The following is a 115,343-nucleotide window of genomic DNA, read 5'->3' as shown; positions in this document are numbered from 1 at the left end:
TATCTGATGGCATTTTGACTGCGATGGATACATACACATCAATGCCATCCAGTGTGATTTTATTGAACTTCTGGAGTTCTTTTGGCGCTTTGTTGCTGATAATGGGTATTTCTACAAAGACGCTTTCGCCGGAAGTCCGGTAATCCGGATGTTCAATGGTGGCAAAGGGTTTATTTTTCTTTTTTAAATATTGAACGGCTTTGTCTGTTATTTTCAATTTCTGATATAATTCTTCAATCATAATAAACTTCCTTTATTCCAATAATCGTGTCAGCTCATGCTGCAGCAGGATTCCTACGGTTTGTGCAAAGCGCTCGGGGGATTCAATATGGGCCAGCGAACGACCATAGATGGTTTTCGCGGCAGGGAGGTCAGCTTCTTTCCCGGTAAACACACACAGAATGCCAATTCCTTCTCCTCTCCCCTTGCGTACTTCAAGGGCGGTATCTGTCACGGCGATCTGATCGGAGTAATCGGTTGATACCGGGCTGTTTCCTTTGGTCCGTGCCATGTCATTGGGCTTGCCATCAGACAGAACGAGGAGAATTTTGTGATCGTAGCGAGTCTGGCTCATGAGCTGCCGGGCTGTTCGAATGGCCAGACCATCCCGATTGAAGCCAGTTGCGCGATAGCGAAAAATCTCCTGATTGTCTTTTGGTGAATTGTAATCGCGGAACAGTCGCAGGATGGTAAAGCCGCGCCGGTTGCAGAAGGAATAGACTTTTACCGGGATCTGACATTTAGTCAGACTCTCTGCAATAATGAAACCCTGAGCGGCAATGATGGACTGACGGCTCAGTTGAGAAGCCGAGGCATCAAGCAGCAGGTCAATGCTTAAATTTCCGAGAGACTCATGGGATTCTCTTGAGAATATTTTGGAATCATCAAATTTCTGGCTCCGCCAGATTCTTGAGGGAATGAGTCTGCCAAAGTCAGATCTTATGCTCTCTGAGGGATCATGGATCAGGAGTGTATTGCTGAGCTGATGGGACAACTGAGCAATACTCTGATGGATTCGTTCCCGATGCTGGTTGTGGTAAGATCGATTTTTCTCGAATTGAGCAGCAGCCTGGCGCTCATCCTCTGTCCCCTCTCCCCCGGAAACCGGTTCCCCACTGGTTAGATGGAGATGGCAAAGTTGATGGTTTTCCTGACAGACAACCTTTTCCAAGGCCAGTGTTTCATCCGGAGTCAGGGAGGATTTGCCAAAGCACGATTCCATTTCCTGCCGCTCCCTGAACTCCTGTTGTTCCTTGAACGAAAACCACTGCAGTGCAAGTTTTTTTCGAAGTCCGGATTCTTCTTCTTCCAGCAATCCTCCACCCTGTTCGACTGATCCGATGCTGATTCGTTTAATATAGGGCAAGCCTTTGGACTGCAGCCGTTTTTCACCAAAATGGAAGATTTTAAAGCGGTGAGTACCAAAAGCGAGTTTTCTGGAAGCAGGCTGAGTCAGATCGATCTGAAACACCCGATGAAACAGTTTGGTCAGTTCATTGACGATGGTCTCGGCAGTCGTTGCCCTCTCAATTTTCAGTCCGCAAAGCAAAGCTTGCCAGGGTTCCTTCAAGTCTGCCGGGTGACCCAATATTTGTCTGAGATAACTCGTCAGGATCAGGGCGTAAATATCACTGGGATCAGGTACTGATATTTCCCGCAGGATCTGACGGGCATAATCCTGACGGATCAGTTCAAGGACCGGGCGTTCTTCCTGACTGGATGAATACAGAGCATGCTCGATGGCGATCCATGAGAGATTGGTATAGAGCTCTCCTCCCGGTTCGTCATTCAGCCGTTCAAAGAAATTCTCCAAAGATGGAAAATCAGGCAGGCGGTGGGTCGCCCCGATGACGTAGTTCCAGTACAGGTCGGCATTGCCGTCTGCATCATAGGCTTCCTGCTGCGGACGAATTCCGTAGTCCTGGGCCGCGGTCCAGATGATGTTTCTGGCCCGCTGTCTCTGGGCGGCCCGGGGCTTCATGATTCTTTGAAGAGCCGCTCACGCTCCATGTTTGGGGGAATTCGCAGGCGAATTACATCCTGAATCAGCGTTCGTTCAAAGGGATCAAACGCCTTGTTGGACAGCCCCAGCTGGAGGGCTGTATTGGCTTCCAGCCCGCGTTCCATCAGATGGATCGATCCCAGAAGTCCCCGCAGATCCACAGCTTTGGTTGAGATTTCAGCGTTTTCGCTTTTTCTTTGAAGATCTTGAAACAAGCCACAGAATTGCTGGATATATTCCGGCCGCATGGTCGGAAATTCACGGCGCAGAAGCTTTTGCAGACTTTCCTGAGACATGCCTGGCATTTCGATCACCATGAAGCGCGAAGCCAGCGCTTCGTTCAGCTCTCGAGTTCCGGCGTAGCCGTAGTTCATCGTCGCAATGAAGCGGGTGGCACCATTCAGTGTAATTTTGTCATACCCGGGAATATCGATGATGCGGCGAAAATCGAGGGTGGCATGGAGAACAGCCAGTGCCTCATTTTTCGCCATGTTAATTTCATCCAGAATGCCGAATCCGCCATGCATGGCACACTCAGTCACGGGGCCGCGTCGGAAACGGACTTCCCCCTGAACAAACGTATCCGAACCAATCAGAGTTTGCGCGTCGATATTAATGTAGAGGGGAATGTCCCAGCTGGGTCGGCCAAAGGCGCAAGCCAGATTCTGCGACAGAACATTCTTGCCGGTAGCCTTTGGGCCCACCATCAGGAGGTGCTCCCCGCACAGCAGTGCGGTAAGGGCCTGTTCCCAGACATCGTTGCCATAGTACAGGTACTTTGGTTTTGGAATTCGATAGGTTAATTCGGCGTCCAGCTTGAAATGATCGCGGAACCGAAGTAAGTCCTGAATCAAAGCATCCTTGATTCCTTCATTCTTAAGAAATTCTATCATGTCATCTCGCCACCCTGTGTTGGAATGAGGTCGGATCTGCTCTTCCCTGTTAATTTAGTTATATCATGAAAAATCAAATGAGTAAAAAATCAATGGCCTGTTTGCGTTGGAACATTGGGAAATAAGTGATCTGAATTCATCGGGTCACAGGGATAGAAAAACCATCGCTGCAGGCTTTACCCTGAAACGATGGTTTTCAACGAACAGATTGATCGGGCTGACTGCTCTTTTCACTGATCAATCCCATGGAACCAGTGATCGAAAAGCAAGAGAGCTTCGTAAGGAAAAGAACAAGTATTATTGGTTTTTATTGGGGTTATTCGCCGAACGCATTGCCCATTTCTGAAACGACAGAAACAAATCCGGAAGACGCTACGTCAACCATATCCTCAGCAACCTGTTCGATGTACCACTTCCCGTCTTTTTTCACCACGGGGATCTGAATGGTTTTTGTTTTGAAGGTTTCTTCGAATTTTGCGGTCTGTTCGTTCATGACCGTTGTGAACATGGTCTTGGCTTCTTCCTCAGAAGGTTCGCCGCCGCTCAGGGCGCTGCCCATCATCTTCATGATCAGGTCGCCAAAGACGGCTTTCAGCAGCGGACCGGCATCGACATATTTCGTATCTACCGTAATCGTAGCCTTGTCCCCGTCGACTTTCGTCTCTTTGATGCTATAAGTCATCTTCTTCGCTTTGTCTTTCATGAAATCTACGAATAATTTCGAAAATGGATCATCTTCGGCCTGGAGCAGTTCCTTGTTCTTTTCGATCCCGTCCGTGTTGGTCGGCAGGATTTGCTTTTCCATTGCAACGGTATCCAGGGTTTTGGCTGCCTTAAAGTATTCGTCCACCGGAACGGCGGCCTCATTCACTCCACTGCAGGCGGACAGTGACAGCGACATGACCAGGAGCAGCATAGCAGATAACAGTTTCTTCATTTTCATTCCCCCTAAACGTTTTCAGACTATTTTCATTATAGCACAGGAATGAAATGATGTTAGTAAAATAATGATCAGCATAGAATTTTCATTCTATGCTGATGCTAACAGAGATTGGGATTGTGGATTACACAACGATGCAGCCGTTCATTAGCCTCCTGTCATTGCCTGAAGCAGCAAGAGGCGGTCATTGTCTGCCAGCACGGTGTCAGGCACCGCCTCCCGCCCGTTGACCAGAATCGTAATAACCTGGCCCTCGATCTGCAGGTGCTCTGTCAGACCCAGGTGGTTCAGCGCATTCTGGACGGTGGAATATTCTGCCAGCTCCAGGGACTGTCGAAGAGATGGCGCAGAATTCAGGATGGCCCAGACCGAAATTATCATTTTGTATTACCATAGAGGAAATCATAAGCGAATTCGAAGCCGCCGAGCTCTTCCAGCCATTCCCTGGGAGGAATCAGGGTATCAGGATCCCAGCCGAGCTCCCGGAAGAAATCATCACCCATCTGGTCACTGGGGATCACCACACCGGCCAGAGGACCCTTGTCCAACGGGCCATTGAGCCGAGGCGACAGGGTCAGATCCTTCTTTGTGATCCCCTCCCGCAGATTAAACAGATGGCGCATGAAGAAAATGCGTTTTCCGGTTCGCAGCTGTTCCTCCAGATCAAATCGGCGGCCGGTGGTATAGCTGATGAACTGATTGATCGTGTCCTTCTTGAACCCACGGCTCGAGAAAGCGCAGAAACCTGCAGAATTCAGGACTTCCACCGCCGTCATCATTTCGACATCCCGACTGGGTCTGTTCGGAGTATCAAGCGGTGACCAGGGATCTCCGCCCTTCATATGGCGGCCCGGAGTCGGATCAAACTGATAGATGCGGTTATACCCTTTGGACCGGCGGCTGTCATGCATGCCGGGTTCGACTCCGCCGGCCGTGGTTTCAAATTCTGCACCCCGACCAAACGCCTGAATGGCGGCTCGCTGTCCGTTCATCAGTTTCTCTCCCGCGCCCTTGCCTTGGATCATCCGGTCGAGAAGTTCTATCATGGCGTCTCCATTGCCCCAGGTCAGGTTGATGCCATCCAGGTCTTCCGGTGTCAGTACGCCGTGTTCCATACACTCCATGGCCCAGGCCAGCGTAGAACCGGCCGAAATGGTATCCATACCGCCTTCATTGCTCATTTCATTGAGTTTGATAATGGCGTCAATATCATTCAGGAGACAGTTCTCCCCAAATGCTGCCAGTGTTTCGTACTCCGGGCGATCCGTCGAGCCACTGAAGTATTTTCCGTCTTGCACCTGATATTGGGCGCCGCAGCGAATCGCGCAATTGGCACAGCCATAGGGTCGAATATTGTAGTTCCCGTCAAAATAAGGTCCGCCTAGCTTTTCGGCATTCTCTTCACCAAAATCATCAATTCCGGAGCCTCCCCAGTTCTTGACCGGTGCTTCCCCTGACAGAATATTCGGGGTGTTGCCGCCCGTTGTTCCGTACTGTTTAAATTTGCGCAGAACCTGGCCGTCTTTCGTTTCCGGCGGGTTTGCCAGGTGCTGAGCCATTTTCTTGTTCAAAGCTTTGAATTCTTCCGGCTGAGCCGGTTCATAATGGGCTGAACCGCGGACAACGACCGCCTTCAGCTGCTTGGAGCCCATGACACTGCCGGCTCCGGCTCGTCCGGCGGCCCTATGCCGGTCATTCATGATCGTTGCCATGAAGGACAGATGTTCTCCTGCCGGACCGATGGCAGCGGACTGCATGCGAGGCTCATTCAGCTCAACGCGCAGAGCGATTTCGGTTTCTTTAATGGATTTCCCCCACAGATGGCCGGCGTCCCGGATTTCGGCCTGTCCATCATGAATCCACAGATAGACCGGACGGGACGACAGGCCTCGGATGAAGACCGCATCGTAGCCGGCTTTTTTCAGTTCTGGTCCGAAGAACCCGCCGCAATTGGAATCATTCCAGCCCATAGTCACCGGGGACTTATGCACGGCCGTCCAGCGGCCGGACATGACAGCGCCTGTCCCTGTACAAGGACCGACCGTAAAGCCGATCACACTCTCCTCGCTGAACGGATGAGTGCCCTGGGGCATCATATCATACAAAATTCGAGCACCGATGCCATAGCCTCCCAGAAAGGTCTCAGCCATCTCCCGAGTCAGTTGTCTTTCTTCCATAGCGCCGGATCCCAGATCGACAAACAGCATTTTTCCGGCATAGCCGTATAATTTATCCATATTTCCTTCCCTCTCCCAGTAATTTATTGCATCACAACTGCCATTGAACAACTAAAACCACTCGCTCAGATCGGATTCTTTTTTGTCCTTTGACTCCACTTCTCTTGGCTTTTCCCGATCCAGCACCATGATGAGACCAATCAGTGAGGCCAGCGTCAGAGCTGACATTCCAAGGAGCACCAGATCCTGATGGATCGATGACAGACCAAGCAGTGCTCTGGCCGCCAAATCGCTCCATTGGGACAGGAAAGGATGGATCGTCATATCCCTTCGTTCCGGATCGGAGAGATAAAGCCGCAGGGCGGATGATGGCACCCAGTAGATGGTACCGAGCAGCAAGGGAACCCATTGGGTCTTCCGCACGGCCAGTAAGCTCAGAATAAACCATGCCGCCGCAAAGATAACTGCCCATGCAAGGGATTCATCCTGGGGCAGAAGCATGCCGGCCAGAGTCAGCAGGAGCATGGTGCCAACCAGTCCCCCGCTCCAGGCTGGATGGATTCGAGGCAGTTTTTTTCCATAGGTTTGATATTCCATAATAACTCCTTGTGTCACAACATATTTTGCATAGTTAAATTATAGCAAAGTTTGAATATTCGTGGAAATGAGGATGAAATGAAGCATGGACAAGAGCTGATGAAAACCTAGTAACTTGATGAAAAGTAAGGACTGATCGGATGAAGAAGGATAGCTCATGGAAATCCTTCGGAATATGCAAGGAATCATGGGGATCGGATCTGGTGAAAATCGATTGTCACCCGTTTGCTGATATTTAGGTTGACAATCAGTCTGTCCGCCCCGTACAATAACAAAGGTGATCACAATGAAAAAAGAAAAAATACTGGAATTATTAAAACAATCGAATGATTATGTTTCCGGACAGAGTCTGGCTCACCAGCTGGGTGTAAGCCGCAATACCGTCTGGAAAGCCATCAAGGCCCTGGAGGAAGACGGTTATGAGATCGAATCTCAGACGAACCGGGGTTATCGCCTGAAGGAACTGACCAGTCAGCTCAGTGCGCTGGAACTGACTCAACTTGCCCCCTGGCTGAAGGATCGACTGATTCTTCATCCTACCATTGGTTCTACGAATACCTGGCTGAAAGAAAATCAGGACAATCTGCCTGACAGAACCATTGTTCTGACCAGCGATCAGACCGGCGGCCGCGGCCGCCAGGGCCGCAGCTTTTATTCCAGCGGCGGCAGCGGCATCTATCTGAGCGTACTGTATCGCGGAGCCAACCTGCCTGATCCGGGTTTTATCACTCTGGCAGCGGGTCTGGCAGTTGCCGAACTTCTTGAAGCAGCGGGGTTTGACCCTTCCATTAAATGGGTCAACGATGTGTTTCTGGGTCAGCATAAAGTCTGCGGCATCCTGACCGAAGGTGAACTGGAACTGGAGAGTGGTCAGATGAAATACCTGATCCTGGGGATCGGTCTTAACGTCAATCACTCTTCGTTTCCACCGGAACTGGAATCCATTGCCACTTCCCTGGCACTCCAGTCCGGTCATCGATTTGATCTGAACCATTTGACCGTTTCTCTGATATCGATCCTGGATCGGATGATGCCCCAAATCAGTCTTTCCCTGGATCCAGCGATTTTCCGTCAGAATACGGACAGCCTGGTGGAACAGTTCAACCGCCGTCTGTATGCCAAAGGGGAGGAAGTCACCCTGTCCGGAGGCAGTCAGACCTTCTTTAGCGGGCGCTTGATCGGAATTGATTCCCAAGGCCGCCTGATACTTGAAACCGTGTCCGGTCAAAAAGCATTTCCCTATGGCGAATATCGCCTGACCGGAACTGCTCCAGACCCGCAACAAAATTAATAATTGTGAGGATATCATGCAACAGACCTTTTCGAAAAAACTGACCACCCGAGAACTTGTTCTGATCCCATTATTCAGCGCTCTGATCTGTATCGGCGCCTTCATCAAAATACCCATCGGACTCGTGCCGGTGAGCCTGCAGACCATTTTTGTTCTGCTGGCCGGCATCCTCCTGGGCGCGAAACGCGGTGCTCTGGCCGTTCTGCTTTATGTCCTGCTGGGCCTGTCCGGCCTCCCTGTGTTTACTTCCGGAGGCGGACCTCAGTATATCCTGCACCCCACGTTCGGCTACCTGCTCGGAATGATTCTGGCCGCCTTTGCAGCCGGCTGGATCGCCCAGATGACACGACGTAAAAACGGGTTCATTCTGTTTGGAGCAGCCCTGCTTGGACTGCTGCTTATTTACAGTTTCGGTGTTGCCTGGCTCTACCTGATCAAAAATATATACATGGGCGGCAATGTTGCCTGGGTTCCATTGATGAAGGCTGGTGCACTGGTGTTTCTTCCAGCGGACACAGTCTGGTGCGCACTCGCCGCCCTGGTCGGCAAGCGTCTGGCAGTCCTGTCAAATCAGCTGGCAGCAAGATAATTCCATTCCCTGTTGAGATTTTTACTGCTCCAGCAATGGTTGTGCCTGATCGCTGAGTCGGTATGAACTCAATGCGGGGATATGGTGTCAAAGCGGGGATATGGTGTCAAAGCGGGCCTCTAAAAAAGTAAATCAAAAAACTAGACATTACCAGATATCGCAGCGGCGGGTGTACATCTTTGTACACCCGCCTCACTTCGCATTGGATTAAATGTTAGCTGGCTTGCAGAATTTGGTTTGAGCAATTGATGCCATGGTCCAGTCCGTGCCGTTTGGCTGCTATCTGGGACTGCGGCTTGAAGGCAGTCTGTTGCTGAACAGGCAGCAGACAATCTTTCATCTGACGTATTTGCATGATAACCTTAAGACTTTCGGACCGGTGTGATGAGAATTTCGGTGATTCGTTTGCCCCGCAGACCCTTGATCTGAAACAGGTAACCTCCGTGAACGATCTGTTCTCCCACCGAAGGAATATGACCCAGCTGTTCCAGCAGAAATCCCGCGATGGTATCAAAATCAACATCCAGAATCGACAATCCCAGTAAGGGATTGATTTCATCGATCCGGGTGCTGCCGCCCACCAGATAGCCATCCTCTGCCTGCCGGATGAATTCCAGTCCACTGCCGGCAGTTGAATCATCCAGTTCTCCGAAAATTTCTTCGATCAGATCTTCCATCGTAACCATGCCGACGGTACCACCGTATTCATCAAGTACAATGGCCAGACTTGTAGGGCTGGCCTGGAATTCAGCGAACAAGTCCCGCACCTGCATAAACTCATAGGTAAATATGGGGTCGCTCATGTAGCGGGTTACACTGAAATCCTGTGCCAGATCATCCTGGAAGAGCAGCCGCTTGATGCTGACGATGCCGATGATGTGATCCAGGTTCCCGGAATAGATCGGAATTTTGGAAAACTGGCGAACCCGGAACGTTTCTTTCAGCTCATCCAGACTGGCGGTATCCTCCAGAGCAATCAAATCGGTTCGAGGTGTCATGACATTCCGGATCGGTAGATCGCCAAACTCCAACACATTGTGGATCATGGTCCTCTCTTTGCTCTCGAGAATCCCTTCCTCATGGCTAAAGTCGATCATGCTGCGCAGCTCTTCGGTTGTGATCACACTTTTTTGCGGATGGCCGCTTCCCATCAGGCGGATCAGAAAATTCGTGATGAACAGCAAGAAGATCAGGATGGGATGAGTCAGACGGATGAGGAGACTGACAACCGGAGCAATTCGAAGTGAGAATTTCTCTGCATGCTGGACAGCCCACGACTTGGGTGTAATCTCTCCGAAAATCAGAACCAGCAGCGTCATCAGGCCGGTGGCAATTCCTACCCCCGCACTGCCAAAGGTTTCCAAGGCAAGCGAAGTAGCCAGAGCGGAAGCTCCAATATTTACGATGTTGTTTCCCACTAAAATCGCGCCGAGCAGACGATCGGGATCCTCCAGCAGTTTCAGGACTTTGGCTGCGTTGGGAACCTGATCCTTTGCCAGATGTCGAAACCGGATCCGGTTTACGGAAGTCAGAGCGGTTTCACAGGCTGAGAAGAAAGCAGAAAAGGAAATGAGAACGACCAGCAGAATCAGTTGCCATGCAGTATTTGGATTCATCGAGATCACCTCGCTTGATTCCATAAAGCGTTATGTAGTTCGGAATATATCCGATGAAGTGCTTGTTCAATTTCATTATAGGCCATTTCAGGAGAAGAAAAAGACCGGAAACCCTTGCAGAAGTTATTCGCTGCAAGGGTTTTCGGTCTTATCTGGCTTAATTTTCTTTTCGTCAGTCTCTGTGAGCCTGATCTGGCTTCATCATGCTAGGTTGTCTCGGTGAAAATGCCGGTTTTGCGGAACCGCTGATAGCGGCCTTCCAGGAGCTCGTCCTTGGACAGGCTTTCCAGTTCCGCCAGCTTAATTTTCAATTCCCGGCGGATTTCCTGGGCAATCTCACGGAAGGGTCGGCCTTCCGCGATGACTTTTTCGCACAGATTCAGTTCCGAGAGATGCTGTGGTGTGATTTTTAAACTCTCCGAAGCTTCCTCGATGCGGCTGGGATCCTTCCACAGGATACTGGCGCATCCTTCGGGGCTGATGACAGAATAAAACGAGTTTTCCATCATCCAGAGGGCATCGGATACCCCCAGAGCGAGTGCTCCGCCGGAGCCGCCCTCTCCTACCAGAATCGATATCACCGGAACTTTCAGCCCGCTCATCTGAAAAAGATTGTCCGCAATCGCCTGGCCCTGTCCCCGTTCTTCGGCTCCAATGCCGCAGTAGGCACCGGAGGTATCAATGAAGCAGATCACCGGCCGGTTGAATTTCTCCGCCAGTTTCATCTGACGCAACGCTTTTCGGTAACCTTCCGGGTGAGCGGAACCAAAGTTGCGTTGGATCCGGGTTTTGGTATTGCGGCCCTTTTCCAGGGCAACGATGGTGACGGGTTTTCCATCCAGCCGGGCCAGGCCGGTGACCATGGCCGGATCATCGCCGAACTTGCGATCTCCGTGCATTTCCATGAAATCTTCGAAGATGCCCGAAACAAAGTACATGGAGGTCGGACGATTGGTGTCCCTGGCTTTTTTTACGGTATCAATGGATGACATTTAAGCACCTCCATGCAGGCTCAGGATTCGTCTGAGATAAGCTTTGATGTTGCGGCGGCTGACAATCTGGTCCAGGAAGCCCTGCTTTAGAACCATCTCGGCCCGCTGGAACCCTTCCGGCAGCTTCTTGCGGATGGTGCCTTCAATGACGCGGGGACCCGCGAAGGCAACCAGAGCTTTCGGTTCGGCCACAATGACATCGCCTTCCATGGCAAAGGAAGCGGTAACTCCGCCGGACGTCGGATCCGTCAGAACCGCAATGTAGAAGAGTCCGGCATCGCTGTGCCGGCGCACGGCAGCGCTGGTTTTGGCCATCTGCATGAGGGAGGTCAGACCTTCCTGCATGCGGGCTCCGCCGGAGGCACAGAAGCCCACCACTGGCAATCCCTGCTGTGTTGCGGTCTCAAAGATCCGGGTGATTTTTTCCCCTACCACCGAGCCCATGGAGGCCATGATGAAATTCGGCTCCATGAAAAAAAGCGCGCAGCGAAGGCCGGAGATTTCACCAATTCCAGTGATTACCGCTTCTTCTTCCCCGGTCTTTTGCCGAGCCTGTTCCAGTTTTTCGGTATAGCTGGGAAACTCCAGAAAGTTGATCGAGCGCAGGTTTGTGTCATGCTCGACAAAGGTTGCGTCATCCACGACAATGTCCAGGCGCTGTCGGGCCGTGATCCGTAGATGATGACCGCACTCGGGGCATACCATGTACCTGGCCAGAAATTCATCTTCAGGCAGATGGAACAGACATTCCGGACAGGTAACCTCTTTTTTCTTGGCGGGGCTCAGTTCTTCCTTCGGTGCAGTTTTTTCCTGCTCCGAGGTAAACAGTGTGCCGGTTTTTTCCAGCGAGTTGATGGATTTTCGGAATAATTTTTTCAGGTTCATCGATTATGTCTCCAGATCCCGGGTTGTAAAGTCACCGGCCAGAAATTTATCATTGTCCAGCAATTCCAGATAGAAGTCCATGGTGGTGTCGATGCCCTCGATGAGGAGCTCCCCCAATGCGGAACGCATTTTGCGGATGGCTTCTTCCCGGGTCGGACTCCAGACAATGAGCTTGCCTACCATGGAATCATAGTAAGGCGAAATAGAACAGCCGGAATAGATGAAGGTATCAAAGCGGACATTTGGTCCGCCCGGACTGTGCAGAAATTCGATTCGGCCAAAACTGGGGGCAAAGCCACGCTCCGGCGCTTCCGCCAGGATGCGGCATTCAATGGCATGGCCGCGCGACTGGATGGTCATATCTTCAATGGAGAGTCCTGCCGCGACGCGGAACTGCCACTGCACCAGATCCAGATCCGTCACCATTTCCGTGACGGGATGCTCGACCTGCAGGCGGGTGTTCATTTCCATGAAATAGAAATTACGATCCTTGTCCATCAGATACTCGATGGTGCCGGCTCCCCGGTAGTTGATATTTTTGACAGCGGTCTCACTGAATCCGAACAGGCGGGCCCGCTCTTCGTCATTGATCTTCAGGCAGGGGCTCTCCTCGATCAGTTTCTGATTGCGCCGCTGTACGGAGCAGTCGCGCTCGCCCAGCACCTTGCAGTTTCCGAATGTATCGCACAGGACCTGAACTTCGACGTGCTTGACGTTCTCCAGGAACTTTTCAACGTAGAGCGTATCGTCCATAAAGCTTACTTTCGCTTCCTGCCGGGCCATGTCCCAGAGCGAATCCAGCTCTTCCTCGGCGCGGACCAGGCGAATGCCCTTGCCACCGCCGCCGGCTGCTGCCTTGATCAGGATGGGATATCCCACTTCCCGGGCAAATGCCTTGGCTTCAGCCGCGTTTTTGATGTCTTCCAGGCCAGGCACGACCGGTACGCCGGCTGCTTTCATGATGCGCCGGGCTTCTTCCTTGTCACCCATCTGGAGAATGGTTTTCCAGTAAGGTCCGACAAAGATCAGGCCTTCTTCTTCGCACAGTCTGGCAAATTCCGGATTTTCCGCCAGCAGTCCGTAACCCGGATGGATGGCGTTGCAGCCCGTGGCCTTGGCAATGGCCAGGATGGCACCGCGGTTGAGGTAACTTTCGGAGACTCTGCCCGGACCGATGCAGTAGGCTTCATCCGCCATCAGGACGTGCAGGGACTCCCGGTCAGGTTCGGAATAAACACAAACCGTTTCGATGCCCATTTCACGGCAGGCCCGGATGATCCGGACCGCCACTTCCCCTCGGTTGGCAATGAGGATTTTTGAAAACATGTCTAGTCCTCCACAACGGCAAAGGAAAGTTCGGCTTCAGAATGGACCGCGCCGTTCACCAGCACTTTGGCTTTGGCGAAATAGAACGGTTTGCGGGCCCGGGTGATTTCGGTCTGAATGGTCAGCACATCCCCGGGGCGAACCGGTTTTCGGAACTTGGCTTCCTTGATGCCGGTATAATATGGGGTTCCCTTGAGGTCCTGTCCCAGGAGCACCGCGCAGGCCTGAGCCATCATTTCACACTGAATGACGCCCGGCACCACCGGATTGCCCGGGAAATGGCCCTGCAGGAAGAATTCATCGCCGCGGACGGTATAGTGTGCGAGGCCTGTATTGTCCGCAGTCACTTCCGCCTCATCCAGGAGCAGCATCGGCTCCCGGTGGGGCATAATTTGCTTCAGCTCTTCCCGGTTCATTTCGTCACCAGGAACAGGGGCTCATTGTATTCCGCTACCTGCTCGTCCCGCTTGAGAATCTTCAGGATGGTCAGATCACTCGGGGCCTTGATCTCGTTCATGATCTTCATGGACTCGATGATGCACAGCGTTTCGCCGGCCTTGACCTTCTGCCCTTCGCGGACAAAGGATCGGGCCTCCGGTGAGGGCTTGCCGTAGTAGATGCCGGCCAGGGGGGCTTTAATGGACTCAGCTTCTTCCGCCGGAGCGGAAGCTTCCGCAACCGTCGGGGCTGGCGCAGCCACTGCCGCAGGTGCCGGCGCAGCGCCGGTCATGACGATGGGGAGTTCTTTTTCCAGACAGATCTTCAGGTCTTTTTCTTCCAGGCTGATCCGGGTCAGGCCATGTTCGGTCAGGAGCCGGGCCAGCAGTGTCAGTTTATCTTCCATCATTCCACTTCCTTAATGCGATTGCTGCGTTGTGTCCGCCAAAGCCCAGCGAAGCTGAGATGGCAAAGTCGATCTCCTTGGCTTTGGCCTGATTCGGCGTGTAGTCCAGATCGCAGTCCGGATCCGGAACCTGATAGCCAACGGTGGGAGGAATTTTATTCTCATTGAGAGCCAGAACCGAGGCAATGACCTCAGCTGCGCCGGCCGCTCCGAGCATATGCCCGGTCATGGACTTGGTCGAGCTGATGGACAGCTGAGCCGCCTCTTCGCCGAATGCCTTCTTCAGCGCCAATGTTTCGGTTTTATCATTGAGACTGGTGCTGGTGCCGTGGGCATTGTAATACGTTCTGGCAGCATCTACCCCGCCGCTCTCGTCCACGCTCTGGATGATGGCCCGGGCCGATCCTGCCGCGTCGGGATCCGGCGCCGTCATGTGATAGGCGTCGCAGGTGTTGCCATAGCCCGTCACTTCGGCCAGAATGGTCGCGCCGCGGCGTCTGGCGTGCTCGAGTTCTTCCAGAACCACAACGCCGGCGCCTTCGCCGATGACAAAGCCGGAACGCTCCGCGTCAAAGGGAATGGAGGCGCGATCGGGATTCGTGGAGGTCGTCAACGCCATGCATGCAATAAATCCGGCTACGGCAATGTCCGTAATGGAAGCTTCGCTGCCCCCGGTCAGAATGATGTCGCTGTAGCCATGCTTGATGTTGCGGTAGGCTTCCCCGATTGCATTGGTCGAGGTCGCGCAGGCTGTGACGACCGGCAGGCTCGCCCCGCGCAGGTTATAGTGAATAGCGACCTGACCCGTGGCCATATTGGAGATCATGGCTGGAATCAGAAACGGGGAAACGCGGCGCGGTCCCTTGGTATCCAGATCGCGCAGACCGGCCTCGAAGGCCAGCATGCCGCCGATGCCGGAACCGATGTAGACCCCGGCCCGGTCATGATCAAATTCCGCCGTGTCCAGTCCGGCCTGGTGGAACGCCTGATCGGCGGCAGCCAGGGCGTACTGGGAGAACAGGTCAAACCGGCGCTGCTCCTTCTTGGCGATGAGATGCTCAATCTGGAAATCCTTGACTTCCGCACCCAAAGTGGCTTTATAGTCAGTGGTGTCAAACCGGGTAATGGGGCCGATGCCATGGCGGCCGGCCATCAGGCTGTCCCGGTATGCTTCGATGGTGTTGCCGATGGGCGAAATAATGCCCATGCCGGTGATTACGACTCGCTTCATAAGGATAATCCTCCGTCGATGACCAGGACCTGCCCGGTGATATAAGATGCGGCATCTGATGCCAGAAACAGACAGGCCTTGGCGACATCTGCCGGCGTTCCTTTGCGTTTCATGGGGATGGCCCCTACCATTTCTTCCTTGGCTTTTTCCGAGATATTCTGCGTCATGTCCGTTTCAATGAAACCTGGCGCAATGGCGTTGACATTGATGTTGCGGCTGGCCAGTTCCATGGCGACGGATTTCGTCAGTCCCAGAACGCCGGCCTTGGAGGCGGCATAATTGGCCTGACCCTTGTTCCCTTTCAGACCCACAATGGAAGACAGGTTGATGATCTTGCCGCTGCGCTTCTTCATGAGGATGGGATACAGGTGCTTCATGAAATTGAACGTGCCCTTCAGATTGACATCGATGACCTGATCAAAATCAGCTTCCTTCATGGAAAGCATCAGGCCATCCCGGGTAATTCCCGCGCAGTTGATGAGAACGTCGATGGTGCCAAAGACTTTGACAACCTCTGCCACGGTTTCCCCGGCAGCTGCAAAGTCGCTGACATCACAGGCGAACTCCCGGAACGAATCTGACAAGAGATCTCTAACTTCCTGGGGCAGTTCGCGGCCCGAATGGATGATCGCCACCCGCGCCCCTTCCCGGTGAAACGCCTTAGCGGTTTCTAACCCGATGCCGCGGCTGCCGCCGGTCACCAGGACAACTTGATCCTTAAACATGAAATTCCTCCATTTTTTGCTTGAATCGTGCCAGGCTCTCCCGATCGGAGATACCGGCCACCAGAATGTCTTCGCCGGGCAGAATCCGGCTGATGAGTCCCTGCAGGGTTTTTCCGTAGCCGGTTTCGATGAAGATCCGGACGCCCTGCCGGTAAAGTTCCTGTACCATGAGCGTAAAGCGGACCGGCTGGATCACCTGGCAGGCAATCCGGCTGCGGATCTCGGATTCATCCGAGGGATAAACCATGGCATCCAGATTGGACAGGACAGGATAACGCAAGGGATGCAGCACCAGGGAGTCCAGTTCTCTGGCCAGCGCGTCATAGGCACTCTGCATGAACTCACTGTGGAAGGCTCCCCGCACATTCAGCGGGATGACCTTACCGCCCAGACTCTTGAGTTCTGCGATGGCAGTCTGCAGCTGGCTGCGTTCACCTGAAATGACGGTTTGTTTCGGGGAGTTGTAATTGACGCACCAGACCTGGCTGAAGTTGGCCAGAGCGGCTTCGATGGCGGCAGGATCCAGTCCGTTGACTGCTGCCATGCCTCCGTCCTGATCGTCACAGGCCGCATACATGGCCTGGGTTCTCACGGCAAGAAGATGGTGCGCATCCGCCGGTTCAAAGGCTTCGGCAAAACTGAGCGCCGCCACCTCGCCCAGGGAGAACCCGGCCAGAACATCCGGCTCGATTCCCTGATCTTTCGCCAGTCGGGCGCTGAGCAGACCGCTCAGATAAACCAGCTGAGCCGCCATCCGGTCGGTATCCGCCGCAGTTTCGCTCAGAACCGCTTCGCGAAGGCCTGGAAACTCTGTCTCCAGAAGATCCTGCTCGGTCTGATCCAGTTCGAGATACAGTTCACGAACCATGCCGGGCTTCTGGCTGCCCTGCCCGGGAAATAAAAAAGCTGTTTTCATATCGATTAACCTCGGAATGACCGGCACCCTCAGGTGCGGATCATGAATTGTGCATAATTGATTGTTGGGCAATTCATAGAGTGCTGCATGCTATCCGGAACAGAAAAATGCAAATTAAAATTCGCTATGGAGATTTTTTACTTGAGATTCTGAACAGAAGTGATGCTTAACTTAACGGAACATCAGGATGATATTTTAACCTGAAATGGATCGATACGCCAAACCATGGCCAGTCCGATGGACTGGCCGGGTTTTGGCGCATTGCCGGGCGTTAAGCCTTCGCTTCGATCGCTCCGACAACATCGCCTACAGTTTTCAGGCTTTCGTCCATTTCCAGCTGGATGTCCAGGGATTCTTCCAGTTTCATGATGAGTTCCACCATGTCGAGGGAATCCAGTCCCAGTTCCTCGAAGCTGGACTCCATGGTGATTTCGCTGGCGTCCATTTCCTTGTACTCCGCAATTTCCTGTGCTACTTTTTCAAATACCATTGTATCTGACCTCCGAATTTTGATTTATTTACGTTTGATGATGGCTGTGTTAGAGATTTTTATAAGGTTTTTATATTAAGTCGTCGTGTCAGTGATTCTTCCGAACGCACCGACCATCCATTCATTCTTTCGTCCACTCCAGGATAGCGCCGGCTGATGTGAGTCCGCCGCCAAAGGCGACCAGACCGAGCATCATGCCTTTTTTAAGCTTTCCGGACCGGTTGAGTTCATCCAGGAGCAGCGGAATGCTGCCCGCGGAGGTGTTGCCCCGGTCGGCGACCTGGTTGATGAACGTCTCCTCAGAGACCCCCAGCCGCTCCCGGGCACTTTCGATGATGCGCGAGTTTGCCTGATGCGGGATCACAAGGTCTAGATCCTGGGCGGTCATTCCCGCTCGGTTCAGACACAGGTTAAGTTCATCCAGGAATGCTCCGACTGCGAATTTATAGACCTCACGACCGTTCATTTCGATGGTATTGCGGGTTTCGGTTTCCTTATGCCAGGGGGTATCCGGAAAGACATTCGGGATATTGAGTACGTCGATGTTGCCTTTGCCGCTGGCATGGATGGCTTTGAGTCCGTTCCCCTTTTTCAGAAGCACGGCTCCGCCTCCGTCGCCGAACAGAATGCAGGTGCGGCGGTCGGTATAATCGAGATAGCGGCTCATGATTTCCATGCCTACGACCAGGATATATTCCGCTTTGTTTGCCTGGAACAGCGCGTCAGCCATGTCCAGACCATATAAAAAGCCAGTGCAGGCAGCATTGAGGTCCAAGGCGGCACAGTCGACACCAAGATCCATGGCCAGGATGGAGGCCTGAGACGGCGTCCGGTATTCCCCGCTGATGGTGGCAAAGAGAATATAGCCGAGCTGATCCGGCGTGATTCCGCCGTCTTTCAGGGCTTCCCGGGCGGATTTTAATGCCAGGTCGCGCATGGTCTCGTCAACCATGACGCGGCGCTCTGAGATGCCGGTTCGCTGGGTAATCCACTCATCCGAGGTATCAACCATTTTTTCAAGAATGGCGTTGGTCAGTCTGAAGTCGGGTTCGCCCCGGCCTGTTCCTATGATTTCAAAACTCATTGTTGCTTCCTTTCTTCTGTTCGGTCGATGGGTCCGGTGCTGCCGGTACGCAGCAGTTCTATGATTAAAGTTTTTTTGAATCTAAAAATTCATCCAGATGTCCGTTCAGCTTGAGCAGACTCTCCCGCAGAGTACGAACTTCTTCTTCCGACAGCCCTGAGGTCATGCTGCGCACCATTCGGATATGAAAGATGTGATGCAGGCGCACTACTTTAACCCCAGCTTCGGTCAGGCTCAGAGTGACTCCCCTGAGATCGCTGCGGCTTTTTTCTTTCAGGACGTAGCCTTTTTTCTGCAGCTTCTGGATCGCAACCGTCACCGTGGCAGTGGTTACGCTGAGCAGCATGGCCAGGTCGCGAATGTTGATCCCGCTGTTTTCTCCGATTTTTTCCAGAATGTGAATCTCATTGATGCTAAGATCCATTTCATTCCGCTCATTCATCAGGGTCTCAACCCGTTCGATCTTTTCATAGACGCTGATGATGACATGATTCAACTGACTGAAAAATCCTTCCATGGCTCTCCCTGTAATTAGTTTGATAACCTAATTATATGCCTATTACTTTGACTGTCAAGATATTTGAAGTGCGAAACAAAAAACCGAAAAAAAACCGGCTGCGCAAGCCGGGTTCAGAAAACACCGTCAATCTCATGACGGGCAACGGTGAGAGGGCCCTGTTCCGTCATGAGAACCAGCCGGGTTGGACGGATGAGCTGTACGATCCCCTGCCGGGTCATTTCCGGTTCATTCGGCCGGGAAATGATCAGGGTCAGGGGCAATCCCTCGGTTTTGGAACGGGCAATGAGCACGTCCCAGTCCTCCCGTTCGGCTTCCGTATGGTATCGGGCCGGTTTCTCGCAGGCTTCCTGGAGCTGGTCCAGCCGGATTCGTTCGTTATGATCGGACAAAAGCATCCCCTGCCATTTAAGCATGCAGCGATCCGGGTAAATTCGATCCTGCGGGCGGCAGGTCCGCGGTTTCTTCCACATCTTATTTCACCTCGCTTAACCCTTTATGGCCGCCGATGTTCTGGCTGCGTTCAAAAAAGGTGGATCCGCGGGTCAGGCTGTGTCCCTTGAATATGGCGGTCTTGCCGAAACGGTCCCGGATCTCGTCAATGACCAGATCCACCGCCCGGCCGTCATCGCCGGTGTAATCCCAGAGGGACAGCTGCCGGCCGAAGTCCTCTGTCAGATCATTCAGAGCGATATTGAACTGCCGGACCGGTTCACCCTGCCAGTGCTTTACAAACAGCGATCGGAAGATTTCCCGAAGGGTCGCTGTGTCGCTGGTTGGAACTTTAAGCCGCTTCGAGACGCCGATTCCGGGGTGGTTGACGCTGGAGGAATAGCCGCAGTAAAAGCCGATGCTGCAGCATAACGATCGGTGGCGGCGCAGCCGCATGGTGACATCATCAATCATTTCATCCAGGATCGTCAGGATCTCCTCTTTCTCATAATAATCCCGCATCAGAATCTGGCCTTTGGAAAAACCTTTGCTTTTCTGAATCCCCGGTTCTGAAATGACGCTGTAGTCCACGCCGTTGGCGTGATAGTACTGCTGCAAGCCCATGATGCCGAACTTCGACTCCAGAATGTGCGGGTCAAAGTGTGCCAGAGAATAGATGGAATGGATCCCCAGCTTGTTCAGCCGCCGTTCCCAGCCCCGCGAGATGCCCCAGAAATCGGTGAGCTTCGGGATTTTCCAGACTGTTTCCGGGATTCGTTCGTAGGACCAGTACGCGATCTGGCTCTTTTTCTTTTTGGCCTCATTGTCCAGTGCCAGCTTTGCCAGAAGTGGATTGTCGCCAATCCCAATCGTCACATTCAGTCCGATTTCCTGCTTGATCTGGTCGCGCAGCCGAACCGCCACCTTGCCGGGATCACCGAACAGATGGGCTGTGCCGGTCACATCCAGAAAGGATTCGTCGATGGAATAGACCAGAATGTCTTCATCGGCAGCGTACTGGCGAAAGATGTCATTGATCTGGCGGTTTATTTCCAGATACAGACTCATGGACGGGTCCACGACCATCAGTTTGGGGTCATTGGGCACTTCGAATTTTCGATTGCCGGTTTTGATATTGAATTCGGATTTGACCTTGGGGGAAGACGCCAGCACAATGGCGCCCGGACGTCGGACATCCGACACCACCACAATGTATGCCTCCAGGGGGTCAATCCCGCGTCGCACCGCCTCCACCGAGGCGAAGAAGGATTTAACATCGATGCACATCAGATAGCGCAGGGGCATTTTACTGTAATCTATGGTACTCATAACACATCACCTTAGAACATTTGTTCGATATCTATATGATACCACAGGATTATAAAACAAGTGCCGAATTCTCAATATTTTAAGAATTCGGCACTTATTATTTTAGTTGTTCTGAGTGGATTAGTCCTGTCCGACGTACTTTTTCAATCCATAGACAAAGTGGGCATCCTGTACATAGATGACACCGGTTGTACGATCCAGTCCCGTATTGTTGCGAATGGCATCCATGATGTCGCCGGCTTTTTCCTTCCGGGCGATGATCAGGACAATTTCGTCATTTCCGTTGGTACCCTTGGAGAAGAGGCTCATTTCCGGATCCACCGTGGACTGGTCTTCCAGAATCGTTCCGCCGGTTGCTCCGGCTGCCCGGGCCGCATCCATTACCCGATCGGCATTGCCGTTGCGGAAGATGGCGGTGATCACCTGAACATCCGATTCATTGCGGTCTTCGGTTTTAACATTGCTCAGCCGTTCCGCATAGACCTCATTGACATTCACCGCATAGGCAATGCCGTGAGCGGGTTTGCCGATTCCGAACTCTTCGGCGACTTTCTTCAGGAAAATCTCCGCCAGATCCGTTGCGGCGACCAGGGATACGAAATCCCGGACTCGGCCATGTTTTTCAAATTCCTTCATCAGAAGCTGATTGGCTGTACCCAGTCCCTTACTGACGGTTCCATTCATGATGCCCTTTTGCTTTGCCATTTTAAGGACTTCTTCACCTTGTCCCTGAGGAACGATGATGGTGATGTGATCCAATTCAACATTTTTCGGCATAGTACACCTCGCTTGTTTGTCGTTATTTTAAGCTGTTTCGCTAAGTTCTTTTCATTATAACATATCAACTTTGCCTATTCGTTACGATCCGGCAAATGTTTACGGCTTATTCTTGTTTATCGAGATCGCCTGAACCAGCCGACTGCTTCGGCTGCAGCCGATGAACCGATCTTGCTGGGAATTAATTTGGTGTATGAAGAATCCCCTGATATTCCAGCAGGATTTCCAGGAAGTAGACCAATTGATACCTCCACCAGGGCCAATCATGGGCGACCTCATATCCCCAGATATCAACCCAGGCAGGAATATTCTTTTCCCGGAGCAGATCAGCTACTTTTCGGGTATCCCGCAGCGACTCGGCTTCAAAGTCCCCCTGACCACAGCACAGGATGAGATCCCCCTTGCGGTAGTACTCCAGATACCAGGAATCCGACAGGTCTTTGAGGTAATCAATGGGTGAATTGATGTAGACGTTGTAGCCGAAATGCTCTCCGACGAAGAAGCGGGCATCATACAGTCCACTCAGAGCAATAGCGCCATTAAATACATCCGGGTGACGCAGGTAGAAGTTCAGGGCGTGAAACGCTCCCATGGAGCTGCCATGGGCAAGCAGCGGCCCCTGCCAGGACGTCCATTGGCGGATCAGCGGCACCAGTTCTTCCACAATGTACAGATCATACTGATTGTGGCGCAGGGCTCGTTCTTCCGGTTCCAGGGACTGGTTATCCCAGCTTTCGGCATCCACCGAATCCGGTGTAAATACCTGGATCAGCCCCGCGTCAATCAGATGGGCCATGGCATCGATCATTCCAAAGTCTTCAAATTCATAAAACCGTCCCCCTGAAGTCGGGAATACGATCATTGGTTTTCCGCTGTGGCCGTAGCGCTTAAATTCCATATCCCGCCCCAGGTGGCGGCTGAATGTTTTATCATACGTGATTTGCATTTGATGTCCTCCCGATTCATTGATCTTGCCAGTTACAGTTCCAAATTCTTTTTTTCCAGAATAAAGCGAACCATTTTTTTCATTTCCTCAAAGTCGTCGACCCGGAAAATGAATGCGTAGTCCCCCATGGCTTTGGCCAGAATTCGCGGCATTTCCCCATGGTATAGAATACTGGAGCTGTAGTTATAGATGATCTCATCAATGGAATTGGCATACTGACTCGTATATTTGCGGCCGGTATAGGCGCAGTAATGCCGGGCTTTAACATGGGCATCGAACGCGTTGGAGGCGACTACTTTCGCATACTGCTCATACAGATCGATGTCGCCGGCAAAGTTCCACATGTCGATGGAATAGCCTCCGGGCGGACGGACATTGACTTCCAGGGCAACCAGGCTGCCCAGTTTCGTCCGAAAGAATTCCATGTGGAAGAACCGTTCCTTGAGTCCGAAGGCCTCCACAGCTTTGGTACCCGCTTCCAAAAGGTCCTCCGGCACGGCAGGAAGCGAGTAGTAGAAGATATCCAGATCAGAATTGACCACATCCATGATGCCGCTGCTGAAGCGGAAGGTTGAAGTAAATACCACCTGACCGTCCTGATCAGTCAGCCCGTCGAAGCTTTCAATATCGCCTTCGATAAATTCCTCCAGAATGTACCGGTTCCCGGATCTGGTACTGAAAAAATCTTCCAGATCATGATCGCTGACCAGCAGCTGTGTATCCTGCGCCCCCACGCCCATATCCGGTTTGATCACGCAGGGATAGCCAAAGACATCGATCCAGTAACGGGCTTCCGTTGGATTTCTGACAACGCCGCCCAAGGCAACGGGGATGTTGCAGGATCGGAACACTTCCTTCATTTTCGACTTGTACTTCAGCGGTTCCATTTCATGCGCTTTCAGTCCCGGGATGTTAAAGTCGGTACGCAGCTGGGCGTCCTGAATCAGCCAATGCTCATTGTGAGATTCGAGCCGGTCGATTTTCCCGTACTTGTGTGTGAAATAGCCCAAAGCACGCAGTACCTCATCATACTGATCCATATGTTCTACCCGATAGTATTCAGTCAGATGTTCCTTCAGATCCTGATTCAGTTCCTGATAGCTGTCCTGGCCGATTCCCAGAACATTGACACCCTGTTCTCTCAGTCGCACGGCAAAATTGGAGTACCCCCTGGGAAAATTGGGAGAGATAAATACGTAGTTCATTGGTTCCCCCTTCCAATCAGTGCATAATTATGCATTAATTGTAATTTTCTTCCAATTATATCACGAAATCATTGGCCTACAAGGAGTTATTACTGACAAAATTTCAATTTCCTGCCGAAGAACCGAAGGCTCCGCATTGCTTTCCTTTTCCGGCTTTCGATTCCTTTCGTTCAGTAACTCAAGACCGTCGACTTTGAACCAACCAAAGCCGATAAAGCCCCGAATCCTTCGAACAGGATTCGGTGCAAGCAGGATATGAACTAGGAACGTACTGTTCCTTCAGGGCAGTCTGTCGCTCGATTCCAGCTCAGCTTCCGGCGATTCCCCTGATCTCGGGATCATCCGGATATAGGGGGACAGGATGCGATCCCACGAAAAAAGTCATGGGATCCTATCATTCCGGCGCGATGACCTCCGTGTGAATGCCCAGGGTCTGAGCTGAGCAAATCAAATCACTGTAAGGTGTTCCCTGTTCCAGCAGATATTCCCGGTAAAATGAAGAGACGACCTGTACAATGGAACGATGGGCCTCTTCGATGGGCAGATTCCGTTTGTCCTGCTTGTCACTGACCAGCCAGAACCAGTCGCAGAAGGTCATATGGACGGTCCGATCCATATAAATATACTGTCGGCAGTCTCCGCCGGCGTAGTGGTAGAGTGCTCGAACGGCCGCCTCATCCGCCAGAGCCGATGCATGCTCCTTGAGAAGGATTTCCCGGAACTTTTCCGGTGATTTGTCCTTTGCCTGCTCGACCCGGCGGCGCAGACGATCCCCGTAGCTGACGTCACCTCTTCGGAAATTCAGGATCGGTTTGTTCAAGCTTGCCCCACTTCCCGGAGTCGGTTCCGCATCCAGATACGCCAGGGCAGCATCCAGTAAAACGCCCGCTTTTGCCAGGGGATGGACCATGCTTTTCAGTACCGTCATGCCGCCCAGGGAATGCCCGGCCAGTGCGATCCGGTTCAGATCCAGCAAGTTGTTCCATTCGTCGGTCTCATTCAGGGCCGCCAGCTGATCCAGGACAAACATCATATCCTTGCTTCGGGCCTCGATCTGCGAAGTCCGTTCGTCAAAGGATGATTCTGCCAGAAGTCCTGGTTTCATGGGGACTGTTTCACCGGTTGGCAGCAGGGTAACATCGGTGTCATACAAATGACCCGTGGTTGCAACGACATACCCTTCGCGTACCAGCGGCTCGATGAGAAATAAATAGAAGTCGCGGTCTGCTTCCAGACCGTGGGAAAAGACGATCACCGGTCGAGGCTGACTCAGATCCGGTGCCGCATCATTCAAAAAAGAAGTTTCCAGCTGCTTCAGATGCTGAATGCGATCTTTCTTGCCTTCTCCGTAAATTTTAACCAGCAGCTCGGTTTGGGGGGCATACAGATCTTCATAATGTGAGGTCCCCTCCGCCATAGTCGGGTAAAAAATGCTGACGGGGATCCGGCGGAATGATTCTCCCGAATAAAAGTCCTGGCGGGAGAAATCGGTGAATAATTTTACCTTGCGGCCAATGCCCATAATGTGCCTCCTGATAACAATAGTTGTAGTATGTGAATAGCCTTCAGCCCTCAGGCGAAGGAAGTTAAAGAGCAATAAGAAGGATTTTAAATAGCAATATAATGCTAAAGTTGTCTCGCCATGAACCATGAATTACAGCCTGTCACTCTGGTCTTGCTGTCCTCCTTTTGAAATGGCTTGTCGCGAAATATCATTTTGAATGGGGTTGTGATATTATTTTGGTACGAGGTGTTAACATGGCAAAATACAGCATCCAACGCGAGAAAGAAATAAAATTGCCGGCCAGAGTCAATGAATTCACGGCCTACCTGCTGACGATCAAAGGGAAAAGTCCGGGAACGGTCACTGCCTACAGCTATGATCTGACCGTTTTTCTGCGTTTTCTGATGATTTACAAAGGGATCGTACCGGAAGAAGTCGAGTTTGAGGAAATTGACCTCTCGGTCATCGACGACCGATTCCTTCAAAGTATTACTCTGCCCAATTTGTATGCCTATATGTCATTTCTGGAGAAGCAGCGGGAAAACTCGGCCACAGCCCGGGCTCGAAAGGTTGCTTCCATTAAGACATTTTTCAAGTTTTTGCACGGCAAAGCCCGAATCATTGATCAGGATCCGGCGTCTGATTTGGAATCACCGCGCATCCGCAAACGCAATCCAATCTACCTGAGCCTGGATGAGTCGGTCCTGCTGCTTCAATCCATGGATCACGCGCACCGGGATTATTACCGGGATTACTGCATCCTGACGCTCTTTTTAAACTGCGGCCTCCGGATCTCGGAACTGACCTCCATACAGCGCTCCATGCTGCGCGAGGATACGCTGCGCATCGTCGGCAAGGGCAATAAGGAACGAACGGTCTATTTGAACAAAGCCTGCCTGGCAGCGCTGGATAATCACCTGAAGACCATCGAGCTGGATGGCGTACTGCCGGAGTACAAGAATTACCTGTTCCTCTCGAATCACAAGCGCCCCATCAGCAAACGGACGGTGGAGCGGCTGGTCAAGAAGCACATCACCAACGCCGGGATCAATGCGGATCAGTACACCCCCCATAAACTCAGGCACACTGCCGCCACTTTGATGTATAAGCATGGCAATGTGGATCTGCGTTCGCTTCAATTGATCCTGGGGCATGAGAATCTCTCCACCACTCAGATCTATACCCATGTCGACGATGAACGGCTTCGGGACTCGGCGGATGCCAATCCCCTGCGCGACATCGACCGCTGGTCCGATCTGACCAGGGGAAAGAAGTAGCCTTACTGCAGGACATGATCACGGGTGTCCGGCTGACATCCTTATCAATCATCCATTGTCATGAATATGAGGCAATTAGCTGGAATAACAAAGGTCAAGCAAATGGAATAATAGTCAGGTAAGCAATTGGAATAACTGTCGGGTCAATCAAATGGAATATCGCTCAGGTCAATCGAATAGGATGTTTTCGAAAGAATGACTTCGAAAGAATGACTTCGAAAGAATGACTTCGAAAGAATGAAAAAAGATCGGAAGTGATAAAACTCCCGATCTTTTTCATGGGAAGCCTAGTCCAGATCGTTGACCTTGACGGCGGTTTCCAGCGCGATCTTCATCATGTCGGTGAAGGTCTTCTGGCGTTCTTCGGAAGTCGTGGCTTCTCCTGTCACAAGTGAATCGGAGATCGTCAGGATGGCCAGTGCCCGAACTCTGGCCATGGCAGCCGCGGTATACAAACCGGCAGCTTCCATCTCAACGCAGAGGGTTCCGGCATTGGCAAACAGACCCTGGGCATTGGTTTCATCATAGAAGATATCTGAGGACAGGACATTTCCGACTTTGGCGTCCAGACCCAGTTCTTTAGCTGATTCATATGCCTTGGACAGAAGAGTGAAATCTGCAGTCGGCGCGTAATCCAGTCCGCGGAACCGGTTTTTGTTAAAACCATTGGTGGTGGAAGCGGATGAGGCAAGAACCACATCACGAATCACCACTTCCGGGATCAGGGCTCCGGCAGATCCGACGCGCATCAGATTCTTAACGCCATAATCATGGATCAGTTCATGAACATAAATGGAGATGGACGGGATGCCCATTCCGGTACCCATGACAGAAACCGGCACTCCCTTGTAGGTTCCGGTAAAGCCGAGCATGCCCCGGACTTCATTAAACTGAACGGGATTCTCCAGGAATGTTTCTGCGATGAATTTCGCTCTGAGCGGATCCCCCGGTAATAAGATCGTCTTGGCGATGTCGCCTGGTTTAGCTCCAATATGAATGGACATAGTTACCTCCTGAGTTCATTTGTATTTTGATCAAAAGCCTTTGATATCATTATAGAGAATCAGCCTGGGAAAAGGAATGTCTTCAAAGAAAGTTAAGAATGATCCCGCCAGGGCGCGCCAATTGCAATTTCCGACTGCCCTGCTCAAGGGGGAAACCCGTAACACATGGAAACGGCGACACAAATAGACGGCATCCTGGCCCCTTCTGCCCCTGAAGCAATCGGGCTGATTTGATTCAGGGCAACTGAATCCGCCTGGCAGGCGGTCAAAGAGTCCGGTCTTTTCCCGAATGTGCTGAAACTGCGGCAAAACTAGAACATATTTACGGAACAAGTGTTTGTTTTTGGGGTCTGTTATGCTACAATGATATTAAATTATTAAAGAGAGGTGTCGTATGTCCGGAAAAGGAGAAAAACAAAGAGAAGTATACCGGTTTCTGCTGACCTACACAGAAGCCAAAGGATACCCTCCATCGGTTCGTGAGATTTGCGATGCGGTGGACCTGAGATCAACTTCGTCCGTCCAGAACCACCTGCAGAATTTAGAGAAGCAAGGCCTGATCCGGCGTGACCCCACGAAGCCCCGGGCTTTGGAAATTCCTGAACTTAATGACCGTCCTGAAATGGTTCGAATTCCTGTGGTAGGCCGCGTAACGGCCGGCGTCCCGATACTGGCTCAGGAAAACATAGAAGACCACTTCCTTATGCCCCTGCACTTTGTAAAACATGATAAAAACCTGTTCATTCTGAAAGTTCTTGGAGAATCCATGATCAACGCCGGCATCAACAACGGCGACCTCGCCATCATCGAGCAGGTGGAAGCCTGCAGCAACGGTGAAATTGTTGTTGCATTGATCGATGAGGAAGCGACCATCAAGACCTTCTACAAGGAACGCAATTACATCAGGCTCCAGCCGGAAAATGACACCATGGAACCAATCATTGTACCGGACTGCCGGATTCTCGGCCGCCTGGTCGGCATCTACCGGAAATACCGCTAACAAATCCTTCCCGAGAGATTGAAGCGATGGGATTTCAGCCAATGAAACGTTCGCTCTTCAACGGAAAAACAGAGGTCAGGAATAACTGAATCGTCTTTATAACAAGAACAGCGAGCTTTCGTAAGCTCGCTGTTCTTGTTATAAAGATGGGTTGTTCTAAAATTGGGTGTTGTGAACCAATGTTTCGGTCAGAAGATCTTACTGACTGAGGTTCGTCTTATTCCGGTCTGGAATTCTTCCTGCCGGTTTTCGACTCGGGATCTTCAAATTGCTTCATGCCTTTTTTATACTCTGAGTAGGTCTCCCGGTGCAGGACGCTGGCACTCCCCTTGCCCCGCTCCCGCGTCGCGTAGAGCAGAATCGTACAGGTGATCAGTACCAGGAACTGAAAAACCAGGATCCAGGGCGAATAGCGTTCCTCGATTCCGCTGTAGAACACCGAAGGAGTGTAGAAAAGCAGTACCAGGAATGAGATGACATAGGAAAAAAACAGCCAGGAGGTGCTCTTTTTTACGAACAGCAGGATCGCCGTCAGGATCAGGCCGATGGCCAGAAGAATCGGGATATAGCGGGCGAAGCCCCCCAGGTAGTCATCGAATATCAGCAGGCTCTGGTGAGCTGCCAGACGGTTGAATGCGTCATACAGGAGATATCCTCCCATGACCAGGTTGACCAACGCCACTCCGTTCATACGTTTCCCTCTCTAAAATTCGTCGTCCGCGGCTTCCGGAACATCAATATCTTTTTTAATGATCTTGAGATCCTTGATCCGACGTCCGCGGATGCGCAGTACTTCCATCCGGATCGCCAGATCATCCACTACATCGCCCTTTTCCGGAACGCGGCCCAGTTTCTCGATGAAGTAGCCGCCGATCGTATCCGCGTTCTCATTGTCCAGGTCCAGGTTCAGATCATCATTGAGCTGAGCGATTGTAACCATGCCGTCGACAATATAGGTGTCCGTATCAATCCGGTTAATTTCAGTGTAGGTAATATCATGCTCATCGAAGATATTGCCTACAATTTCTTCCAACAAGTCTTCGATCGTAACGATCCCTGAGAAACCGCCGTACTCGTCGATCAGGACGCACAGATGATGATTCTTCGCCTGCATTTCCTTGAACAGATCATCAATGTGCTTGGTTTCCGGCGCAAACAGGATTTCGCGCATGACTTTGCGAATATCATTGACGGAGCCCTTATTGATGTATTCGCGGTAAATATCCTTTAGCACGAGCATACCGATAATATTGTCCGACTCGTTCTCATAGACCGGGATCCGTGAATAGCGGCCATTGGTCAGCATCCGAATAATGGTTTCCGGTTTTTCAGCAATATCCACCAGAAAAACATCGGTTCTCGGTGTCATGACTTCCCGGGCCAGTTTATTGTCAAATTCAAAAATCCCATCAAGCATATCGCGTTCCGTCTGGTTGATGACGCCCCGTTCCTTGCCTTCCTCGATTTTCGCCCGAATCTCACTGATGGAGATTTCTTCCTCAATGTTATCCGAGTGGATGCCCAAAAGCTTGCCGAAGAACGTCGTGGAGCCGGAAAGCAGCCGGACAAACGGAATGGTAACCTTCGATATGGTGCTGACCGGTCCGGCCACGGCCAGGGCTATGGCTTCCGGTTTCTGGAGGGCGATGCGCTTGGGCAGAAGCTCCCCGAATACCAGTGTGAAATAGGACATAATCAGTGTGATGAGGATAAACGCGACGACTTCAGAGTATGGCGCCAGAAAAGGGAGCTGGTCAAACAGCGGTGCCAGGCGCGACTCAAAGGACTTGGTCGCCTGACCGGCGGTAAAGAAGCCGGCAAAGGTAATACCGACCTGGATCGTCGCCAGAAAATTGGAGGGCGATGCCATCAGGTGTTCCAGCTTGGACGCTCGCTTGTCCCCTTCGGAAACCAGGTTGTGGATCTTGAAGCGGCTGGCAGAAACGATGGCCATTTCCGACATGGAAAAGAAACCGTTGATGAGGATCAGTACAATGATAATCAATATTTGGGGTAATATACCCGGTTGGTCCATTTTCTACTCCTGTTGTAATGTATTGGAAACGGCAATCAAAATGCCGGTCCTGGCATGATCAAATGTAATCCCGCCTTGCAGGTACGCAATATAGGGTTCCCGGATTGGGGCATCACAGGATAACTCGATGGAAGAGCCCTGAATGAAGGATCCGGAAGCCATGATGACCTGGTCATCATAGCCGGGCATGTCCCAGGGTTCGCATTCAACGAAGGAATCAACCGGTGCGCCGTATTGAATCCCTTTGACGAATCGAATCAGTTTACCCGGTTCGCCAAAGCGAATGGCCTGGATGATGTCCGTGCGGCGTTCTGTTGCCCTGGGTTTGACTTCATAACCCAGATGTTCCATGAGACGGGCACAGAAAATCGCGCCTTTGACGGCTTCCATCGAAATATGCGGCGCCAGGAAGAATCCCTGGAACATCAGCCGCGTAACGCCGAAAGTGGAACCGCATTCTCCGCCGATGCCCGGAACTGTCAGGCGGTATGCTGCCTGTTCTACCAGATCGGCCCGGCCCGCAATGTATCCGCCGGTGGGCGCAATGGAACCGCCTGGATTCTTGATCAGCGATCCGGCGATCAGATCCGCGCCAAGTTCAGTGGGCTCAACGGTCTCGATGAACTCCCCATAGCAGTTGTCTACAAAGATTATGATATCATCTTTTTGATCTTTCACAAAACGAATGATATCTGCCATGACTGTCAAATTCATGGACGGACGCCAGCTGTAGCCGGTGGAACGCTGAATATGTACCATTTTCACGTCATGTTCGGCCAGCATCTGGCGGATCGTTTCCTTATCCGGCAGTCCATCCTTGAAATCCACTTCCAGATAATTAACGCCATAGTCCATTAAGGAACCGACATTTTTCTTTGAACCGATGCCGATGACATTATGAAGCGTGTCATAGGGGCGGCCGGTAATGGTCATGAGCGTGTCCCCTGGGCGCAGATTGCCGAACAGCGCAGCCGTGATGGCATGGGTGCCATTGACAAAATGCGGCCGCACCAAGGCACTTTCAGCACCGAAAACTCTGGCATAGACCGCGTCCAGCTTATCGCGGCCCAGATCCCCGTAACCATAGCCTGAGGACATGCTGAACATGGAATCACTGATGCGCTCCTCATGGAAGGCTCGGGTGACTTTCAGCTGATTGTACTCCCGAATCTCATCATAATAGGACAGTTCAGGGGCGAGCTCTTCCAAAACCCGGTCATGCAGGTCAAGCAGTTCATCGGAAATGCGGTAACGTGTTTTCAACAATTGTCTGGTCTTTTCTATCATAAAAATACTCCGTATCGAAAGATTCTGTTACACAAACCTGTGTCTCACAAAGAAATATTTTATCATGAAATGACACAGTTTTCAAAAAACAACGGTTCCCTGCTGATATAGACAAAACTCTTTCGGATCATTCCATTATCTTTGGTTGAACCTGGGCTGATCTCTGGCTGAAGATCGACTGATCACTTGAGTTGCTGGCATCGGCTGAAGTTTCTCAGCGGACTTCTCTTCGCGAAAGACTAAGTTCGAATATCTCAGTTGATGTTCTTCCCTTTTCGGCGCAGAACGATTTCTCCCGCCAGTCCCATTCCTGAGACAAGCAGGAAACTGATGAGCCAGATCAGCCAGGCATTATTGGTTCTGCCTCCTCCCGGGTCGATTCCATCTCTTTGGAAAAGCATGGCCAGGACATATCCCCCGATATGTCCCGCCAGGACGAATCCAGTCAGAATCCGGCGCTTAAAGCCGATGGCCAGACTAAGAAGAATCAGTGCGATCAGCGCCATCAGATCCGGCCAGGACTTCATTCCATGCAGTCCGAAGGTCAGATGGCGAGTCAATAAATAGAAGATCCCCAGCAATGAGTAAGAGATCAGCACCATCCAAAGGTGGTTTCGGGTTCCGGGGGTACATGGTTCCTTCCTTTGAATTGAATTTTTTGATGTATTTTGATTCATAGGGTGATTCGTTTGCTGATTCGTTTGCTGATTCATGCTTGCCAGCTCCTTTGTTTGGCCGTTTTCAGTTCGAAAAAGGTTTTTTCATTGTCTGAACAGATGGGAAAAGGAAAGGCAGGCCAGGATAATGCCTGTGCCTGCCGGAATGATCTGAGTTATTGAACTGATGTGTTAGGCTTCGGCTCCGGTCATCTCGGTTTCATCTTCCTTGTTGTTGAAGAGGATGGGTTTGGACGGCGTAATGGTGGTGATGGCATGTTTATAGACCAGCATTTGCTTTCCGTCAGAGTCGAGGATGACAGTAAAATTATCAAAACCCTTGACGATGCCTTTCAGCTGAAAGCCATTGACCAGGTGGATGATTACTCCAAGTCTGGATTTTCTTGCCCCATTCAGAAAAATATCCTGAAGATTGTTCGTTGTCTTATTCATAGTTCCTCCCGTCGGGTAGTCCCCGCTTTCTATTTCTTGGGTGTCTGATGCGTTGAAACATCACTTTCTATTTTAGCGACCATTTGTTCATCTGTCATCAATTCTTTTGACAGTTCCGCACAGTTTGGATCATTTCGAAACCAGGTCATCTGGCGTTTGGCATAATTTCTGGATCCCTGCCTGATCTGATCCACTGCTTCCTCCAGGGACACCTTCCCCTCCAGACAGTGAAGCAGTTCCTTGTAGCCGATCCCCTGCATGCTCTGATGCATCGGTCCTAGTCCCTGCGCCTGAAGCGACCGGACCTCTTCCAGAAGACCTTCCGCCATCATGACATCAACCCGGCGGTTGATCCGGTCGTAGAGGCGGGCTCGGTCCATGCTGATCCAGTAATAGTAGATCTCCAGATCCTGGCGCAGCACCTTTTCCTCCCCATATTCCGAGAACGCCCGCCCGGTCATTTCCTGAACCTCCAGTGCCCGGATGACCCGCTTGACGTTGTTGGCATGGATGCGTCCGGCAGAGACGGGATCCTGCTGCTGGAGAAGCTGATGCAGCGCTTCCCGCCCCTGGTCCCGGAGAACATCTTCATACTTGCGGCGAATTTCGTCTGACCGGTCAGCCGCCGTGAATCCCAGCGGATAGATGACGGAGTTGATGTAGAGACCCGTTCCCCCGGTGAGGATCGCAATATGACCGCGCTCATGAATCTGCTCGATGGTCTTCAATGCCAGTGTCTGATATTCAGCGGCGGAGAAGGCAGTGGCCGGGTCAAGAAAATCCAGGAGATGATGCGGAACCCCCCGCATGTCCTCCGGCTTGATTTTGGCTGAACCGATGTCCATGCCCCGGTAGATCTGCATGGAATCACAGGAAATGATTTCACCGTTGAGGCGCTGTGCCAGTTTCACCGCCAGGTCAGACTTGCCGACGCCCGTGGGGCCGGCCAGAACAATAACCCGCCGCTCCATCATTGGATCCTCCGAAACATCTTTTCGATCTCAGTCCGGGTGAAGCGGATCATGGTGGGACGGCCGTGCGGACAGGTGAACGGCTCCTTGAGGTAACGCAGGTCTTCTAAAAGGTGCTGCATTTCGGGCAGGGTCAGTTCGTCATTGGCTTTGACGGAAGCCTTGCAGGCCGCCGTCGCGATCCTCAGATAGCGAATTTCCTGACTGGTCCCCTTCCCCAGGTTTTTCAGATTGTCCAGTATGCTCTTGAAATAGGACTCGGCGTTGCTGCCGCTCAGGAACAGCGGAACTTCCCGTACATTCAACGTCCGCTCCCCGAAGGCTTCAATGGCAAAGCCCGCGGCCTGAAATACCGCCTCATTCTCCAGCCAGACGGCGTAGTCATCCACCGCCAGATCCAGGACCTGAGGCAGCAGGAGCGGCTGGATGGGAAGATCACCCTGGAGCAGATCCTCCATATAGCGTTCAAAGTTGATTTTCTCATGTGCCGCATGCTGATCAATCAGGTAGAGGGCATCGCCCAGTTCCGCCAGAATGTAGGTCTTGCTGAACTGCCCCATTATGCGGGGCATGGGGAACTTCGGAAGGACTTCCTCGGCTGCTTTCGGCAGTTGTATCTCGGGGGCAGAGCCCGTGGGTTGGGGACTCTGGCTGATGGGGTTATCCAGCCGGTGACGGGCCGTGTCGGATTTGAGGTCAACGGGCAGTCGGACTTCGGCGGGCTCTCCCTCCGGCCGGGGCCAGGTTTCCTGAACATGAGCCGGTTCCTGGAAATAGCTTGATGAATCCGGCCGAGGGGAAGCTTCTTCCCGGATCAGACTGTCACGGGAGGTTTTGTCAAAGGGCATAAAATCGGCGGATTGAATGGGCTGGCCCGCGGTTTCGGGGGTTGTCTCCCGGACCGGATCAGAGGCCAGGCCCTGTTCAAAGCCCAGGTTGCCCTGATACATGGTGCGCAGCGTGCCGTGGATTGTTTCAAAAACGGTGTGGAACATAAGCCGTTCATCGCTGAACTTGACTTCCGCCTTCTGGGGATGAACATTGACATCCACCGTATGGGGCGCCAGTTCCAGGAAGAGGACAAAAAACGGGAATTTATTGATGGTGATAAAGCTCTTGAACGCCTGCTCGACGGCGGCGGTCAAAGAGCGGGAGGTAATGTAGCGGCCATTGATAAAGATCGTCTGCTGATTGCGCGAGCCGCGGGCGATCTCCTCATTGCCGATGTAGCCGTGGATTTTAATGCCGTCGGCTTCCCGTTCAAACCAGGTCACCTGCTCGGCGGTCTTGCGATTGTAGACACTGCGGATGACATCGAGCAACTTCCCGGTGCCGTAGGTCCGGAATACAAGCTTCTCGTTGTTGTAGAAGGTGAAGGCGATCTGGGGCTGAGACAGAGCCAGCCGGGTCAGGATATCCGTGACGTTGGCCGTTTCCTTCTGCGCGGTCCGCAGGAACTTCAGCCGGGCCGGGACATTGTAGAACAGATCCCGGACATCGATGATCGTGCCCTGATCCAGGGCCGAGTATTTCCGGAATTTTTCCTCGCCGCCTTCGTAGAACACCTCCATGCCGTCCTGTTCCTCTTTGGCATGGCTTTTCAGCAAAGTGCGCGAGACAGCGGCGACACTGGCCAGCGCTTCGCCGCGAAAGCCCAGGGTCATGATATCGAAGATATCGTCAATTTCCTTGATTTTGCTGGTGGCATGAGGCAGGAAAGCCCGTTCCATGTCCGCATTGCGGATGCCGTGTCCGTCATCGAGAATGCGGATCAGGTCCAGACCGCCGTTGACTACTTCAACGGTAATATTTCGGGCGCCGGCATCGATGGAATTCTCCACCAGTTCCTTCACCACCGAGGCGGGCTTCTCCACGACTTCCCCGGCCGCGATCTTGGAGGCCGTTTCCTGACTGAGCAGGTTGATTCTGAATTCGGGCACGTTAATCTCCTTTCAGCTGATTTTGCAGTTCATACAGCTTCATCATGGCTTCCATGGGACTCATGGCGTTGAGGTTCAGTCCGCGCAGTGCGTCCAGCACTTCCTGGGCACAGCCGCCGCCTTCATCCAGCAGCACATCCATGAAGTTCAGCTGCTGAATCCGCTCGGTTCGCTCCTTGATCTTCTTCTTTTTCCCGGAGTCTTCCAGACCCAGCAGAATCTCGCGGGCCCGCTGGATGACTTCCTGGGGCAGGCCGGCCAGCCGGGCTACTTCGACGCCGTAGGATTCATCCGCGCCGCCGGGAATGATCTTGCGCAGGAAAATGATGGACTGACCCACTTCCTTCACGGCAACGGAGTAATTGCGCACGCCGGGCAGCTGTTTCTCCAGGGCAATCAGTTCGTGGTAATGGGTGGCAAAGAGGGTTCTGGCCTTGATGCCGTCTTCCTTCATCAGGTGTTCGGTCACTGACCAGGCAATGGCCATGCCGTCGTAAGTGCTCGTTCCCCGCCCCACTTCATCCAGCAGGATCAGGCTGTCATGGCTGGCGTTCTTAAGGATATTGGAGACTTCGGTCATTTCCACCATGAAGGTGGACTTGCCGCCGGACAGATCATCCGACGCGCCGATGCGGGTGAAGATCCGATCGGTGACGGACAGATCGGCGGACACCGCCGGAACGAAGGATCCGATCTGAGCCATTAAGGTGATTAAGGCCACCTGGCGCATGTAGGTGCTTTTTCCGGCCATGTTGGGACCGGTGATGATCAGGAAGTTGTTCTTCTTAAAGTCCAGCAGCGTGTCATTGGCAATGAATTCGCCGCGCGGGATCATGGCCTCCACGACCGGGTGGCGTCCATCGGCAATCTTGATGACGCCCTGATTGTTGAACGACGGGCGGACATAGCTGCGATCCAGGGCAACCTTGGCAAAAGCGGCGTAGCAGTCCAGCTGGGCCAGAACAGCAGCGGTCCGTTTGAGCCGTTCCGTATTGGCTTCAACCTGGTCCCGCACCTGGACGAACAGGCTGTATTCCAAATCCTGGAGCTTTTCCTCGGCGCCCAGGATTTTTTCTTCCATTTCCTTGAGTTCCTCGGTGATATAGCGCTCCGCATTGGCCAGGGTCTGCTTGCGCACATAGCGCCCTTCCGGGATTTTTCCGAAATTGGCCTTCGTGATTTCAATGTAGTAGCCGAACACTTTGTTGAACCCGACTTTCAGGGAAGAGATGCCCGTGACGCTGCGTTCCTGGGCTTCCAGCTGAGCGATCCACTGGCGGCCATGGCGCTTGATGTCGCGCAGCTCGTCGACGCCCTTGTCATAGCCGGCTTTGATGATTTCGCCTTCCTTCGACGAGACGCCGGCGTCCTCTGAAATGGCCCGCCCGATCAGATCTGCGATATCGGCCAGTTCATCGAGTTCTTCGCGCAGTTCTTCCAGCACGCCGTACTGCACCTGTCCCAGCAGCTGCTTGACTGTGGGGATCCGTTCCAGCGACTGCTTCAGGCTGAGCAGCTCCCTGGGATTGATGTTCTTCTGGGCCACTTTGCCTGACATCCGCTCGATGTCATAGACGCCTTTGAGCGTCTCGCGGATTTCCTCGTTGAACCCGATGTCCCGGTAGAGCGCTTCCACGGCGTCCAGCCGGTTCTGGATCTCCTGCTGCACAATGAGCGGCTTTTCAATCCAGCGCCGCAGATTGCGTGCCCCCATGGCCGTCATGGTCTGGTCCAGGATCCAGATCAGGCTGCCGCGCTTGGACTTGTCCACGATGTTTTCCGTCAGTTCCAGATTACGCCGGGTGTTCAGATCCAGCGCCATGGTATCGGAGACGGCATAGGCTTCCAGGGTCGTCAGATGAGACAGCGACATTTTCTGAGTGCTTTTCAGATAGTTCACCAGCCCCAGGACGCACTGCTTGCCGTTATAAGGGACGCTGCCCTGGATGTGGGTAAACTCATGATGGAGGACGGCGTCCTCTTCCAGGGGCAGCAGATGCCCCTGCAGGGTGACTGCCGTGCGGACTTCCCGGCGGACCAGTTCGGCCACCTCGTCTTCTTCAAACAGCAGGATTTCCCGGGGATCGTACTTGGCGATTTCCGAACGGAGAATTTCCAGATCATAAGGAAAGCTGGCGGTCAGAAAATCACCGGTGGTGATATCGGTGACAGCCAGAGAGATTTCCGGATAGGAGCCATTGCCTGCGCCTTTTTTGATCGCCATCAGATAGCTGTTGGCATCCTCGGTCAGGAAGGTTTCATCATTGATGGTACCGGGCGTAATGATCTTGATCACATCGCGCCGGACAATGCCCTTGGCCAGGGCAGGATCTTCCATCTGCTCACAGATCGCGATGCGGTAGCCTTTGTCGACCATCCGGCCGATGTAGTTTTTGGCCGCATGGTAGGGAATGCCGCACATGGGGGCTCTCTCTTCCAAGCCGCAGTCCCGTCCGGTCAGAACCAGTTCCAGTTCCTTGGACGCCACCTGGGCATCCTCAAAGAACATCTCATAGAAGTCACCCAGCCGGAAAAACAGGATACAGTCCGGGTATTCTTCCTTTAACTTGAAATATTGCTGCATCATGGGTGTCAGTGCCATGTGAATACCTCTTTTCTGCAATTTGCGCGGAATCCCGCAGGATCCCGCCGTGGGAGCATGGATTGCCCCAGGTTGCGCCGACACCCTTTTCAGGACTGTCCGGCGCGGCTTTCCCGGTTTGTGCGGGAAGCCATAGTATAACTGTAGCACAGGTTCCAGCCCTTGCCAAAGTAAGGGAAACCTGCAGCGAAAAAAAACTATGCGGCCGGTCCGCTGGGGCGAGAAGACCGGGAGACATAGTTTTTTAAGTCATGGGATGAACCGCTGTTTAACTGCTGTGTTCGACGGCTTCTCCATACAGATTGAAGGAATTTGCACGGGTGATGCGGACCGGAATGAACTGCCCCACCAGGGTGGCATCCCCTGGGAAGTTGACGAGCTTCCCGGTCCGGGTCCTTCCGGAAAACACAGTTTCGTTGGTCTTGCTGGGACCTTCCACCAGCACTTCATGGATCTGTCCCACCAGGGCCTCATTGCGCTCCATGGCTTTGCGGTTGACCACTTCCACCAGACGGTTAAACCGTTCATGCTTGACTTCATCGGAAATCTGGTCCGGCATGCGGTCAGCCGGGGTGTTGTTGCGATTGGAGTAGATGAAGGTGAAGGCCAGATCATAGCCAACTTCCTCACACAGGCTCAGTGTTTCCGAAAAGTCTTCCTCGGTTTCTCCGGGGAAGCCGACAATGATGTCGGTGGAGAGGGCGACTCCGGGAAGTTCCCGGCGTACCGTTCGTATCAAATCAAGATAGGTTTCCCGGTCATATTTGCGGTTCATGATGTTCAGAATGCGGCTGGAACCGCTCTGCACCGGCAGATGAATCTGCTCTGTGATGTGTTCTGATTCCTTCATGGCACGGATCACTTCAAGATCGATGTCCTTGGGATGGCTGGTCATGAAGCGAATCCGGCGTACACCGGGGAGGTCATTGACCATGCGCAACAGCTGAGCGAAGCTCACCGGTTCCTCCAGGCCCTTGCCATAGGAATTGACGTTCTGACCCAACAGAGTGAATTCGACATAGCCCTGAGCAATCAGCTCGCGGATTTCCTGCAGAATGGCCTGGGGGGTTCTGGACTTTTCCCGGCCGCGGACATAGGGTACGATGCAGTAGGAGCAGAAATTGTCGCAGCCGTACATGATCGTCACATAAGCGGACAGACCGGATTCGCGTTCCACCGGGACGCCCTCCACAATCCGCTGCTCATCGGACAGAATTTCCCGGACCTGTACTTTGTCCCGCTTGGCCTGGAACAGATATTCCGGGAACTTCCAAGCATTGTGGGTGCCAAATACAATATCAACATAGGGATAGCGTTTCAGAATATGTTCCGCCACGCCCTGCTGCTGCATCATGCAGCCGCAGACTGCAATGATCATCTCCGGATTCTTCTCCTTGAGTTTTTTGAGCATACCCAGATTACCGTAAACTTTCAGCTCAGCATTTTCCCGGACACAGCAGGTGTTGAAAATGATACAGTCTGCCTGATGCTTGAACGGAGTGGGTTCATACCCCATCCCCTTCAGCATGCCGGCCAGCTTTTCTGAGTCTTCTTCATTCATCTGGCAGCCCCAGGTTTCAATGAAGTACTTCAGTCCCTGTCCCATGGGCTTTGCCTTGTCCGATTCCAGTGGTTTATACATAAGGATTCCATGCTCTGCCGAGCCGGAATCAGTGTGATTCAATGCGCTTTGTTCTTCAGATTTGCTATGTTCCATTTCAGTTGTCACGGGAAATCACCTCTTCTATCTCGATATTATAACAGAAATCGACCACCTGTTCCAATTCTATGGGAAGTCGCCTGAGGGTGGTCTTTCGGGCGGCTATTTGAGCAGCGGCAGCCTTTTGAGCAGCAGACTTCAAAGCAATGATCCTCATAGCAACGAAGATAGTCCCTGTCCGATGAGTCTCTCGCTGATTTTACTCACCAACGCCCAAAAATCCTAGAGCTAATTGAAATGCGGCACGGACAGAATTCGATCCACTCGGTTTCACCAGATCCCAGGTTTCTTCCGGGATTGGCTTCCATCATCCACTAGCCAGCCATGAATAAAGATCCTGCCCGTTGGCAGGATCTTTATATCAGTTCAGTTCCTCCGTACCGTCTCCTGCAGGCTTATCCGTCGATTCAGGTTAATCCCACATGACAGGTTAACTTCTCGAGACAGGTTACCTTCTCGAGACAGGATACCTTCTCGAGACAGGTCAATTTCCCAGCAAGGATTTTCAAATGGATGTCCGAGGAGCTTCGCACCACTGTTTTTTCTGGTAGATCCACTGACTTTTATTGTACATGGTCTTGAAGCCGTGTTCCTCATACAGGGAAATGGCCCGGGTATTGTCCTCATAGACTTCCAGCATGATCTGTCGTATGCCCTGCTCTCTGGCAGCGTTCAGCAAGGCGTCCAGCAGGATGTGTGCCAGTCCTCTGCCCTGATAGGGTGGCAGCACCCCGAAGTTGACCAGATAGAACGCAGAACTGTTGGTGATGATCTGGCCATAGGCACAGGGGGTGCCATCCCATCTGAGGAGCAGGGACAGCCGATCAATGTAGCTTTTGTTCTTCATTTCCGTCTGGACGTCGAGCCAGACCAGCGGGGTACGGCTTTTATCATGGAAAACGCCGTTTTGTATATTTACCCGGTCGGTCATGTCCTGAGAGGTTTCGACCGGGGCGATTCGGATGTGCTCCAAGATCTCTTCCGGCAGCGGATGACTCCGGTGAAACTCCAGAGGCAAATTCATGACCCGATGGTTTTTTTTGCGCAGAAATCCGATATGTTCCAGCACGCTTTCATTCAGCGGCCGGTCACAGGTATGATATTCAAATTTATCATGCATCAGCTTCAGACTGACTTTATCGAAGCATTCAGTCCGGATGAAATGGTAAAGCTCGTCCTGAGGCACCTCGACCCGGTCATCGAGAATCATCGTTTCGATGGGATGGACGACAGCTGCTTTCTTATAGCTCAGATAGAATACCGGCACCTGACGATAAAACACCAGCTTGTCCACGGAACGGGCTGTCATCCGCGAGATAAAATTCTGATCAAATGTCTGGGGCTGCGCCGGTTGATTCAGCGTATTAAACAGTGCTGCCCGGGCAAAGAAATCAGGGTACTTCTGGAGATCCTCTGCTTGGGCGTTATGTAATTGAAAATCTGTCATAGCTGTCTCCTCTCCCCTTGTACTGGCCTGGTTCAGGCAGGACACTCAATACTCTTATTCTAAACCAAAATCAGCTTCTGATATATAATTTTGCTCAAAAAGATGACAATGGTGCCGCCTGGTGCTCCAAAGGATTCAGAATTTTGAATTTCATGATGCACAAGCCGGTTGACTGCCTGAATGAGCGGCTGGGGGCTACGCGAAAAAACGCACTCCGGAATCGGAGTGCGTCTGCAATGTTCGGTTTAACCGGGATTATTCGACAGCCTTCACGCTGAGGGATACTTTCTTGTCCTTTTCGTTGGAATCCAGGACCATGACCTTGATGATGTCCCCAATGGTCAGGACATCACTGGGCTTTTCCACTCTGGCATGGGACAGCTGGGAGATATGAGCCAGTCCGTCGACGCCGGGTTCCAGTTCGATAAACGCGCCGAAGTCCGTGAAGCGGACCACTTTGCCCAGTACGATGGATTCATTCGGGTACTTCTCGGAAATGTTCTTCCAGGGATCTTCCTGAAGAGCCTTCATGGAGAGGGACAGCTTTTTATTCTCCTTGTCAATGCCGATGATCTTAACCTGAACCATGTCACCGACCTTCAGAACGGAGGATGGCTTTGGAATCTTGCCGTGAGTGATTTCTGAAATGTGGAGCAGTCCATCCACGCCATTGATGCTGATGAATGCACCAAAGTCTGTGAGGCGCTCAACGCGGCCTTCATGAACCTGATCGACTTCCAGTTCTTCCCAGGTCTTGCCTTCCAGCGCCTGTTTCTCTTTGAGCATATGCTTCTTGCGGGATCCGACAATGCGGGTTGAGCCTCTTCTTTCTTCTGCCTCGATGACGTTGATGTCAATTTCCTGACCAACAAACTGCTTGAGGTCGCGGACTGAGTTAACATCGACATGGGAAGCCGGGATGAAGATGCGATGACCCTTGTAGAAGGCAACCAGACCGCCCTTGACTGCTTCCTTGACTCTGGCCGGGATGGTTTCATCCTTGCCCAGAACGGCCAGAAGCTCATCCTTGGATGCTTCGCGCTGTACTTCTTTTACAGACAGGATGTAGAAGGAATCATTCTCGATGGGACGGCGGATGATCTTAGCTTCTACTTCGTCTCCGATGGACATCAGATCGGTCAGTTTGGCTGAATCATCGAAGGAAACTTCGTCAAGGGCAAGTTTGCCGTCGTTGCCGGCTCCGATGAGCGCGATGATGGCTTCTTTGTCATCCAGCTGAATGACTTTGCCTTTGATGATCTGTCCCATCCGAACCGGATGGTCATATTTCTGCATGAGTTCTTCCATGGTCATTTCTTCTTCGGGCTTTTCTGCAACGGCTTCTGCAACCGGCTCAGAAACTTCCACTGTCGCTTCTTCTGCAACCGGTTCAACAACTTCTTCTGCGATCAGTTCAGCAACTTCCTCTGTCACGGCTTCTGCTTCTTCAGCAACCGGAGCGGCAGTCTCTTCGACAGGCGCAGTCTGTGTCACTGCGGCTTCGTTGGTTGTTTCTTCCAGCACCGGAGTGTTCTCGTCAATTCTCATTTCGTCGTTCATAATAGTTCAATTGCCTCCTTGATGATCCAGTCCGGGGTTGACGCACCGGCTGTGACTCCAATTTTCTCGTAACCTTTGAGCTCTTCGATATATTGTTTTAATTCTTCAGCATTTTCCACAAAGAAAGTGTGATTGCAGTTTGTCTTGCAAATCTCATAGAGCTTCGTCGTATTGGAGGAATGCTTTCCTCCGATGACAACCATCGCATCCACTTCCTTGGAGAGTTTCGTGGTGGAGGTCTGACGCTGCTCTGTGGCGGCACAGATGGTGTTGATCGCAACCATTTCTTTGGTGCGGGTGGCCAGTGTTCCAATGAGTTTTTCCCAGTTGGACTGCCGTTCGGTGGTTTGAGCCACAACGCAACATTTCGTCGGGATGGTGAAGTCAACATCCCCTCCCTTGGAAATCAATGCGCTGTTGCCGCACCAGCCGTTGATGCCGATGACTTCCGGATGCGAAGCATCCCCGAGGATGATGATCCGATAGCCTTTGGCATGATACTCACTGACTTTGCGTTGAATGTTTGTAACGTATGGGCAGGTCAGATTCAGGACTTTATCCGTTATCGTACCCAGTTCTTCCAGTTTTGCCTTTGTCACACCGTGACTCCGGATCAATATGGTGTCATCCTTTGTTACACTGCCGAAGTTTTCTTCAGAAATTGCATGGATTCCGCTTTGTTCCAGCTTCTTAACCACATCGCTGTTATGGATCAGTTCTCCGAAGGTCAGAACCCGTCCTTTGGGATTTTTCATATCCAAAGCGTTGGTTACAGCCCTCTGAACGCCAAAACAGAACCCCGCGTGATCGGCCAGAATAATTTCTCTCATGGCTCTGCTCCTGTCCTCGACTTCGATTGGTTCATCGTGTCAGGATACACTCCGACACTCATACATTATACATGAAAACGGGCTGAATTTCCACCTTACCCATGATAAAACACGGGCTTGTCAGGCGTTGGCGTCCCAACCCGCCGGCCCGCTTTCAGGCCCGGATCAGTCAATCTGAGTCAGATCCGGACGCAGCGAGGCGGCTTCATGCAGATATACCGGGATGGTCCGGCGGTCTTTGGGCAGATCAAGCTGGATCTGAATGCGGATGCACAGAGGCAGGGTTCCGACTACATTCATTTCATTGAAATGCAGAAGGGAGGCTCGCGTCAGACCTCGTTCCAGCCGAACATACTTCCCCGGATAGTCGCAGTCGATGTCCCGGGTGCAGGTGAAAATCACCGACACGATATCTTCCGGTTCAAAGGAGTTTGCCTGACGAATCCGATCCCAAAGTTCCAGTGTCCGCTCGCGTAGGTTTTCGGCTTCATTGGCAGTTACTGTGGTAGCTCCCCGCAGCGCGATCATAGGCTTACCCCCGCCAGATGGCCCGTCGAGATGGCAATCTGCAAATTGTAGCCTCCGGTAAAGGCATCGACATCGATGAGTTCACCGCAGACGGATCCGTTGGAATAGCGGATCAGTTTCATCGTGGAGGGATCGACTTCCGACACATCGACTCCTCCGCGGGAAATGATAGCTTCCGCCAGGGGCCGCGTGCCCTTTACGGTAAAGGTCAGATGCTTGATCGACTCAAGCAGCGCGCGGCGCTGCTGCTTTGTCACTGAATGAACCTTGGTATCGGGCGGAATCTTTGCCCGCTCCAGAATCAGGGGAATCAGCCGACCGATCAGAAGATCGGACAGGCCATTCGCCAAATCTTTGTTCTGATATTTGGCAAAATCGCGCAGGATTCTGGCATCCAGCATTTCTTCCGTCAGTCCCGGTTTCAGGTCAATTTCACAATGCATAGAACCCTGCGTCCGCAGACAGCTGGCTGACAGTACCAGCGGACCGGATACTCCGTCATGGGTAAACAGCATCTCGCCCAACTCCTGATAAAGGACCCGTTTGCCTTCCAGCAGCGTAAATGTCACGTTCTTCAGGGAAACCCCGGCCAGCTGAACAACCTCGGGCTCTTTGACCGTCAGCGGGATCAGACTGGGCGTAAACGGCTGAGTTTTGATGCCCAGACCTTTTAGCATTCCCAGAATGCCGCCGTCGGATCCGGTCAGAGGGTAACTGCCGCCTCCCGCTGCCAGAATGTAATGATCCGCCGTCTTGAGTCCCCGGCTGGTCACCAGTCCGGTAATCTGTCCGCCGGTATGGCGAATGCCCTGGACCTGGGTTTCATATTCAATGGTTACGCCCAGCCGCTCCAGCTCCCGTCGAAAAACGCCGATTACATCCGAGCTTTTGTCCGATAGGGGAAATACCCGCTGACCCCGCTCTGTTTTCAGCTTCAGTCCCCTTTCTCTGAGCCAGTCCATCAGCTGAACATTGGAGTATGTATAAAGCGCGGAATACAGAAATTCCGGATTGCGTGGAATGGATGGGAAAAAATCACTGATATCAGAAGCATTGGTCACATTGCAGCGCCCTTTGCCCGTGATATACAGTTTCCTGCCGATTATTTTATTACGTTCCAGCACGGTCACTTCATGACCGCAGCCCGCCGCCGCGATGGCGGCCATCATTCCGGACGCTCCTGCGCCAACGATCAGTACTTTCAATGAGATTACCTTATCCTTCTTTGAGTTTGAGTCTGCTTAACAGACCTTTCTTTTTCAATATACAACACCTGCTCCTAATTTGCATCCACCGCCTGTCCCAGACGGCTGCTCCATCCGAACAATGTGGTTGAAATCCTTCGCTGCCGACTCAATGGTCGCAGTAGCGGCAGCTCGATGATTCTGCGATTCTGAGCATTGCCAGCAGATTCCGGGGCTTCTCATACAAAAATGGCGTGCAGGTTCATGGATCCATCCTGCAAAAAAAGAAAAACCAGACTTGCGAGAGCCACACCATATGATCTCACGTGTCTGGTTTTTTTGATGTTCTTTAATCTTTAATGGGAAAAATGATTCTTAGTAATCGCCCTGAGCCATCATTGCCTTGGCAACTTTATCAAATCCAGCGAGGTTAGCGCCAGCCACGAGGTTGTAGCCGAAGCCGTATTTTTCAGCGGCGTCCATGGCGTTCTTGTGGATGTTGAACATGATCTGCTTCAGCTTGGCATCTACTTCTTCTTCGGTCCAGGAGAATCTCATGGAGTTCTGAGCCATTTCCAGAGCGGAAACGGAAACTCCACCGGCATTGGCTGCCTTGGAAGGTCCGACGATGAGGCCCTTTTCCTGGAAGTAGTTTACTGCTTCATTGGTGCAAGGCATGTTGGCGCCTTCACAGATGTACTTGATGCCGTTGGCAACAATCTGCTCAGCGTGTTCAATGCGGATGTCATTCTGCATTGCGCAGGGCATGATGATGTCAACTTTTCTGCCCCATGGTTTTTCTCCGGGGAAGAATTCCACGCCGAATTTGTCAGCGTAGTCCTTGACCTTGTTGCGGCCTGAGTTTCTCATCTCGACCATGTAGTTCCATTTTTCCGGGGTGTTGACGCCGTTCGGATCATAGATGTATCCGTCCGGTCCGGACAATGTAACGACTTTACCACCGAGGTGGCTGACCTTCATGCAGGCGCCCCATGAAACGTTGCCGAATCCGGAAACGGCCACAGTTTTGCCTTCCATAGTGTCATTCTCGTGCTTGAGGATCTCATTGCAGAAGTAAGCGATACCGAAACCGGTTGCTTCCGGACGAATCAGGGATCCGCCGTAAGGGATGCCTTTTCCGGTCAAAACGCCGTTCTCGAATACGCCCTTAATTCTCTTATAGGTTCCATACAGGTATCCGATTTCTCTTCCTGCAACACCCATGTCACCAGCCGGTACGTCAACGTCCGGTCCGATGTGGCGATACAGTTCCATCATGAAGCTTTCGCAGAAACGACGGATTTCAGCATCGGATTTGCCAGTCGGGTCGAAGTCAGCTCCACCTTTTCCGCCGCCGATCGGGAGACCGGTCAGGGAGTTTTTCAGGATCTGTTCGAATCCGAGGAATTTAATAATTCCAAGATTAACATTGGGCTGGAATCTTAGACCGCCCTTGTAGGGTCCGATGGCACCGTTGAACTGAACACGGTAGCCTCTGTTGACATGCAGGTTGCCTGCATCATCTCTCCACGGAACCTTAAACATGATCTGCCGCTCGGGTTCTACAAACCGCGAGAGCAGGTTGTTATCGATGTACTCAGGGTGCTGTTCCAGAATTGGTTTCAGTGAATGGAAGACTTCTTCCACCGCTTGGATGAATTCTGGTTCGTTGGCGTTTCTTTTTTTGACATCCTCAAGGACACTTTCAATATATTCTTTTGGTGCCATGATGTTGTTTGCCATGAATGATAACCTCCTAAACATGAATGTTACTGCTTACATAAACATTTTACTATCAAATGTCCGTTTTGTAAGGTCAAAATCAAACTTTACCACCTTTGCATAAAAACATTTACATAAACTACCTTTCTGTAATTTTCGTTCACAAAATTTTAAAAAAGGCTAAGAACTCAAATGTTAGTTTGATAAAATCGGCGAAAGTTATCGCTCTGATAAGTAAATTTCAGAAAATTTAACCCATTACAAATGGACTTTTAATAATAAGCATAAGTTGTCACTTATCGATATAAGCAAAAAACAACGGTGTCCAAAAACCGGGTGGTTTTTGGACACCGTGGAACGACATCAGTTGATGTCCGCTGAACATCAGGTCAGGAATACTTTGTTCTCTTCCCAGATTTCTTCCAGCTTGGAGAACGTTTCGCTGACTGCCTGGCGGCGCTTCAAACCGACTGAGATGATGATGGCGTTGATAATCGACATGGGTGCTACCAGCGAATCGACGAAGGAAGCCATGTTGCTCTGAGCGATGACCGTCAGATCAGAAATGGCTGCCAGTGGCGACAACAGCGAATCCGTCAGGCACAGCACCTTAGCGCCGCGGCCGCGGGCAAATTTCAGGATCTGGACTGTTTTGATTGAATAGCGCGGGAAACCGATACCGATAATGACATCATTGGGTCCCAGATGGAGCATTTGCTCATAAATGTCGCTCATCCCATGCTGCAGCACAAGAACGTTGTTCAAAATCAGATTCAGGTAGAAACCGAGGAATTCCGACAGCGCGGAGGAGCTGCGCAGGCCGATGATATATACTTTGTTGGCATTGACGATATGGTCGACAAAGGCATCAAAGGTTCTCTGGTTTACCTTTTCCATGGTGGTTCGGATGTTTTCCATATCAGCCTTGAGCACACTTTTCAGCGCATTTTCCTCATCCACCAGATCATTGGTCAGTTCCAGGCGCTGAACCGCGGTCAGTTTGGTCTTAACCAGTTCCTGCAGTGATTTTTGCAGTTCCGGATAGCCCTCATAGCCCAGTTCAATCGCAAAGCGAACCACCGTGGATTCAGAGACGCCGACATTCTGCCCCAATTTGGCAGCTGTCATGAAGGCGGCCTTGTCATAATGCTTCAAAATAAAGTCGGCGATCATTTTCTGACCTTTGGACAGTCGCGTAAACTTGGACTGGATGATCCTCATCAGATCCAGGTTGGTAGTTTCCATGCAGATTATTCCTTCCTTTTTTCCACAGTCAATAAGCTGGGAGGCTGATTGCTTCGATTGATAAAGTTGTAGTGGATCACACCGTAGTCACGTTCCGGGAGGGCCTGCACAAAATCAAGCACCGCCCTGGCCTCTTCCCCGCCATCGTGGCCTGTATAAAGAGCGATGGAAATGAAGCCGCCGGGACGGAGGATATGCAGTGCGGCCTGAAGTGACGGGATGGTCCGGTCGGCCGTGGTGGTCGTCTGTTTATCCCCACCGGGTAGATACCCTAAATTATACACGATCAGGTCTGGATTTGCATGAAAACTTTCAATTGCAGCATGGTCCATGCAATATTTCATGACATTCGATTTTGCCGGGTAGTTTTCCACCGCATGCGGCAGAATATCCATTGCAATGACTTCCTCGAACCAGTCGGCCAGAAAATCCGCATCGTGACCATTGCCCAGCGTGCAGTCCATGGCCAGCTTCCCGCCATCGGGAAACAGGCTGCGAATGATCCGGTGAGACAGGTCGCTGACTCCGGTCACCAGGGAAAAGCGGCTCATTCGGACTTCTCCTGGCCCCAAAGCGTCAACTGGGTCTCTTCCCCCTCGTCATCATCCGGAAGTATCTCCAGATCACCTTCCTCAGAGCCTGTTCCTACCCGCCGGAGCAGGGATTGATAGGTTTCATCCTCTGAGAAGGCCTTGAGGTTGGAAAAGCCGAACTGACGCAGGAATTCATCGGTTGTCGCATAGAGTTTTGGTTTGCCTGGCACGTTCTTTCGGCCAATGACCGTTATAAAGCTTCGTTCCAGCAGCTTGCTGAGGACATAGTCAGAACTGACGCCGCGGATTTCATCCACCTCCACCCGGGTTACCGGCTGCTTGTAGGCGATGATGGCCAGGCATTCCAGCGCGCCCTTGGACAGAGTCTGTCGTTCGTTGACCTGGGCGAGCTTGAGCACCGAACTGGAATAGTCCAGTTTCGTGGTCAGCTGGATCCGATCCTCCAGCCGAATAATCTGAAGACCGCGCTCTGCCCTCGCGTAATCCAGCGCCATCTCCTCCAGCAGCATCTCCACAGCATCCGGCACCACGTCCAGCAGTGTGGCCATTTCCCGAACCGTCATGGGATCCCCGGCTGCAAACAGCACCGCTTCCAGCCGGCCTTTCAGCTCTTCCTTTCGAATGAGCGTCCCCTTATTCCCGTGTTCCAGTCGGTCCATGGCTGCTTCCTCCTTGTGGTGCTTCCCAATCATCCGGCAGTTCCTGCTCGGCTCGTTCCTGTATAATCAGCTCGCCGCCCGCCTCGGACTGATAGACCACAACGTCCAGATTTCGAACCATCTCCAGCAAAGCCAGGAAAAAGACGATGATTTCCGATCGGCCGCTGGCTTGCTCCATGATCTGGGAGAAGCGGAACGATTTATATTTTTGCAATGTATCTTTCAGTTCTACGATCTTATCTTCCACCTTGAATGCGTCCGTGCTGATACGGCGTTCAATCACGGTGGAGGTATTCATTTTGTCCTTCTGGCGGTCCAGCAGTTCCATGTAGAGCAGGAAAAATTTGTCCGGTCCGAAATTCGGCGGAATGATGATTTCAATGGTTCGATCCTCCGGCAGCGTCATGGGCAGGCGCGTCACCAGCACATCCTCCTGATGGAACCGGCTCATCAGGTCATAGGCTTTCTCTCGGAAGAATTCATATTCCTGCAGCTTATGCAGGAGCAGTTCGCGGGAAGGAATTTCGGCCTCATCCGCTGATTTTTTGGGCAGAAGTTCCCGGCTTTTGATTTCAATCAGTGTCGCTGCCAGCACAAAAAATTCAGTAGCGACTTCCAGATCGAGCTCTTCCATCGCGCGAAGAACGGCCATGTACTGTTCCGTGATTTCATATATTTTGATGTCGGTAATTTCCATTTTGTTGACCTTGATCAGTTTCAGCAATAGATCGAAGGGCCCTTCAAAATTATCTAAATGAAGATTAAACTGTTCCATGGCAATGTCTCCTACCTTGGAATTATATCACAGAGGCAAGGGCCTTCCCATGCTATACTGAGATCATGGATACCAAAGCTTATATTGAATTTTTAGCAAAGACAACAGAATACGCCCTGGAGGCGGAAGTTTGGTGCGGCCCCAAGCCGGGCCTGGTTGACCGGTATAATTCCGGCAGTCACGAGGATATGGACCTGGACACCTTCCTGATCTCGGCCCGGACGCTGCGGCCATGGTTTGCTCAGTTTATGACCCTGGCGGCGGCCAGTCCGACGGATCTGGTATTGCCCAGGCTGCGCGCTGCCGGCATGGCAGCCGAGAAAAGCATGCTCAAAGCCACCGGGGGGGCCAATACCCACAAAGGGCTGATCTTCAGTCTGGGGCTGGTTTGCGCCTGCATGGTCCGCCTGTCCCTGCGCTGCGAGCGTCCGCTGACTGCCACAGACATCCCTGATTTAAGAGAACTGATCCGGCTGAATGCCTCCGGGTTGACCGGAGAACTCACAGCCGGGGCACATCCCACTCATGGCCAGGCTGTCTACAATCAGTACGGTCTCAAAGGAATCCGGGCGGAGGCAGAAGCCGGCTTTCCGGCTGTGTTTGAAGTGGGACTGCCTCGACTGGCGGACTATCAGACTCAGTATACTGATCCGGACCTGCCCTGCCTGATGACGCTGCTGGAACTCATTCTGGTTACCGGAGACACCAATCTGGTGCGCCGGGGCGGCTTGACCGGGCTACATTTCATGCGGGAGCAATCCCGAAACCTTCTCAAATCCAGTCCTTCCCTGACTCCGCCGGAACTGATCCAGTCGTTTCAGCGCTTTGACGAAGCGGCAACCCGGCAAAACCTGTCCCCCGGGGGCGCGGCAGACCACCTGGCTCTGACCCTGTTCCTGGAGCGGGCACTGTCTCCTGACAGCAACTCAAAGATTGGTGCCATCTAAGGATGATCATCTTATTACCAAACATGTCAAAGCCAGCCATCCGGCCAGAATCATACTGGACGGATGGCTGGCTTTGTTTGACTTGAATGACTTGAATGACTTGAATGACTTGAATGACTTGAATGACTTGGTTGTCTTAGTTGTCTTAGTTGTTTTAGTTGTCTTAGGTGTCTTTCGTGGCGGATCTGATGGATTGGGCAGTCACCCTCATTCAGCCGTCCATAGAACTATTCCATCACGACATCCAGAATATAATCGGTTCGTACCGGCGGCACCGCACCGATCTGAAATGCCTTGCGAGCCAGCAGTGCCGATTCCTCCGGATTCCGGTCATTGTACTTCAGGACACAGAGCACATCGCCTGGTTGTACCGGGTCTCCCACCAACTTTGTTAAATGGATGCCGGCAGCATAATCCAGGTGATCTTCCTTTGTCTGGCGGCCAGCTCCCAGATGCATCGCCGCGTAACCGATATCGGTTGCCGTGATTCCGGTGACATAGCCGGCGACATCGGAGCGGATTTCCCGTTCGTTCTGTGTCTGCGGCAGCAAAGAGTAATCATCCACTATGGCCGGATTTCCGCCTTGATTGGCAATGAACTCCCTGAATTTGAACAGCGCCTGACCGGAGGCAATCACTTCTTCAACCAGGGGTTTTGCCTGTTCCATGCTGGCGGCTTTTCCGCCCAGCCAGATCATGTAGCTGGCAATGGTCAGAGCCACATCGTACAATCCACGGATTTTCTGTCCCTTAAGGATTTCAATGGCTTCGATGACTTCGTTGGCGTTGCCGATTTCATGTCCCAGCGGTTCATTCATGTCCGTAAGCACTGCAACGGTTTGACGACCCAGGTGATTGCCGATCTCCACCATGGTCTTGGCCAGAATTCGCGAGTCTGCCAGATCTTTCATGAAAGCGCCTTCGCCGGTTTTAACATCCAGGACAATGGCATCCGATCCGGACGCCAGCTTCTTGCTCATAATGGAAGCGGCAATCAGCGGGATGGAGTCGACAGTTTCCGTAACGTCGCGCAGAGCGTAGAACTTTTTATCCGCCGGCGTCAGATCACCGGTCTGACCGGCCAATGCAACGCCATGACGCTGAACGTTCTCAATGAACCGATCCAGTTCGATCTGTGTGGAAAAACCGGGAACGGATTCCAGTTTGTCGATGGTACCGCCTGTATGTCCCAGGCCCTTGCCGGACAGCTTGGCGACCGGAATGCCCAGAGCGGCTACCACCGGCAGAACGATCAGACTGATTTTGTCTCCGACGCCGCCGGTGGAATGCTTGTCCACCTTGATCCCGGGGATCGCCGACAGATCCATGGTGTCACCGGATTCCACAAACGCCATGGTCAGTTCGGACGTTTCTTCCTTTGTCATGCCTTTGAACCAGATGGCCATGAGCAGCGACGAGATCTGGTAATCCGGAATGGTTCCTTTGGTGTATCCGTCGACAAAGTAGCGGATTTCCTCGGGTGTCAGTTCCAATCCGTGTTTTTTCCTGCGAATGATATCCGTGATTTGCATGCAGTGCATCCTTTCCCTGAATCTATGAAGTCAGGACGTCCTAAATGAAGCTGATGCCATGAAGGCTGTTTTCGATGCCAAGGTAAGCCAGGATGGATTTGCCAATGTCGGTGAAAGAGGTCCGGACACCCAGATCCTTTGGTTCCATATTCTTACCGTAAACCAGCAGCGGAATATACTCCCGCGAATGGTCCGTGGATTCATTGGTCGGATCGCAGCCGTGGTCGGCGGTGATGATGAGAAGGTCCTCGTCTTTCAGCTCGCTGAGCAGCTGGGGGATCCAGACATCCACTGCTTCCAGGGCAGCTTTGTAGCCCTCCGGGTTGTTGCGGTGGCCAAAGAGCATGTCAAAATCCACCAGGTTGATGAAAATCAGGCCATCCGAATCCTCCCCGACTGCTTCCAGGGTTTTTTTCATGCCGTCTTCGTTGCCGCTGGTCCGGACGGTTTTGGTAATGCCTTTGCCATTGAAGATATCGTTGATCTTGCCGACACCGTAGACCTGCTGTCCGGCTTCCTTGATATAGTCCATCATCGTTTTGCAGACGGGATCCAGGGAGTAATCGTGACGATTGGAGGTCCGCTGGAAGGTTTCGGCGGATTCGCCGATAAACGGACGGGCAATGACACGGCCGACGGTCCAGTCGCCCATGAGCATTTCTCTGGCGATCTCACACATTTTGTATAGTTCCGGCAAAGGGATCACTTCTTCGTGAGCGGCGATCTGGAAGACCGAATCCGCTGAAGTGTAGATAATCGGCTTCCCGGTTGCAACGTGTTCCTCGCCCAGTTCCTTGATGATCTCCGTCCCGGAAGCGACCACATTGCCCAAGGTGCCCCGGCCAATGCGCCGTTCGAATTCAGCCATGATATCCGGAGGAAATCCATCCGGATAGGTGTTCAAAGGCGTGTCCAGAATGCAGCCAGAAATTTCCCAGTGACCCGTTACCGTATCCTTGCCCACTGAAGCTTCGGCAGCTTTGCCGTAGGCCGCGGTCGGGCTGTTCTGGGCAGGCACTCCCTTCAGTTCATGTATGTTGCCAAGTCCCATCTGACCAAGATTAGGCAATTTTAATCCTCCGGTCATCGCTGCGGTATTTGCCAGGGTATTGGATCCGGCGTCACCATACTGGTCGGCATCCGGCATTGCGCCGATACCGACAGAATCTAAAATCAATAAAATCGCTCGTTTCATTTGCTGTCTCCTCATTCGATTATTTTCTATGTTCCATGTCTCAATTGTTCATAAGTAAGCCTGCGCAGAATCCACGAAGATAGAATTTTAAACTTCGGATGCTGTTCAGACAAGACGCTGTTCAAACAGGACGCTGTTCAATCCAGATGAAGCAGTACCTCACAGAATCGGAGCTGACTGCGTCTTCCGGGTACACAATTCTCATTCTATTATCGCATGCAGAAGTGTCGGTTTCATCACGCATTTGTTAACAAAAAGAAAGATTAGCAATTGACACAACAGGCAGTGCACTGTCCTGTTTATACGATACAGCGCTGGAATCATCGTTTTGCACGGTCCATGACAGCGATCCTGCCTAATCGTTGCGCCCAGATTCTCGATTATTCAGCCGTACTCTGCTGCGCGGTATCTTTCGTCTCCTGAGCTGTCAAAAAACTCTCCCTGATGACAGAAATCAATCCGCCGTCAGGGAGAGCTGCAGGTTTTGTGTTAGGTTCAGATTATGGAAGATACTGCTTATAGAAGTTACTGCCTGGCCGGAAACCGATTAAGCCCTGGGATGTGTGTGGTTGTAGATCTCCATGAGCTTATTTTTCTTCTTCAGTTCTTCATAGCGCAGCGTCGCGTTGATATCGGTATGTCCAAGCATTTCCTGAACAGCCTTCATATCAGCACCGTTGTCCAGAAGATGCACGGCAAAGGAATGTCGCAGCGTATTCAAGTTGACTTCTTTGGTAATGCCAACCTGATCCTTATAGGTTTTCAGCAGTTTCCAGATGCCCTGACGGGTAATGGTGTCGCCCTGATTGGAAGTAAACAGGAAGGTGGAGCTTTCATTGGCCATCCGATCGCGGATCGTCAGGTAATGATTCAGTGATTCCACGGCCTTGCTGCCGATGGGAATCAGACGTTCCTTGCCTTTGCTGCCCGTTCCGACGATGTACCGCTTTTCCAGGTTGACGTCTGAGAGTTTCAGGTGAATCAGTTCCGATACTTTCAGCCCGGAAGCATACAGCAGTTCCAGAATGGCCCGATCCCGTTTCCCCTTGTTGGATTCCTGATCCGGGGCTTCCAGAATCTGGCGGATCTCATCGACTGTCAGAATTTCCGGGAGGTCACGATCCAGATGCGGCAATTCATAGTATAGAATGGGCGCTTCCAGAACATATCCCTGCCGACGCAGGAATTTATAGAAATTACGCAGCGTTACCAGGTTTCGGATAATGGAAGACTTGGAGATTCCTGAATCCATGAGGTATTCCGTATAGGACACGATCTGGAGTTCTTCAAACTGCTGCAGGCTCAAGGACTCTTCTTTCATGAAGACTTCGAACTTCCTGAGATCCCGCCGATAAGCATCGATTGTATTTTGTGACTTCCCCTGACTTGCCAGGCTGGTCAAATAGACATGGATTTGTTCATCCATCATCGCATCAGCCCATCCAGGTAGAGCGCGCAAAGACTTTTGGCGTCTTTCAGCTCACCGCTCCGGATACAGGCCGTCACCTCCTCTGGTGTCATTTCAAAATATTCAAAAGACTCATCCGCATCGCCATCCAGGGGATCTTCCCGAAGGTCTTTCGCTCGATAAATGTAGAGGACTTCATCGGAGTAACCGGGGCTGGTCAGAGCTTCACCCAAAAATTCCATGGATCCGGGGTAATAGCCGGTTTCTTCCTGAAATTCCCTGCGGGCGGTATCCAGCGGATCCTCTCCCGCCTCCAGTTTACCGGCGGGCAGTTCCAGTACTGCTTCTTCGAAGGGTTTACGGAACTGACGAAGCAGGATCATTCGATTCTGGTCGGTATAACCGAGAATCACAACGCCGGCGGCGTGTCGGATAATTTCACGACGGGAATGATTTCCAAGATCAGTTTTCACTTCATGCAATTCCAGGGTCACAATTTTCCCTGAATAGAGTATTTCTTTCTTTATTGTCGTTTCTTTGTTGATCATGGAGTCCCCCTTCATCATTTGAATACTGCAAACCAGAAAATAGATATTATTTATTATGTAAATAAACCTTTCCTTCAATTATCTCATAGAATTTGGGACAAAGGAATGGATTGACTGTATACAATCAAGTTTCATTTTGATCATTATTATGTTAATACCATGATAATCAATTCGATCGCAATGTACAAGCCACTTTTGTTAAAACAAAAGAAAAAATCCCACCATCGGCGGGACAAATGCTAGTATTACACGCTGATCAGCCCTATTTCCTAAAGAGCCCTTATTTATTCGGTACCGGATTTTTGCCGGCTGCCGGCTTCTTTCTTTTTTCTGTCGTCTCTACCAGTTCTTTCGCATTGGCGAGGATTGTGGAAGTTAATTCTGAACCGGCCAGCATTTTGGCAATCTCCAGAACCTTGTCCTCGGCAGTGGCAACGGACACCTGGGAATAGGTACGCCCTCCGCGTTCCGCTTTCTGCGCGACCAGATGATGATCTGACCAGGCAGCAATCTGAGGCAGATGTGTGACACACAGGACCTGAGTGTTTTCGGAAATCTGATGCATCTTCTCGCCCACTGCCTGGGCGATGCTTCCGGATATGCCGGTGTCGATCTCATCAAAAATGACGGTGGGAGTTCCTTCCCGATCAATGAAGGAAGCTTTCAGTGCCAGCATGATCCGGGAGAGTTCTCCGCCGGAGACAATTTTTTCCAGTGGTTTTTGGGGTTCCCCGGTATTGGTGGAAATCAGGAAGCGGACTTCATCGGTGCCGTTCTCGGTAAATGCTTCCCCTTCCAGGATCTGGGGCATGAAATCAGCTTTGCCCAGGCCGACGAACTTCAGCTCACGGTTGATTCGGTCGGACAGTTCTACTGCGGCAGATTTGCGCAGAACAGACAAAATGGATCCGGCTTCCAGTGCTTCTCCCTTGAGTCGATGGATCTCCTGCTTGAGTGCGGCGATCAGTTCCTCGGCATGGGTCAGTTCATAGAGTTCGTCTTCCATTCGGCTGAGTTCTTCCAGAACCGCCTGGGTCGTGGGTCCGTACTTCTTGCGCATGGCGTCGTAGATGTACAGTCGACCGTTGATCTCATCCAGCTCATTGCCGTCAAAATATACTTCATCTGCGATACTGGTCAAATCCCGACGGGCTTCCACCAGATTGTAAAACGCATCTTCGATCACCTGCGCCAGTTTGCCGGCTTCCTCAAAGACTTCTCCTACGGAGCGCAGTGAGCGGATGGAATGATTCAGCGCATCCAGCGGTTCATCGGACAATGCCTGTCCGGCATCCTTGAGCGCTTCTCCGATTTTCTGAGCATGAGACAGCATTTTTTCCTTGCTGCGCAGTTCTTCTTCTTCTGTCTCTGATAAGCCGTGTTTTTTAATTTCTTCGACCTGATACGATAAAAAGTCCATCAGCTTGTCCCGTTCGTTATTGCGCGTCAGGACCGCCAGTTTTTGTTCTTTTTCTTTCAATGTGACATACAGATCACGATAAGCCCCGAATTCCTCCGAATGACGGATTCTGCCGTATTCATCCAGGTATTCGAGATGGTTTTCAGGGTCCAGCAAATTTTGATTGTTGTGCTGGCCGTGAATGTCCAGAAGAAACGGACTGATCTGTTTCACGGTGGCGACCAGCACCGGGTGGCCGTTGATGGCCGCGGCGGAGCGGCCCGTTTCGGAATTTTCCCGAAACAGAGTCAGGGTCTCCCGGACCGGGATCTGCTCCCGGCTGAGCATCTCTTCCAGACCGGGAGTCATGTCGAATTCGGCTTCCACTGAGGTTTTGCTTTTGCCTGAGCGGATGAATTCACGGTTGAATTTCGTGCCCATCACATAGCTGATGGCATCGATGAGGATGGACTTGCCCGCGCCGGTCTCTCCGGTCAATACGGTGAAGCCGTCCTGAAACGAGCATTCCAGATGATCCATTAAGGCAAAGTCTCGAACCGTCAGATGGCGAAGCATAGATTCTCCTTATTCGTGGATGCGGACCATGGAATCGATCCGGCGGACGAAAGCCTCCGCTTTCTTGATGTTGCGGAACATAACAAAAATCGTGTTGTCACCGGCCAGGGTGCCGGCTACTTCTTCCAGTCCCAGCTGGTCAATGGCTTCCGCTACTGCCCCGGCGGATGCGGGTAAGGTTTTGATCACCACCATGTGTTCGATGTACTCCACATGAGTGATCGAATTCTGCAGAATGGACATGATCTGATTGTCAATGACTTTGGGTTCATTGACGGACAGGATGTACTTGTATTTGCCGTTCTTTCCCAGAACTTTGGTCAGGTGGAGGTTCTTAATATCCCGGGAGATGGTCGCCTGTGTGATCTTGAACCCTTCTTTTCTCAGTTCTTCCGCCAGTTCTTCCTGTGTTTCAATGTTTTTGGTGGTGATGATGTCAAGGATCTTGTTCAGTCGTTTTGCTTTCATCCGTTTCCTCCTAATAGGTATCCTGGGCTTTATATACTACTTTCTTTCGTAATACATCAAAATAATCGTAACCGTCCAGGCGAACAATGTGGGCTCTGTGCCCGGAATCCGTGATTTCAATGGTTCGGTTGGTGTCGATGTTGAAATTCTGCTGACCGTCCACCGACAGATTATAGCTGGAAACATCTCCCTTAACCTGGACGGTGATCTGGGACTCTCCGGCAATGACCATATTTCGTACCCCCAGGGTATGGGGGCTGATCGCCGTCATGGAGATGGCATTGACTGTGGGATATACAATGGGACCGCCGGCGGACAGGTTGTACGCCGTGGATCCGGTCGGTGTGGCAAAAATGACGCCGTCGCCCCGGAAGGACGTGGCATGATGCCCATCAATGAAGATCCGATAATTCATGATGCGTCCCAGTGAACCTTTGGTCACGACGACATCGTTCATGGCGACGAATTCTTCCACGACATCATCCGCCATGAACCGGGTTTTCAGCATATGGCGATGTTCGATGGTATATCGGCCGTCCCGGATCAGCTGAAAGGCTTTTTCCGCATCCAGATATTCTACGGCAGTCAGGAATCCCAGCGTGCCGATATTGATTCCCAACATGGGGATTTCCAGGCCATGGATGAGCCGGGCAGCGGACAGGAACGTTCCATCCCCGCCCAGCACCACGAACAGATCCAGATCCAGCAGATCCACCGTAGGGTGCTCATAACTGTCAAAGGCAACAATCTCGCATTGCGGGAAATACTGTGAAAGTAAATCCTGTATTTTATTCTGTATCAGTTCATCCGGATCCTTGTCCCGGTTTATGCCGAGCCCGATGACCCGGATCTCGTTTAAGGCTTCCTGTTTACTCATGGGTTCCCCTTAGCCGGTCTTCCGGTTGATCCAGGGCGCGGAACGCTTCTGCCACAATGCTTCCAAGCGGAAACCGGTCTGTTTGGGACGGCCGTGCCGGATCGTTATGTTTTTCAATGTATAAAAGATATTCGATGTTGCCTTCGGGCCCTTTCAACGGGGAGTGGGTCAGTCCCAGCAGCTCAAACCCGCAGGCTTCGCAGCAGTCCAGGACTTTTTGCAGAACCTCCTCATGCTTTTGAGGATCTTTGACGACACCGGCTTTGTTATGAGCTCCCCGGCCGGCTTCAAACTGGGGCTTGATCAGGAGGATCGCCTGACCGGAGCCGCGCAGGGCCTGGTGGAGCGGTTCTGCCAGAAGGCAGACCGAGATGAAAGACACATCCATGGTGGCAAAGTCAAAATCCCTGAGTTCTTCCGTCAGTTCAGGCGGTATGGACCGAAAGTTCAACCCGGAGTATTCCTTCACCCGGGGATCCTGCTGCAGGATCGGATCCAGCTGACCGTGTCCGACATCAATCGCAGCGACATAGGCGGCGCCTTGTTCCAGCATTACCTGAGTGAATCCACCGGTGGAGGCACCGACATCCAGACAGCGGCAGCCTTCCAGAATGGGATGGAACGCCTTCAGCGCCCCAAGCATCTTCTGAGCTCCCCGGGAAACATAGCGGCGGCCTTCGCCCAGATAACGGACCTGATCTGTGTCCTTCACCTGGTAGCCTGGCTTGATGCATAGCTTGTTGTTCACCATAACTTTTCCAGCCTTGATTTCCTCGCTGGCCGCCTCCCGGGCAGGCAGGAAGCCTGCCCGGATCAGGTACTGATCAAGCCTGGCCATGAGAAGTTTCCTCAAAGGCATTTTTTACCTGGGCTATGATGCGATCGACGCTCAGGCCGTATTTTTCATAGATGATCTCCACATCCCCCTGTTCGATGAACGCGTCATCGTAACCCAGGGGCAGGAAGAATCCCTTGAAGCTTCGTCCGGCCAAATCGGCCAGTACGGATTCGCCGAACCCGCCATGCAGGATGCCGTCTTCCAGGGTTACAATCAGCCGGGTGTTCCGGACCTGATCCAGGAAGTCTGAATCCAGCGGTTTGATGAACGGGGCATGGACAGCCTGAGCCCTTAAGCCCTGTTCGCGAAGACGGCGGGCGGTTTCCCAGGCTCGCGCCGTCATCTTGCCCACTCCGATCAGCACGATGTCAGGGGCCGTGTCGGACTCCGGATCCAGCCGTTCCCAGACTCCCGGAGTAAACTGCGTTAGCGGAGGAAGCTGGATTCCCTTCTCATCGCCGCCTCGGGGGTAACGAATGGCCAGAGGACCGGTAAACTGCGTCGACCAGCGCACCATCTGAGCCAGTTCGGCCATGGATTTGGGCGCCATAACCGTCATATTGGGAATCATGGACAGGTAGGCGAGATCAAAAATACCCTGATGGGTTTCTCCGTCGTCTCCGACAATGCCTCCCCGGTCCAGACAGAATGTAACATTGAGATTTTGGATGCAGACATCATGAATCAGCTGATCCAGACTGCGCTGCAGGAACGTGGAATAGATTGCGACATAGGGTCTCAATCCGGAAATTGCCATGCCGGCGGCTAACGTCACAGCATGTTCTTCGGTGATCCCGACATCGAAAAAGCGGTCGGGGTAGGCCGTTGAAAAGCCCTGAAGTCCCGTCCCTTGCGGCATGGCCGCGGTGATGGCGACCAGATCGGGATGATCCGCGGCCAGCTCGGTCAGCGTACTGCCGAATACTTTGGAGTAATTGGTGCTGGAACTGAAGCAGATTTCACCATTTTCACAGTCAAACGGCGCAATCCCGTGAAACTTGTCCGGATGCTGGACCGCAAAGTCATAGCCCCGCCCTTTCTGAGTAATGGCGTGGACGATGACCGGTCCGTTGACTTCCCGGGCTTTCTTGAGAATCTTGCTCATTTCCTTGATGTTGTGGCCATCCACCGGTCCCAGGTATTTGATCCCCATGTTTTCGAAGATCATGCCTTCCTGTTCCACGACCATGGCCTTGACGGAATCCTTGACCCATTTGGCGGTCTGCGAAAGGGAATCGCCCATGGGCAGTTTCTCTACATTTTTCTGGAAGCTTTGCTTGAACTTTTCATAATGCACATCGCTGCGAAGCTTGGACAGATAAAGGCTCATGGAGCCGACATTGCGTGAGATGCTCATTTCATTGTCATTGAGGACGATAATGAGCGGTGTCTGCCGGAACCCGACATCGTTCAGCGCTTCCCAGATCATGCCGCCGTTGAAAGCCCCGTCGCCGATGACACAGACCACGGAGTGGTCCTGCTTTTTGATATCCCTGGCGCGGGCCATCCCAAGCGCTGCCGAGATCGAGGTGGAGGCATGGCCGGTGTTGAAATGATCATAGGGCGATTCGGTCGTTTTGGGGAATCCGGACAATCCGCCATATTTGCGCAAAGCCTTGAACCCGCCGGCCCGTCCGGTAAGAATTTTATGGACATAGCTTTGGTGGCCGACGTCAAAGACAAGCCGGTCCTGCAAAAAGTCGAAGACATTATGCAGCGCAATGGTCAGTTCCACCACACCCAGATTGGGAGCCAGGTGGCCGCCGGTTTTTGACACGGACTGGATCAGAAACTGACGGATTTCGGCTGCCAGCTGATTCAGTTCGTCCAGGCTCATATCAGGCAGGGTCTTGGGACCCCGGTACTTCTTCAATATTTCATACATAGCATTCCTCTAGTGGTCGCGCCGGGCAAAATAACGGATCACGGCTTCGAGCAGGCCGTCTCCGGGATGTTCGGTCAGACGGAAGAGGTCGCGGCGCAATTCTTCCAGTCTAATTTTCGCCTGTTCCAGACCCAGAAGCGACACATACGTTGATTTCTCATCTCTGGCATCTTTTCCCACCGATTTTCCCAGGGTCTCCTGATTCGATTCTACATCGAGAATGTCATCCTGAATCTGGAACATCAGGCCAAGCTTATGCCCTAAAGAGCGCATGGCTTCGACTTCGGTTTCGGAGCAGCCTGCCAGTAGACAGGGCGCTGTCACGGAGCTGGTTATAATGGCCCCGGTTTTGTTGCGGTGCATTTCTTCCAGGGCCGGCAGGTCAATGACCTGTCCTTCCGACTGGATGTCCAGCACCTGACCGGCAATCATGCCGTCCTTGCCCGCAGACTGGGCGAGCTCAACCATGGCCCGGGCTCCGTTTGGAGTTCCGCCATAGGCTGACATTAAAAGCAGAAGTGCTTCATTGAGCAGAGCGTCTCCGGCCAGAATGGCCAAAGCTTCGCCAAACACCTTATGGCTGGCGGGTTTCCCCCGGCGCAGATCATCGTTATCCATCGCCGGGAGATCATCGTGAATCAGGGAATAGGTATGGATCATTTCCATGGCCAGGGCCATGGGCATTACTTCGTCCTGAGACAGACCGCAGCGCTCGGCAGCGCCCAGTACCAGGAGCGGCCGGAACCGCTTACCTCCCGCCAGCAGGGAGTAAGCCATGGCTTCCTGTAATGCGGCTGGGCAGGTGAACGCTTCCGTCTGGAAGCGCAGAGCTGCTTCAATTTGCCGCTGCAGCTCAGGAATCTGATTTTCTGGCGTCCACGGGCTATTCAAAGGCAACTTCCTCGCCCTGCTGGTTGATCAGAAGGATCTTTTCCTCTGCCTCCTTGAGCCGGCTCTCTAACTGGCGGCACAATTTCATGCCTTTTTCATAGTGGATCAGCTGGCTGTCGAGGCTGGTGGCGGGATCTTCCATTAATTTGAGAACTGCCGTGAGCTCTTCCATCAGCTGTTCATAGGAAGCGCCGGTATCAGTTGGTTTCCCGTTCAATTCCATTGAGTTTTTCTCCTTTCTGATAAGTGGCTTCGCCGTCGCGGACTCGGATCCGGAACATATGGGCCGCATCCAGGCTGCTGACGGTTTTCAGTACTTCATTCGATTCATTTTGAATGATCGCATAGCCCTTATCGAGCACGTTGTATGGATTATAGGCGGACAGCAGTGACGTGGCACGCTCCAGCCGGCGTTCTTCCCGATCGAGGCGCAGTCGGATTGCCTGAGCCATCCGTTCTTTGTGATCGGATACGTTTTTCATTTCGTTGACCAGAATGGTCCGAGGATCATTCTGGCGAATAAAGCGAAGGTTCATAACCAGATGGGATTTCTCCTGGCGCATCCTGGCTTCCATCAGCTGTCGCAGCCGACGCTTCTTATCCAGTATCTGGCCTAAATTGTCCATCCGGTTGGGGATGGTCAGTTCGGCTGCCTGACTGGGCGTGGCAGCCCGAAGATCCGCGGCAAAATCCGCGATCGTAAAGTCGATATCATGACCAATTCCGGTGACGACCGGTATTCGGGAAGCCCGAATCGCATAAGCCATTGCTTCGGAGTTGAAGGACCACAGGTCCTCGATGGAGCCTCCGCCCCGGGCGATGATGATGGTGTCAATATCTTGGCGCTGATTGATTCTGGCCAGAGCCGCAATGACCTCTTTTTCAGAAGTTTCGCCCTGAACCTGAACGGGATAAATCACCAGGCACTGCCCCGGATGACGGGTCCGCAGCACCTTGATGATATCCCGAATGGCTGCGCCGGTCGGTGAAGTTATCACCGCGATTTTCTGAGGATTGGGCGGAATGGGCCGCCGTCTGGTCTCATCAAAAAGACCTTCCCGGGCCAGGCGCTCCTTAATCTGTAAGAACTTGGCGTATAAGTCCCCCGTCCCTTCGCTTTGCAGGTCATCCACGTAAATCTGATACGTTCCCCCCTGAACATAGGCTGCCACCCGACCCCGGATGGTGACTTTGTCACCGTCCCGGGGAAGCACCCGCAGCTTTTGCCGCTCCTGGCGGAACATCACACAGTTGATGCGGGATCCTTCGTCCTTCAGCGTAAAGTATAAATGACCGGAGGTGTGGGCCTTGAAGTTGGAGATTTCGCCCTGGACATTGACATTGCGCAGGATGAAATCCGCATCAATGATTTTCTTGATGTAGTTGTTCAGCGAGGAAACGGACAGAACCTTACTGTTCAAGTTCTGAGGCCTCACAGACGTTCTTCATGAGAATCGTCGTGGTAATGGCCCCTACGCCGCCGGGAACGGAAGTGACATATTCAGCAACTTCCACGGCCTCATCGGTTTTGACATCGCCGGTGATTTTGCCATCCAGTTCGGAGGTTCCGACGTCAATGACGGTCTGTCCGGGGCTGAAGTATTCGCTGGTGAACATATTGGGACGGCCGACTGCGGCAACAACGATATCCGCAGCACGGGTAATCGCTGCCAGATTCTTCGTTCTCGAGTGAGCCATGGTGACAGTGGCGTTGTCAGCGAGCAGCAGCATAGCCAGCGGCTTGCCGACGATATTGGACCGGCCGACGATCACGACGTTCTTGCCCGTGATATCGCCCAATGTCTCTTTAATGATGGTATGGGCACTCTTGGCCGTACAGGGAACAAAAGCCCGATCTCCCATGAACAGCAGACCGGCATTGACCGGATTGACTCCGTCAATATCTTTTTCTCTGGCGATGGCAGCCGAGATTTTCTTGCCGTCAATGTGCTTGGGGAGCGGAAACAGCACCATGATGCCGTGGACATTTCGGTCGCTGTTCAGATCATGGATGGTCGCCAGCAGCTCTTCTTCCGTCGTTTCAGCCGGAAGCTGCAGATTGACCTTACCCAGATTCAGAGACTGAGCAACCTTGGTCTGGCTTTGCAGATAGTATTTGGATCCTTCATCATCGCCCACCAGGACGGTCGCAAGAGTTGGAACGGATTTGCCTTCCTTTTCCCGCTGCAGGGCGAATGCTTTGATCTCTTCCTTATACTTGGCTGCCAGTTCTTTCACGTTGATGATATTTCCCATTTACTTATCCTCCGTTATTTCTCAGGATCACTCCTGTGTATTATGGCCGATTGCCACGTTCTCATTCAAAATGCCCACAGCCTTTTCAGGCAGGGCATTCATTCGCATCATCCAATTGTACAGACAGGAGTTGGGCACTTCCCTTTTATAAAGAGAACTCCCATGGACTCCTTCATTCCGCTGTTACCATCCGATGGATGGCTACATTCCGACAAAGAGTTTTCTGAGTACAGTTTTTGAGTACGGTTTTTGAGTACGGTTATGCTTCCGAAGACGTCTCAGAATCAGCTTCAGCAACTGCCTCAGAAACCATTTCCGAACCTTCCTCAGAAATCGTCTCAGAAAATGCCTCAGGATTCATTTCTACGGTCTCTTCAGGACTCATTTCAACGGGTTCCTCAGAACTCATTTCAACAGCCTCTTCAGGACTCTCAGACCGTTCCTCAACAACAACCTGGGTTGCAGAAGAGACTTCTTCGACCAGCTGATTTTCTCCAGGAATCGGTTCTGCATCAGTCGTCTCCGGCTGCGACTCAACAGATGCTTCTTGTTCGTTCATCTTCTGCTGGATCTCAGGCTTGGCCTTCAGGATTCGATCTAAAATTCCATTTATGAAGGCTGTCGACTCTTCATCGGAGTAGGTTTTGGATAATTCCAAGGCCTCATTGAGCGATACGCGTTCTGGAATTCCGTCCGTGAAGAAGAGCTCCAGTACAGCGATCTTCAGAATGGCCAGATTGACGCGGGATAACCGCTCAATGGTCCATTCCTTCAGGTAGGGACGAATCAGATCCTTGATCCAGGTATCTTTTTCCTTGGCCAGCCGGGTAATGGTTCGGATATAGTCCCGATCCAGGACTTCGGTGGTTTCACTGATATCGGAGAACTCTTCGATAAAGTCATCCGTAATTTCTTCATTGCGCGTATTGACCGTTTCGGAATACAACAGTTCCATTGCAATGGCACGGGACTTGCGGCGGCTTGGTTTATTTTGCATCTTTCACTGCCGCTTCCGGTTTCTTCACGGAAATGTTATTAACCATGATATTGACCTCACTGACTCGAAGACCGGTGATGTTCTCAACGGTTTCCAGAACGTTTTCCTGGACTTTCTTTACTACATCGGGAATGTTGTAGCCATATTCAACGGACATGATCATGTCGATGGTTGATTTCTCGTCGCCGATGGTTACTTTGACCCCCTTGGTTACGTTGCGCTTACCGGTAAAGACCTGTGTAATGCCTCGAGTCGTTGTCGGATTTAACCCGGAGACTCCTTCAATTTCGGTGGCTGCGATCCCGGCGATGACCCCTACGACTTCCTCAGAAATCTTCACCGTACCGACACCGGCGACGTCATACTTGCCAGGTTCTCTGGCGGGATTGGTTTGAATATCTTTTTCCATTTTTTACCTCCGGTAAAATGCATAATAACAAAACCCTGTCATATTATTATAGCAAAGACACATTGTTATTTACAATTGAATAACCAGCCTTCTCGGCAGGTTTTGCATAAAATTCACAGGAATTATGCATACACGCTGTAATCGATTAATCGCTGAATTTTATGCAGGATGAACGGAATCACCGCTATATTCAATTAAATCAATGTTCTGCTATCTAAAAAAATAAACCGGTACTGCGGCTGCAGTACCGGTAAGAATCGTATTAAACGCGTTCCATGTATTCTCCGGTCCGGGTATCGATTCGGATCATGTCGCCTTCGTTGATAAAGAAAGGAACCATGACCTGGGCACCGGTTTCCACGATGGCAGGTTTCAGCGCGTTGGTAGCTGTGTTGCCCTTAACACCTGGTTCGGACTGTGTAACTTCCAGTTCAACAAAGTTGGGAGCTTCTACTGAGAAAGCGCTGCCTTTGTAGAATTTGATGGAAGCAAACATGTTTTCCTTAAGATACTTGATGGCATCTTCAACTTTTTCAAAGTTGAGCGGAATCTGCTCAAAGGTATCCTGATCCATGAAGTAATATAATTCACCGTCATTATACAGGTACTGCATGTCTTTCCGCTCGATGACTGCTTCCTGCAATTTATCAGACGGGTTGAAGGTCGTGTCAGTGACGCCGCCCTGGATAACATTTCTCAGTTTCGTTCTGACAAACGCTGCACCCTTTCCAGGTTTGACATGTAAAAAATCGATAACGGTATAGACGTTACCATCCATTTCAAAGGTTGTTCCCTTTCTTAAATCTCCAGCAGATATCATATAAGCTCTACCCCTCCATTATTTACGGCTTTTATCCGTAGAATACACTGTGTCATGCACAAATTACCATTCTTAATTATAGCAGGTCATGCAATCTTTGAAAAGCGCAATCGAAAAAGTGTGCTGATGGTTGTTGGTTGATGGTTGATGGTTGACGGTAACGCTGGGGAGTATATCCCTCTGTAAAAATCGGCGAGAACTCTTCCATCCGCGTGGTGATTCCGAAAAAATGTACTATCCTGAATTTTCTGCCTATGACCTGGGCCGGCTGCAGCTCGTACATTCACACGGATCCGGCACTGTAGTTCTTGGGGACGCGGCTCAATTCCGGAGTATGATCCATGGTCAATATCACTTCAGACTGTTCAGGATCTCCTGATAGCGTCTGGTACCCGCTTCACTGGGACAACCTTTTCGACAGAAATTAAAATCTTTCAATTTTGGATTGACACGCTCTACGATGATCTGTCCGTCGCTCAGTTTTTTTGACAGGCACTGCAGAGCATCCAGGAATCTTGCATCCTGCCGGGCTTTCGGGTAATGCGACAGAACATATACGTAATTGAACAAATTATAGGTCAGGAAGGGATATTCAACCTGCAGAAACAACGAGCCGATTCCGTAATGGCAAGGGCCCAGAGGCAAACGAGTATCCCAGTGATCCAGCAGGAACCCGACGGCTTTGTCCAACCGCGGATCGCTGTCATATTTGGGATTCAGGCGAAAGGCGTCCAAGGCAGCCAGCGTCGGGCCGGGATTCGAAAATTCCGTTTCTGGACCCCGCCCATAACTGAACTTAAGGCAGCGCCAGCCTCCGTCCGTATGCCTGGTATCCAGCAAATAGGTCCAGGTCGAATACAGCCGAGGGTCTTCTCCCTGTCCGAGATGGCACAGCACATTCAATGCATTAATGGTCTGGCAAGGCAGCATTGCTCCTTTGGGAGCAACCTGAAATCGCCCGTCAGGCCGCAGGGTTTCATAAACCAAGTCTGTTCCCGTGATAATTGCCGGATCCGAAGGATCCATTCCCAGCTCGGCCAGCAGCAACAGACTGCCCAGCAGTGAAAACGGCGAGCCCTTGCTGATCCGATGGTCCGATGTCGTCCATAGATCCCAGCCCTGATCTTTTCGATGACTCAAAATCCGCTCAGCATCCTGTCGATATTCTTCTTTCATCTGATCACTCCCATTCTCGGGTATATCAAACCTTGATCCCATTCTTTGTTTTGATCGAGGTTTCTGATCACTATATCAGGTCCCAGAGTTCATAAACATCAGTTCTTAACGGTGCAAATCTGTTTCAGCTGATTTGTTCTATCAGTAATCTGCAAGGCTCTACGTCAATTTTAATGTATCTTTGAGGTAAATAGTAACACTTTATTATAGTGATTATAATATTTTATTTACCTCAAAGGTTAATTTATTATGGGGGGATAATCGCTTCATTGACCCGCTCCCTTCCGCTGTCTTTTAACCCGCTTCACCAATTCAGGAACCGTTATTGCTCCCCTAATTAAACCTTGCGCATATTAAGAGGCATATTTTGTGGTTTTTGAATGGAAGAACCCCCTGATTTTATTAGGACGCAATTGCACCGTTTTTAAATGAGATCGAACATTATGTTCAAGCTCATCATCGCTCCTGGGACTTGGTTTTTTACTTATGCCACGTTTGAGATCGCTGTTGAGCAATTCATCAGGATTGTACTCTGGGGCATACGGTGGCAGGTAGAACAGCTCAATTTCTTCCTTATGCTTTTCTACCCACGCCATGACTTTTTTAGCGTGATGAACCCGCAGATTATCGAGCACCAGGAATACTTTCTTGTTGCTGTCATGCACTAACCGCCGCATAAAATCAATCAGTTTGTCGGCATTCATGTTGTCTTTATAGAGGACAAAGCGCAATTTTCCTCGATTGGAAATTGCTGAAAGCATGTTGATCTTGATATGCTTTGCTTCGGTTCGAACCACCGGCGTTTGTCCGATTGGCGCATACCCACGCAAGCAAGTTGACTGGTTTTGCAATCCGGTTTCATCTCCAAAGAAAATCTCTGCATTCTCAGCCTCTGCTCGTTCAGTAATGCCAGGAAACTCAGTTTCGACCCAGTGCTGCACCTTCTCTGTGTCTTGCTTGTAGGCGCGTTTCATCGGCCGCTGGACTGAGAATCCCCACCGCGCCAAGTAGACCCCTAAAGTAGATACGGGCAGGCTGATTTTATACTTTTCATAAATGAGCTCTGCAATGGTTTTTCTGCTCCACATGCAGTCTTTGAACTTCAATTGATCCGGTGTCTTATCAACCAGGATTTGCTGTATTTCCTTTTCCTGGGCAGGAGTAAGGGTTCGTTTCGCACCCTCTCGGCGACCACGCTTTTGGGGCTTGATCCCTGCGATCCCGCCTTCCTTGTATTGTTTCTTAGTGTTCTGGACGTGCCGCAAGCTTACATCTAAGATTTCTGCTATTTCCTCATTCGTTTTACCTTTTTCTGATAGTCGGATGATGTTCTTGCGAATCTGATATTGTTCTTCCGGACTAAGCCGTACTGCTTGGGTTTTTAAATCATTATTCATACGATTATCATATCAAAAATCATCAAGAAACGCAAGGTTTATTTAGCGAGTCAATAGTTCCCTTATTGCTAATCAGTCTGGATTCAATGTCAAGTGAAAGGACACCTGTCCCTGGGGATTTCTGCAGGCAGTCAGCCAGCGGATCAGAGTCGGTTTTTTCGAGTCGCACATCTGGAATCGATATACCGACTCACCGGAAGAATTGATCAGGCAATGAAGACTGGTCAGGCTGAGACTGTCAACACGGGGCCGGGTTTGAGGGTATTTTTTCATATACGCGAGAAAGGCATCATAGGTTGGGAATCTCGGATCGGTGTTGATCAGGTGTTCGAGCCGCCCGGTCTGTCCCCTGGCTTCCAGATATTGCCGGTCTGCATAGGCGATGCTGGTTCCTGTTCGGAGATCGGCTTCGATCAGACTGAGCACGCCCCAGGCGATGGACAACGACAGGAGCAGAATCAGGATCCCAGCCGTCAGAAATCCTCTGTGTTTTGATGTGATCAAGGCGATAAGTCCTCCGAAATTGATGATCGCCGTAATCGAAGATCACCGTGAGCAGGTTCGCTTCAGCCTCCAGGGAAATGGACTGGACCAGGCTGGACAGGTAATTGGCAGTGATGGTGGTTCCGTTGTAGATGTTGTAGACCAGACGTCCATTGTGAAGGCAGAAGGTGTATTCTCTGAGGCCAGGCGCCGCCTGAACCGCAGTATCATCGAGAAAACTGAACGTGAATGACGTCCGTCCGATCTCAATCTTCTGAACGTCCTTATAAAGATCGTACTTCAGGCGTTCGCTGACAAAGAGAAAATCCAGAGTGACCTCCTGCTGGCGTTGAATCGAACGAAAGGAAAACCAGACTGTCTGAAACATTTTCAGGGAGATCCCCAGGAGCAGGCTGCCAAACACCAGATATAGCATCAGTTCCCGAAGGATGAAGCCGCGTTTTCGAGCCATTGTTCCTCCTTCAGGCAGCCATCTTCCAGCCAGCATAAATGCACGGTCTTAATTCCGTCTCTAAGTTCCAGTTGGGCAGTCAGCCGATGGGAGCTCGATTGAAACGGGCGGAATGACTTGCCCTGATCCAGCCGGATCAGATTCTCCTCAAAGGCCAGCTGGGCATTGACTCTTTCCCGATTACGCCTGGCACTGGCCACTGCCAGCTGCAGTCCCACGGCCAGACTCAGCGAGACGGACAGGGCAATCACCAGCAGCAGCATACTGGAAGCCGACAGAAACCCGCGATGCCGATTAGTCACCATAGTATTCCTCTCGGAAGGTCGAGGTTCCCACCTGAAACACCAGGTTTGCCAGATGATGCCCGTTTTTCCAGATCCCGAGAGTAAAGCCATCCTGGCCTCCCCAGGTTCTGTTCCTGAAGTTTATCGTTGACATAATATCAGTCCGTACCCCCTTTTGAACAAAAACCTGATACGCTGGTCCGCTTAGTTTCCGATAAATGGCAGCACCGCACTTAAAATCCACGCAGCCAGTGCCGTCCACCGTAATAGAATAGCTTCGGCCCGGATCAGTCAGCGCTCGGATCCTCTGATCCAGGATGGCAGATTTCAATCGATGGATAAAGGCTCGATCTGCCACCCGGTCTCCGTAATGAATGCCGGCAAGATGGGGAAGCGTGAAAGATAGAATGACCGTGAGGACTGCCATGGCGATTACCAGTTCAGCCGTCAGAAAGCCTCTGCGGGCAGTTCGATGCAGCTTTTCTGCTTCAAGTTCAGGATCCCTCACTCTTTTGACCGCAGGGCAGACCCTCGCAGATCGTCTTGGTTCAGGCCTCATTTCCACTGATTTTATTTTCCCTGGTCTCATTGAATCCTCCCAAATGCGTCCATCAAAGGTCCCATGATGGAAATAACGGTCAGTCCCACAACAAAGCCAATGACGACCATGGACAGTGGTTCCAGCAGTTTGATACGGCTCTCCATGGTCGAATGGATGATTTTTCGGGAACTGGCCAGATACAATGTAAAACCGGCCACCAGATCCCCTCCTTCTTCATGGATTCGGGTGAGGCCGGTCAGTTCCCTGGAAAAACCGCCTCGTGCCAGACTATTTGCCAGAGAGTCCCCCGACAGCAGCGCGCTTCGAATGGGTTCCGTCCGGATCCCGGTCATATCTCCGGCGATCTCCAGCACCTCAAGAATTCCCCGTCCGCCCCGGAGCAGTTTCGTCATGCGATCCACCGCCATGACCTCGTAATAGAGTCCGTAGCGGCGCCCCAGAACCAGTCGGAGCGCTCCGTGCTGTTTTCGGAACAGAAACGCCGCGCCGATGAACAGAATCACGCCGGAGAAAGAAAACAGAAACCGATGGGTCGAGAGAATCACTCTCAGTTTTTCCAGCGTGAAAAGGAATCCTTCCTGAACACCGAGTGAGGACAGTAGCTGAGTCATCATCGGAACCATAAAGAACAATGAAAACATCAGGTAAGCCAGGATCAGAATCAGCATGATCAGAGGATACACCGCAAAGGAGATCAGCTTCTGGCGCAATTCCCGGTTGTTTCGGCGCATTTCGTGAAGTTCCAGAAATGCCTGGGCCATATGTCCGGTTTCTTCGGCCATGCGCATAATCTCAGTATCTCCGGGATCGATGCCGGGAAGAGACATCATGGAATCGGACAAAAGCTGACCTTGCACCAGTTTCTCTTTCAGTCGGGCGGCATCTGCCGCGAAAGGCCGTTCCATAAAATCGAGTGCCGTCAGCAACGGAAAACCGGTGGCGAGCAGTGTTCCGATTTCATAATAAAAACGTTCTGCCTGGTTCTTCTTCATCGCTCGATCACCTCCTGGCCCCGGTGATCATAAACCCTGGCTTCCAGACGTCGTTCTCCGGAGGGCGAGGCAATCAGTTTCTGATGAATGACCAGGGAGAGAACACAATCGACAAACTCCGGCATGGACGTCAGGGAAGCCAGCCTCATTCGAGTCAGGTCATAATCGCCTGAATGCAGGGTGGTGATGACCGGATGCCCGGACAGTGCTGCCCGCAGACAGTGTTCACAAGTGGACTGCCCCCGAATTTCACCAATGGCAATGTAATCGGGATCCTGCCTCAGGGAGGCGAAGATCGCTCGTTCGTAGTCCAGGCCGATGCTTTCGTTCAAGGAAACTTCCAGCGTGCCTGGGATGCTGATTTCCACCGGGTCCTCCACTGAAACTACTTTGTGTCCGGAATCAATCATCTCCGCAATCAGCGCTTTCAGCGTCGTGCTTTTGCCTGATCCGGTCTCTCCGGTGATTACCAGGAGTGAAAATCCACTGCTCAGACGGTGCCGGATCAGTGCCAGCTGTTCCTGATTCAGTCCCAGCTCTTCCAGGGTCAGGCGATGATCGCAGAACAATCGGATGGTTAGGGCTTCTCCGTAAATTCCTTTGAGGGTTGAGATTCGCAGCTGCCGGCCATCCTCCTGTTCAATCATGCCATCCTGTGGCAGCCGCTTCTCGCTGATATTCAACCCGGCCCGCAGCTTAAGCCGCTGGAGCAGGATCTGGTACTCCTCCCTGCCCAGGGCTTCGCCGTCGACCAGTCCCTGGGGCAGCCGGTATCGGATGAGAATCCGATCTTTCTGCGGAATAAAGTGGATGTCTGAAACCGGTCGGGTTTCCATCTGGTTCAAAAAAAAGTCAATATCCATGCCATCGCCTCCGCAGACATTATGGATATTGACTCTACTTTTTATACCTACTCAAATAAAGGATGCTGACTGTCTTCCTGGAGATCCTGCCGAAAATTTTCATCGCACATGCAGGCCCGCAGGTCGTTCTCGTGTTCCTCCAGCAGCCTCAATGCCTGGCTCAGACTCAGATTGGACAGCCCCATCAGAATGGCAGCCCGGGGATTTCCACCCGACAGCGTCAGAAGTTCTTCCGCCCGCTGATCGTCCACTTCCAGAGCCAAAGCCACGACCTGATTACGCCGACGCAGCAGCTTCGAATTCGCCGGACGCAGGTCGATCATGAGATTTTCATAGACTTTTCCCAGCTTGATCATGACTCCGGTGGAGATCATGTTCAGAATCATTTTGTTCGCCGTGGCCGATTTGAGCCGGGTCGAACCGGCAATGGCCTCGGGACCGACGGCCGGTGAGATAATCAAATCCGCGATCTGGGCACATTCCGAACTGTGCATGCAGGTCAGCGCAATGGTGGATGCGCCCTGACGCTTGGCATACTCCAGCGAACCGGTGACATACGGCGTTGATCCGGAAGACGTGATACCAACCACCACATCCTGATCATTCACGTTGATATTCTTCAGTTCCTCCACGCCCATGGCCTTGTCATCCTGGGCTCCGCTGACGGACTTTGTCAGCGCTTCCGTTCCACCGGCAATAAACGCATAGATTTTTCCCTCTTCCAGGCCGAAGGCGCTGCTGACTTCAGAGGCATCCAGAACACCAATCCGGCCGGAGGTTCCTGCTCCCAGATAGATCAGCCGACCGCCCAGTTTCATCGCATCGGCGATGAGTTCGACCGCCCGGGCAATCTGTGGAATTTCCGCTTCCACCGCACCGGCGACCAGCTTGTCTTCCTCATTCAGCATGTGGAGCATGTCAACCGTCGAAACCTGATCGATGTGAATGGTTTTTGGATTGCGCTGTTCCGTTACAATATGTTCGTCCATCATGGGGCACACCTCCTTCGCTTACCTGAATTATACTGTTTTCTTATTGGATTTGAAACCTGAAAAGAAAACCGTGACAATATGTTAATATAGTAGAGAGGCCTGCCGCATACCGCGTCATTGCCGCTCTCCGGGTGTTCAGCCGGACTCAGAAACACTATTTCCGAATCTTTGCTTCAAAAATTGTGATTCAGAGTTCATGCTCAGAATTCATGCTTCAGAAATAATACTTCAGAAGCTCTCCTTTCCTGGTGCCGCAGCATCAAAATCTGCCGAATGCAACAGGACGCAGCTTTGATCCACCCACAGCATCTCCCTTGAAAAGAATCAAATCCAGTGACCTTCCCCGGACCGGTGGGTCATCCCGCAAATAATCTGGAAGGAGCGTCGGGCTTGTCCCCCCGACTACTGCCATGGCCTTTGATGGTCTTTACTTACAAGCGATTACGAAAGAACTGAAAGAAAATATATTGAATACCCGAGCCGATAAAGTACACCAGCCCGAAAAGGATGAGATCGTTCTGACCTTCCGGGGGCGAACCGGTACACATCGTCTCCTTCTCACCTCCAGTGCCGATCATGCCCGGGTGCATCTGACCGAGGAAGCCAAACCCAATCCGAAGGAAGCACCTTTATTCACCATGGTTTTGCGAAAATACGTACAGGGGGGGAAACTCGTCCGGATCGAACAGCCTCAGGGCGACCGGATCCTGAATCTGACCTTCGAAGCCACGGATGAGATGGGCTTTTACTCCAACTACATCCTGATCTGCGAAATGATGGGAAGACATTCCAACATCGTTCTTGTCAGGGAACGCGATCAGAAGATTATGGAATGCATCAAGCACGTGGGGGCTGATGTCAACAGCTACCGCCTGCTTCTGCCCGGCGCTTCCTATCAGCTGCCGCCGCCCCAGGATAAGCTGGATCCCACGGATTACCTTGATGCGGCTCTCTCCGAACGGCTCACGGAAGACCTGACGGAAAATGATTTTGCCCGTTTGTTCTCCGGTATCAGCAAAATGACCTCAAAAGTTCTGTATCAGGCCTGTGCCGACCGCATTCAAGCGGGTCAGACGCTGACGGAAGCCATTCGCTCGACGCTGGAATCGGCTCTGAAGGCCGATACATTCTTTGTTTTTCTTCAGAAGGATGTGCCAAGAGATATCAGTCTGCTCCTGCCGGAGGAAGCGGCCCTGTCGCAATATGATGAAATTGAGGAATTCTCCTCTCCTTCCCTGGCTTTGGAATTTTTCCTGTCCGAAAAGGATAAATCCAATCGGGTGCGGGACCGCTCTCAGGATATCCTGCGAATCGTCTCCGCCAATTTGGAGCGAGTTCAGCGCAAAATTCAGATCCTGGAAGATGTTCTCACCGAATCTTCAACCAAAGAAGAATTCCGGATCAGGGGCGAACTGATTAAGGCCAATCTGTATCAGCTGAAGGACGGCCAGAATCAGGCCGTAGTGATTGATTATTACAGTGAAGATCAGCCAACGGTTGTGATTGAACTGGATCCCCATAAATCCATTACGGATAACATGCAGCGCTATTTCAATCAGTACAATAAATACAAGCGGAGTGAGGAAAACGCCAGAGAACAGCTGCTCCTGGCTCAGGATGAGCTGAATTACCTGAACTCCGTGGCGGACTCTGTCATGCGCTCCGAGGACCCTTCCGACATTGCGGAGATCCGGCAGGAACTTGTTGTAGCCGGTTATATCCGATTCAAGTCGTCGAAGAAAAAGAAGGAATCCCCCAGCAAGCCCATGCGCTTCAAGTCGACGGAAGGTGTCACGATCTATGTCGGCAAGAACAACAATCAAAATGATTATCTGACGACCAAACTGGCAGATCCCAATGATACGTGGCTGCACACCAAGAACTATCCTGGATCCCACGTCATCATCAAAGGAACCGGATTCTCCGATGAAACCCTGCTGGAAGCGGCCAATCTGGCAGCCTGGTATTCCAAGGCACAGACCGGCAGCAAAGTGCCGGTGGACTACACCTTAGTTCGACATGTCAAGAAACCCAGCGGATCAAAACCGGGGATGGTAATTTACACAACGAATAAAACGGTGTTCATAGATCCGGGAATGCCCCGCCTGGAGCGGTTCTAGCGAACGGTTCAGAAGTTTCACGACAAGTTTTCGCATTCTGCAGAAGTTTCAGTGAATTCAATCCCTGTTCAGCCGATCGGCAGTACCATCCATTTTCAGCTATGGGACAGCCCAATACTATATTAAAACAACCAGGAAAGGCAGGTAATAACATGATCGAACGCAGTATGATCCGTGAGATGTGCGACGCTTTCGGACCCCCGGGATTTGAAGGACCCGTCACCGATGTAGTTCGAAGCTACCTCAAGGACTTCAACATCCGTACGGATCACATGCACAACCTCTACATCGCGCATCCGGGAAATCAGGGCAATCGCCCAGTCATTCAGCTGGATGCACATCTGGACGAAGTTGGTTTCATGGTTCAGTCGATCCGGGCAAACGGAACCATCGCCATCGTGCCGATGGGCGGATGGGTCACCAGCAGTGTCCCCTCCCAGCTGTTCCTGATCCAGACCCGGACCGGTGAACGGATTAGAGCAATTATCGCCAGCAAGCCGCCTCATTTCAAGACCGCTTTGGAAAAGCAGAATGATCAGGTCCACCTGGAAGATCTGGTTCTCGATGTCGGTGCCTGCTCCCGCGAAGACGTGGTTAATCTGATGGGCATCGCCCCGGGAGATCCGGTTGCGCCGCAAGTCGTCTCATCCATCGACCCGTCCACCGGAGTGATCTTCGGCAAAGCCTTTGACAACCGTCTGGGCTGCGTTGCCATCATGGAAATCATGCGGCGCCTGAAGAGTGAACAGTTGCCGGTGGATGTTGTTGCCGCTCTGGCCGCTCAGGAAGAAATCGGCATGCGGGGTGCAACCGTCACCTCCCAGGTGGTAAAACCTGATTTTGCCCTGGTCTTTGAAGGCTCCCCGGCGGATGATCTGTATTTTGACGAACATACCCGCCAGTGTGCCCTGAAACAGGGAGTTCAGATCCGGCACTTTGATGCAAGCTATGTCAGTCACCGCGGATTCATCGATTTTGCCCAATCCCTGGCGGACGGCTCCAATATCAGAACGCAGCACGCAGTTCGGCGCGGCGGTTCGACCAATGCCGGCAAAATATCCCTCACTGGGAAAGCGGTCCCCTGCCTGGTGCTTGGCATCCCCTCCCGCTTCATCCATACCCATCACAACTTTGCCGCCCTCGAAGACCTCGAAGCCTGTGTCAGCCTGGCGGTGGAGGTACTCAAAAAATTCGATCCGGAGGTAATATGCAATGGATAATAAAAAAATGAATCCCCTACTGGTGATTTTTCTGGCTCAATCATAAATTCTGTGGGATGGTGGATTCCTTACGTACGTTTTACGACTCATATCGAATAACTTGAGGAAGAAGTATTCATCATCTGGATAGCCATACCCTTGTCGACGTAATGTCTTAATCTTGTTGTTGATCCCCTCGATTTGACCATTCGAAATACGGTAGGTCGCATAAGCTATAATCCCTTCAAAATGTCTGTCCATCAGGCGCCCAAACCACTGCAGGTGCTCATTCTCCGAGGCATAGCATACTTCCATGACCTCCGTGATCAGACTAGCCATTTCCGGCTCACTGGCGGCCTTGTACGCCTCCGAGAGCATCTCTTTGACGAGGTCAACTGTGAACAGAAGCTGGTTCTCCTGGATGAGCTGGTCGTACTTCTCCTCACTGCCAGGACGACGCGTGATCTCAGCCCTTTGGAAGAGCGTACCGCCCTTGGACAAGGGTTTGCCCTCCGCGGCCTCCCGGTCTTTGCGCTGCAGCGTCTTCCGAGAAGACATCAGGATATAGCGGGTCCTCTTGAGGGACTCAGCAGCTTTGTACTCACCCACCGCCTGAAGACGCCTCTGTTCGTCTTTGCGCACTTCAGCGACCACTTTGTCATTGAAATTCTTGATGATGTGGAAATGGTCGAAGACCGGCTGGATGTGGGGGCACTTTTCCTCAAAGGCTTCTTGGAAGTCTGAGTTCATGTCCGAGGCGACTGCTTCAACACCGTCCATCCACTCGAGACCGACGTGCTCAATGAAGTCATAGACGACCTGCTTGCGCTTGCCATGGGCGATCCAGAGGATATGGCCAGTCTCTATGTCGATGATGTGGGTGGCGTACTGGTGGCCTCGGTGAAGCTTGAATTCGTCGATACTGAGGTACTTTGCCTGCCTCTGGGGCTTGGTGAGCTTGCCGTCCAGGGTGTACATTTCCTCCAGGCGTTTCAAGTCGATCGCTTTGACTGTGTTCTTGCCTAGACCAGTAATCTCAGCGACCTGTTTGAGATTGTAGGTTCCGATGGCGAGAAGGTCCCTGGTGTACTGCAGGAGGGCTTGTGTGATCCGATGACCTTGTGCCTGAAAGGGCACCTGCTGGACTCTGGTGATCCCGCAGGTTGGGCACAGTAATTGATTCTTGTCGAATTCCAGGGAAGTATAAGTGTGCCCGAAGTTCAGGTGCCAAAGACTACATGAGGACGTATTGTTAATGTGCATGAAGCCCCCGCAGTTGGGGCAGGCGCGATCGGTGTCATCTAGCTTGAGGACTCCATGAAACTGAATCACACTTTTACCGGAAACGGCAGTATGCTGTGAACTATGCGTATTAGTAAACCCAATAAGAGACGAAGGGATGTGCAGATAATTTTGGGAATCAGTGATTGTATTAGCTTGTTCATCCTGTGTATAATTCATTCAGAGCCTCCGCTGTGTTTGGATTTGTACATCCGTCCAGATGCATTTCCATCATAGCGCGGGGCTCGTTCTATTATCAAATGTTATGCCGGTTTGGGGAATGGATCTAGTCGGTCAATCCCACAGAATTTGTGATTGACCCATTTTTCTGGTGATCCTGGGTTTGAACATTTTGGGCTTTCTCTTCAAGGTACTCGTTCAAACTGCCATCGTGGCAATCGTAATTTTGGGAGCCTATCTGCTGTACGAGAAGTTCTTCAAAAAGCCGGGCAGTAACTCCGGCGCCGAATAAACCGTTCGTTCGAGATTCGTCCCAGTAAACGAAGAGGCATTAGAGATCCTGTCACACGTTGTACAATCAAATCAGAAATAGTGAGCAGCTGAGCATCCATCAAAGGACCGCTCAGCTGCTCTGTGTTGTTCTACATGTTCCGGACCTGTTCCCCTTGAACGCTGATATTGGATAAAGCTGCCGGTTGTTCTGTCGATCGAAACAGAATACAGCTGGGAACATGAGCAGCCTGGCAACCAAATCACATCATTCATCTCACAATGATTTTCACCGTAAAGCGGTCAATAACCGAACTTTCTCCTTCCCATTCCCGCCAGTTTTTCAGTTGCAGGGTGAATGTACCGGGCTGAGTCGGAATGAACTGCAACTCCCGGAGTCCGGCGACTCCAACGGCTTCTTCAGAACCTTCCGATCGTACGGCCTTGTAGTCATCGCCGATTGGCTGAATTCCCGGCAATGGTTCATAGCTCCAGCGATACCCAGTAGTGGGGTTTTCTTTCAGGCTGATTGTCATGACCTCCCCGCGATCAACTTCAATGGTCGCGGCTGAGTCCCTTTCAAATATGCGAATCATTGGCGTCCCTCCTGCTTTGGGGTTGAAACGGCAGCACGGCGTGCAGCCGTTAAGCCCGACTACCAGACATACATCTCATATATCATACCATCGCTTTCTTCGCGATAGTTTACAGGAGAGCCTTTCACCAAGGCATGACTGGCCAGAATGTTCAGCGCCACAATCGAACTGTCCGAAGTGTTGATCAGTTTTTTCCAGCCAACTCCTTCCACTCCGGCAAAGCAGTTGCGATTTTGATTAATGGACCACAGTCCGTTGATTTTTTTGTTATTCACCCAGACGCTAGCCCCGGCACTTTCTGCGCTGATGAGAGGCGCCGGAACTGCATCGGTTGATATTGCCATCGACGGCAGATTTTCAATACTCATGAATTCGCTCTTAGCCATTGGGGGCGAAAGAAGCGGACTGTCGGCATTCCTGTCGATTTTGTTTTCAGAGCAGCAGCAGCCGGGATCCACGGCAGGCGATTTAAATTCAGTCATGTTAACACCCCTTTCGTTAATATACGTAGATCTGTTTGATTACGCTGTTTTCTTCATAGAAATTGACGGCGCGGCCGCTGGCTTTCGCTGCTGCCAGCTGGGTCAGCATGTTGACGAAGATGTTGTCATTTTCCGAAGAAACTTTCCGCCAGCCCAGACCGTCAAAGTAAGCAAAGGCGTTGCGATCCTGATTATTGGCCCAAAGACCGATCACCCGCTTATTGCTTTGCCAGCCGATATTGGCAATACTGTTTACTCCGTAGTTTGACCAGGTGTCAATACCGCATTCACCATAAGCAATATTGAAGAATCCCTTATCTCCCCAAGCGTCACCCCAGCTGTTTTTACAGATCCAGTAACCGGGATTGTCATTGTAGCCAACAATGGTGACGCAGTGTCCGCCCGACTGACTGCCGCTGACGTGCTTGTAGACTCCGCTCTTGTAGCTGAAGAAATCACCGTACACAACAAAACAGGCAATGACCGGTCCGATGGTCGATACCCAGGTTTTGATGTCTGCCGGCTTCCCTTTCAGATCAGAATATCCGGTGATCTTAATGGCTCGGTCTGCCCAGTTGGAGCAAAGGCCGCTGCAGTCCTTATTGCTCATGGTATACGGATAGCAGGCTTCATCGGCGAGACCCTTGGTTTTAATATCCTCCAGCGCTTCATTTGGCATCCAGCCATTCTCACAGTTACGGCCCCGAGCCTTGCCGTGACAGAAGAATAAATGAGCTTCACTCAAGTCGATGGCCAGTCCCGGATCGTTACGCTGCTTGCGCAGGGTGCTTTCCACCGTGGCGACCGTACCAAACGCTACGCATGAACCGCAGCTCAGCTGATTCTTGATCGGTGTAACAAAGTTCTGTCCACCGACATTGCGCAGATCAAAGGCTGCCGGAGCGCCTGCCCAGGTCAGAGCTTCCTCTTTGATCTGAGCCTTCATCTGTGCGGCATACTCAATAATTTCTGAAATAGTCATATCCCCGGGTCCCGGTGAAAAACCAAGGTGCATTTTCTGCTCTTCAGGTGAAAGCAGGGACATGCTTGTCACTCCGGCTTCCCATGGGTTGTCGAGTTTATTGAGCGATTCCTGGATTTGACTCAAATTAATTTTTTCCGGTATCATAACTTTCTCTCCTCCCTTTCCGTATTTGTCCTGGTACTGATAAAGAAAGACTGATTATGCAATTCAACGCACCGCCTCCCTAGTTTCATCATTTCCCAAATTCAGCCACAGCTAGTCTGAAAGTTAAAAAGATCCAGCCACCAAGTTCTCACTGGCGCACAGGATCTTCAGCCTGAACAAATTATTCTCTCAAGCCGGTTACGTCATGTTGCGCTGCAGTTAAATGATCAGCATCTCATCCGTACAGTATCCTGCTCAACAATTAAAAGTATTTAATATACTTAATTCTTTAATTTAAAAATAGTACTGTATTTTTGTCTTGTCAATTATTGAGATGATACAATTAATCGGCAAATTACAAGGCATTTTTACTTATTATAATAATTAAAACCTCGTAAGTCTGCATACAGTCTCAATTTTAAAAGTTATGCTAATAGGAACAGTTTAATTATATAAATTTAAAATTTAATCATTTATTATTATTTGGAATGTTATTAAATGTGAAGATTTATATGATTATGCCGAAGAATATATATATAAATTAAACTCATAACAAGGGCCAAAAAATAATCCCGCAATAAGCAAGCCCGTTCAATTACGTCACTCCCAGGATCTGTCGATTGATCAACCTATAATTTTGAAGCAAGGTTATATGGATATTTATCTTATTACATAGATTCATCTTGCTGGTTGAAGTCAATGGGTGAATGGCTCAATCGATAATTGTCCCAATGGATAAAGAGCTCAATGGATTAAGATCTCAATGGATAAAGAGCTCAATGGATAAGCCCTTTAACAACTACTGTTCACAGAATTGCGCAAAATACCAGAAGCCGGTTCTGCAACCGGCTTCTGGATGGTTTTTAATTGTTTTATTCTGTCGGGGGCTAATCGTCGATTCGATTCTTGATCTTGTCAACGATCTTAGCGGCTTCATGTTTGGCGTCAGACACTCGGTCGCCTACCCAATTCTGAGCATCTTCCAGGGGTTCACCGACATTTTCGGCTCTGCGTTCGAGCTTCTCTGCCTGTTTTTCCACCTCATGTTTTGAATCCGTGTAAGAATCCTGCATCTTGTTTTCGAATTCATCTACTGGTTTTGCCGAATCATTGAACCCCAGATCGTTATCCATTCGATCATCAATTTTCTCAGCTGCTTTTCCAACTTCATGTTTGACATCAGAGACCCGATCGCCAACCCAGTTCTGGGCATCTTCCAGTGGTTCACCGGCGTTGTCCAGGCGGCGTCCAACTTTCTCCTTCATTTTGAGTGCTTCATGCTTTGCATCGGTTAAGTGATCTTTCATTGGTTCCTCCTTCAGATTGTCAAATTCACGGCCACTAAATCCGGTCGAAACGGTTGGATCCACTGGATTTACCGCGCCGGCTCCAGCCATCAGGTTTTCATAGGAACGTTCGTCCTCGATTCCCGGGGCATTCATATTCTCATTAAAATTTTTGTGTTCAACCAGATTATCTCTTACCTGAACCGGTTCGTCTCCCGTAACCGGAACCTGCAGTGAAGTTCCCGAATAATTGGCAGGATCTGCCATGATCGGATCGACTTCATCCATCGGGTTCAGCTCATAGGAGGTCGGCTGATCTCTCCAGGATCCATGGCCCAGTCTGGTGGAAACATCCCGGTAGCGAACCTCATCACTGTCCACCGTAACGATGATATCTCCAGCCTGGAAACGCTCATCGAGGTATCTGGCATCTTCTTCGCTGACACCTGCGTCAATCAGAGCACCACCGATGACACCAATGGTTCCGCCAACTGTTCCGCCGGTTACAGCGCCTGCCAGAGTAGCCGCGATGGGTCCGGCTGCAAGGATTGGGCCGATTCCCGGTATGGCGAGAAGTCCAAGGCTGGCCAGCAGGCCACCCAGTCCGCCAATGGCTGCGCCTGTTGCGGCACCGCCCTTTAATCCAGTCTCAGTAGCAGTTTCAACGCCTTCAATGCCTTCGATCCGATCTTGATTTCTTGAGATAACGGAGATTTCCTCCGAGGTATAACCCATGTTCAGAAGATCCTCAACTGCCCTCTGAGCATCCTGAGTGGTCTGATAGACTCCGAAAACTTTCTTGTTCATGTTTGTCTCCATATTTGTCCTCCTGATATGTTTTAATCATTTATTTTAGGGATCGTTGGTTTCTGACTCAAGAATAGCATGAGGTTCTTTCAAACTGTCATTAACAATCTTTGATTCGGGTAAGCACTTTCTGAACTGAGTGAACTGAAATTGAGCTATGTATCCATGTTGAAAACAATTGATATTTATATTCATTAATCATTCGTTTAATTAATATAATCTCATGTCAAATGGCTATATTGTAAAATAATTAGAGGAATATGAATAAGATGCTCCTTAATAACAGGAATCTTTATAAGCCTTTATAGATGTAAATCCGCCTGCTGACTGACTTGAGAGGCTACATTTGATATCGGGTTTCTCAGGTTATCTTAGCTTCATTTTTGACTTTTCAGCTCAAGGATCCAGGAAAGAGATCCTGTACGCTTCGTGAACGAAAAGGTTCTGGCTGGGAACCGAAATAAAAAAAACAATAAAAAAAGAACCGATCTTTCAATCAGTTCTCTTGATCCTTATCTATGGAATGAGTATCGCTTCACGCCAGTGGCGTCTCAGGAGTTCTATTTCTCGAGCATATCCATCCAGATCATTGGGGGTTTCCAGATAAAACGGAAGATGATTCAGCCGGGGATGATTGATGATTCGAATCATCGCAGGCAAGCCGATCGTCCCTTCGCCGATTTTTTCATGGCGATCCTTGCGGCTTCCCGGGAGATTTTTCGAATCATTCAAGTGGATCGCTTTCAATCGCTCCAGTCCGATGATCTGATCAAATTCCTGCAGAACGCCCTCCAGGTCATTCACGATATCATAGCCGGCATCATGGACATGACAGGTATCAAGGCACACGCCCAGCACCTGGCGATGGGGCACACGAGCTATGATTTCAGCCAGTTCCTCAAATCGGCTGCCAATTTCAGTTCCTTTCCCTGCCATGGTTTCCAGGAGAATGGTCGTCTTCAGGTCGCGCTGAGTCAGCCGGTCCAGGGCTTCCACGATCAGGCGGGTTCCTTCTTCTTTTCCCTGACCGACATGGCAGCCGGGATGAAAATTGTACAGATTTCCCGGAATCGACTCCATTTCCAGAAGATCTTCTTCCAGTACCAATGCTGCAAAATCCCTCACTGAGTCCGTTCCGGAAGCCGGATTCAGGGTATAGGGAGCATGAGCCAGAATGACCCTGGGCGAATCCTTCAGAAAGAGGGCAAGATCCTTCGGATCCTGCTTCTTTTTCTGACTCCCCCGGGGATTCCGGGAGAAGTATTGATAGGTCGATGCGCCGATCTGGGCCATCGTCTGATTCATGGCAGCAAAACCGCCGCTGGAAGACAAGTGAGAGCCAATCAGCAGCTTCTGCCTGTCCGGCTTATATTCAGCTTCATCGGAAGCGGATGGATCAGAGAAAGTGTTTCTTGGGTTTTTATTCTGTTTCAGGATGGGTGGTCCTCCTTTATCATTTTTTTGAATTTAGGGCTAATTCTTAATTGGCTTATCTGAACTGCTGATCAAGTCCAATGAGCGGCTGCTCCCGTTGATTCCTTCGAATCAGCCGGGAGCAGCCGTCTCTGGATCCTTCCTAGAGCTTAACCACTTTGATGACCGAGCCTTCTTCGCGCCGGTTCTCTACGACAATTTGAATCGGAATGCGCTCTTTCAGTTCTTCCACGTGTGAAATAATTCCCACCAGACGCCCCAGTCCCTGCAGTTCAAGGATAGTTTCCATGGCCGAGTCCAGGGACTCATGGTCCAGGGTGCCAAATCCTTCATCAATGAAAATGGTATCCAGCCGAATCCCCGCATTTTTTTCCTGAATAAAGTCCGACAGGCCCAGGGCCAGAGCCAATGAAGCCTTGAAGCCTTCTCCGCCCGAAAGCGTTTTAACGTCCCGTTGGGAATTCGAGTAGGCGTCGAATACATTCAGATCCAGTCCCTCAATCCTGGATTTTCCGCCGGAGTCCTGACTCTGGCGCAGCAGCGTGAAGCGACCCGAAGTCATCTTCTTCAGTCGTTCGTTGGCATTGATCAGGACGCCGTCCAGATAGTAGCCCAGCACATAATTTTCAAACGTCGTACCCTTGCCGGTGGTTGTGTCCAGCCGGACGGCCACGTCGAGTTTCTCGCGGTAATGCTTGTAGTCGGAAAGTGCGCTTTCCAGTTTGATCAGCGCATTGTCAAGGGCGGATTCCCGCCGGATGGCAGCATTGTTCTCATGACCCAGGGCTGTTTCCCTGGCCTTCAGATCATTGATCTGATTCTGCAGATCCGTCAGATCCGATCGAACTTTCCCTTCCAGCTGACGCCGCATCAGTTCCAGATTGCTTTGGTCATTAGCCAACTTCCGGAAGAAACCTTCCGCGCCTTGCCGCAGAATATCCTCCTGATCCAATTTTGCTTCAAGTGCCAGGAATTCCTCCCGGCTCAGGTCCAGCTTCTCCAGCCCCTCGTTCAGCTGTGTCTCAAGCTGTCCTGCCTCTCCGTCCAGGCGAAGAATCTCTTCCTTCATGGACTCAGCGGAGGCTTTCAGCCGGGCCACCGCTTCCGCTGATGTGTGACGCGTTTGCTCCGCGTGCTGTATGGCCTGACTCAATGAAGCGTCTTCCCGCTTCAGTCCGGCTGCCCTGCTTTGGAGCAGGGCTTCATCCAGCCCCGCCGTCTGATGGTACAGATCATCCAGGCGGGCTTTTAGACTCGTTGCCTGTTCCTTTTGGGCGTCGAACCGGGTCTGGACATCTCCCAGTGCCTGGATCTCCTGATCCGCCCTCTCCCGGTCCCGCTGATTCTGACGAAGTCTGTCCTGGGTCTGTTCCAGTTTCGACTGACTCGTCCGGATCTGACTCACCAGGAGTTCGAGCTGGGCTTTCCCTTCCGCCACACTGCCTTCCCGTGAGGATGGATCCATGGTTTCTTCAAGCTCGGCCAACTCTGCGGATTTTTCCTGTGTTTGCTTTAACAGAAGAGCAAGGCGGCTCTCTGTCTGATCCAGATCGCGCTCCAGCTGGCGGACCAGCTGTTCCTGAGCTCTGATCTGACTTTGGGTAACAGCGGAATGAACCCGGAACGGAGTGGGATGATCCTTGCTGCCGCAGAGCGGGCAGGGCTGGTCGTCTTTCAGATGATGGACGAACTGCCCAAGACCCTGACGTTCGAATTCTTCGCGCAGCTGTTCCAGCCGGCGCCGATTCTCCTGCCCTTCCCTGGTGGAGGGAACAATTTTTTCCTGGCAGATTTGTGTTTCCGCAGAAAAATCTGCCAGGGACTGCTTCAGCTTCTGCCAGGTGATTCGATGTTCCAGTTGGCGCCGCAGGGTCTGATAGTCCTCTTTCCCCCGGGAGACCTCCGTCAGATAGCGGACTTCTTCTCCTGCCAGCTTCTCGCGTTCTTCCGTCAAAGTCTGTCGGGCGCCAGCCCACTGCTGCAGGGATTGCAGCTGCGCGGTCAAAGCCATCAGCTGGCTGGCTGCCTGGTTGTAAACAGTTTTGGCCTGCTGGCATTGAATCAGCCGAGTCAGCTGTTCCTGGATCCGTTCCAGTTCCAGAGTCAGTTCTTTCAGCCGACTCTGCCGCTGCGGGTTCTGAGCGTAGTCAGACTGTGCCGTGATCAGAGCAGCCTCTGCGGTTTCCAAATTGCGGGCAAGATCCTCCTCATCCTGGTGGCGCCGGGTTAAGGTCAGACGATTACTGACGAGACTTTTCTGCAGTACGGTCAGCGGTCGGATTCGGTTGATCTGCCGTGCCATTTCCAGGTCCGCCTGATAGCTTTGTTCCTGGTTCCTGGCAATCTCAATTTTCTGCTGAAGTTCATCTGCCTGAATCAGCTGCTTGTTGATGCGGGTTCCTTCCTCCAGCCGCAGGCTCAGTACATCCAGCTGACTGCGATAGAGATCCAAACTGCTTCGGAACGTTTCACAGGCTGCTTTGGCTTCCTTCCAGTCCTCCTGCAGGATCTGCCGGATTTCATCGGGGTCGGCGGCCTGGCTGGCTCGCGGCGAAATCCGCTTCTCGGTTTCAATGAGATGATGCGCCCGGTCAACCTCTCGGCGGATTGCCGCCAGTTTCTGGCGGATCTTTTCCCGAATCAGGGCATAGTGATCCGTATCAAACAATTTGCGCAGGATATCGGATTTATCCTTGGAGGATGCCGCCAGAAAGTTTCGAAACTCGCCCTGAGGCAGCATGACGATCTTGCAGAACTGGTCCGCAGTCAGTCCCAGAACATCAAACAGCTTCTGTCGGATGTCAGTAATCTTGGTCAGAGCTTCGTCCTCCCGATCATCGACGACCAGGATCTGTTTTGCTCCTCGCTGACCCTTTTGCCAGCGTCGGACACAATATTCATGAGTTCCGGCGCGGAAGCGGAACTCGACATTGAAATCATCGTCCGGACCGATCAGGTGTGAACGCAGATCGTTCGGCGAACGCTGGCTGGTAGTGGCAACGCCGTACAGGGCAAAGCTGATTGCGTCAAAGATGCTGGTTTTGCCGGAACCGGTGGGGCCGGACACCAGAAACAGCCCATCATCTGTAAATTCGTCAAAATGAATCTCAGTTGGTTTTTTGAAGGTCAGAAAGCCTTCCATTTTCAAATAGATCGGGATCATGCTTCCACCTCCATTTCCCGGAAAATATCATCCATGAAGGTCTGTTCGTCCTCCGTCATGTCGCGCTGATTCTTGTCATGAAAGAAATCAGCAAACAGCTTGCGGGTATCCGCTTTTCGAATGGCTTCCTGATCTACTCTCAGCTCATAGTCTGATTCCAGCCGGGAATAGGCCAGACTGATGATATTGGGGTAAAGCTGTGACAGCCGGGCAAAGGCCTGATCCACCCGTTCGGCATCGGTCAGCGTTACGGCAAGAAAGTCATCCTTTTTTTCCAGAAATCCGGTCTGCATCAGTTCAGCAAAGGTTCCCTGGATTTTTTTCAAGTCCCGCAGCAGCCGAACCGGTACCAGTTCAATCCGGCACTGACCATCCTGATCCATTTCCACCCAGGTGATGGATTTTTTGTGATCGGCTTCCGAGGCGGAGTATTTAAGAAGTGATCCGGCATAGCGGACACAATCCCGGCCGACTTTCTGCGGCTTGTGCAGATGTCCCAGCGCAACATACTGGAATGGATCAAGCACTGAATGGTCAATGACATCCTCTCCGCCGATGGAGATCCGGCGTTCCGATTCCGACTCTTCCGGACTTTGCCCGTTTACCCCGAAGTAATGATGGGCCGCCAGGATTTTTCGATGATCATCCGCTGGAACGCAGGTCAGCATCTGTCGTACCGTCTCGGTATGATCCCTGGTATCGGTGATTTCGAAAATGGCTCGGGCACCATGCATGTCCTTATACGGCATGAGATATAAGTCCACCGGACCATGTTCATCATGCCGCGTGATCCGCTCCAGCGGGTTTTTCAGACTGCCGCAGATATGATACCCTGACCGTTTCAGCAGACTGCCCATTCCCTCCAGCCGGCGGGAGGAATCATGATTGCCCGAAATGGCGTATACGGGAATGTTGTGATCCAGCACCAGCCGGGTAATAAAATCGTCATACACGGCAATCGCTTCTTCGCGAGGGACCGAACGATCGTAGATGTCTCCGGCAATCAGTACAAAATCAGGGTTTCGGTCCTGGGCCAACTTGAGCACCTGCTCCAGGACGAACGCCTGATCCTCCAGCATCGAACGCATTTCAAACGTACGGCCAATATGGAGATCTCCTAAATGGATAAATTTCAACGCCAACTTCCTCCTGTGAATTCAATACTTCCATTTTAACATGCAGAGCAGTCATTTCCGGTTGCATTCATGGGTTTGTAAACCTATACTGAAAGAAAAGGAACGAAGGAGGCTGACCATGGCACAGCGGATCAAAATGGTGAAATATCTTGATTCCAATCCGCCCAGCGGGCTCGATATCCGGCCCGTGGACAAAGATCGGATCCGAGAGATTGCAAAAATCATGCTGGATTCCTACATTGACACACCGGACTACGAAGGTGAATCCCTGAATGATACCATCAAGGAGATCTCGATGGTATTCCGTGGTTATTATGGTCAATTCCTCGAAGATGCTTCCTTTTTAATCTGCAACGAAGAAGATGAGATTGTGTCCTGTCTCTTTGTCTGTGACTTTAAAAATGAGGCGACAATCACCTATCTCTTCACCCGCAAGGATCATTTAGGGCGGGGATTCGCGACGGCTCTGATCCACAGTGCCGAACACGCCTTGCTCGACAAGGGCTATGACCGCATTTTCCTGTTTGTTTCCCGAAACAACAACCCAGCCGTTCAGTTGTACCTGAACCTGGGCTTCATGGAAATTCCGCTCAACACCTCCCCCATCGACCGCGAGTTCCTCAAGGAAGTTCGCGAGTGGGAACTGAACTTCAGTCCCATCGGAGATGAACGGACAATCGCCCAGATCATTGACCATGAATTCGAGATCGACTCCACCCGTCCCGTCGAATCCCGCTGACAGGAAATAAAAAAGCCTTGAAACAGGCCTCAAGAACAGGCAGGTACCGTAAGCAACGATACCTGCCTGTTTTATCATTTATGTGTGACGAGGAGACGGAATATCTGGATTCTGCTCAATCAGGGATTTGTCAGCGGATTGCCTTCCAGTGTAAATTCCGCGGCAACCTGCGCCGAATTGTTGTAGGTCTGGACAACCCGGTACTGGCCAGGCTCCAGGATGCCGAAGGCATTCTTGAGCTGGACGGCGAATTCCGCATTGGCTGACGGACCCAGCGTCCGGAGCTTGGTATCCCAAGCATAAGAGGGGTTTTCCGTCAGTTTCTCCCACTTTCCATCTTGCTTTATTTCCAGGCTGACCCGCCGATTGTAGGAAAGTTCCATCTTGCTGTTGTTGCGCAGGGTCACTTTCAGCAGCTGCTCGGCATAGGGATCAAAACTAGTGCTCAGGGTTACCGTATCCGGCTTGATGGCGGGAGCCGTCTCGTCGATCCGGTCAATCTCCAGGCCATCGCCCAGGTTAAGAATGGAATGATCATCATTGAAGGTATTGATGTTATAGAGGATCAGTACGTCAGTAATCAGATACTGATCGACCAGAGCATTGACGTCCCCGGTGTAGTAACGCAGATCCACCATGGTAATTTCGTTGAAATCCTTCGTGACGAAGGGAACAAAGGCATTGGCATAGGAGTCCTTGATGATGAGCAGGCGCCGGTCATTGGTACTGGAGGTCGTGATGCGCACCACCGGGTAATTGCCGCCAAGGAACGTCAGGTATTTGTCCTGCCCGTCCACCAGATCCATCTGATAGAGCGAAGTCAGCTTTTTCTGCTCCTCGGTCAGATTGACAACGAGGTCTTCCGGGACTTTCGGCACATAGAGATTCAGATCATCCGGAGCATCCGGTGCTATGCCGGATTTTGCCGTCAGGGTTCCCAGAAAGTCCTGGGATACCTTGCGGATGTCATATTCCCCTTCCGTCCGCGGAGCCAGTCGAATGGACTTCAGATACTCTTCCTGAGCCAGGAAGGCTCCTTCCTGGGTCCAGTGATGGTCGCTCTTGAAATAGAGATACCTGGCTTTTTGTTCCGAGAAGCGGGGAATCAGATCGATCTTGTTGATTTTGACGGAGAGCTGCTCATAAAACTCCTTGAGATAGTCGGTCTGGCTTGCGGTCGGCGCGAAGGGCGGCAGCTTGTCTTTCAGAATCTCGACTTTGGTCGGCACCAGCATGACGCTGACCTTCTGGGTGGGATGAGCTTTGACAAAAGCGTTGATCACCTGAGCCTTCTCCGAGGTCAGTGCGGCCGGATTGGGGCTGAACTTATCGATCAGAACATCTCCGGCATGAATATATACTTCATTGTTTTCCTGCCGCTGCAGAAGTCGTTCCATTCCCGCCTTGATGCGAATCATTCGATCGCGCAGCGGAAACTGGTCTTCCAGGTAGCCGCCCAGCTGTTTCTGAAACGAGCCGTCCATAAATCCGGTCAGTGTGAAGGCAGGCCGCTGTTTCAGCGACCGGTTCTCCACGGCGGAAAAGGCCTGATCCGGCAGAGCCAGATGGAATCCCAAAATCAACAGTAATCCGGAGATGAAAAAGATCAGCAGCGTTCGACGGTATTGACGCAAATGGAGGTTCATTTTCTTTCTGGTCATTCTGTCCCCTCCTAGAATCCAATGTACATGGACGGCGAAAAGCTCTGGTTCAGCAAATAGGCAATGGACACAAGGAACAGGATCAACAGACTGATCAGGAAAAAGCCCAGGCGTGACCGGTTCATCTTAAGTTTCATCAGGCTCAGGCGCCGGAACAGAGCCGGCCGGGTCAGGACGATGCCCAGAATCAGAATGGGCAGGTAGGTGTAGAGATAATAGATCCCTGATGCATCCCATAGACCCGATCCCCGGCCAAGCAGTGCCAGGAGGTATCCGCCCGCATGGGTCAAGCTGGTGGTATCAAACACCACCCAGCCAATCATGACAGCCGCGAGTGTATAGGCGTTGGCCAGGAATCCGGGAATCCGGGAGAGTATTTTTTTCAGGGCAAAGCGCTCGATCAGGATCAGAACACCAAAGTACAATCCCCAGACAATGAAGTTCCAGGACGCGCCATGCCACAGCCCGGTGGTAAACCAGACGGTAAAGACCGCCAGCAGCAGCTTACCCAGTCCTTCGCGGGAACCGCCCATCGGGATGTAGAGGTAATCCCGGAACCAGCGTCCCAGAGTCATGTGCCAGCGCCGCCAGAATTCAGAGACACTTTTTGAGATGTAGGGAAAATCAAAGTTTTCCTGAAGCTGAAAGCCGAACAGATTCGCCACTCCGATGGCCATATCCATATAGCCGGAGAAATCGAAGTAAATATAGAGGGTGAAAGCGGTCACTCCGACCCAGGCAAAGAGCAGGGACAGATTTCCAGGGTCCGTGGTCTTAGCTACATTCCAGAGAGCACCCAGGGTATTGGCCAGGAATACTTTCTTGAAGAGGCCCACGATAAAGCGCTCGGCTCCTTCCGCCATAAGATTGGGGCGAATCAGCCGCTCGCCCAGCTGAGGCTGGATCTCGTCATAGCGCATGATCGGACCTGAGGCAAGCTGCGGGAACATCAGGCAGAAAAGTCCAAGGCGAAGTGGATTACGCTCCGCCGTGAATCGTTTCTGGTAGACATCAATGTTGTAGGAGAGGACCTGAAACGTGTAGAAAGATATTCCTAGGGGCTGAGCCAGCCGTTCCGCATACAATCGGGTACCGAACAGCACATTGAAGTTCATGAAAAAGAACCCGAGGTACTTAAAGACAAACAGCAGCAACAGATTCAAGGTAACAATTCCGATCAGCATCGTCTTGCGAGCATCGGGTATCAGAATTCGATCCATGACCAGGGTCAGTCCGTAGTTCAAGAGGACTGATCCGGCGATGAGCGCCAGATATTGAGGATTGCCCCAGCTGAAAAACAGGATGCTCAAAAAAAGCATGGTAATGTCCCGTGCTTTAACTGGTGTTGCATAATAGATCAAAAGGGACAGGGGCAGGAACAGGAAAATAAACGAGATGCTGTTAAATATCACGGCAATATCTCTCCATTAACGAAAACTCAGATCCAGGGCTGCTTTGACTTCCTGGACGTTGCGGCTGGAAATAAAAATCAGAAATCTGCCCTGAACCTTCAGGACGGAATCTTCCAACAGCCGGGCTTCTTCCGGCCGGTAATTGCGATACATGTCTGACCGGGCAGTCCGCCGATTTTCAATCACCTGACGGAATCCGGCCAGGCTGGATTCTTCCTTCGCTTCCAAAACAAGGATCTCCGAGGCATCCATGGCGCTCTTGGGCGCGAAATAGACAAATTGCTCCAGATCCCGGTCTGAAATGCCATAATTTTTGCGCAGTGTCTGTTCATCTCCGGTCATCATGACCGTCAGATCGGCTTTCTGTTCCACCGCGGCGCGAATCCGGGCGAAGTCCGGTGAGCCAAAATGGATGATTCCGGCAAGAGACAGAGCGAAAAACATGCTCAGGACGAGTCCGGTGATTACGGATGCGTTGCGCACCCCTTCCCGGTGACGGTGTAAAAAAGATTGTATTTTCATCGTTTTTCAATAAACTCCCGTTTGATGAAGTTGAAGAAATCCGTATAAAACTGCGGTTTGACATGAATTCCATCCGGTTCATAGAGCTCTTCCGTAACGACGCTGGAAATATCCATGTAAATCGCATTGGATTCATCGGCCAGTGTCTGGATGCCTTTATTGAAGGCTTCCCGACGTGTCTTTGCCAGCGCCGGCTGCTTCTGAATTGCTTTGGCATTAGAAGGCAGAATGGAGAGCAGCACGATTTCAGTCTGGGGCAGCTTTCCCCGGATCTGCTCCAGCAAGGTGCGATAACTGGCCGTAAATGCATCGGCCGAGGAGAAGTTTTCCAAATCATTCATGCCATACCAGAGAAAAATCCGGGCCGGCGACAGATTGGACAACAGCGCCACATCCTCTGTGGCTGTCTTGGTATTGCGCCCTACTTTGGCAACCACATTGGAGGGCGGCAGCAAATCGTAGAGGGATATGGACTGAGTGATGGAATCGCCCATGAAAATTGCGTCTTCGAAATATTTCCGGTTGGGAATCTCGGCCACGGCGATCTTGCCTATGCCATACTGCTCTTTGATTGAGCGCAGTCTGGCTTCGATCTCGGTAACGGACTTGGCCTCCATCGCCCGTACGACCTGGCGATTAATTTCAATCTGACGCGCTGCTTCGTTCTTCTGATGCTGACGAACTGCAAAATAGCCCACGATGATCAAAAAAATCAGGGCAGCCAGCCCGATCCGTCCCCACCGGTATTTCATTTTTCTTTTTTTTCGATTATTATATGGTTTATTCAATAGTTTTGCCATGTATGATCGTCCTTTTCTGCCCCGGAATTTGAACTATCTTGTTTTTTTCCAAAACAAAACGGAAACCCAGTCTGCGTTCCTTTTCCTATTATACATGAAGTTGAATGAAAACTGGGAAATGAGCTAAAAAAAGCCAACACAGTCTTATTGACTATCCGATCGAACATCCTCAAACAGCACCATCAGAATAACCAGTCAACGCCAACTGATCTCAATCCCTATGATCCCTTCACTTCATATAAATCTTCTGTTTACCCTGTTACCCTGTTTACCCTGTTTCCTCTGATTCCTTGGTTTATAAGTATCTCTTGGCTCCCTTAATTCCCTTGGTTCTCTGGTTGTCTGCTTTCCAGGTTCTCTGATTTTCCCTTATTCCCTTGGTTCTCAGGTTCTATTACTTTTCTTGAATCACCCAGAAGACAGACAGAAAAAAATCGCCGAATCCCTGACTATTTTGGGCTGGGATTCGGCGTTTAGGGTATGAGGTGTGATTAATATGTGATGTAGTCAAATATCCTTGGATGTCTTATTGATATCCAAGGATGACAGCCCTTGATTTATTCCCGCTTCAGTTCCCGGTTCATCAGATTGATGACCGCGTCGCGAGGCGTAACATCTTCAAACAGGATCTGGTGAACGGCGTCGGTAATGGGCATTTCGACATTGTACTTTTTCGCCAGCTCAAAAAATGCCTGTGTGGCTTTAATGCCTTCCACTACCATGCCTACTTCTTTCGTCGCTTCATCCATGGATTTTCCTTGGCCGATCAGAATTCCGCAGCGCCGATTGCGGCTGTGCATGGAGGTGCAGGTTACAATGAGGTCTCCGATTCCGGTCAGGCCATAGAAGGTCTCGGTCTCGGCGCCCATCTTTTCTCCGATGCGGATGATCTCAGTCATGCCTCGGGTCATCAGGGCTGCCTTGGCATTGTCGCCATAACCGATTCCGTCGGAGATCCCCGCCGCCAGCGCGATGATGTTCTTAACCGCGCCGCCAATTTCCACGCCCATCAGGTCATGGTTGCGGTAGACGCGCAGGCTGTTGCTGGAAAAAGCTTCCTGTACTCGCACCATGGCGAGTTCGTTGCGGGAAGATGCCACCAGCGTAGTCGGGAGTCCCTGCGCCACTTCTTCGGCATGGGATGGACCGGACAGAATCACCGGGTCCTTGTCCAGCACTTCAAAGATCGTTTGGGACAGGGGCTTCAGGCTCTTTGGATCAACACCTTTGGCGATGCTGACGATAATTTCATCTCCGGATAAATATGGTTTGATCTTTCCGGAGACTTCACGAATGGAAGAGGATGGGACGGCCAGGACCACCATATCACGGTGATTCAGTGCCTCCCCTAAATCTACAGTGGCCCGTAAGCTTTCCGGCAGACGGATCCCCTGAAGATATTTCCCATTGGTGTGCTGTTCGTTGACTTCCCGGACGCGTTCCTCGTTCCGTTCCCACAACATAACTTCATGACCGTTCTGAGTCATGGCTTTCGCCAATGCGGTCCCAAAGGACCCTCCCCCTAAAAATGTGATCTTCAACTCTCTTTCCTCTCTCTGAATTCCATTTTTATTCCGGTGCCTTCGAAATCAAAGCTGGCTCGCAGCTGATTTTCCAAGTATCTCATATAGGAGAAATGGAGCAGAGCCGGATCATTTACAAAGAAAATAAATGTCGGTGGGCGAACTCCGGTTTGGGTGACATAATACACCTTGAGCCGGCGGTTGGAGACCACCGGGGGTTCCTTCATCAGAAGCGCCTTGGAAATGACATCATTGAGGATACCGGTGGAAATCCGGCGATTGTAGTTTTCAAATACTCTGGCCACTTCTTTTAAAACCTTGTGCGAGCGCAGTCCGGTCTTGGCGGAAATGAACAGGAACGGAACATAATTCAGGAAGTGGAAGCGCACTCTCAGTTCTTTGGTGAAGCGGTCCATGGTCTTGTCATCCTTCTCCACCAGATCCCACTTGTTTACAATGATCAGCAGCCCCTTCTTCATTTCATGGGCATAGCCGATGATCTTTTCATCCTGTTCGGTAGCTCCTTCACTGGCATCAATGAGCAGAGCGATGACATCAGCCCGTTCAATGGAGGTCATGGTGCGCAGGCCTGAATAACGCTCGATTTCCTCGCGCACTTTCGCCTTGCGCCGCAGACCGGCGGTATCAACCACAACAAATTTGCCTTCTTCGGTTTCCAGGTAGGAATCGATGGCATCCCGGGTGGTGCCAGGAATGTCCGTTACGATGCTGCGTTCCTCACCCAGAAGCCGGTTCACGAGGGACGATTTGCCGACGTTTGGTTTTCCGACAAAGGCGACCCGGATGGTCTCGTCTTCTTCCTCGGCTGCCTCGGCTGCCGGGAAATGAGCCACGACTTCATCCAGCATATCGCCCAGATTCAGTCCCTGGCTGCTGGAAATCGCAAAGGGTTCGCCCATGCCCAGATTATAGAATTCATAGGCATTGGCGGATTCATGCAGATTATCGATCTTGTTGACAGCCAGCACGACGGGTTTGCCGGAGCGGCGCAGCATGGAGGCGACTTCCCGGTCAGCATCGGCCAGACCGGTCTTGCCGTCCACCATGAAGATGATGACATCGGCGGTTTCCATCGCAATTTCAGCCTGACGGCGCATTTGCGAGAGGATCTCATCCTCTGAGGTCGGTTCGATTCCACCGGTATCGATGAGGCGGAAATCATGACTGAGCCAGTCGGCGTCAGCATAAATCCGATCCCGGGTTACGCCTGGCGTATCCTCGACAATGGCGATCCGATGACCGGCCAGACGGTTAAACAGTGTCGATTTTCCTACATTGGGGCGCCCGACAATGGCGACGATTGGTTTTCCCATATGATTTACCTGTACAGAGCGGTTTGCTCTGCCTTTCATTCTTAATAGTAAGGATCTCTTGATCGGATCCAGGAATATCCTGCCTGGCGTTATGGCGCCATTGCCTGATTCATTTGTTCGATAAGGTTTTCCCCCGTGTAATCCACGATGAGGACTTTGGTATCCAGTTCGCGCTCCAGGTCCTGTATCGTCACGCCGTCGAGCATCAGCTCTTCCCCTGAGCGGAACATATTCCGTGGCATAATGAGGTGGTCATGCACAGTTCCCTGCTTCAGAGTATTGAGCACATCCCGTCCGGTCAGCAATCCGGCCACGGTAATGGAGTGGCCGAAAAAGTCGTTCAGAACGCGGTGGGTATTGATCGCCAGCCGGGGATTGCGCTGAGAAATCTGATCGGCGGCCTGCCGAATCTCTTCATGAGCGGAAGTGCCGGTGACGAAGCTGAAACTTCCGCTGCCCGGTGCCAGATCTTCCAGCGTCGCGGCGATGGATTCACGGAACAGCCGAATCATTCCGATTCCGTCTTCCAGCTGACTGTAGCCATCGTAGAAATCTTCATCCGGAACATCAATTCCCGCCATGCAGTAAAACTCATCTGCGCAGCGGGCAAACTCAGAACCGGTGGTCAGACGGAATTCCTGCTGGAGTTCATCCAGCTGATGAATGACTTCTCTGGAGGATTCAGCAGTAAAAGGAATCAGATTTGGCAGTCCCTGTCGATATTTCGTCATACCCAGCGGAACGATGGCCACTCCTGTAACATACGGATGAAGTGCCGCCAGATCGCGGAGCGTTCTTTCCAGTTCCGCCCCATCATTGTAGCCAGGCACCAGAACGATCTGAGCGCCCATCTGAATGCGGGCTGCAGCCAGCTGCTGCATCCGAGGATACAGATTTCCGGCCACTCGATTGTTCAGCATCGTAACCCGCAGTTCCGGGTTCGTGGTATGGACCGAGATATTGATGGGACTGATGCGGTAGTTAATGATGCGCCGAATATCGCTTTCGGTCATATTGGTCAGGGTAACAAAATTACCCTGAAGAAATGACAGGCGGGAGTCATCATCCTTGAAATAGAGGGTTTCTCTCATGCCGGGCGGCAACTGATCGATAAAACAGAAAATACAGTTGTTTGAGCAGCTGCTGGCTTTGTCCATAATGCCGCTGGCAAAATTCAGCCCCAGTTCCTCATACATTTCCTTCTCAATCGATACCGTATATTCCCTGGTTTCCTCTCCCTGAGACCGCTGAATCGTCAGCGTGAAGCGTTCGGCTGCTGTCAGGAAGCGATAGTCCAATATGTCCTTGACCGGAACCTCATTGATTTTAACCAGACGGTCTCCAACAGTAATTCCGGCCCGGTCCGCCGGACTCTTTTTATCTACTTCGGTGATGACGTTGCGCCGGATCGGATCGACCAGCTTACCGTCAATTTGGATGAGTTTGTTATAACTCATGGAAACACCTCATTTCTCTCTACTTATTATATCAAAACAGTTCCCTGACGACAGTGAATTCACGCTCTGTATAGCTGAAATCATCAAAAGCTTCGATTAAATTTCGAGAAGCCGTCAGGTTTACCATAATTTATATTGCCATAATTTATATTATGTAATTAATTCTTGGAAAAATATTATTGAAGAGTCATCGTCGATTCTCTATAATGATCGTTTCAGTCTCTCCAAGCCTGGTTCTTGCGTTCCAGCCGGACTTTCCTTCGATATGTTCTGATCCATTTCAGAGAATCTGAACAATTTGAAATAATATCTGACCAGCCTCTGATTATAGCACTATCCGGATGCATCCGACAAGGAAAACCGTTAACTCTCAACGGCGACTCATCTCTTCCCAGTACTACGGCATGGCACATTATGTAAGAAACCTCTGCCGTTTGCTGTGGCAGAGGTTTTTGGCTTCCGATTCAGATAAACGTCCGGATGGCTCCTGGTACGATGGTCCGCATCCGATCAGACATTCAGTTCTACATACTCACCGGTTACAATATAGATGGTCCACTCGCAGATATTGGTGGCGTGATCTCCGATCCGTTCCAGGTATTTGGCCACAAAGTTCAGCTGCGAAGCCTTAAATCGGCTTTCTTCCACCTGAGCCGCATCGTAATAAAGATGCTTGACCAGATTCATCAGGCCACGGTCTACTTCGTCATCGAGTTTCGTGATTTCATAGGCCCGATCATCGTCCTTGGCCGTATAGGCATCAATGGATTCTCTCAGCATGGTACAGGCGATTTCAGCCATCCGCTCGATTTCTGGCATGGCGTCGGAAATGTCCTCGTCTTTCAGCAGAATGGCGATGCGGGCAATATCAACGGCATAATCCGCCATGCGCTCGACATCAGTCACAATTTTAATCGTCGTAAACAGAGTCCGCAAGTCCGCGGCTACTGGCTGCTGAGTCGCGATCAGTTTAATGCTCTGGTCTTCCACCACCCGCTGGAGATCATCGATGATCCCATCCTGGCTTTTGACCTGCTCGGCCAGTGTCACATTCTTTTCCCGAAGCGCGATAATGGCTTCCTTGATCTGTTCTTCTGCCAACAGAGCCATTCGGACCAGGTGATTGTTAATGCTTAAAAGTCCTGACTGGATATTTTTAACTGACATATGCTGCCCCTTCCCTTAGCCGAATCGGCCCGTGATATATTCTTCTGTCCGTTTGTCCAATGGATTGGTAAAGATCTTGTCGGTGCGGCCGGATTCAACGATTTCACCATTCAGGAAAAATACAGTTTCGTCCGCGGTCCGGCCCGCCTGCTGCATGTTATGAGTAACGATGACCACCGTGTATTCTTTCTTGAGTTCTTCCATCAGCTCTTCGATCTTCTGAGTGGAGATCGGATCCAGGGCCGAGGTCGGTTCATCCATCAGAATAATGGATGGGTTTGTGGACAGAGTACGCGCAATGCATAGACGCTGCTGCTGGCCGCCGGATATGGACAGACCGTTATCGTGAAGCCGATCCTTGATTTCATCCCAGATGGCGGCTTTGCGCAGGGACCGTTCCACCAGCTCGTCCAGCTCCTGTTTCTTCTTCATGCCATGGATCCGCGGTCCGAAGGCGATGTTGTCATAGACGGACATGTCAAAGGGATTGGGTTTCTGGAACACCATGCCGATCTGCTTGCGCAGCACCATGATGTCCATGTCGCGGTTGATGTCGCGCCCTTTGAATTCCAATGCGCCTTCCACCCTGGTCTTGGGAATCAGATCATTCATGCGATTCAGACAGCGCAGGAAGGTGGATTTCCCGCAGCCGGACGGTCCGATCAGGGCGGTGATTTCATTTTCCCGGATATCCAGATTGAGATTCTTCAGCGCCTGAAACTGGTCGTACCAGAAATTCATCTCGCGCACGCGAATGATGGTTTCTCCCGGAATTTCCTCTGGGCTGCGTTCCCGCAGCGCCACCTGGGCTTTCACTTCCCGCTGGGCTTTGGGCAGAACACTTTGGTCAACGCTCTTTGCCTGATTAAACTTTTCCTGTAATTCCTGTTCCATTAGCCAAACCTTCCGGAAATATAGTCTTCCGTCTTCTTGTCCTTCGGATTGTAAAAGATGTTGTTCGTGGTGTCATGCTCAATCAGGCGGCCATTCAGGAAGAAACCGGTGGAATCGGAGATCCGGGCAGCCTGCTGCATGTTGTGGGTAACGATGACGATGGTATAGTTTTCTTTCAGCTCCTGGACCAGTTCTTCCACTTTCTGGGTCGACAGCGGATCCAGGGCCGAGGTGGGTTCATCCATCAGAATGACGTCCGGCCGGGCGGCAATGACGCGAGCGATGGACAGCCGCTGCTGCTGTCCCCCGGACAATTCAAAGGCACTCTTGTGCAGGGTGTCCTTGACTTCGTTCCACAGCGCGGCACCGCGCAGGGCCGATTCAACCAGTTCATCCTGCTCGGCTTTTTTCATCGGGCGATGACGCTTTGGCCCAAAAAGGACATTTTCATAGATGCTTTTGGGAAACGGATTGGCCTTCTGGAAGATCATGCCGACTTTCCGGCGCAGATGGACCAGATTGACCTGGGAGCCGTTGATATCTTCGCCCATGTATTGGATCAGGCCTTCGGTCCGGGTGTCATCAATCAGGTCATTCATCCGGTTCAGACATCTCAGGAAAGTGGACTTGCCGCAGCCGGAGGGCCCGATCAGGGCTGTCACATGGTTCTGCCGGATTTTCATATTGATGTCTTCCAGCGCTCGTTTGTTTCCGTAGTAGAAATTCAGATGTTCTACTTCAATGATATTGCTCATCGGTCTAGTCTCCTATTCATACCGTTTGCCGAATTTTTTCCGGATGATGACTGCCATGACGTTGAAGAACAACAGAATGGCCAAAAGGACGATAATTCCGGCCGATGCTTTTTCGTGGAATTCCTTCAAGGTGCGTCCTGTCCAGTCATAGATCTGGATGGGCAGCACCGTGTACTGGTCAAAGATCGAGGTCGGTACGGCCAGGATCATGCCGACCGCTCCGGCAACCAGCAGCGGCGCGGCCTCGCCAATGCCGCGGGAAATAGCCAGAATGCAGGCAGTTGCTATGCCCGGGGCGGCAAAGGGCAGCACCACGCCGGTGATCATCTGCCACTTGGTTACTCCCAGGGCCAGGGCATTCTGACGCATGGAATCCGGAACGGTTTTGAGTGCCTCCACAGACGAGGTAATAATCACCGGCAGGATCAGAAGCGACAGAGTCAGGGCACCGGTGATCAGGGTTCGGCCAAAGCCCAGGATGTTGGCGAAAATGGAGAGGCCGATCATACCGTAGACAATGGAAGGTACGCCCGCCAGATTGCCGATGTTGAGTTCCAGGAATCGGGTGAGCCGATTCTTCGGGGCATATTCATACAGATAAATGGCAGCCCCTACGCCCAGCGGAAAGGAGATAAGGGCCGTAAGGCCCATGATCCAGAGGGAACCGGCCAATGCCGCCTTCACTCCGGCAGCTCCGGGGCGCCGTGACGGAAAGCTCGTCAGAAATTCCCAGTTGATGTGGGGCAGACCGACGGACAGAATCTGATAAAGCAGCATCGCCAGGAAAATAATGGCAATGACGGTGCAGCCAAAGAAAATACCGTGCCAGATCGAATTGATCCGCTTCCGCCGGTTGATATTGGCCTGTTCCTCCATTTCCTCCCGGGACAGTGAAGGGGCTGCTGCTTGGTTTAGTTCATTCATCTTATCCCCTCCGTTTATTGGATACGAACTGCCGGGCAATCAGATTGAGCAGCAGCGTCATTAAGAACAACACAATGCCCACCGCGTAGATGGACTGGTACTGGATCGTGCCTACTCCAAGCTCTCCGGTACTGGTGGCTACCATGTACCCCGTCATCGTCTGGATGGACTTGAATGGGTTGAAGGTCATCATCGGTTTGGATCCGGCAGCAATGGCAACGATCATGGTCTCCCCCACCGCTCTGGACACCGCCAGAATAAAGGAGGAGATAATGCCGGAGCGGGCAGCCGGAATCACAATCTTCATGGCAACCTCCAGCTTGGTTGCGCCCAGCGCGTAGGCTCCGTTGCGCATGGCATTGGGAACCGCGTTCATGGCATCCTCTGACAGTGAAGCCACCAGGGGCAGAATCATCATGCCCACGGCGATGGCTGCCGACATGATGTTGAAGATTTCAGTGGATGGCACCAGCGTCTGCAGCAGCGGTGTTATATAGTTCAGGGCGAAAAAGCCGTAAACAATGGATGGAATCCCCGCCAACACCTCAAGGATCGGCTTGATGACCGCCCGGACATTGGGGTGAGCGTATTCCGACAGGAATACCGCGCTGCCCAGTCCCAGTGGAATGGCTACCAGCATGGAATAAAACGCCACGCTGAAGGTTCCGACGACCAGGGGCCAGATTCCGAACCGCCCCGGGCTGAACAGCGGCAGCCAGGTATTCTCCAGCAGAAATTGATTGAGAGATACATGTGAGAAGAAAGTCGCCGCTTCCGAGACCAATGTATAGATGATCATCGCCGTGATCAGGATCGTGGCAATGGTAAACACCCGGATGATGTTCTCGATGATGGCTTCATTGAGCCGAAACCTGGATTTTCCGGTCAGAGTGGATCGTTGTTCCATGGAAATTCCTCCATATTCAGTAAGCATACTCATACAGTCTACTGGTCAGACGTAAAGAAAAGATTCTTCTCTTGTTAAGCTTAGGTTAAGTTTAATACACTTCCGGTTCATTTGGAATACCGCTGATCCTGCGGTTTCCCCTGCTTTTCTCAAAAATGTCTCCCTCTCAGCAGTTCCTTTGGACCGGATCTGATATTTTCTCCGAGCGGGTTTCAAATCCAGAAAAAAAGGACCCCGCAGGGTCCCGAGAGTATGTAGACTGATGGGAGTCAGGGAACATGAATACTACTTGGTAAGAGCAGCTTTGGAAGCATCAATGGTGGCCTGGGTAGCCGGTACCATCTGCACTTCTTCGGCCAGCTGGATCGCATTGTCAAGGTAGAAGGTCAGGAAATCCTTAACTTCCGGCTTTTCGGCGACCGCTTTCTTGCTGACATAAAGGAAGATTGGGCGACCCAGCGGGTAGGTTCCGTCAAGGATCGTTTCCTTAGTCGCTTCCACCCCATTGATTTTCATTGCCTTGAGCTTATCCATGTTTTCTTCGTAGTAGGTGAATCCGAAGTAACCAAGACCGCCTTCGGATCCGGCAACACCGGTAACCAGTACATTGTCATCTTCTGATACCTGAACATCAGAGGCTCTCTGCTCATTTTTCGTTTCCAGGGCTTTCTCCGTGAAATACTCATAGGTGCCGGAAGAAGTACCAGGAGCGAACAAGGACAGCGCAACATCAGGGAATGCCGCATTGGCTTCCTTCCAGGTCTTTAAGACCGAATCCTTGCCAAAGATCGCTTTCAGGTCTTCGAAGGTCATTTCATTCACCGGGTTGTTCTTATTGGCAACTACTGCGATTCCGTCGATGCCGACCTGAAGTTCTACGATCTCAATGCCTTTGGCTTTGGCTGTTTCAATTTCCTTGTCCTTGATTTTTCTGGAAGAAGCGGCGATGTCGATTTCTCCATTGATCAGGCGTTCAATCCCCGCTGAAGATCCGGAGGGGGACGCCGTTACAGTCAGCTTTGGCTGAACTTTGACGTACTCTTCGATGACAGCTTCGGACAGCGGGAAGACCGTGGACGATCCATCCGTTTCAATTTTTCCGGTCAGCTGAGCCGAAGTTGTAGTTCCCTCGGTGGTTCCTGGAGTGGTTCCGCCGGCAGTGGTATTATTGGCAGCTGGAGTACATCCTGCTACTGTGGCTGCAACGACGCATGACGCGAGGATTGCTGCAATTCGATTCTTCTTCATTAATTCATTCCTCCTGATATTTCAGCTCATTTCGTTTCTACTGTGTTTTTCTCACAAATCCAATGATAAGCCATCCTTGTTTTGGAATTGTTTTGCTCCTGTTAGTTATGTGTTAAGTTCAAAGCTTTCTGTCCTGGATCCCTCTTATGGGACCCGTACAGGGCGAAAGACAGGTAATGGCTTTCAAGCGAGTGTACCATTGCCAATGAACCGTTGGATTGAACAGCAAGATAGCTCAACCGGTTCACTGCGTCATTGAAAAACAGACTGACAAGCTCGCCAGTCTGTTGGGTTTAACCATTGAATTTAATGGCCTGAATTTTAGTTCCTGGCGACCGGTTTGGTTTACGGTAGGACGGAAGCTGAACCAGAAAGGTCGTGCCTTCTCCGACGGTGGACTGGACCTGGATTGAGCCGCCGAATGAGATGGCTATATGCTTGACAATGGCCAGCCCCAGGCCGGTTCCGCCTTTGGCCCGGTCTCGAGCCTGATCCACGCGGTAGAACCGTTCAAACAGCCGCGGCAGGTGCTCTTCCGGAATGCCCGGACCGGTATCCTGCACAGACAGCACAATGATGTCCTGCTCTTCCTCCAGACGCACCTTCACTTTGGCATGCGCTTCAGAGTATTTGATGGCATTCTCCACCAGATTAATGAGCATCTGCCGATAGAGATCGTCATCTCCCAAAAATGCGGGCTCGCCTTTTACAGTCAGCGACAGGTCAATGTTCTTGTTCTTCGCCTGAACTTCCAGCAAGTGCAGACCGGAAACGGTGGCTTCCACGGCATCGATGATCTCGGTGCCCCGCCGTTCCTGATTCTCAATGGCGGACAGGGATAAGATATCTTCGATCAGCCGGCTCAGCCGCTCGGTTTCCTGATCGATGATATCCAGGAACTTATTGCGTGTCGCTGGATTTTCCACATCGCGCAAGGTTTCGGCAAATCCTTTGATGGAGGTCAGCGGTGTTTTGAGTTCATGGGAAACATTGGCCACAAACTGGCTGCGCATTTGCTCCAGTTTCTTCAGATCGCTGATATCCGACAGTACGGTCACTTTGCCGCGGTGAAAATTCCGATCCGTGATCAGTTCCGTTGTCTTGAAGCGGACGACCGTTCCGGTGCGCTTCAAAGTCAGTTCCTGATACTGGTCGGACAGGGTCAGCATCTGATCAAGATCTGTATTGCGGATCACGCTGTGGATGTCCTTGCCGATGGCTTCATTGTAAATCCCGAAGATTTTGCGGGCAAAGGCATTGAAGATGATGATCCGGTTGTTCTGATCCACGGCAATGACGCCTGAGTTCATGGAACCAAGAATCGCGTCCAGCTGGTTCTGATGATTCATGGAATCCAGGATTGTTCCTTCCAGGCGGTCGGCGATGGTATTGAAATGATTTGCCAGTGGCTCCAGATCCGTCAGTTCATTGACCTGAACCCGGTAAGACAGTTCCCCCTCGGCGATGCGCTGAGTGGCCAGCGTCAGCTGATCAATGGGCTTTGCCAGATTCCGGGACAGGTACAACGTCAGACCCGCTCCCAGCAACACCAGAATTATTCCTAACATCAGAGTTTCATTGCGCAAAGCAGCCAGACTCGACTGAATTCGATTTGCCTGTTCTGCCAGAATGATTCGTTCCCCTTGAGAAGTCGTGGCAAATGCTGCCAGATAGGAAGTCTCGCCACTGACCAGAATGGAGCTTCCCTGGGGCTGATCCAACAGGCGCAATAAGGTCTCGCTGGTCAGAAGTGGAATTGGCGCGCCTTCCGTGGAAGCCACCATCTGGCTGTCCCTGAGCACAAATCCATGAATTCCCTGTTCGGACAGAGTCCTGGTCAACTCCGGAAAATTAGAACCATCGTAGCTTGCGGCGGCCTGTCGGGCCGAGGTTAACAGCCGGTTTTGCTCTGCCTGATGGATTTGGTTTCGACCGAAAAAATAGAAAAAAACCGATGCACCTATGGCAAGACACACGCTCAGTGCGATCAGCGCGATCTGAAACCTGGTTTTCACGGCGTTTCGTCGTTGTTGAAGCGATAGCCGATTCCCCGCACCGTCTCAATATGGCGGGGATTCTTGTCATCCTCTTCCAGCTTCTGGCGCAGATGGCGGATGTGGACATCGACCGTCCGGGTTTCCCCAACGTATTCATAGCCCCAGATTTTATCCAGCAGGACGTCGCGGGTCAGTACTTTTCCATTGTTCTTCATCAGGATATCAAGCAGTTCGAATTCCTTGAGGGTCAGTTCGACCTTGATTCCGTTCTTCTTGACTTCATGCTTAAGGAAATCCACTTCCACATCACTGAACCGCAGGATGTCAGCCTGCGGTTCCTGTGGGTTCGCCCGGCGCAGCATTGCTTTGACGCGGGCCGTCAGTTCCCGAACAGAAAAAGGCTTCGTGATATAGTCGTCAGCGCCCAGTTCCAGACCCAGAATTTTGTCAATTTCCTCGGACTTGGCGGTGAGCATGATAATGGGGACGGACTTAAGCTGGTCGTCTGAGCGCATCCGCTTGCAGACTTCCAGTCCGTCCAGTCCGGGCAGCATGAGATCCAGAAGAATTAAATCCGGTTTCTCCTGTTTTGCCAGCATGAGGCCGTCAATGCCGTTGCCGGCTGAACTCGTCGTATAACCGGATGCTTCCAGATTATAACGGATCAGTTCAATAATATGTTCTTCATCGTCAATGATGAGTATTTTTTCTGCCATGGTGGGATCCTCCTGTTATTCTAGCTTTAAGTTATCATACCGACTGGCATTTTACCAACGCTTCCTGCGCACTTAACCTTTTTTTAACAAGATTTCTCGGGCAGATGCCCCGTTCAAAACCCTTTGAAACGGAAAATCACCGGCTGACGCATCAGCCGGTGATTTTCAGGGGGATTCTTATTCCATTGGATCCATTTCTTTCCCCATCAGGGATTTGATCTCCTCGAAGAAAGTACTGATGTCCTTGAACTGCCGATACACGGAAGCAAAGCGAACATATGCCACCTCGTCCACGGTTTTCAGCCGCTCCATCACCATGTTGCCGATTTCATCCGTGGTGACTTCCGAGATCATTTTATTGGAGATGCTGCGCTCAATGTCGTCGGCAAGATTCTCCATCTGCTGCATGGACACCGGACGCTTCTGAGTCGCCCGCACCAGGCCGCTGATGATCTTGTTCTTATCAAACGGTTCTCTGGATTCATCTTTCTTGATGACCAGGATCGGTAATGTTTCAACTTTCTCGTAGGTCGTGTACCGTCGGGTGCAGTCCAGGCATTCGCGCCGGCGGCGGATGGAAGATCCATCTTCAGTCGGTCTGGTATCAATGACTTTGCTCTCGAGGTAACCGCAATAAGGGCATTTCATATTCCTTACTCCCTCTTATCGATGGTCAGGATCCAAAGTGATGCTTGTTATCTGCGATTTCTGAGGAATGCAGGGATTTCGATCTGTTCTTCCTCTTCTTCTTCCGGACGATAGGTTGGTTCCGGCCGTCTGGATTCATCCCGGTAGGATGATTCACTGCGGTAGGACGGAGCTTCTGCCCGTTCTGCCGGCTTGGCGGCAAAGGGCTTGGCCTCTTCCTTCTTCTCGGAGACCTGCGCCTTTTGGGACTTAAAATCCTTTTCGAATCCGGTTGCGAGAACCGTGATTTTGACTTCGTCATTCAGTTCCGGATCGATGACCGCACCAAAGATGATGTTGGCATCCGGGTCAGCGGCTTCCTTAACGACTTCGGCCGCTTCATTGATTTCCAGCAGAGACAGGTCTTCTCCGCCCGTCACATTGAGCAGAATGCCTGTTGCTCCGTTGATGGAGGTTTCCAGCAGCGGGGAGGAAATGGCAGCCTTGACGGCATCCGTTGCCTTGTTGTCGCCCTTGCCGTAGCCGACGCCCATGTGGGCAACGCCGCGGTTGAGCATAATGGCGCGAACGTCATTGAAGTCCAGGTTGATCAGTCCGTTGTCTGTGATCAGGTCAGTGATTCCCTGAACGCCCTGGTGCAGGACTTCATCCGCCTTGCGGAAAGCTTCCTTGAAGGAAGTTTTCTTATCGACAATCAGAAGCAGGCGCTCATTGGGGATGGTAACCAGTGAGTCCACTTTGCTCTTGAGGTTTTCAATGCCGATTTCGGCATTCTTCATTCTGGCTTTTCCTTCGAAATGGAAGGGTTTGGTAACTACGCCCACGGTCAGGATGCCCATGGATTTTGCGATCTCCGCAACAATGGGTGCAGCACCGGTTCCGGTTCCGCCGCCCATACCGGCCGTTATAAAGACCATGTCGGCCCCTTTGAGTGCGGATTCAATTTCTTCCTTGGACTCTTCCGCCGCTTTCTGTCCGATTTCCGGATTGGCTCCAGCGCCAAGACCCTTGGTGAGCTTTTCACCGATCTGGATTTTATGTGACGCGTTGGACTGGGACAGCGCCTGCTTGTCCGTGTTGACTGAAATAAAGTCAACGTTGGCAAGTCCTTCCATGATCATGCGGTTAACCGCATTGTTTCCGCCGCCACCGCATCCAACTACTTTTATATTTGCCGGGCCTGTTACTTCAAGATCAAAATCTAACATCCTTAATCCCCCTATTCTATTCCGAATAATTTTTTTAATTTTGTGCCGAAACTGTTTTCGCTGGCTTTTTTCCTGAAATCATCATGAGTTTTGGGACGGCGCGTCGGTTCGACCGCTTCGTCTTCCTCATCCAGCCCGATGATCTCTTTCACGGACTTTGTCGCCTTCTGGCGGACCTTGTCAAATACGGAGAAGTAGGCGCCGGCGGATTCATCCGCTTCTTCCAGCTCATCCTCTTTTTCGCACATCTGTGCAATAAGCACCGATTGCAGCTCATGGATCATATTATAAGCTACGCCAGTGGCATTCAGGGAAAAAATGTCGTCGCTCTTGATTATATCAGATGTAATGTAATTTGTGGATATTGGAATCCCATCTTCTACCAGTTCCTCGATCTGAGCAAACCCGCAAAGTCCGCCGCCGTAGACCAGAGCCATATCAATTTCATTCCACTGCGGATAATTCTGGAAAGCTTTGCGGCACAATCCGACGATTTCCGTGGCCCGGGCGGATACGACTTCCCGGATCAGGTCGAACTTGGGATGGTTCTTGCTGAGCTGGCCGGTGCCGAACTGCTTTTTCAATTCTTCGGCTTCATTCATGCTGATTTTCAGAACAATGGATAAGTCCTTGGTAATATTGCGCCCCCCCAGAGGGATGGTTTCCGAGTAAACAATCCGGTTGTTTCTCAGCACAACCAGGTCCGTTTTGCGGTGGCCGGAATCGATCAGGAGCGCTCCGTGGTACCGCTGGCTTCTGGTCATCATAAGATTGGCCATGCCGTGCACGGACAGCCCGGTGCCGATGACGCGGATTCCGTCATTGTCCAGGACTCTGGCCTGGCCTTCCAGTGTTGACTCATCACACAGAATCGTCTGGGATGTAACGTCAATGAGACCGCCCTTGGCTCCGACGGGATTGGCATACCCGACGCCGTCCACCTTGTAGTCACCGATCAGCACGTCACAGATCCGTTCCTCCGAGGTTTTGGCCACCCGCATGGAACTCTTTACTGCATTGAGCATGTCTTTTTCAGAGACCGTACCCTGTTTGAGTCCGGCAGATCCTCTGCTTGACTCCTGTCTGGTGTAAGCCGTATCAACGTTCAGAAAAACGTCGGTCACCGGCGCTCCGGTCTTGATTTCAAGCTGGCGCAGTACACTGCGAATGGATGACAGGAGGCGTACTGAATCGGTCACCTGTCCATCCTCTATCCCGTGCGATTCACCGTAAGCTGAAAATATAATGTCCCCGTTCCGTCCGGTGATGGCGGATGCTTTGATATAATACGATCCCAGATCGAGACCGGTTAAAAATTGATCCATTGCCATAAAACTCCCCCTTTGTCCTCCAATCAGTCGATTTAGTTGATGTATAAATAAATATGTTAACCAAAATGGCTGTAAACGTGCTAATAATCCCATTATACATGGTTCAGTCACGGAATGAAAATACTTTCATAAATTTAGACCATAAGTTTTTAAAAAAGCAGGCGGCAAATTCCTGAATCGGGAATCGGACACCTGCTTACACTCTTTCTTACCCTTTGGAGCACACCTTAGGTTTGATCAGGTACTTATTAGATAATACCATTAAGTCACATTCGTCTGGCTTTTTCTGCCCGAACCCGCTGATCAGACCTTATCGATCTGGTCGATGTGGATTGCCCGGACATGTTCCGTATGATCCCACTCTTTTCGGTTCTTGTGGAGAATTCCCAGGATGGCAATGGGCATCCAGGTGGGAATATACAACGGCAGGAGTGCATAGTACATCAGATTGCGCAGGCTCAGTTTCTTATCAAGCCACAGAATGAACGGAATCAGCAGCAGCTGCAGAATCTGTCCGGCGGCATAGAGCATTTCCTTCAGGGACAAGATTCGACCCAGATTCAGTAAAGCCATTTGCCGAATGGTATCCTGCAGATAGTAGAGATTGTACAGGATGCCGTAACCGGCACTGATCCCGAATATAATCAGAAGGATCGGCTGAATGGAGTAAAAGGCACAGTCAATCATGATCATGCTTCCGGTCCGGATCCCTTTGTTCATTAACGGGAAGAAATATTGGGTAAAGACGTCGGCAAATCCCTGCATCCAGCGCTTGCGCTGGCGCCAGCTGGCTGCCATGGTCAATGGTTTCTCATCATAGATAATGGCTTCATGCGCCCAGCCGACCTTGTAACCGTTGAGGCAAAGCTTGCAGGTAAACTCGAGATCTTCCGTCAGACAGGTCGCATCCCAGCCGTAATGCTCCAGAATATCCGTATCGACGGCAAAGCCTGTTCCACCCAGCTGAGCGGACAGCCCCAGATTGTCCCGGGAAAGCTTGAGCATCCGGTTGGAGATCCAGAATTCCATGGAAATACAGCCTGTCAGGTACGTATCATCCGGGTTTTTCGAATCCAGGTACCCTTGAACAACTTTGTAACCCTGGTTCATCTTCTTGTTCATTTCCTTCAGGAATGAGGGGTGAACCAGATTATCGGCATCCAGGATCACACAGGTCCGATAACCCTTATTCATTTTCAGCAGCTGGTCGAAAAACCACTGCAGGGCATATCCCTTCCCGACTTCTGTCTTATTGAACCGCTCAAAGACGGCCGCGCCGGCCTGAGAAGCGATTTCTTTCGTATTATCATTGCAGTTGTCTGCAATCACATAGACATCGAACAGCTCTTTGGGATAGTCCATCCTCAGGCAGGATTCGACGCTCTGCCGGATCACCTGAGACTCATTATGGGCGGCGATGACAACGGCAAATCTCCGATTGCCGTCTTCCAGCTGTTTACGCTTTTTCTGATACAGTGAAAACAGTGTCAGAAAGATATAATATGATGAAACGGCTACCGCCAGATAGTTGATAATATGCATCAGGCTTATAAAAGCTCTTCCCAGAAATTCCATTGGATCCCCTCTTTTAAAGAAATAAAAAGTCACCGATTCAAGAATCCGGTAAACCAAGGTTTATTATACCACAGTTCCCAGCTGGTGATGACTTTAACAATGAAATCACTGACAAATTCAGGATATTAGCGGTTCAATTTCGCTCCCTGGTTTCGATCGTTCGGGGTTTGAAATCCCCTCATGCCCTGGCGCTGACCCAGGAAAATCAAATTTTCCAGCTGATTGAAGTGTCCCTCAGAGATTGTGTTGCGAACAGCCTGAGTTCCCAGCAGCAGTTCATAATCCAGTTCCATGCCGTTTTCGTTTTTTCGCAGAATCTGACTCTGAATGAAATTGATGGTCTCGCCCAGCTGGAACCGGACAAAATCCCGCTCGGACCCGGGAAACATCTGCAGGATTCTTGCCAGAGTCGTTCCCGCGCCCAGGGAGTGCAGCGTGGCAATGACTCCGATGCCTGCCTCCGCGGCTTCCAGGACCGCTCGCATGCTGGCAGTGTCGCGGATTTCACCAATCATCATGAAATCCGGACTCTGCCTCAGCGCACTGCGGATGCCTTCCTGAAACGTCAGAAAATCTCGCCCTGATTCCCGCTGAGTGACCAGTCCCTTCCCCGGATCGAGCCGATATTCCACCGGGTCCTCCAGGGTAATCAGGTGCCAGGGGCGGACCCGCAGCAGCTCGGACAGCACGGCTGCCATGGTAGTACTCTTGCCCGAACCCGTTTTCCCTACCACCAGACTTAGCCCCCGACGCGATGCCAGATGGTCCGGCAGCCCTGGATTTACGCCCAGCTCGGCCAAGGTCGGAATCTGATCCTTAATGATCCGGATCGTGGCACAAAGCTTTCCCTCTGAGGTATATCGGTTGATCCGATATCGTCCTTTATACTCATAGGCCAGATCCGAGTCCAGACTGCCATTCCCCTCCCGCACCCGTTCCCCGGGACTGATCGATGCAAACAGCCACTGCATAAGCTCCCGGCCGACACAGCCCGTCCCAGGCAATATTTCATCCCGCAGCCGGTAATGCAGTACGTCATCCTCCCGCAGCAGGATATCTGATACTCCCCGCCCCCTGCACGCCGTCAGCAGTTCATGAAATCTGTTCTCCACAATGACTTCCTCCTTCAGAATCTACTCTCGAAATTATGGTTTGAAGTCAACTTCTCATACAGTCTGAACATCAGCTCCTTCGATCAGTGTCCAGTGAAGCCATCTTCTTCGATCAGTGTCCTGTGGATCCATCCCCTTCGATCGGTGTTGGGTTGAGTCCCATCCCGCTTGATGGGAGTTTCGCTGCCTGCTTCGTTGCTTTATTGGCGGAAATGAATCCCACCGGTGAAAGACATCATTTTCCAGGCAAGCAGGATGTGCCCGACTCCTGAATCGTCGCAATAGTAAGTCTGGCGTCTGCCCCTTCGAAAAGATCAGCGGATGATTGCCCTTTCAGTCCGACTTGCCTATAATCAGGGGTAGAACGATACGAACCGATGCCCGATCGGAGCGATTCCATGACAATCGTCCGGTGCAGACATCGCGTGAGGAAAGATGAGGAAATGACATGTCCGTTGAACGAGTAAAGGAATATTTTTTAAGAGAATACGGTCTGGATCAGATCGTTCAGGAAACGGAGGAATCCTCCGGTACGGTACCGGAAGCCGCCCGGGCGATTGGTACGGAAGAATGCCGCATTGCCAAGACCCTGTCGTTTTTTGTCGGGGAAAGCGTTGTGCTGGTCGTCGTAGCAGGCGATGCGAGAGTGGATAACCGAAAGTACAAGGATACGTTTGGAACCAAGGCGAAAATGCTGCCCTTCGAGCGGACCGAAGAACTGACGGGACACGCCGCCGGCGGAGTCTGCCCCTTCGCCGTGCCCGAAGGCGTACAGGTATACCTGGATGAATCCCTGCGGCGCTTCCCTTCGGTATATCCGGCTGCCGGCTCCGCCAACAGCCATATCGAGATGACCATGTCCCAGCTCGATCAGTTCATTCCCCACGGTCGCTGGGTTGATGTGACCAAAATTCCGGAGACCGATTTGTCAGAATAACCGCATCCGGGATATCCCCTTCGGATTCAGCAGAGAAAGCCCGTAAACCATTCAGCACGAAGGTTTACGGGCTTTCTCTTAGGTCAGTGGAATTTGTGAGTGGCAGGTCTAATCTTCAATGAGGGCTTTGACTGAGCGCACCATGACATCGATGGCAACTTTATTGTGGCCGCCTTCCGGGATGATCAGGTCCGCATAGCGCTTGGACGGTTCGGTGAACTGCATGTGCATGGGGCGAACCACCGACAGGTACTGGTCCACGACAGAGGACACGGAACGGCCGCGTTCCTCGATGTCCCGCACCAGACGGCGCAGAATCCGGATATCGGCATCGGTGTCGACATAGATCTTGATATCCAGCAGATCGCG

108 protein-coding genes (2 of these 108 cut by a window edge) are annotated in these 115,343 nt (G+C 51.5%); 10 read left to right on the top strand and 98 right to left on the bottom strand.

Going from position 1 to position 115,343, the window contains the following annotated elements:
• The 7 genes from P6M73_RS09155 to P6M73_RS09125 all read right to left on the bottom strand — a co-directional run.
• A protein-coding gene (locus P6M73_RS09155; RefSeq protein WP_277852754.1) for a CC/Se motif family (seleno)protein crosses the window boundary here: on the bottom strand, positions 1-241 show its 5' portion. Its footprint begins 83 nt before the window's first position; 241 of the gene's 324 nt are visible here — the first part of the coding sequence; it begins with the start codon at positions 239-241; the stop codon falls past the left edge of the window.
• Between the two features lie 12 nt (positions 242-253).
• Positions 254-1,981, bottom strand: a complete 1,728-nt coding sequence (locus P6M73_RS09150; RefSeq protein WP_277852753.1) for a vWA domain-containing protein — start codon at positions 1,979-1,981, stop codon at positions 254-256.
• Complete coding sequence (locus P6M73_RS09145; protein WP_277852752.1) at positions 1,978-2,895, bottom strand: AAA family ATPase; 918 nt, start codon at positions 2,893-2,895, stop codon at positions 1,978-1,980. Before P6M73_RS09145 ends, P6M73_RS09150 begins: the two co-directional genes overlap by 4 nt.
• 316 nt (positions 2,896-3,211) lie before the next feature.
• Positions 3,212-3,832 carry a hypothetical protein gene (locus P6M73_RS09140; protein ID WP_277852751.1) on the bottom strand — a complete coding sequence of 207 codons (621 nt, stop codon included), beginning with the start codon at positions 3,830-3,832 and terminating at the stop codon, positions 3,212-3,214.
• A gap of 150 nt (positions 3,833-3,982) precedes the next feature.
• Complete coding sequence (locus P6M73_RS09135; protein WP_277852750.1) at positions 3,983-4,216, bottom strand: MoaD/ThiS family protein; 234 nt, start codon at positions 4,214-4,216, stop codon at positions 3,983-3,985.
• A complete protein-coding gene (locus tag P6M73_RS09130; protein WP_277852749.1) occupies positions 4,213-6,072 on the bottom strand; it encodes an aldehyde ferredoxin oxidoreductase family protein in 1,860 nt (619 codons plus the stop codon). The genes P6M73_RS09135 and P6M73_RS09130 overlap by 4 nt, the downstream gene beginning before the upstream one ends.
• A gap of 51 nt (positions 6,073-6,123) precedes the next feature.
• Positions 6,124-6,609, bottom strand: coding sequence for a hypothetical protein (locus tag P6M73_RS09125; RefSeq protein WP_277852748.1), 486 nt, complete (start codon positions 6,607-6,609; stop codon positions 6,124-6,126).
• A gap of 286 nt (positions 6,610-6,895) precedes the next feature.
• Between P6M73_RS09125 and P6M73_RS09120 the strand changes: the two genes are divergently transcribed.
• The gene (locus P6M73_RS09120) at positions 6,896-7,900 is read left to right on the top strand and encodes a biotin--[acetyl-CoA-carboxylase] ligase (RefSeq protein WP_277852747.1); all 1,005 of its coding nucleotides are present in this window, start codon (positions 6,896-6,898) and stop codon (positions 7,898-7,900) included.
• A gap of 16 nt (positions 7,901-7,916) precedes the next feature.
• The gene (locus tag P6M73_RS09115) at positions 7,917-8,489 is read left to right on the top strand and encodes a biotin transporter BioY (RefSeq protein WP_277852746.1); all 573 of its coding nucleotides are present in this window, start codon (positions 7,917-7,919) and stop codon (positions 8,487-8,489) included.
• A 362-nt stretch (positions 8,490-8,851) separates the two neighbouring features.
• Here P6M73_RS09115 and P6M73_RS09110 read toward each other — a convergent pair whose 3' ends face one another.
• The 18 genes from P6M73_RS09110 to P6M73_RS09025 form a co-directional block, all read right to left on the bottom strand.
• On the bottom strand, positions 8,852-10,105 hold the full coding sequence (locus tag P6M73_RS09110) for an HlyC/CorC family transporter (protein WP_277852745.1): 1,254 nt from the start codon (positions 10,103-10,105) through the stop codon (positions 8,852-8,854).
• Positions 10,106-10,311: 206 nt separating this feature from the next.
• Positions 10,312-11,097 carry an acetyl-CoA carboxylase carboxyltransferase subunit alpha gene (locus P6M73_RS09105; protein WP_277852744.1) on the bottom strand — a complete coding sequence of 262 codons (786 nt, stop codon included), beginning with the start codon at positions 11,095-11,097 and terminating at the stop codon, positions 10,312-10,314.
• The gene (gene accD, locus P6M73_RS09100) at positions 11,098-11,982 is read right to left on the bottom strand and encodes an acetyl-CoA carboxylase, carboxyltransferase subunit beta (RefSeq protein WP_277852743.1); all 885 of its coding nucleotides are present in this window, start codon (positions 11,980-11,982) and stop codon (positions 11,098-11,100) included.
• A 3-nt stretch (positions 11,983-11,985) separates the two neighbouring features.
• A complete protein-coding gene (locus P6M73_RS09095; RefSeq protein ID WP_277852742.1) occupies positions 11,986-13,308 on the bottom strand; it encodes an acetyl-CoA carboxylase biotin carboxylase subunit in 1,323 nt (440 codons plus the stop codon).
• Positions 13,309-13,310: 2 nt separating this feature from the next.
• Positions 13,311-13,724: a 3-hydroxyacyl-ACP dehydratase FabZ gene (gene fabZ, locus P6M73_RS09090; RefSeq protein ID WP_277852741.1), complete on the bottom strand. Its 414-nt coding sequence runs from the start codon at positions 13,722-13,724 to the stop codon at positions 13,311-13,313.
• Entirely contained in the window at positions 13,721-14,155 is a 435-nt protein-coding gene (locus P6M73_RS09085) for an acetyl-CoA carboxylase biotin carboxyl carrier protein (RefSeq protein WP_277852740.1), read from the bottom strand. Before P6M73_RS09085 ends, fabZ begins: the two co-directional genes overlap by 4 nt.
• Complete coding sequence (gene fabF / locus P6M73_RS09080) at positions 14,142-15,383, bottom strand: beta-ketoacyl-ACP synthase II (protein WP_277852739.1); 1,242 nt, start codon at positions 15,381-15,383, stop codon at positions 14,142-14,144. The genes P6M73_RS09085 and fabF overlap by 14 nt, the downstream gene beginning before the upstream one ends.
• A complete protein-coding gene (gene fabG, locus P6M73_RS09075; protein ID WP_277852738.1) occupies positions 15,380-16,108 on the bottom strand; it encodes a 3-oxoacyl-[acyl-carrier-protein] reductase in 729 nt (242 codons plus the stop codon). The genes fabF and fabG overlap by 4 nt, the downstream gene beginning before the upstream one ends.
• Positions 16,101-17,024 (bottom strand): ACP S-malonyltransferase, encoded by a 924-nt coding sequence (locus tag P6M73_RS09070; protein WP_277852737.1) that lies wholly within the window; start codon positions 17,022-17,024, stop codon positions 16,101-16,103. Before P6M73_RS09070 ends, fabG begins: the two co-directional genes overlap by 8 nt.
• A 271-nt stretch (positions 17,025-17,295) precedes the next feature.
• Entirely contained in the window at positions 17,296-17,514 is a 219-nt protein-coding gene (locus P6M73_RS09065; RefSeq protein ID WP_277852736.1) for an acyl carrier protein, read from the bottom strand.
• A 121-nt stretch (positions 17,515-17,635) separates the two neighbouring features.
• Positions 17,636-18,598, bottom strand: coding sequence for a 3-oxoacyl-ACP synthase III family protein (locus tag P6M73_RS09060; protein ID WP_277852735.1), 963 nt, complete (start codon positions 18,596-18,598; stop codon positions 17,636-17,638).
• A 64-nt stretch (positions 18,599-18,662) separates the two neighbouring features.
• Positions 18,663-19,115, bottom strand: coding sequence for a MarR family winged helix-turn-helix transcriptional regulator (locus P6M73_RS09055; protein WP_277852734.1), 453 nt, complete (start codon positions 19,113-19,115; stop codon positions 18,663-18,665).
• A gap of 113 nt (positions 19,116-19,228) precedes the next feature.
• Positions 19,229-19,588: a hypothetical protein gene (locus tag P6M73_RS09050; protein WP_277852733.1), complete on the bottom strand. Its 360-nt coding sequence runs from the start codon at positions 19,586-19,588 to the stop codon at positions 19,229-19,231.
• A 1-nt stretch (position 19,589) separates the two neighbouring features.
• Positions 19,590-20,876 carry a Y-family DNA polymerase gene (locus P6M73_RS09045; RefSeq protein WP_277852732.1) on the bottom strand — a complete coding sequence of 429 codons (1,287 nt, stop codon included), beginning with the start codon at positions 20,874-20,876 and terminating at the stop codon, positions 19,590-19,592.
• A gap of 120 nt (positions 20,877-20,996) precedes the next feature.
• Positions 20,997-21,653: a hypothetical protein gene (locus P6M73_RS09040; RefSeq protein WP_277852731.1), complete on the bottom strand. Its 657-nt coding sequence runs from the start codon at positions 21,651-21,653 to the stop codon at positions 20,997-20,999.
• Between the two features lie 181 nt (positions 21,654-21,834).
• Positions 21,835-22,599, bottom strand: a complete 765-nt coding sequence (locus tag P6M73_RS09035) for an esterase family protein (protein WP_277852730.1) — start codon at positions 22,597-22,599, stop codon at positions 21,835-21,837.
• A 32-nt stretch (positions 22,600-22,631) separates the two neighbouring features.
• Positions 22,632-23,804, bottom strand: a complete 1,173-nt coding sequence (locus tag P6M73_RS09030; protein ID WP_277852729.1) for an ATP-grasp domain-containing protein — start codon at positions 23,802-23,804, stop codon at positions 22,632-22,634.
• Positions 23,805-24,198: 394 nt separating this feature from the next.
• Complete coding sequence (locus P6M73_RS09025) at positions 24,199-25,326, bottom strand: alpha/beta hydrolase family protein (RefSeq protein WP_277852728.1); 1,128 nt, start codon at positions 25,324-25,326, stop codon at positions 24,199-24,201.
• Positions 25,327-25,562: 236 nt separating this feature from the next.
• On the opposite strand from P6M73_RS09025, the gene P6M73_RS09020 reads away from it, so the two are divergent.
• Positions 25,563-26,585, top strand: a complete 1,023-nt coding sequence (locus P6M73_RS09020) for a tyrosine recombinase XerC (protein ID WP_277852727.1) — start codon at positions 25,563-25,565, stop codon at positions 26,583-26,585.
• 287 nt (positions 26,586-26,872) lie between these two features.
• Here the strand turns inward: P6M73_RS09020 and deoD are convergent, their stop codons facing one another.
• Positions 26,873-27,589, bottom strand: a complete 717-nt coding sequence (deoD, locus tag P6M73_RS09015) for a purine-nucleoside phosphorylase (RefSeq protein ID WP_277852726.1) — start codon at positions 27,587-27,589, stop codon at positions 26,873-26,875.
• Between the two features lie 394 nt (positions 27,590-27,983).
• On the opposite strand from deoD, the gene lexA reads away from it, so the two are divergent.
• Positions 27,984-28,589 carry a transcriptional repressor LexA gene (gene lexA, locus P6M73_RS09010; protein ID WP_277852725.1) on the top strand — a complete coding sequence of 202 codons (606 nt, stop codon included), beginning with the start codon at positions 27,984-27,986 and terminating at the stop codon, positions 28,587-28,589.
• A 217-nt stretch (positions 28,590-28,806) separates the two neighbouring features.
• On the opposite strand, the gene P6M73_RS09005 is transcribed toward lexA, so the two are convergent.
• The 19 genes from P6M73_RS09005 to P6M73_RS08915 all read right to left on the bottom strand — a co-directional run bounded on the left by P6M73_RS09005 (position 28,807) and on the right by P6M73_RS08915 (position 50,757).
• Positions 28,807-29,280, bottom strand: a complete 474-nt coding sequence (locus P6M73_RS09005; protein WP_277852724.1) for a hypothetical protein — start codon at positions 29,278-29,280, stop codon at positions 28,807-28,809.
• 12 nt (positions 29,281-29,292) lie between these two features.
• On the bottom strand, positions 29,293-30,624 hold the full coding sequence (locus P6M73_RS09000; protein ID WP_277852723.1) for a hemolysin family protein: 1,332 nt from the start codon (positions 30,622-30,624) through the stop codon (positions 29,293-29,295).
• A 3-nt stretch (positions 30,625-30,627) separates the two neighbouring features.
• The gene (locus P6M73_RS08995; RefSeq protein WP_277852722.1) at positions 30,628-31,911 is read right to left on the bottom strand and encodes a methionine gamma-lyase family protein; all 1,284 of its coding nucleotides are present in this window, start codon (positions 31,909-31,911) and stop codon (positions 30,628-30,630) included.
• Between the two features lie 254 nt (positions 31,912-32,165).
• Complete coding sequence (locus P6M73_RS08990) at positions 32,166-32,624, bottom strand: hypothetical protein (RefSeq protein ID WP_277852721.1); 459 nt, start codon at positions 32,622-32,624, stop codon at positions 32,166-32,168.
• A gap of 135 nt (positions 32,625-32,759) precedes the next feature.
• Positions 32,760-33,020 carry an RNA chaperone Hfq gene (gene hfq, locus P6M73_RS08985; protein WP_277852720.1) on the bottom strand — a complete coding sequence of 87 codons (261 nt, stop codon included), beginning with the start codon at positions 33,018-33,020 and terminating at the stop codon, positions 32,760-32,762.
• 29 nt (positions 33,021-33,049) lie between these two features.
• Positions 33,050-33,991 carry a tRNA (adenosine(37)-N6)-dimethylallyltransferase MiaA gene (gene miaA, locus P6M73_RS08980; protein ID WP_347276332.1) on the bottom strand — a complete coding sequence of 314 codons (942 nt, stop codon included), beginning with the start codon at positions 33,989-33,991 and terminating at the stop codon, positions 33,050-33,052.
• Positions 33,991-35,931 carry a DNA mismatch repair endonuclease MutL gene (mutL, locus tag P6M73_RS08975; protein ID WP_277852718.1) on the bottom strand — a complete coding sequence of 647 codons (1,941 nt, stop codon included), beginning with the start codon at positions 35,929-35,931 and terminating at the stop codon, positions 33,991-33,993. The genes miaA and mutL overlap by 1 nt, the downstream gene beginning before the upstream one ends.
• A 1-nt stretch (position 35,932) precedes the next feature.
• Positions 35,933-38,533 carry a DNA mismatch repair protein MutS gene (mutS, locus tag P6M73_RS08970; RefSeq protein ID WP_277852717.1) on the bottom strand — a complete coding sequence of 867 codons (2,601 nt, stop codon included), beginning with the start codon at positions 38,531-38,533 and terminating at the stop codon, positions 35,933-35,935.
• Positions 38,534-38,801: 268 nt separating this feature from the next.
• Positions 38,802-40,175 carry a tRNA (N6-isopentenyl adenosine(37)-C2)-methylthiotransferase MiaB gene (gene miaB / locus P6M73_RS08965; RefSeq protein ID WP_277852716.1) on the bottom strand — a complete coding sequence of 458 codons (1,374 nt, stop codon included), beginning with the start codon at positions 40,173-40,175 and terminating at the stop codon, positions 38,802-38,804.
• 583 nt (positions 40,176-40,758) lie between these two features.
• Positions 40,759-41,700, bottom strand: coding sequence for a GNAT family N-acetyltransferase (locus P6M73_RS08960; protein WP_277852715.1), 942 nt, complete (start codon positions 41,698-41,700; stop codon positions 40,759-40,761).
• A 255-nt stretch (positions 41,701-41,955) separates the two neighbouring features.
• Positions 41,956-43,260, bottom strand: a complete 1,305-nt coding sequence (locus P6M73_RS08955; protein ID WP_277852714.1) for a S1 RNA-binding domain-containing protein — start codon at positions 43,258-43,260, stop codon at positions 41,956-41,958.
• The gene (gene ispH / locus P6M73_RS08950) at positions 43,257-44,090 is read right to left on the bottom strand and encodes a 4-hydroxy-3-methylbut-2-enyl diphosphate reductase (protein WP_277852713.1); all 834 of its coding nucleotides are present in this window, start codon (positions 44,088-44,090) and stop codon (positions 43,257-43,259) included. Before ispH ends, P6M73_RS08955 begins: the two co-directional genes overlap by 4 nt.
• Positions 44,091-44,255: 165 nt before the next feature.
• Positions 44,256-44,618 (bottom strand): chorismate mutase, encoded by a 363-nt coding sequence (gene aroH / locus P6M73_RS08945; RefSeq protein WP_277852712.1) that lies wholly within the window; start codon positions 44,616-44,618, stop codon positions 44,256-44,258.
• Positions 44,615-45,823 (bottom strand): BaiN/RdsA family NAD(P)/FAD-dependent oxidoreductase, encoded by a 1,209-nt coding sequence (locus P6M73_RS08940; RefSeq protein WP_277852711.1) that lies wholly within the window; start codon positions 45,821-45,823, stop codon positions 44,615-44,617. Before P6M73_RS08940 ends, aroH begins: the two co-directional genes overlap by 4 nt.
• A gap of 354 nt (positions 45,824-46,177) precedes the next feature.
• A complete protein-coding gene (gene gdhA, locus P6M73_RS08935; RefSeq protein WP_277852710.1) occupies positions 46,178-47,545 on the bottom strand; it encodes an NADP-specific glutamate dehydrogenase in 1,368 nt (455 codons plus the stop codon).
• Positions 47,546-47,908: 363 nt separating this feature from the next.
• A complete protein-coding gene (locus P6M73_RS08930; RefSeq protein WP_277852709.1) occupies positions 47,909-48,769 on the bottom strand; it encodes a MurR/RpiR family transcriptional regulator in 861 nt (286 codons plus the stop codon).
• Between the two features lie 5 nt (positions 48,770-48,774).
• Positions 48,775-49,320, bottom strand: a complete 546-nt coding sequence (gene mnmM, locus P6M73_RS08925; RefSeq protein ID WP_277852708.1) for a tRNA 5-(aminomethyl)-2-thiouridylate-methyltransferase MnmM — start codon at positions 49,318-49,320, stop codon at positions 48,775-48,777.
• The gene (gene scpB, locus P6M73_RS08920; protein WP_277852707.1) at positions 49,317-49,982 is read right to left on the bottom strand and encodes an SMC-Scp complex subunit ScpB; all 666 of its coding nucleotides are present in this window, start codon (positions 49,980-49,982) and stop codon (positions 49,317-49,319) included. The genes mnmM and scpB overlap by 4 nt, the downstream gene beginning before the upstream one ends.
• The gene (locus P6M73_RS08915) at positions 49,957-50,757 is read right to left on the bottom strand and encodes a segregation and condensation protein A (protein ID WP_277852706.1); all 801 of its coding nucleotides are present in this window, start codon (positions 50,755-50,757) and stop codon (positions 49,957-49,959) included. Before P6M73_RS08915 ends, scpB begins: the two co-directional genes overlap by 26 nt.
• A gap of 65 nt (positions 50,758-50,822) precedes the next feature.
• Here P6M73_RS08915 and P6M73_RS08910 point away from each other — a divergent pair, with 65 nt between their 5' ends.
• Positions 50,823-51,704 carry a triphosphoribosyl-dephospho-CoA synthase gene (locus P6M73_RS08910; protein WP_277852705.1) on the top strand — a complete coding sequence of 294 codons (882 nt, stop codon included), beginning with the start codon at positions 50,823-50,825 and terminating at the stop codon, positions 51,702-51,704.
• A gap of 227 nt (positions 51,705-51,931) precedes the next feature.
• Here P6M73_RS08910 and P6M73_RS08905 read toward each other — a convergent pair whose 3' ends face one another.
• The 24 genes from P6M73_RS08905 to murQ all read right to left on the bottom strand — a co-directional run bounded on the left by P6M73_RS08905 (position 51,932) and on the right by murQ (position 75,024).
• Entirely contained in the window at positions 51,932-53,236 is a 1,305-nt protein-coding gene (locus tag P6M73_RS08905) for a pyrimidine-nucleoside phosphorylase (RefSeq protein WP_277852704.1), read from the bottom strand.
• 40 nt (positions 53,237-53,276) lie between these two features.
• Positions 53,277-54,431: a phosphopentomutase gene (locus tag P6M73_RS08900; RefSeq protein ID WP_277852703.1), complete on the bottom strand. Its 1,155-nt coding sequence runs from the start codon at positions 54,429-54,431 to the stop codon at positions 53,277-53,279.
• Between the two features lie 547 nt (positions 54,432-54,978).
• Complete coding sequence (locus P6M73_RS08895) at positions 54,979-55,860, bottom strand: tyrosine recombinase (RefSeq protein ID WP_277852702.1); 882 nt, start codon at positions 55,858-55,860, stop codon at positions 54,979-54,981.
• Entirely contained in the window at positions 55,857-56,387 is a 531-nt protein-coding gene (locus P6M73_RS08890; protein ID WP_277852701.1) for an NUDIX hydrolase, read from the bottom strand. Before P6M73_RS08890 ends, P6M73_RS08895 begins: the two co-directional genes overlap by 4 nt.
• Positions 56,388-56,667: 280 nt before the next feature.
• On the bottom strand, positions 56,668-58,362 hold the full coding sequence (gene recN, locus P6M73_RS08885; RefSeq protein ID WP_277852700.1) for a DNA repair protein RecN: 1,695 nt from the start codon (positions 58,360-58,362) through the stop codon (positions 56,668-56,670).
• A 9-nt stretch (positions 58,363-58,371) separates the two neighbouring features.
• Positions 58,372-58,830 carry an arginine repressor gene (locus tag P6M73_RS08880; protein ID WP_277852699.1) on the bottom strand — a complete coding sequence of 153 codons (459 nt, stop codon included), beginning with the start codon at positions 58,828-58,830 and terminating at the stop codon, positions 58,372-58,374.
• 10 nt (positions 58,831-58,840) lie between these two features.
• Complete coding sequence (locus P6M73_RS08875) at positions 58,841-59,707, bottom strand: NAD(+)/NADH kinase (protein WP_277852698.1); 867 nt, start codon at positions 59,705-59,707, stop codon at positions 58,841-58,843.
• Positions 59,700-60,545, bottom strand: coding sequence for a TlyA family RNA methyltransferase (locus tag P6M73_RS08870; RefSeq protein WP_277852697.1), 846 nt, complete (start codon positions 60,543-60,545; stop codon positions 59,700-59,702). Before P6M73_RS08870 ends, P6M73_RS08875 begins: the two co-directional genes overlap by 8 nt.
• On the bottom strand, positions 60,532-62,430 hold the full coding sequence (dxs, locus tag P6M73_RS08865; RefSeq protein WP_277852696.1) for a 1-deoxy-D-xylulose-5-phosphate synthase: 1,899 nt from the start codon (positions 62,428-62,430) through the stop codon (positions 60,532-60,534). The genes P6M73_RS08870 and dxs overlap by 14 nt, the downstream gene beginning before the upstream one ends.
• Positions 62,431-62,439: 9 nt before the next feature.
• The gene (locus tag P6M73_RS08860) at positions 62,440-63,321 is read right to left on the bottom strand and encodes a polyprenyl synthetase family protein (RefSeq protein WP_277852695.1); all 882 of its coding nucleotides are present in this window, start codon (positions 63,319-63,321) and stop codon (positions 62,440-62,442) included.
• Positions 63,314-63,544 carry an exodeoxyribonuclease VII small subunit gene (xseB, locus tag P6M73_RS08855; protein WP_277852694.1) on the bottom strand — a complete coding sequence of 77 codons (231 nt, stop codon included), beginning with the start codon at positions 63,542-63,544 and terminating at the stop codon, positions 63,314-63,316. Before xseB ends, P6M73_RS08860 begins: the two co-directional genes overlap by 8 nt.
• Positions 63,519-64,742 carry an exodeoxyribonuclease VII large subunit gene (gene xseA, locus P6M73_RS08850; RefSeq protein WP_277852693.1) on the bottom strand — a complete coding sequence of 408 codons (1,224 nt, stop codon included), beginning with the start codon at positions 64,740-64,742 and terminating at the stop codon, positions 63,519-63,521. The genes xseB and xseA overlap by 26 nt, the downstream gene beginning before the upstream one ends.
• A complete protein-coding gene (locus tag P6M73_RS08845; protein ID WP_277852692.1) occupies positions 64,732-65,577 on the bottom strand; it encodes a bifunctional 5,10-methylenetetrahydrofolate dehydrogenase/5,10-methenyltetrahydrofolate cyclohydrolase in 846 nt (281 codons plus the stop codon). The genes xseA and P6M73_RS08845 overlap by 11 nt, the downstream gene beginning before the upstream one ends.
• A gap of 259 nt (positions 65,578-65,836) precedes the next feature.
• Entirely contained in the window at positions 65,837-66,574 is a 738-nt protein-coding gene (gene nusB / locus P6M73_RS08840; RefSeq protein WP_277852691.1) for a transcription antitermination factor NusB, read from the bottom strand.
• Positions 66,564-66,983, bottom strand: a complete 420-nt coding sequence (locus P6M73_RS08835) for an Asp23/Gls24 family envelope stress response protein (protein ID WP_277852690.1) — start codon at positions 66,981-66,983, stop codon at positions 66,564-66,566. The genes nusB and P6M73_RS08835 overlap by 11 nt, the downstream gene beginning before the upstream one ends.
• A 262-nt stretch (positions 66,984-67,245) precedes the next feature.
• Positions 67,246-67,803, bottom strand: a complete 558-nt coding sequence (efp, locus tag P6M73_RS08830) for an elongation factor P (RefSeq protein WP_277852689.1) — start codon at positions 67,801-67,803, stop codon at positions 67,246-67,248.
• Between the two features lie 351 nt (positions 67,804-68,154).
• Positions 68,155-68,979, bottom strand: coding sequence for a prenyltransferase (locus P6M73_RS08825; protein ID WP_277852688.1), 825 nt, complete (start codon positions 68,977-68,979; stop codon positions 68,155-68,157).
• A 353-nt stretch (positions 68,980-69,332) separates the two neighbouring features.
• Positions 69,333-70,376, bottom strand: a complete 1,044-nt coding sequence (locus P6M73_RS08820) for an IS630 family transposase (RefSeq protein ID WP_277852687.1) — start codon at positions 70,374-70,376, stop codon at positions 69,333-69,335.
• 289 nt (positions 70,377-70,665) lie between these two features.
• Positions 70,666-71,331 carry a hypothetical protein gene (locus P6M73_RS08815; protein WP_277852686.1) on the bottom strand — a complete coding sequence of 222 codons (666 nt, stop codon included), beginning with the start codon at positions 71,329-71,331 and terminating at the stop codon, positions 70,666-70,668.
• Positions 71,295-71,636, bottom strand: coding sequence for a hypothetical protein (locus tag P6M73_RS08810; RefSeq protein WP_277852685.1), 342 nt, complete (start codon positions 71,634-71,636; stop codon positions 71,295-71,297). The genes P6M73_RS08815 and P6M73_RS08810 overlap by 37 nt, the downstream gene beginning before the upstream one ends.
• Entirely contained in the window at positions 71,626-72,123 is a 498-nt protein-coding gene (locus P6M73_RS08805) for a pilus assembly FimT family protein (RefSeq protein WP_277852684.1), read from the bottom strand. Before P6M73_RS08805 ends, P6M73_RS08810 begins: the two co-directional genes overlap by 11 nt.
• A 77-nt stretch (positions 72,124-72,200) precedes the next feature.
• Positions 72,201-73,169: a type II secretion system F family protein gene (locus P6M73_RS08800; protein ID WP_277852683.1), complete on the bottom strand. Its 969-nt coding sequence runs from the start codon at positions 73,167-73,169 to the stop codon at positions 72,201-72,203.
• A complete protein-coding gene (locus P6M73_RS08795) occupies positions 73,166-74,032 on the bottom strand; it encodes a GspE/PulE family protein (protein WP_277852682.1) in 867 nt (288 codons plus the stop codon). Before P6M73_RS08795 ends, P6M73_RS08800 begins: the two co-directional genes overlap by 4 nt.
• Before the next feature lie 47 nt (positions 74,033-74,079).
• Positions 74,080-75,024 carry an N-acetylmuramic acid 6-phosphate etherase gene (murQ, locus tag P6M73_RS08790; protein WP_277852681.1) on the bottom strand — a complete coding sequence of 315 codons (945 nt, stop codon included), beginning with the start codon at positions 75,022-75,024 and terminating at the stop codon, positions 74,080-74,082.
• Between the two features lie 410 nt (positions 75,025-75,434).
• On the opposite strand from murQ, the gene P6M73_RS08785 reads away from it, so the two are divergent.
• Complete coding sequence (locus tag P6M73_RS08785) at positions 75,435-77,144, top strand: Rqc2 family fibronectin-binding protein (RefSeq protein ID WP_277852680.1); 1,710 nt, start codon at positions 75,435-75,437, stop codon at positions 77,142-77,144.
• Positions 77,145-77,296: 152 nt separating this feature from the next.
• Positions 77,297-78,364, top strand: a complete 1,068-nt coding sequence (locus P6M73_RS08780; RefSeq protein ID WP_277852679.1) for a M42 family metallopeptidase — start codon at positions 77,297-77,299, stop codon at positions 78,362-78,364.
• A gap of 36 nt (positions 78,365-78,400) precedes the next feature.
• Here the strand turns inward: P6M73_RS08780 and P6M73_RS08775 are convergent, their stop codons facing one another.
• Positions 78,401-79,804: an ISL3 family transposase gene (locus P6M73_RS08775; RefSeq protein ID WP_277852678.1), complete on the bottom strand. Its 1,404-nt coding sequence runs from the start codon at positions 79,802-79,804 to the stop codon at positions 78,401-78,403.
• Between the two features lie 163 nt (positions 79,805-79,967).
• Between P6M73_RS08775 and P6M73_RS08770 the strand changes: the two genes are divergently transcribed.
• Positions 79,968-80,096, top strand: coding sequence for a hypothetical protein (locus P6M73_RS08770; protein WP_277852677.1), 129 nt, complete (start codon positions 79,968-79,970; stop codon positions 80,094-80,096).
• A 250-nt stretch (positions 80,097-80,346) separates the two neighbouring features.
• Here P6M73_RS08770 and P6M73_RS08765 read toward each other — a convergent pair whose 3' ends face one another.
• The 7 genes from P6M73_RS08765 to P6M73_RS08735 all read right to left on the bottom strand — a co-directional run bounded on the left by P6M73_RS08765 (position 80,347) and on the right by P6M73_RS08735 (position 90,107).
• Positions 80,347-80,670, bottom strand: coding sequence for a protease inhibitor I42 family protein (locus tag P6M73_RS08765; protein WP_277852676.1), 324 nt, complete (start codon positions 80,668-80,670; stop codon positions 80,347-80,349).
• Positions 80,671-80,729: 59 nt separating this feature from the next.
• Entirely contained in the window at positions 80,730-81,152 is a 423-nt protein-coding gene (locus tag P6M73_RS08760; RefSeq protein ID WP_277852675.1) for a hypothetical protein, read from the bottom strand.
• A 16-nt stretch (positions 81,153-81,168) separates the two neighbouring features.
• Positions 81,169-82,281 carry a C1 family peptidase gene (locus P6M73_RS08755; RefSeq protein ID WP_277852674.1) on the bottom strand — a complete coding sequence of 371 codons (1,113 nt, stop codon included), beginning with the start codon at positions 82,279-82,281 and terminating at the stop codon, positions 81,169-81,171.
• An 887-nt stretch (positions 82,282-83,168) separates the two neighbouring features.
• The gene (locus P6M73_RS08750; RefSeq protein ID WP_277852673.1) at positions 83,169-84,386 is read right to left on the bottom strand and encodes a general stress protein; all 1,218 of its coding nucleotides are present in this window, start codon (positions 84,384-84,386) and stop codon (positions 83,169-83,171) included.
• 504 nt (positions 84,387-84,890) lie between these two features.
• On the bottom strand, positions 84,891-85,724 hold the full coding sequence (locus tag P6M73_RS08745; RefSeq protein ID WP_277855751.1) for a deoxyribonuclease IV: 834 nt from the start codon (positions 85,722-85,724) through the stop codon (positions 84,891-84,893).
• A gap of 226 nt (positions 85,725-85,950) precedes the next feature.
• On the bottom strand, positions 85,951-88,971 hold the full coding sequence (locus tag P6M73_RS08740) for an AAA family ATPase (protein ID WP_277852672.1): 3,021 nt from the start codon (positions 88,969-88,971) through the stop codon (positions 85,951-85,953).
• Positions 88,968-90,107 (bottom strand): exonuclease SbcCD subunit D, encoded by a 1,140-nt coding sequence (locus tag P6M73_RS08735; RefSeq protein WP_277852671.1) that lies wholly within the window; start codon positions 90,105-90,107, stop codon positions 88,968-88,970. The genes P6M73_RS08740 and P6M73_RS08735 overlap by 4 nt, the downstream gene beginning before the upstream one ends.
• 118 nt (positions 90,108-90,225) lie before the next feature.
• Between P6M73_RS08735 and P6M73_RS08730 the strand changes: the two genes are divergently transcribed.
• Positions 90,226-90,846: a GNAT family N-acetyltransferase gene (locus P6M73_RS08730; RefSeq protein WP_277852670.1), complete on the top strand. Its 621-nt coding sequence runs from the start codon at positions 90,226-90,228 to the stop codon at positions 90,844-90,846.
• Between the two features lie 119 nt (positions 90,847-90,965).
• On the opposite strand, the gene P6M73_RS08725 is transcribed toward P6M73_RS08730, so the two are convergent.
• The 20 genes from P6M73_RS08725 to P6M73_RS08630 form a co-directional block, all read right to left on the bottom strand.
• Complete coding sequence (locus tag P6M73_RS08725) at positions 90,966-92,507, bottom strand: DHHW family protein (RefSeq protein WP_277852669.1); 1,542 nt, start codon at positions 92,505-92,507, stop codon at positions 90,966-90,968.
• Between the two features lie 11 nt (positions 92,508-92,518).
• Entirely contained in the window at positions 92,519-93,919 is a 1,401-nt protein-coding gene (locus P6M73_RS08720) for an MBOAT family O-acyltransferase (RefSeq protein WP_277852668.1), read from the bottom strand.
• A gap of 15 nt (positions 93,920-93,934) precedes the next feature.
• Positions 93,935-94,441, bottom strand: a complete 507-nt coding sequence (locus P6M73_RS08715; RefSeq protein WP_277852667.1) for a DUF4358 domain-containing protein — start codon at positions 94,439-94,441, stop codon at positions 93,935-93,937.
• Complete coding sequence (locus tag P6M73_RS08710; protein WP_277852666.1) at positions 94,438-95,241, bottom strand: GDSL-type esterase/lipase family protein; 804 nt, start codon at positions 95,239-95,241, stop codon at positions 94,438-94,440. Before P6M73_RS08710 ends, P6M73_RS08715 begins: the two co-directional genes overlap by 4 nt.
• A gap of 557 nt (positions 95,242-95,798) precedes the next feature.
• The gene (locus P6M73_RS08705; protein ID WP_277852665.1) at positions 95,799-96,782 is read right to left on the bottom strand and encodes an NAD(P)H-dependent glycerol-3-phosphate dehydrogenase; all 984 of its coding nucleotides are present in this window, start codon (positions 96,780-96,782) and stop codon (positions 95,799-95,801) included.
• Positions 96,779-98,098 carry a ribosome biogenesis GTPase Der gene (der, locus tag P6M73_RS08700; RefSeq protein WP_277852664.1) on the bottom strand — a complete coding sequence of 440 codons (1,320 nt, stop codon included), beginning with the start codon at positions 98,096-98,098 and terminating at the stop codon, positions 96,779-96,781. The genes P6M73_RS08705 and der overlap by 4 nt, the downstream gene beginning before the upstream one ends.
• A gap of 89 nt (positions 98,099-98,187) precedes the next feature.
• Positions 98,188-99,555, bottom strand: coding sequence for a DUF512 domain-containing protein (locus tag P6M73_RS08695; RefSeq protein WP_277852663.1), 1,368 nt, complete (start codon positions 99,553-99,555; stop codon positions 98,188-98,190).
• 510 nt (positions 99,556-100,065) lie between these two features.
• Positions 100,066-100,722 (bottom strand): phosphate signaling complex protein PhoU, encoded by a 657-nt coding sequence (phoU, locus tag P6M73_RS08690; protein WP_277852662.1) that lies wholly within the window; start codon positions 100,720-100,722, stop codon positions 100,066-100,068.
• 15 nt (positions 100,723-100,737) lie between these two features.
• Positions 100,738-101,616 carry a phosphate ABC transporter ATP-binding protein PstB gene (pstB, locus tag P6M73_RS08685; RefSeq protein ID WP_277852661.1) on the bottom strand — a complete coding sequence of 293 codons (879 nt, stop codon included), beginning with the start codon at positions 101,614-101,616 and terminating at the stop codon, positions 100,738-100,740.
• Positions 101,616-102,371 carry a phosphate ABC transporter ATP-binding protein PstB gene (gene pstB, locus P6M73_RS08680; RefSeq protein WP_277852660.1) on the bottom strand — a complete coding sequence of 252 codons (756 nt, stop codon included), beginning with the start codon at positions 102,369-102,371 and terminating at the stop codon, positions 101,616-101,618. Before pstB (P6M73_RS08680) ends, pstB (P6M73_RS08685) begins: the two co-directional genes overlap by 1 nt.
• A gap of 12 nt (positions 102,372-102,383) precedes the next feature.
• Positions 102,384-103,295, bottom strand: a complete 912-nt coding sequence (gene pstA, locus P6M73_RS08675) for a phosphate ABC transporter permease PstA (RefSeq protein ID WP_277852659.1) — start codon at positions 103,293-103,295, stop codon at positions 102,384-102,386.
• Position 103,296: 1 nt separating this feature from the next.
• A complete protein-coding gene (pstC, locus tag P6M73_RS08670; RefSeq protein WP_277852658.1) occupies positions 103,297-104,202 on the bottom strand; it encodes a phosphate ABC transporter permease subunit PstC in 906 nt (301 codons plus the stop codon).
• A gap of 285 nt (positions 104,203-104,487) precedes the next feature.
• Positions 104,488-105,450 (bottom strand): PstS family phosphate ABC transporter substrate-binding protein, encoded by a 963-nt coding sequence (locus P6M73_RS08665; protein ID WP_277852657.1) that lies wholly within the window; start codon positions 105,448-105,450, stop codon positions 104,488-104,490.
• Positions 105,451-105,743: 293 nt separating this feature from the next.
• The gene (locus tag P6M73_RS08660; RefSeq protein ID WP_489666500.1) at positions 105,744-107,018 is read right to left on the bottom strand and encodes a HAMP domain-containing sensor histidine kinase; all 1,275 of its coding nucleotides are present in this window, start codon (positions 107,016-107,018) and stop codon (positions 105,744-105,746) included.
• A gap of 443 nt (positions 107,019-107,461) precedes the next feature.
• Positions 107,462-108,163: a response regulator gene (locus P6M73_RS08655; protein WP_277852655.1), complete on the bottom strand. Its 702-nt coding sequence runs from the start codon at positions 108,161-108,163 to the stop codon at positions 107,462-107,464.
• Positions 108,164-108,340: 177 nt separating this feature from the next.
• Positions 108,341-108,811 (bottom strand): transcriptional regulator NrdR, encoded by a 471-nt coding sequence (nrdR, locus tag P6M73_RS08650; RefSeq protein ID WP_277852654.1) that lies wholly within the window; start codon positions 108,809-108,811, stop codon positions 108,341-108,343.
• A 47-nt stretch (positions 108,812-108,858) separates the two neighbouring features.
• Positions 108,859-110,019, bottom strand: coding sequence for a cell division protein FtsZ (ftsZ, locus tag P6M73_RS08645; RefSeq protein WP_277855703.1), 1,161 nt, complete (start codon positions 110,017-110,019; stop codon positions 108,859-108,861).
• Positions 110,020-110,030: 11 nt separating this feature from the next.
• Complete coding sequence (locus P6M73_RS08640) at positions 110,031-111,350, bottom strand: cell division FtsA domain-containing protein (protein ID WP_277855702.1); 1,320 nt, start codon at positions 111,348-111,350, stop codon at positions 110,031-110,033.
• 303 nt (positions 111,351-111,653) lie between these two features.
• Positions 111,654-112,925 carry a glycosyltransferase family 2 protein gene (locus P6M73_RS08635; RefSeq protein ID WP_277855701.1) on the bottom strand — a complete coding sequence of 424 codons (1,272 nt, stop codon included), beginning with the start codon at positions 112,923-112,925 and terminating at the stop codon, positions 111,654-111,656.
• 125 nt (positions 112,926-113,050) lie between these two features.
• Positions 113,051-114,037 (bottom strand): type IV pilus twitching motility protein PilT, encoded by a 987-nt coding sequence (locus tag P6M73_RS08630; protein WP_277855700.1) that lies wholly within the window; start codon positions 114,035-114,037, stop codon positions 113,051-113,053.
• A gap of 448 nt (positions 114,038-114,485) precedes the next feature.
• Between P6M73_RS08630 and P6M73_RS08625 the strand changes: the two genes are divergently transcribed.
• Positions 114,486-114,974: a YbaK/EbsC family protein gene (locus P6M73_RS08625; RefSeq protein ID WP_277855699.1), complete on the top strand. Its 489-nt coding sequence runs from the start codon at positions 114,486-114,488 to the stop codon at positions 114,972-114,974.
• A gap of 108 nt (positions 114,975-115,082) precedes the next feature.
• Here the strand turns inward: P6M73_RS08625 and udk are convergent, their stop codons facing one another.
• On the bottom strand, positions 115,083-115,343 hold the 3' portion of the coding sequence (gene udk, locus P6M73_RS08620; RefSeq protein ID WP_277855698.1) for a uridine kinase. The gene runs 360 nt beyond the window's last position; 261 of the gene's 621 nt are visible here — the last part of the coding sequence; the start codon falls outside the window, past its right edge — the gene reads right to left on this strand; it ends in the stop codon at positions 115,083-115,085.

The sequence above is a fragment of the Anaerococcoides asporogena genome, assembly GCF_029590275.1.
Lineage (GTDB): Bacteria > Bacillota > Clostridia > Clostridiales > Clostridiaceae > JG1575.
The sequence above is the reverse complement of the archived record's forward strand: the minus strand, read 5'-3'. Positions and strand labels throughout refer to the sequence as shown.

Bases quoted from the DNA above. Each gene is read 5' to 3' on its own strand.
- P6M73_RS09105 (WP_277852744.1), bottom strand. From the start codon at position 11,097: ATGTCATCCATTGATACCGTAAAAAAAGCCAGGGACACCAATCGTCCG.
- pstC (WP_277852658.1), bottom strand. From the start codon at position 104,202: ATGGAACAACGATCCACTCTGACCGGAAAATCCAGGTTTCGGCTCAAT.
- P6M73_RS09120 (WP_277852747.1), top strand. From the start codon at position 6,896: ATGAAAAAAGAAAAAATACTGGAATTATTAAAACAATCGAATGATTAT.
- P6M73_RS09040 (WP_277852731.1), bottom strand. From the start codon at position 21,653: ATGCCGAAAAATGTTGAATTGGATCACATCACCATCATCGTTCCTCAG.
- P6M73_RS08740 (WP_277852672.1), bottom strand. From the start codon at position 88,971: ATGATCCCGATCTATTTGAAAATGGAAGGCTTTCTGACCTTCAAAAAA.
- P6M73_RS09050 (WP_277852733.1), bottom strand. From the start codon at position 19,588: ATGTGGAAGAAACCGCGGACCTGCCGCCCGCAGGATCGAATTTACCCG.
- lexA (WP_277852725.1), top strand. From the start codon at position 27,984: ATGTCCGGAAAAGGAGAAAAACAAAGAGAAGTATACCGGTTTCTGCTG.
- P6M73_RS09095 (WP_277852742.1), bottom strand. From the start codon at position 13,308: ATGTTTTCAAAAATCCTCATTGCCAACCGAGGGGAAGTGGCGGTCCGG.
- fabG (WP_277852738.1), bottom strand. From the start codon at position 16,108: ATGTTTAAGGATCAAGTTGTCCTGGTGACCGGCGGCAGCCGCGGCATC.
- P6M73_RS08660 (WP_489666500.1), bottom strand. From the start codon at position 107,018: ATGTTAGGAATAATTCTGGTGTTGCTGGGAGCGGGTCTGACGTTGTAC.
- P6M73_RS08875 (WP_277852698.1), bottom strand. From the start codon at position 59,707: ATGAGTAAACAGGAAGCCTTAAACGAGATCCGGGTCATCGGGCTCGGC.
- P6M73_RS08995 (WP_277852722.1), bottom strand. From the start codon at position 31,911: ATGATAGAAAAGACCAGACAATTGTTGAAAACACGTTACCGCATTTCC.
- P6M73_RS08960 (WP_277852715.1), bottom strand. From the start codon at position 41,700: ATGACAGATTTTCAATTACATAACGCCCAAGCAGAGGATCTCCAGAAG.
- miaB (WP_277852716.1), bottom strand. From the start codon at position 40,175: ATGTATAAACCACTGGAATCGGACAAGGCAAAGCCCATGGGACAGGGA.
- P6M73_RS08900 (WP_277852703.1), bottom strand. From the start codon at position 54,431: ATGAAACGAGCGATTTTATTGATTTTAGATTCTGTCGGTATCGGCGCA.
- pstB (WP_277852661.1), bottom strand. From the start codon at position 101,616: ATGGAACAGGAATTACAGGAAAAGTTTAATCAGGCAAAGAGCGTTGAC.
- P6M73_RS08930 (WP_277852709.1), bottom strand. From the start codon at position 48,769: ATGGAAACTACCAACCTGGATCTGATGAGGATCATCCAGTCCAAGTTT.
- scpB (WP_277852707.1), bottom strand. From the start codon at position 49,982: ATGGACCGACTGGAACACGGGAATAAGGGGACGCTCATTCGAAAGGAA.
- deoD (WP_277852726.1), bottom strand. From the start codon at position 27,589: ATGTCCATTCATATTGGAGCTAAACCAGGCGACATCGCCAAGACGATC.
- P6M73_RS09130 (WP_277852749.1), bottom strand. From the start codon at position 6,072: ATGGATAAATTATACGGCTATGCCGGAAAAATGCTGTTTGTCGATCTG.
- P6M73_RS09060 (WP_277852735.1), bottom strand. From the start codon at position 18,598: ATGAGTTTTGAAATCATAGGAACAGGCCGGGGCGAACCCGACTTCAGA.
- murQ (WP_277852681.1), bottom strand. From the start codon at position 75,024: ATGATGGACGAACATATTGTAACGGAACAGCGCAATCCAAAAACCATT.
- P6M73_RS08750 (WP_277852673.1), bottom strand. From the start codon at position 84,386: ATGGAGACAAACATGAACAAGAAAGTTTTCGGAGTCTATCAGACCACT.
- pstA (WP_277852659.1), bottom strand. From the start codon at position 103,295: ATGAATGAACTAAACCAAGCAGCAGCCCCTTCACTGTCCCGGGAGGAA.
- mutS (WP_277852717.1), bottom strand. From the start codon at position 38,533: ATGGCACTGACACCCATGATGCAGCAATATTTCAAGTTAAAGGAAGAA.
- mnmM (WP_277852708.1), bottom strand. From the start codon at position 49,320: ATGAGCCGCTTTTCCCTGGTGACCGGAGTCAGCGACCTGTCTCACCGG.
- P6M73_RS08655 (WP_277852655.1), bottom strand. From the start codon at position 108,163: ATGGCAGAAAAAATACTCATCATTGACGATGAAGAACATATTATTGAA.
- P6M73_RS08795 (WP_277852682.1), bottom strand. From the start codon at position 74,032: ATGGATATTGACTTTTTTTTGAACCAGATGGAAACCCGACCGGTTTCA.
- P6M73_RS08780 (WP_277852679.1), top strand. From the start codon at position 77,297: ATGATCGAACGCAGTATGATCCGTGAGATGTGCGACGCTTTCGGACCC.
- fabZ (WP_277852741.1), bottom strand. From the start codon at position 13,724: ATGAACCGGGAAGAGCTGAAGCAAATTATGCCCCACCGGGAGCCGATG.
- P6M73_RS08890 (WP_277852701.1), bottom strand. From the start codon at position 56,387: ATGATCAACAAAGAAACGACAATAAAGAAAGAAATACTCTATTCAGGG.
- phoU (WP_277852662.1), bottom strand. From the start codon at position 100,722: ATGTCAGTTAAAAATATCCAGTCAGGACTTTTAAGCATTAACAATCAC.
- P6M73_RS08635 (WP_277855701.1), bottom strand. From the start codon at position 112,925: ATGGAATTTCTGGGAAGAGCTTTTATAAGCCTGATGCATATTATCAAC.
- fabF (WP_277852739.1), bottom strand. From the start codon at position 15,383: ATGAAGCGAGTCGTAATCACCGGCATGGGCATTATTTCGCCCATCGGC.
- P6M73_RS08910 (WP_277852705.1), top strand. From the start codon at position 50,823: ATGGATACCAAAGCTTATATTGAATTTTTAGCAAAGACAACAGAATAC.
- efp (WP_277852689.1), bottom strand. From the start codon at position 67,803: ATGATATCTGCTGGAGATTTAAGAAAGGGAACAACCTTTGAAATGGAT.
- P6M73_RS09035 (WP_277852730.1), bottom strand. From the start codon at position 22,599: ATGCAAATCACGTATGATAAAACATTCAGCCGCCACCTGGGGCGGGAT.
- P6M73_RS08760 (WP_277852675.1), bottom strand. From the start codon at position 81,152: ATGACTGAATTTAAATCGCCTGCCGTGGATCCCGGCTGCTGCTGCTCT.
- P6M73_RS08715 (WP_277852667.1), bottom strand. From the start codon at position 94,441: ATGAAAATACAATCTTTTTTACACCGTCACCGGGAAGGGGTGCGCAAC.
- P6M73_RS08825 (WP_277852688.1), bottom strand. From the start codon at position 68,979: ATGAAAGAAGAATATCGACAGGATGCTGAGCGGATTTTGAGTCATCGA.
- P6M73_RS08880 (WP_277852699.1), bottom strand. From the start codon at position 58,830: ATGAAAGCAAAACGACTGAACAAGATCCTTGACATCATCACCACCAAA.
- accD (WP_277852743.1), bottom strand. From the start codon at position 11,982: ATGAACCTGAAAAAATTATTCCGAAAATCCATCAACTCGCTGGAAAAA.
- nrdR (WP_277852654.1), bottom strand. From the start codon at position 108,811: ATGAAATGCCCTTATTGCGGTTACCTCGAGAGCAAAGTCATTGATACC.
- P6M73_RS09150 (WP_277852753.1), bottom strand. From the start codon at position 1,981: ATGAAGCCCCGGGCCGCCCAGAGACAGCGGGCCAGAAACATCATCTGG.
- P6M73_RS09030 (WP_277852729.1), bottom strand. From the start codon at position 23,804: ATGAACTACGTATTTATCTCTCCCAATTTTCCCAGGGGGTACTCCAAT.
- P6M73_RS08915 (WP_277852706.1), bottom strand. From the start codon at position 50,757: ATGGAACAGTTTAATCTTCATTTAGATAATTTTGAAGGGCCCTTCGAT.
- P6M73_RS08815 (WP_277852686.1), bottom strand. From the start codon at position 71,331: ATGGCTCGAAAACGCGGCTTCATCCTTCGGGAACTGATGCTATATCTG.
- P6M73_RS08725 (WP_277852669.1), bottom strand. From the start codon at position 92,507: ATGACCAGAAAGAAAATGAACCTCCATTTGCGTCAATACCGTCGAACG.
- ftsZ (WP_277855703.1), bottom strand. From the start codon at position 110,019: ATGTTAGATTTTGATCTTGAAGTAACAGGCCCGGCAAATATAAAAGTA.
- P6M73_RS09135 (WP_277852750.1), bottom strand. From the start codon at position 4,216: ATGATAATTTCGGTCTGGGCCATCCTGAATTCTGCGCCATCTCTTCGA.
- P6M73_RS08640 (WP_277855702.1), bottom strand. From the start codon at position 111,350: ATGGCAATGGATCAATTTTTAACCGGTCTCGATCTGGGATCGTATTAT.
- recN (WP_277852700.1), bottom strand. From the start codon at position 58,362: ATGCTTCGCCATCTGACGGTTCGAGACTTTGCCTTAATGGATCATCTG.
- P6M73_RS08695 (WP_277852663.1), bottom strand. From the start codon at position 99,555: ATGAGTTATAACAAACTCATCCAAATTGACGGTAAGCTGGTCGATCCG.
- P6M73_RS09140 (WP_277852751.1), bottom strand. From the start codon at position 3,832: ATGAAGAAACTGTTATCTGCTATGCTGCTCCTGGTCATGTCGCTGTCA.
- P6M73_RS09025 (WP_277852728.1), bottom strand. From the start codon at position 25,326: ATGGGCATTGGCCGCAAGGTAAAATTATTCACCGATTTCTCCCGCCAG.
- hfq (WP_277852720.1), bottom strand. From the start codon at position 33,020: ATGAATAAGACAACGAACAATCTTCAGGATATTTTTCTGAATGGGGCA.
- P6M73_RS08730 (WP_277852670.1), top strand. From the start codon at position 90,226: ATGGCACAGCGGATCAAAATGGTGAAATATCTTGATTCCAATCCGCCC.
- P6M73_RS09085 (WP_277852740.1), bottom strand. From the start codon at position 14,155: ATGATGGAAGATAAACTGACACTGCTGGCCCGGCTCCTGACCGAACAT.
- P6M73_RS09000 (WP_277852723.1), bottom strand. From the start codon at position 30,624: ATGGACCAACCGGGTATATTACCCCAAATATTGATTATCATTGTACTG.
- P6M73_RS09145 (WP_277852752.1), bottom strand. From the start codon at position 2,895: ATGATAGAATTTCTTAAGAATGAAGGAATCAAGGATGCTTTGATTCAG.
- P6M73_RS09110 (WP_277852745.1), bottom strand. From the start codon at position 10,105: ATGAATCCAAATACTGCATGGCAACTGATTCTGCTGGTCGTTCTCATT.
- P6M73_RS08710 (WP_277852666.1), bottom strand. From the start codon at position 95,241: ATGGCAAAACTATTGAATAAACCATATAATAATCGAAAAAAAAGAAAA.
- P6M73_RS08800 (WP_277852683.1), bottom strand. From the start codon at position 73,169: ATGAAGAAGAACCAGGCAGAACGTTTTTATTATGAAATCGGAACACTG.
- miaA (WP_347276332.1), bottom strand. From the start codon at position 33,991: ATGGAGCGGCGGGTTATTGTTCTGGCCGGCCCCACGGGCGTCGGCAAG.
- P6M73_RS08665 (WP_277852657.1), bottom strand. From the start codon at position 105,450: ATGAAGAAGAATCGAATTGCAGCAATCCTCGCGTCATGCGTCGTTGCA.
- P6M73_RS09020 (WP_277852727.1), top strand. From the start codon at position 25,563: ATGGCAAAATACAGCATCCAACGCGAGAAAGAAATAAAATTGCCGGCC.
- P6M73_RS08870 (WP_277852697.1), bottom strand. From the start codon at position 60,545: ATGGCCAGGCTTGATCAGTACCTGATCCGGGCAGGCTTCCTGCCTGCC.
- P6M73_RS08905 (WP_277852704.1), bottom strand. From the start codon at position 53,236: ATGCAAATCACGGATATCATTCGCAGGAAAAAACACGGATTGGAACTG.
- P6M73_RS08955 (WP_277852714.1), bottom strand. From the start codon at position 43,260: ATGAACGACGAAATGAGAATTGACGAGAACACTCCGGTGCTGGAAGAA.
- ispH (WP_277852713.1), bottom strand. From the start codon at position 44,090: ATGAGAGAAATTATTCTGGCCGATCACGCGGGGTTCTGTTTTGGCGTT.
- P6M73_RS08990 (WP_277852721.1), bottom strand. From the start codon at position 32,624: ATGAATCAGCAAACGAATCAGCAAACGAATCACCCTATGAATCAAAAT.
- dxs (WP_277852696.1), bottom strand. From the start codon at position 62,430: ATGTATGAAATATTGAAGAAGTACCGGGGTCCCAAGACCCTGCCTGAT.
- gdhA (WP_277852710.1), bottom strand. From the start codon at position 47,545: ATGGCAAACAACATCATGGCACCAAAAGAATATATTGAAAGTGTCCTT.
- P6M73_RS08775 (WP_277852678.1), bottom strand. From the start codon at position 79,804: ATGAATTATACACAGGATGAACAAGCTAATACAATCACTGATTCCCAA.
- nusB (WP_277852691.1), bottom strand. From the start codon at position 66,574: ATGCAAAATAAACCAAGCCGCCGCAAGTCCCGTGCCATTGCAATGGAA.
- P6M73_RS08625 (WP_277855699.1), top strand. From the start codon at position 114,486: ATGTCCGTTGAACGAGTAAAGGAATATTTTTTAAGAGAATACGGTCTG.
- P6M73_RS08835 (WP_277852690.1), bottom strand. From the start codon at position 66,983: ATGGAAAAAGATATTCAAACCAATCCCGCCAGAGAACCTGGCAAGTAT.
- xseB (WP_277852694.1), bottom strand. From the start codon at position 63,544: ATGGAATTGAACGGGAAACCAACTGATACCGGCGCTTCCTATGAACAG.
- P6M73_RS09070 (WP_277852737.1), bottom strand. From the start codon at position 17,024: ATGAAAACAGCTTTTTTATTTCCCGGGCAGGGCAGCCAGAAGCCCGGC.
- P6M73_RS08810 (WP_277852685.1), bottom strand. From the start codon at position 71,636: ATGGTGACTAATCGGCATCGCGGGTTTCTGTCGGCTTCCAGTATGCTG.
- P6M73_RS08820 (WP_277852687.1), bottom strand. From the start codon at position 70,376: ATGAATAATGATTTAAAAACCCAAGCAGTACGGCTTAGTCCGGAAGAA.
- P6M73_RS08785 (WP_277852680.1), top strand. From the start codon at position 75,435: ATGGCCTTTGATGGTCTTTACTTACAAGCGATTACGAAAGAACTGAAA.
- aroH (WP_277852712.1), bottom strand. From the start codon at position 44,618: ATGATCGCGCTGCGGGGAGCTACCACAGTAACTGCCAATGAAGCCGAA.
- P6M73_RS09045 (WP_277852732.1), bottom strand. From the start codon at position 20,876: ATGAGTACCATAGATTACAGTAAAATGCCCCTGCGCTATCTGATGTGC.
- P6M73_RS08845 (WP_277852692.1), bottom strand. From the start codon at position 65,577: ATGGGAAATATCATCAACGTGAAAGAACTGGCAGCCAAGTATAAGGAA.
- P6M73_RS08895 (WP_277852702.1), bottom strand. From the start codon at position 55,860: ATGATGGATGAACAAATCCATGTCTATTTGACCAGCCTGGCAAGTCAG.
- der (WP_277852664.1), bottom strand. From the start codon at position 98,098: ATGGGAAAACCAATCGTCGCCATTGTCGGGCGCCCCAATGTAGGAAAA.
- P6M73_RS09055 (WP_277852734.1), bottom strand. From the start codon at position 19,115: ATGGAAGGATTTTTCAGTCAGTTGAATCATGTCATCATCAGCGTCTAT.
- P6M73_RS08755 (WP_277852674.1), bottom strand. From the start codon at position 82,281: ATGATACCGGAAAAAATTAATTTGAGTCAAATCCAGGAATCGCTCAAT.
- P6M73_RS09005 (WP_277852724.1), bottom strand. From the start codon at position 29,280: ATGAACGGAGTGGCGTTGGTCAACCTGGTCATGGGAGGATATCTCCTG.
- P6M73_RS08765 (WP_277852676.1), bottom strand. From the start codon at position 80,670: ATGATTCGCATATTTGAAAGGGACTCAGCCGCGACCATTGAAGTTGAT.
- P6M73_RS09065 (WP_277852736.1), bottom strand. From the start codon at position 17,514: ATGGTATTTGAAAAAGTAGCACAGGAAATTGCGGAGTACAAGGAAATG.
- P6M73_RS09125 (WP_277852748.1), bottom strand. From the start codon at position 6,609: ATGGAATATCAAACCTATGGAAAAAAACTGCCTCGAATCCATCCAGCC.
- P6M73_RS09115 (WP_277852746.1), top strand. From the start codon at position 7,917: ATGCAACAGACCTTTTCGAAAAAACTGACCACCCGAGAACTTGTTCTG.
- pstB (WP_277852660.1), bottom strand. From the start codon at position 102,371: ATGAGCAATATCATTGAAGTAGAACATCTGAATTTCTACTACGGAAAC.